This is a genomic window from Rhodococcus sp. UFZ-B548 (genome assembly GCF_903819475.1).
Taxonomy (GTDB): domain Bacteria; phylum Actinomycetota; class Actinomycetes; order Mycobacteriales; family Mycobacteriaceae; genus Rhodococcus_F; species Rhodococcus_F erythropolis.
In genome coordinates, this window is record NZ_CAIJDS010000005.1 from 1 (window position 1) to 111,990 (window position 111,990).

At 62.8% G+C, this 111,990-nt stretch carries 115 protein-coding genes and 1 tRNA gene (1 of these 116 only partly in view); 48 read left to right on the plus strand and 68 right to left on the minus strand.

Annotated elements, in window-relative coordinates:
• Positions 1-261: 261 nt before the first annotated feature.
• Together H7C86_RS07155 and H7C86_RS07160 are read right to left on the minus strand one after the other, a co-directional pair.
• On the minus strand, positions 262-1,131 hold the full coding sequence (locus H7C86_RS07155) for an alpha/beta fold hydrolase (RefSeq protein ID WP_182261313.1): 870 nt from the start codon (positions 1,129-1,131) through the stop codon (positions 262-264).
• A 76-nt stretch (positions 1,132-1,207) separates the two neighbouring features.
• On the minus strand, positions 1,208-2,116 hold the full coding sequence (locus tag H7C86_RS07160; RefSeq protein ID WP_020970849.1) for an IclR family transcriptional regulator: 909 nt from the start codon (positions 2,114-2,116) through the stop codon (positions 1,208-1,210).
• 138 nt (positions 2,117-2,254) lie between these two features.
• Here H7C86_RS07160 and H7C86_RS07165 point away from each other — a divergent pair, with 138 nt between their 5' ends.
• From H7C86_RS07165 to H7C86_RS07175, 3 genes are all read left to right on the plus strand, one after another.
• Positions 2,255-3,130 carry a TIGR03619 family F420-dependent LLM class oxidoreductase gene (locus H7C86_RS07165; protein WP_020970850.1) on the plus strand — a complete coding sequence of 292 codons (876 nt, stop codon included), beginning with the start codon at positions 2,255-2,257 and terminating at the stop codon, positions 3,128-3,130.
• A 32-nt stretch (positions 3,131-3,162) separates the two neighbouring features.
• The gene (locus H7C86_RS07170) at positions 3,163-3,654 is read left to right on the plus strand and encodes a nuclear transport factor 2 family protein (RefSeq protein WP_003939809.1); all 492 of its coding nucleotides are present in this window, start codon (positions 3,163-3,165) and stop codon (positions 3,652-3,654) included.
• A gap of 128 nt (positions 3,655-3,782) precedes the next feature.
• Positions 3,783-5,030, plus strand: coding sequence for an Nramp family divalent metal transporter (locus H7C86_RS07175; protein ID WP_182261314.1), 1,248 nt, complete (start codon positions 3,783-3,785; stop codon positions 5,028-5,030).
• A gap of 56 nt (positions 5,031-5,086) precedes the next feature.
• Here H7C86_RS07175 and H7C86_RS07180 read toward each other — a convergent pair whose 3' ends face one another.
• Complete coding sequence (locus tag H7C86_RS07180; RefSeq protein WP_097386848.1) at positions 5,087-6,682, minus strand: acyl-CoA synthetase; 1,596 nt, start codon at positions 6,680-6,682, stop codon at positions 5,087-5,089.
• A 369-nt stretch (positions 6,683-7,051) separates the two neighbouring features.
• Between H7C86_RS07180 and H7C86_RS07185 the strand changes: the two genes are divergently transcribed.
• Together H7C86_RS07185 and H7C86_RS07190 are read left to right on the plus strand one after the other, a co-directional pair.
• Positions 7,052-7,990 carry a 3-oxoacyl-ACP reductase gene (locus H7C86_RS07185; protein WP_007729451.1) on the plus strand — a complete coding sequence of 313 codons (939 nt, stop codon included), beginning with the start codon at positions 7,052-7,054 and terminating at the stop codon, positions 7,988-7,990.
• A 27-nt stretch (positions 7,991-8,017) separates the two neighbouring features.
• A complete protein-coding gene (locus H7C86_RS07190) occupies positions 8,018-8,761 on the plus strand; it encodes an SDR family NAD(P)-dependent oxidoreductase (RefSeq protein ID WP_019745385.1) in 744 nt (247 codons plus the stop codon).
• A gap of 21 nt (positions 8,762-8,782) precedes the next feature.
• On the opposite strand, the gene H7C86_RS07195 is transcribed toward H7C86_RS07190, so the two are convergent.
• Complete coding sequence (locus H7C86_RS07195; RefSeq protein WP_182261315.1) at positions 8,783-9,688, minus strand: amidohydrolase family protein; 906 nt, start codon at positions 9,686-9,688, stop codon at positions 8,783-8,785.
• Positions 9,689-9,813: 125 nt separating this feature from the next.
• Here H7C86_RS07195 and H7C86_RS07200 point away from each other — a divergent pair, with 125 nt between their 5' ends.
• From H7C86_RS07200 to H7C86_RS07210, 3 genes are all read left to right on the plus strand, one after another.
• The gene (locus tag H7C86_RS07200) at positions 9,814-10,341 is read left to right on the plus strand and encodes a nuclear transport factor 2 family protein (RefSeq protein WP_182261316.1); all 528 of its coding nucleotides are present in this window, start codon (positions 9,814-9,816) and stop codon (positions 10,339-10,341) included.
• A gap of 4 nt (positions 10,342-10,345) precedes the next feature.
• Positions 10,346-11,479, plus strand: coding sequence for a 12-oxophytodienoate reductase (locus tag H7C86_RS07205; RefSeq protein ID WP_019745388.1), 1,134 nt, complete (start codon positions 10,346-10,348; stop codon positions 11,477-11,479).
• Positions 11,480-11,584: 105 nt separating this feature from the next.
• Positions 11,585-12,583 carry an MDR family oxidoreductase gene (locus tag H7C86_RS07210; RefSeq protein ID WP_019745389.1) on the plus strand — a complete coding sequence of 333 codons (999 nt, stop codon included), beginning with the start codon at positions 11,585-11,587 and terminating at the stop codon, positions 12,581-12,583.
• 5 nt (positions 12,584-12,588) lie between these two features.
• On the opposite strand, the gene H7C86_RS07215 is transcribed toward H7C86_RS07210, so the two are convergent.
• Positions 12,589-13,140 (minus strand): ribonuclease H, encoded by a 552-nt coding sequence (locus tag H7C86_RS07215; protein ID WP_007729467.1) that lies wholly within the window; start codon positions 13,138-13,140, stop codon positions 12,589-12,591.
• A gap of 45 nt (positions 13,141-13,185) precedes the next feature.
• Here H7C86_RS07215 and H7C86_RS07220 point away from each other — a divergent pair, with 45 nt between their 5' ends.
• From H7C86_RS07220 to H7C86_RS07230, 3 genes are all read left to right on the plus strand, one after another.
• A complete protein-coding gene (locus H7C86_RS07220) occupies positions 13,186-14,139 on the plus strand; it encodes a DNA-3-methyladenine glycosylase (RefSeq protein ID WP_019745390.1) in 954 nt (317 codons plus the stop codon).
• Positions 14,140-14,156: 17 nt separating this feature from the next.
• Entirely contained in the window at positions 14,157-14,807 is a 651-nt protein-coding gene (locus tag H7C86_RS07225) for a pyridoxamine 5'-phosphate oxidase family protein (RefSeq protein WP_019745391.1), read from the plus strand.
• A gap of 111 nt (positions 14,808-14,918) precedes the next feature.
• Positions 14,919-15,416 carry a hypothetical protein gene (locus H7C86_RS07230; RefSeq protein WP_020970854.1) on the plus strand — a complete coding sequence of 166 codons (498 nt, stop codon included), beginning with the start codon at positions 14,919-14,921 and terminating at the stop codon, positions 15,414-15,416.
• 7 nt (positions 15,417-15,423) lie between these two features.
• Here the strand turns inward: H7C86_RS07230 and H7C86_RS07235 are convergent, their stop codons facing one another.
• The 5 genes from H7C86_RS07235 to H7C86_RS07255 are packed head-to-tail and all read right to left on the minus strand — an operon-like array spanning position 15,424 to position 19,538.
• Entirely contained in the window at positions 15,424-15,813 is a 390-nt protein-coding gene (locus tag H7C86_RS07235; RefSeq protein ID WP_020970855.1) for a metalloregulator ArsR/SmtB family transcription factor, read from the minus strand.
• 60 nt (positions 15,814-15,873) lie between these two features.
• Positions 15,874-17,070, minus strand: coding sequence for an acetyl-CoA C-acetyltransferase (locus tag H7C86_RS07240; RefSeq protein WP_020970856.1), 1,197 nt, complete (start codon positions 17,068-17,070; stop codon positions 15,874-15,876).
• Between the two features lie 40 nt (positions 17,071-17,110).
• The gene (locus H7C86_RS07245; RefSeq protein WP_182261317.1) at positions 17,111-17,563 is read right to left on the minus strand and encodes a MaoC family dehydratase; all 453 of its coding nucleotides are present in this window, start codon (positions 17,561-17,563) and stop codon (positions 17,111-17,113) included.
• A gap of 45 nt (positions 17,564-17,608) precedes the next feature.
• Positions 17,609-18,355 (minus strand): GntR family transcriptional regulator, encoded by a 747-nt coding sequence (locus H7C86_RS07250; RefSeq protein WP_003940169.1) that lies wholly within the window; start codon positions 18,353-18,355, stop codon positions 17,609-17,611.
• Between the two features lie 31 nt (positions 18,356-18,386).
• Entirely contained in the window at positions 18,387-19,538 is a 1,152-nt protein-coding gene (locus H7C86_RS07255; RefSeq protein ID WP_019745395.1) for an acyl-CoA dehydrogenase family protein, read from the minus strand.
• 200 nt (positions 19,539-19,738) lie between these two features.
• Here H7C86_RS07255 and H7C86_RS07260 point away from each other — a divergent pair, with 200 nt between their 5' ends.
• From H7C86_RS07260 to H7C86_RS07270, 3 genes are read left to right on the plus strand one after another with little or no spacing between them, the layout of a single operon-like run.
• Complete coding sequence (locus H7C86_RS07260) at positions 19,739-20,614, plus strand: CoA ester lyase (RefSeq protein WP_113682589.1); 876 nt, start codon at positions 19,739-19,741, stop codon at positions 20,612-20,614.
• Positions 20,611-21,609 (plus strand): MaoC family dehydratase, encoded by a 999-nt coding sequence (locus H7C86_RS07265; protein ID WP_113682590.1) that lies wholly within the window; start codon positions 20,611-20,613, stop codon positions 21,607-21,609. The genes H7C86_RS07260 and H7C86_RS07265 overlap by 4 nt, the downstream gene beginning before the upstream one ends.
• A gap of 31 nt (positions 21,610-21,640) precedes the next feature.
• Positions 21,641-22,861, plus strand: coding sequence for a CoA transferase (locus H7C86_RS07270; RefSeq protein ID WP_113682591.1), 1,221 nt, complete (start codon positions 21,641-21,643; stop codon positions 22,859-22,861).
• A 66-nt stretch (positions 22,862-22,927) separates the two neighbouring features.
• Here H7C86_RS07270 and H7C86_RS07275 read toward each other — a convergent pair whose 3' ends face one another.
• Entirely contained in the window at positions 22,928-24,085 is a 1,158-nt protein-coding gene (locus H7C86_RS07275) for an acyl-CoA dehydrogenase family protein (RefSeq protein ID WP_113682592.1), read from the minus strand.
• 195 nt (positions 24,086-24,280) lie between these two features.
• Here H7C86_RS07275 and H7C86_RS07280 point away from each other — a divergent pair, with 195 nt between their 5' ends.
• The 5 genes from H7C86_RS07280 (at position 24,281) to H7C86_RS07300 (ending at position 30,484) form a co-directional block, all read left to right on the plus strand.
• Entirely contained in the window at positions 24,281-25,744 is a 1,464-nt protein-coding gene (locus tag H7C86_RS07280) for an MFS transporter (protein ID WP_176450530.1), read from the plus strand.
• A 134-nt stretch (positions 25,745-25,878) separates the two neighbouring features.
• Positions 25,879-27,009, plus strand: coding sequence for a thiolase family protein (locus H7C86_RS07285; protein WP_182261318.1), 1,131 nt, complete (start codon positions 25,879-25,881; stop codon positions 27,007-27,009).
• Positions 27,010-27,063: 54 nt separating this feature from the next.
• Positions 27,064-27,828: an SDR family NAD(P)-dependent oxidoreductase gene (locus H7C86_RS07290; protein ID WP_182261319.1), complete on the plus strand. Its 765-nt coding sequence runs from the start codon at positions 27,064-27,066 to the stop codon at positions 27,826-27,828.
• A 41-nt stretch (positions 27,829-27,869) separates the two neighbouring features.
• Entirely contained in the window at positions 27,870-29,525 is a 1,656-nt protein-coding gene (locus H7C86_RS07295; protein WP_182261373.1) for a class I adenylate-forming enzyme family protein, read from the plus strand.
• Positions 29,526-29,578: 53 nt separating this feature from the next.
• Entirely contained in the window at positions 29,579-30,484 is a 906-nt protein-coding gene (locus tag H7C86_RS07300; RefSeq protein ID WP_372461242.1) for an NAD(P)H-dependent flavin oxidoreductase, read from the plus strand.
• Here the strand turns inward: H7C86_RS07300 and H7C86_RS07305 are convergent.
• From H7C86_RS07305 to H7C86_RS07330, 6 genes are read right to left on the minus strand one after another with little or no spacing between them, the layout of a single operon-like run.
• Positions 30,481-31,377 carry a LysR family transcriptional regulator gene (locus tag H7C86_RS07305; protein WP_003939949.1) on the minus strand — a complete coding sequence of 299 codons (897 nt, stop codon included), beginning with the start codon at positions 31,375-31,377 and terminating at the stop codon, positions 30,481-30,483. The genes H7C86_RS07300 and H7C86_RS07305 overlap by 4 nt on opposite strands.
• Positions 31,378-31,380: 3 nt before the next feature.
• Positions 31,381-32,283, minus strand: coding sequence for a LysR family transcriptional regulator (locus H7C86_RS07310; RefSeq protein WP_019745405.1), 903 nt, complete (start codon positions 32,281-32,283; stop codon positions 31,381-31,383).
• 30 nt (positions 32,284-32,313) lie between these two features.
• Positions 32,314-33,126: an enoyl-CoA hydratase/isomerase family protein gene (locus H7C86_RS07315; protein WP_020970866.1), complete on the minus strand. Its 813-nt coding sequence runs from the start codon at positions 33,124-33,126 to the stop codon at positions 32,314-32,316.
• Entirely contained in the window at positions 33,123-33,884 is a 762-nt protein-coding gene (locus tag H7C86_RS07320) for a crotonase/enoyl-CoA hydratase family protein (protein ID WP_042952989.1), read from the minus strand. Before H7C86_RS07320 ends, H7C86_RS07315 begins: the two co-directional genes overlap by 4 nt.
• 37 nt (positions 33,885-33,921) lie before the next feature.
• Positions 33,922-34,968, minus strand: coding sequence for an MBL fold metallo-hydrolase (locus tag H7C86_RS07325; protein WP_003940131.1), 1,047 nt, complete (start codon positions 34,966-34,968; stop codon positions 33,922-33,924).
• Positions 34,965-36,524: an AMP-binding protein gene (locus tag H7C86_RS07330; RefSeq protein ID WP_182261321.1), complete on the minus strand. Its 1,560-nt coding sequence runs from the start codon at positions 36,522-36,524 to the stop codon at positions 34,965-34,967. The genes H7C86_RS07325 and H7C86_RS07330 overlap by 4 nt, the downstream gene beginning before the upstream one ends.
• A gap of 187 nt (positions 36,525-36,711) precedes the next feature.
• Here H7C86_RS07330 and H7C86_RS07335 point away from each other — a divergent pair, with 187 nt between their 5' ends.
• Positions 36,712-37,656 carry a LysR family transcriptional regulator gene (locus H7C86_RS07335; RefSeq protein WP_021345613.1) on the plus strand — a complete coding sequence of 315 codons (945 nt, stop codon included), beginning with the start codon at positions 36,712-36,714 and terminating at the stop codon, positions 37,654-37,656.
• On the opposite strand, the gene H7C86_RS07340 is transcribed toward H7C86_RS07335, so the two are convergent.
• Positions 37,590-38,480, minus strand: a complete 891-nt coding sequence (locus H7C86_RS07340; RefSeq protein ID WP_020970870.1) for a LysR family transcriptional regulator — start codon at positions 38,478-38,480, stop codon at positions 37,590-37,592. The two genes, H7C86_RS07335 and H7C86_RS07340, sit on opposite strands and share 67 nt — an antisense overlap.
• 181 nt (positions 38,481-38,661) lie before the next feature.
• Here H7C86_RS07340 and H7C86_RS07345 point away from each other — a divergent pair, with 181 nt between their 5' ends.
• Positions 38,662-40,332 carry a chitobiase/beta-hexosaminidase C-terminal domain-containing protein gene (locus tag H7C86_RS07345; protein ID WP_182261322.1) on the plus strand — a complete coding sequence of 557 codons (1,671 nt, stop codon included), beginning with the start codon at positions 38,662-38,664 and terminating at the stop codon, positions 40,330-40,332.
• A gap of 50 nt (positions 40,333-40,382) precedes the next feature.
• On the opposite strand, the gene H7C86_RS07350 is transcribed toward H7C86_RS07345, so the two are convergent.
• Positions 40,383-41,573: an acyl-CoA dehydrogenase family protein gene (locus H7C86_RS07350; RefSeq protein WP_019745412.1), complete on the minus strand. Its 1,191-nt coding sequence runs from the start codon at positions 41,571-41,573 to the stop codon at positions 40,383-40,385.
• A gap of 310 nt (positions 41,574-41,883) precedes the next feature.
• On the opposite strand from H7C86_RS07350, the gene H7C86_RS07355 reads away from it, so the two are divergent.
• Positions 41,884-43,104, plus strand: a complete 1,221-nt coding sequence (locus tag H7C86_RS07355) for an acetyl-CoA C-acetyltransferase (protein WP_029256325.1) — start codon at positions 41,884-41,886, stop codon at positions 43,102-43,104.
• Positions 43,105-43,109: 5 nt separating this feature from the next.
• Here the strand turns inward: H7C86_RS07355 and H7C86_RS07360 are convergent, their stop codons facing one another.
• From H7C86_RS07360 to H7C86_RS07380, 5 genes are all read right to left on the minus strand, one after another.
• Entirely contained in the window at positions 43,110-44,306 is a 1,197-nt protein-coding gene (locus H7C86_RS07360) for a CaiB/BaiF CoA-transferase family protein (RefSeq protein ID WP_182261374.1), read from the minus strand.
• 72 nt (positions 44,307-44,378) lie between these two features.
• Positions 44,379-45,119 carry a 3-oxoacyl-ACP reductase FabG gene (fabG, locus tag H7C86_RS07365; protein WP_029256327.1) on the minus strand — a complete coding sequence of 247 codons (741 nt, stop codon included), beginning with the start codon at positions 45,117-45,119 and terminating at the stop codon, positions 44,379-44,381.
• Between the two features lie 42 nt (positions 45,120-45,161).
• A complete protein-coding gene (locus tag H7C86_RS07370; protein ID WP_019745415.1) occupies positions 45,162-46,328 on the minus strand; it encodes an acyl-CoA dehydrogenase family protein in 1,167 nt (388 codons plus the stop codon).
• Between the two features lie 120 nt (positions 46,329-46,448).
• Positions 46,449-47,969: an acyl-CoA synthetase gene (locus H7C86_RS07375; protein WP_020909230.1), complete on the minus strand. Its 1,521-nt coding sequence runs from the start codon at positions 47,967-47,969 to the stop codon at positions 46,449-46,451.
• Between the two features lie 44 nt (positions 47,970-48,013).
• Positions 48,014-48,811 carry an enoyl-CoA hydratase gene (locus H7C86_RS07380; protein ID WP_069145554.1) on the minus strand — a complete coding sequence of 266 codons (798 nt, stop codon included), beginning with the start codon at positions 48,809-48,811 and terminating at the stop codon, positions 48,014-48,016.
• Positions 48,812-48,920: 109 nt separating this feature from the next.
• Between H7C86_RS07380 and H7C86_RS07385 the strand changes: the two genes are divergently transcribed.
• A complete protein-coding gene (locus H7C86_RS07385) occupies positions 48,921-50,351 on the plus strand; it encodes a coniferyl aldehyde dehydrogenase (protein WP_019745418.1) in 1,431 nt (476 codons plus the stop codon).
• A gap of 36 nt (positions 50,352-50,387) precedes the next feature.
• On the opposite strand, the gene H7C86_RS07390 is transcribed toward H7C86_RS07385, so the two are convergent.
• The 10 genes from H7C86_RS07390 to H7C86_RS07435 are packed head-to-tail and all read right to left on the minus strand — an operon-like array spanning position 50,388 to position 60,961.
• Positions 50,388-52,310 carry an SEC-C metal-binding domain-containing protein gene (locus H7C86_RS07390; RefSeq protein WP_259349056.1) on the minus strand — a complete coding sequence of 641 codons (1,923 nt, stop codon included), beginning with the start codon at positions 52,308-52,310 and terminating at the stop codon, positions 50,388-50,390.
• A gap of 35 nt (positions 52,311-52,345) precedes the next feature.
• The gene (locus H7C86_RS07395; RefSeq protein ID WP_182261323.1) at positions 52,346-54,256 is read right to left on the minus strand and encodes an SEC-C domain-containing protein; all 1,911 of its coding nucleotides are present in this window, start codon (positions 54,254-54,256) and stop codon (positions 52,346-52,348) included.
• A gap of 18 nt (positions 54,257-54,274) precedes the next feature.
• A complete protein-coding gene (locus H7C86_RS07400; protein ID WP_182261324.1) occupies positions 54,275-54,952 on the minus strand; it encodes a GAP family protein in 678 nt (225 codons plus the stop codon).
• A 49-nt stretch (positions 54,953-55,001) separates the two neighbouring features.
• Positions 55,002-56,564, minus strand: coding sequence for an acetolactate synthase large subunit (locus H7C86_RS07405; RefSeq protein WP_182261325.1), 1,563 nt, complete (start codon positions 56,562-56,564; stop codon positions 55,002-55,004).
• On the minus strand, positions 56,561-57,301 hold the full coding sequence (locus H7C86_RS07410; protein WP_182261326.1) for an enoyl-CoA hydratase/isomerase family protein: 741 nt from the start codon (positions 57,299-57,301) through the stop codon (positions 56,561-56,563). Before H7C86_RS07410 ends, H7C86_RS07405 begins: the two co-directional genes overlap by 4 nt.
• A 52-nt stretch (positions 57,302-57,353) precedes the next feature.
• Positions 57,354-58,928, minus strand: a complete 1,575-nt coding sequence (locus tag H7C86_RS07415; RefSeq protein ID WP_019745423.1) for a polyamine aminopropyltransferase — start codon at positions 58,926-58,928, stop codon at positions 57,354-57,356.
• Complete coding sequence (locus H7C86_RS07420; RefSeq protein WP_019745424.1) at positions 58,928-59,431, minus strand: DUF350 domain-containing protein; 504 nt, start codon at positions 59,429-59,431, stop codon at positions 58,928-58,930. The genes H7C86_RS07415 and H7C86_RS07420 overlap by 1 nt, the downstream gene beginning before the upstream one ends.
• A complete protein-coding gene (locus H7C86_RS07425; protein ID WP_044480673.1) occupies positions 59,428-59,805 on the minus strand; it encodes a DUF4247 domain-containing protein in 378 nt (125 codons plus the stop codon). The genes H7C86_RS07420 and H7C86_RS07425 overlap by 4 nt, the downstream gene beginning before the upstream one ends.
• A gap of 26 nt (positions 59,806-59,831) precedes the next feature.
• On the minus strand, positions 59,832-60,332 hold the full coding sequence (locus H7C86_RS07430) for a DUF2617 family protein (RefSeq protein ID WP_182261327.1): 501 nt from the start codon (positions 60,330-60,332) through the stop codon (positions 59,832-59,834).
• Positions 60,329-60,961 carry a DUF4178 domain-containing protein gene (locus tag H7C86_RS07435; protein ID WP_019745427.1) on the minus strand — a complete coding sequence of 211 codons (633 nt, stop codon included), beginning with the start codon at positions 60,959-60,961 and terminating at the stop codon, positions 60,329-60,331. The genes H7C86_RS07430 and H7C86_RS07435 overlap by 4 nt, the downstream gene beginning before the upstream one ends.
• A 171-nt stretch (positions 60,962-61,132) precedes the next feature.
• Here H7C86_RS07435 and H7C86_RS07440 point away from each other — a divergent pair, with 171 nt between their 5' ends.
• A complete protein-coding gene (locus H7C86_RS07440) occupies positions 61,133-62,446 on the plus strand; it encodes a YhgE/Pip domain-containing protein (protein WP_021345628.1) in 1,314 nt (437 codons plus the stop codon).
• Positions 62,447-62,545: 99 nt separating this feature from the next.
• The gene (locus H7C86_RS07445) at positions 62,546-63,922 is read left to right on the plus strand and encodes an NAD-dependent succinate-semialdehyde dehydrogenase (protein WP_021345629.1); all 1,377 of its coding nucleotides are present in this window, start codon (positions 62,546-62,548) and stop codon (positions 63,920-63,922) included.
• Positions 63,923-64,021: 99 nt separating this feature from the next.
• On the opposite strand, the gene H7C86_RS07450 is transcribed toward H7C86_RS07445, so the two are convergent.
• Positions 64,022-64,300 (minus strand): hypothetical protein, encoded by a 279-nt coding sequence (locus tag H7C86_RS07450; RefSeq protein WP_182261328.1) that lies wholly within the window; start codon positions 64,298-64,300, stop codon positions 64,022-64,024.
• 49 nt (positions 64,301-64,349) lie between these two features.
• Between H7C86_RS07450 and H7C86_RS07455 the strand changes: the two genes are divergently transcribed.
• Positions 64,350-64,793 (plus strand): hypothetical protein, encoded by a 444-nt coding sequence (locus tag H7C86_RS07455; RefSeq protein ID WP_020970887.1) that lies wholly within the window; start codon positions 64,350-64,352, stop codon positions 64,791-64,793.
• Between the two features lie 4 nt (positions 64,794-64,797).
• On the opposite strand, the gene H7C86_RS07460 is transcribed toward H7C86_RS07455, so the two are convergent.
• Positions 64,798-65,631, minus strand: a complete 834-nt coding sequence (locus H7C86_RS07460; RefSeq protein WP_182261329.1) for an alpha/beta fold hydrolase — start codon at positions 65,629-65,631, stop codon at positions 64,798-64,800.
• A gap of 75 nt (positions 65,632-65,706) precedes the next feature.
• Between H7C86_RS07460 and H7C86_RS07465 the strand changes: the two genes are divergently transcribed.
• From H7C86_RS07465 to H7C86_RS07485, 5 genes are all read left to right on the plus strand, one after another.
• Complete coding sequence (locus tag H7C86_RS07465) at positions 65,707-66,186, plus strand: MarR family transcriptional regulator (protein ID WP_141488342.1); 480 nt, start codon at positions 65,707-65,709, stop codon at positions 66,184-66,186.
• Positions 66,183-66,815: an allophanate hydrolase subunit 1 gene (locus tag H7C86_RS07470; protein ID WP_097386833.1), complete on the plus strand. Its 633-nt coding sequence runs from the start codon at positions 66,183-66,185 to the stop codon at positions 66,813-66,815. The genes H7C86_RS07465 and H7C86_RS07470 overlap by 4 nt, the downstream gene beginning before the upstream one ends.
• Positions 66,812-67,675, plus strand: coding sequence for a biotin-dependent carboxyltransferase family protein (locus tag H7C86_RS07475; RefSeq protein ID WP_084325378.1), 864 nt, complete (start codon positions 66,812-66,814; stop codon positions 67,673-67,675). Before H7C86_RS07470 ends, H7C86_RS07475 begins: the two co-directional genes overlap by 4 nt.
• Positions 67,676-67,722: 47 nt before the next feature.
• Positions 67,723-69,273, plus strand: coding sequence for a bifunctional 3'-5' exonuclease/DNA polymerase (locus H7C86_RS07480; RefSeq protein WP_182261330.1), 1,551 nt, complete (start codon positions 67,723-67,725; stop codon positions 69,271-69,273).
• Between the two features lie 102 nt (positions 69,274-69,375).
• Positions 69,376-71,601: an MMPL family transporter gene (locus H7C86_RS07485; protein ID WP_046379348.1), complete on the plus strand. Its 2,226-nt coding sequence runs from the start codon at positions 69,376-69,378 to the stop codon at positions 71,599-71,601.
• Positions 71,602-71,604: 3 nt separating this feature from the next.
• On the opposite strand, the gene H7C86_RS07490 is transcribed toward H7C86_RS07485, so the two are convergent.
• Genes H7C86_RS07490 through H7C86_RS07505 form a run of 4 tightly spaced genes read right to left on the minus strand, consistent with a single transcriptional unit; the run spans position 71,605 to position 74,084 of the window.
• Positions 71,605-72,450 carry a DNA-3-methyladenine glycosylase gene (locus H7C86_RS07490; protein WP_020970893.1) on the minus strand — a complete coding sequence of 282 codons (846 nt, stop codon included), beginning with the start codon at positions 72,448-72,450 and terminating at the stop codon, positions 71,605-71,607.
• Positions 72,447-73,046: a methylated-DNA--[protein]-cysteine S-methyltransferase gene (locus H7C86_RS07495; RefSeq protein ID WP_133727148.1), complete on the minus strand. Its 600-nt coding sequence runs from the start codon at positions 73,044-73,046 to the stop codon at positions 72,447-72,449. The genes H7C86_RS07490 and H7C86_RS07495 overlap by 4 nt, the downstream gene beginning before the upstream one ends.
• The gene (locus H7C86_RS07500; RefSeq protein ID WP_020909250.1) at positions 73,043-73,597 is read right to left on the minus strand and encodes an RNA polymerase sigma factor; all 555 of its coding nucleotides are present in this window, start codon (positions 73,595-73,597) and stop codon (positions 73,043-73,045) included. Before H7C86_RS07500 ends, H7C86_RS07495 begins: the two co-directional genes overlap by 4 nt.
• Entirely contained in the window at positions 73,584-74,084 is a 501-nt protein-coding gene (locus tag H7C86_RS07505) for a methylated-DNA--[protein]-cysteine S-methyltransferase (RefSeq protein ID WP_182261331.1), read from the minus strand. The genes H7C86_RS07500 and H7C86_RS07505 overlap by 14 nt, the downstream gene beginning before the upstream one ends.
• A 144-nt stretch (positions 74,085-74,228) precedes the next feature.
• Between H7C86_RS07505 and H7C86_RS07510 the strand changes: the two genes are divergently transcribed.
• Positions 74,229-74,774, plus strand: coding sequence for a ribulose 1,5-bisphosphate carboxylase large subunit (locus tag H7C86_RS07510; RefSeq protein WP_095973117.1), 546 nt, complete (start codon positions 74,229-74,231; stop codon positions 74,772-74,774).
• Here the strand turns inward: H7C86_RS07510 and H7C86_RS07515 are convergent, their stop codons facing one another.
• From H7C86_RS07515 to H7C86_RS07530, 4 genes are all read right to left on the minus strand, one after another.
• Positions 74,775-75,512 carry an SDR family oxidoreductase gene (locus H7C86_RS07515; RefSeq protein ID WP_020970896.1) on the minus strand — a complete coding sequence of 246 codons (738 nt, stop codon included), beginning with the start codon at positions 75,510-75,512 and terminating at the stop codon, positions 74,775-74,777. It abuts the gene before it with no gap.
• Complete coding sequence (locus H7C86_RS07520; protein WP_021345641.1) at positions 75,509-76,534, minus strand: phosphotransferase family protein; 1,026 nt, start codon at positions 76,532-76,534, stop codon at positions 75,509-75,511. The genes H7C86_RS07515 and H7C86_RS07520 overlap by 4 nt, the downstream gene beginning before the upstream one ends.
• Positions 76,531-77,742 carry an acyl-CoA dehydrogenase family protein gene (locus H7C86_RS07525; protein ID WP_182261332.1) on the minus strand — a complete coding sequence of 404 codons (1,212 nt, stop codon included), beginning with the start codon at positions 77,740-77,742 and terminating at the stop codon, positions 76,531-76,533. Before H7C86_RS07525 ends, H7C86_RS07520 begins: the two co-directional genes overlap by 4 nt.
• Positions 77,743-77,817: 75 nt before the next feature.
• Positions 77,818-79,596: an ABC transporter ATP-binding protein gene (locus tag H7C86_RS07530; protein ID WP_153211541.1), complete on the minus strand. Its 1,779-nt coding sequence runs from the start codon at positions 79,594-79,596 to the stop codon at positions 77,818-77,820.
• A gap of 95 nt (positions 79,597-79,691) precedes the next feature.
• On the opposite strand from H7C86_RS07530, the gene H7C86_RS07535 reads away from it, so the two are divergent.
• On the plus strand, positions 79,692-80,279 hold the full coding sequence (locus tag H7C86_RS07535; protein WP_019745447.1) for a TetR/AcrR family transcriptional regulator: 588 nt from the start codon (positions 79,692-79,694) through the stop codon (positions 80,277-80,279).
• Here H7C86_RS07535 and H7C86_RS07540 read toward each other — a convergent pair.
• Positions 80,214-81,749, minus strand: coding sequence for a LuxR C-terminal-related transcriptional regulator (locus H7C86_RS07540; RefSeq protein ID WP_182261333.1), 1,536 nt, complete (start codon positions 81,747-81,749; stop codon positions 80,214-80,216). The genes H7C86_RS07535 and H7C86_RS07540 overlap by 66 nt on opposite strands.
• A gap of 169 nt (positions 81,750-81,918) precedes the next feature.
• Between H7C86_RS07540 and H7C86_RS07545 the strand changes: the two genes are divergently transcribed.
• The 6 genes from H7C86_RS07545 to H7C86_RS07570 all read left to right on the plus strand — a co-directional run bounded on the left by H7C86_RS07545 (position 81,919) and on the right by H7C86_RS07570 (position 85,369).
• A complete protein-coding gene (locus tag H7C86_RS07545) occupies positions 81,919-82,293 on the plus strand; it encodes a PLDc N-terminal domain-containing protein (RefSeq protein ID WP_019745450.1) in 375 nt (124 codons plus the stop codon).
• Positions 82,290-82,727, plus strand: coding sequence for a DUF6325 family protein (locus H7C86_RS07550; protein WP_021345646.1), 438 nt, complete (start codon positions 82,290-82,292; stop codon positions 82,725-82,727). The genes H7C86_RS07545 and H7C86_RS07550 overlap by 4 nt, the downstream gene beginning before the upstream one ends.
• 1 nt (position 82,728) lies before the next feature.
• Positions 82,729-83,025 (plus strand): SHOCT domain-containing protein, encoded by a 297-nt coding sequence (locus tag H7C86_RS07555; RefSeq protein WP_019745452.1) that lies wholly within the window; start codon positions 82,729-82,731, stop codon positions 83,023-83,025.
• Between the two features lie 65 nt (positions 83,026-83,090).
• The gene (locus H7C86_RS07560; protein ID WP_182261334.1) at positions 83,091-84,068 is read left to right on the plus strand and encodes a DUF1214 domain-containing protein; all 978 of its coding nucleotides are present in this window, start codon (positions 83,091-83,093) and stop codon (positions 84,066-84,068) included.
• 27 nt (positions 84,069-84,095) lie between these two features.
• Positions 84,096-84,509, plus strand: coding sequence for a phage holin family protein (locus tag H7C86_RS07565; protein WP_182261335.1), 414 nt, complete (start codon positions 84,096-84,098; stop codon positions 84,507-84,509).
• 38 nt (positions 84,510-84,547) lie between these two features.
• Positions 84,548-85,369, plus strand: a complete 822-nt coding sequence (locus H7C86_RS07570; protein ID WP_047888321.1) for a tyrosine-protein phosphatase — start codon at positions 84,548-84,550, stop codon at positions 85,367-85,369.
• Here the strand turns inward: H7C86_RS07570 and H7C86_RS07575 are convergent.
• On the minus strand, positions 85,356-86,285 hold the full coding sequence (locus H7C86_RS07575) for a DMT family transporter (protein ID WP_182261376.1): 930 nt from the start codon (positions 86,283-86,285) through the stop codon (positions 85,356-85,358). The two genes, H7C86_RS07570 and H7C86_RS07575, sit on opposite strands and share 14 nt — an antisense overlap.
• An 82-nt stretch (positions 86,286-86,367) precedes the next feature.
• Between H7C86_RS07575 and H7C86_RS07580 the strand changes: the two genes are divergently transcribed.
• Entirely contained in the window at positions 86,368-86,946 is a 579-nt protein-coding gene (locus H7C86_RS07580) for a TetR/AcrR family transcriptional regulator (RefSeq protein ID WP_172932637.1), read from the plus strand.
• Positions 86,947-86,952: 6 nt separating this feature from the next.
• On the opposite strand, the gene H7C86_RS07585 is transcribed toward H7C86_RS07580, so the two are convergent.
• Positions 86,953-87,564 carry a TetR/AcrR family transcriptional regulator gene (locus H7C86_RS07585; RefSeq protein ID WP_020909261.1) on the minus strand — a complete coding sequence of 204 codons (612 nt, stop codon included), beginning with the start codon at positions 87,562-87,564 and terminating at the stop codon, positions 86,953-86,955.
• Positions 87,565-87,653: 89 nt separating this feature from the next.
• On the opposite strand from H7C86_RS07585, the gene H7C86_RS07590 reads away from it, so the two are divergent.
• Complete coding sequence (locus H7C86_RS07590) at positions 87,654-88,115, plus strand: SRPBCC family protein (RefSeq protein ID WP_019745480.1); 462 nt, start codon at positions 87,654-87,656, stop codon at positions 88,113-88,115.
• Between the two features lie 2 nt (positions 88,116-88,117).
• Here H7C86_RS07590 and H7C86_RS07595 read toward each other — a convergent pair whose 3' ends face one another.
• The 3 genes from H7C86_RS07595 to H7C86_RS07605 all read right to left on the minus strand — a co-directional run bounded on the left by H7C86_RS07595 (position 88,118) and on the right by H7C86_RS07605 (position 90,848).
• Complete coding sequence (locus H7C86_RS07595) at positions 88,118-88,765, minus strand: TetR/AcrR family transcriptional regulator (protein WP_020970922.1); 648 nt, start codon at positions 88,763-88,765, stop codon at positions 88,118-88,120.
• Between the two features lie 97 nt (positions 88,766-88,862).
• Positions 88,863-89,624 carry an SDR family NAD(P)-dependent oxidoreductase gene (locus tag H7C86_RS07600; protein WP_182261336.1) on the minus strand — a complete coding sequence of 254 codons (762 nt, stop codon included), beginning with the start codon at positions 89,622-89,624 and terminating at the stop codon, positions 88,863-88,865.
• A gap of 78 nt (positions 89,625-89,702) precedes the next feature.
• Positions 89,703-90,848: an acyl-CoA dehydrogenase family protein gene (locus H7C86_RS07605; RefSeq protein ID WP_007730036.1), complete on the minus strand. Its 1,146-nt coding sequence runs from the start codon at positions 90,846-90,848 to the stop codon at positions 89,703-89,705.
• Positions 90,849-90,988: 140 nt separating this feature from the next.
• Here H7C86_RS07605 and H7C86_RS07610 point away from each other — a divergent pair, with 140 nt between their 5' ends.
• Together H7C86_RS07610 and H7C86_RS07615 are read left to right on the plus strand one after the other, a co-directional pair.
• A complete protein-coding gene (locus H7C86_RS07610) occupies positions 90,989-91,588 on the plus strand; it encodes a TetR/AcrR family transcriptional regulator (protein WP_020970923.1) in 600 nt (199 codons plus the stop codon).
• 35 nt (positions 91,589-91,623) lie between these two features.
• Positions 91,624-92,202: a hypothetical protein gene (locus H7C86_RS07615; RefSeq protein ID WP_134998882.1), complete on the plus strand. Its 579-nt coding sequence runs from the start codon at positions 91,624-91,626 to the stop codon at positions 92,200-92,202.
• A gap of 7 nt (positions 92,203-92,209) precedes the next feature.
• Here H7C86_RS07615 and H7C86_RS07620 read toward each other — a convergent pair whose 3' ends face one another.
• Both H7C86_RS07620 and H7C86_RS07625 read right to left on the minus strand, forming a co-directional pair.
• Positions 92,210-93,451, minus strand: a complete 1,242-nt coding sequence (locus H7C86_RS07620) for an RNA polymerase sigma factor (RefSeq protein ID WP_182261337.1) — start codon at positions 93,449-93,451, stop codon at positions 92,210-92,212.
• A gap of 6 nt (positions 93,452-93,457) precedes the next feature.
• The gene (locus H7C86_RS07625; protein WP_007730031.1) at positions 93,458-93,802 is read right to left on the minus strand and encodes a YciI family protein; all 345 of its coding nucleotides are present in this window, start codon (positions 93,800-93,802) and stop codon (positions 93,458-93,460) included.
• A gap of 140 nt (positions 93,803-93,942) precedes the next feature.
• Between H7C86_RS07625 and H7C86_RS07630 the strand changes: the two genes are divergently transcribed.
• Both H7C86_RS07630 and H7C86_RS07635 read left to right on the plus strand, forming a co-directional pair.
• Positions 93,943-94,419: a DUF309 domain-containing protein gene (locus H7C86_RS07630; RefSeq protein ID WP_182261338.1), complete on the plus strand. Its 477-nt coding sequence runs from the start codon at positions 93,943-93,945 to the stop codon at positions 94,417-94,419.
• Entirely contained in the window at positions 94,419-95,057 is a 639-nt protein-coding gene (locus tag H7C86_RS07635) for an LON peptidase substrate-binding domain-containing protein (protein ID WP_003940076.1), read from the plus strand. The genes H7C86_RS07630 and H7C86_RS07635 overlap by 1 nt, the downstream gene beginning before the upstream one ends.
• Positions 95,058-95,063: 6 nt before the next feature.
• Here H7C86_RS07635 and H7C86_RS07640 read toward each other — a convergent pair whose 3' ends face one another.
• From H7C86_RS07640 to H7C86_RS07655, 4 genes are read right to left on the minus strand one after another with little or no spacing between them, the layout of a single operon-like run.
• Positions 95,064-95,879: a mycofactocin-coupled SDR family oxidoreductase gene (locus H7C86_RS07640; RefSeq protein WP_019745487.1), complete on the minus strand. Its 816-nt coding sequence runs from the start codon at positions 95,877-95,879 to the stop codon at positions 95,064-95,066.
• Positions 95,880-95,937: 58 nt separating this feature from the next.
• Positions 95,938-96,564 carry an LUD domain-containing protein gene (locus tag H7C86_RS07645; protein ID WP_021345656.1) on the minus strand — a complete coding sequence of 209 codons (627 nt, stop codon included), beginning with the start codon at positions 96,562-96,564 and terminating at the stop codon, positions 95,938-95,940.
• The gene (locus H7C86_RS07650; RefSeq protein ID WP_019745489.1) at positions 96,561-98,081 is read right to left on the minus strand and encodes a LutB/LldF family L-lactate oxidation iron-sulfur protein; all 1,521 of its coding nucleotides are present in this window, start codon (positions 98,079-98,081) and stop codon (positions 96,561-96,563) included. The genes H7C86_RS07645 and H7C86_RS07650 overlap by 4 nt, the downstream gene beginning before the upstream one ends.
• Positions 98,078-98,827, minus strand: coding sequence for a (Fe-S)-binding protein (locus H7C86_RS07655; protein ID WP_182261339.1), 750 nt, complete (start codon positions 98,825-98,827; stop codon positions 98,078-98,080). Before H7C86_RS07655 ends, H7C86_RS07650 begins: the two co-directional genes overlap by 4 nt.
• 98 nt (positions 98,828-98,925) lie before the next feature.
• Between H7C86_RS07655 and H7C86_RS07660 the strand changes: the two genes are divergently transcribed.
• A complete protein-coding gene (locus H7C86_RS07660) occupies positions 98,926-99,636 on the plus strand; it encodes a FadR/GntR family transcriptional regulator (RefSeq protein ID WP_019745491.1) in 711 nt (236 codons plus the stop codon).
• 53 nt (positions 99,637-99,689) lie between these two features.
• A tRNA-Met gene (locus tag H7C86_RS07665) sits at positions 99,690-99,763 on the plus strand.
• A gap of 97 nt (positions 99,764-99,860) precedes the next feature.
• On the opposite strand, the gene H7C86_RS07670 is transcribed toward H7C86_RS07665, so the two are convergent.
• Genes H7C86_RS07670 through H7C86_RS07705 form a run of 8 tightly spaced genes read right to left on the minus strand, consistent with a single transcriptional unit; the run spans position 99,861 to position 106,836 of the window.
• Positions 99,861-100,487, minus strand: coding sequence for a TenA family protein (locus H7C86_RS07670; protein WP_019745492.1), 627 nt, complete (start codon positions 100,485-100,487; stop codon positions 99,861-99,863).
• Positions 100,484-101,236: a glutamine amidotransferase gene (locus H7C86_RS07675; RefSeq protein ID WP_003939869.1), complete on the minus strand. Its 753-nt coding sequence runs from the start codon at positions 101,234-101,236 to the stop codon at positions 100,484-100,486. Before H7C86_RS07675 ends, H7C86_RS07670 begins: the two co-directional genes overlap by 4 nt.
• Entirely contained in the window at positions 101,229-102,320 is a 1,092-nt protein-coding gene (locus H7C86_RS07680; protein ID WP_259349058.1) for a phosphotriesterase, read from the minus strand. Before H7C86_RS07680 ends, H7C86_RS07675 begins: the two co-directional genes overlap by 8 nt.
• Positions 102,275-103,318 (minus strand): ABC transporter permease, encoded by a 1,044-nt coding sequence (locus H7C86_RS07685; RefSeq protein WP_003939698.1) that lies wholly within the window; start codon positions 103,316-103,318, stop codon positions 102,275-102,277. Before H7C86_RS07685 ends, H7C86_RS07680 begins: the two co-directional genes overlap by 46 nt.
• A complete protein-coding gene (locus H7C86_RS07690; protein WP_003939830.1) occupies positions 103,315-104,085 on the minus strand; it encodes an ATP-binding cassette domain-containing protein in 771 nt (256 codons plus the stop codon). The genes H7C86_RS07685 and H7C86_RS07690 overlap by 4 nt, the downstream gene beginning before the upstream one ends.
• 2 nt (positions 104,086-104,087) lie before the next feature.
• Positions 104,088-105,095, minus strand: a complete 1,008-nt coding sequence (locus H7C86_RS07695; RefSeq protein ID WP_019745494.1) for a substrate-binding domain-containing protein — start codon at positions 105,093-105,095, stop codon at positions 104,088-104,090.
• The gene (locus H7C86_RS07700) at positions 105,092-105,991 is read right to left on the minus strand and encodes a carbohydrate kinase family protein (protein ID WP_029537090.1); all 900 of its coding nucleotides are present in this window, start codon (positions 105,989-105,991) and stop codon (positions 105,092-105,094) included. The genes H7C86_RS07695 and H7C86_RS07700 overlap by 4 nt, the downstream gene beginning before the upstream one ends.
• A gap of 2 nt (positions 105,992-105,993) precedes the next feature.
• The gene (locus H7C86_RS07705; RefSeq protein WP_003940276.1) at positions 105,994-106,836 is read right to left on the minus strand and encodes a BtpA/SgcQ family protein; all 843 of its coding nucleotides are present in this window, start codon (positions 106,834-106,836) and stop codon (positions 105,994-105,996) included.
• Positions 106,837-107,070: 234 nt separating this feature from the next.
• On the opposite strand from H7C86_RS07705, the gene H7C86_RS07710 reads away from it, so the two are divergent.
• Complete coding sequence (locus H7C86_RS07710) at positions 107,071-108,096, plus strand: LacI family DNA-binding transcriptional regulator (RefSeq protein WP_182261340.1); 1,026 nt, start codon at positions 107,071-107,073, stop codon at positions 108,094-108,096.
• On the opposite strand, the gene H7C86_RS07715 is transcribed toward H7C86_RS07710, so the two are convergent.
• From H7C86_RS07715 to H7C86_RS07730, 4 genes are all read right to left on the minus strand, one after another.
• On the minus strand, positions 108,057-109,139 hold the full coding sequence (locus H7C86_RS07715) for a M20/M25/M40 family metallo-hydrolase (RefSeq protein ID WP_182261341.1): 1,083 nt from the start codon (positions 109,137-109,139) through the stop codon (positions 108,057-108,059). The two genes, H7C86_RS07710 and H7C86_RS07715, sit on opposite strands and share 40 nt — an antisense overlap.
• A 26-nt stretch (positions 109,140-109,165) precedes the next feature.
• Positions 109,166-109,783, minus strand: a complete 618-nt coding sequence (locus H7C86_RS07720) for a sortase domain-bontaining protein (RefSeq protein ID WP_182261342.1) — start codon at positions 109,781-109,783, stop codon at positions 109,166-109,168.
• Positions 109,755-111,449 (minus strand): hypothetical protein, encoded by a 1,695-nt coding sequence (locus H7C86_RS07725; protein ID WP_019745499.1) that lies wholly within the window; start codon positions 111,447-111,449, stop codon positions 109,755-109,757. Before H7C86_RS07725 ends, H7C86_RS07720 begins: the two co-directional genes overlap by 29 nt.
• Before the next feature lie 133 nt (positions 111,450-111,582).
• A protein-coding gene (locus H7C86_RS07730; protein ID WP_019745500.1) for a peroxidase-related enzyme crosses the window boundary here: on the minus strand, positions 111,583-111,990 show its 3' portion. 165 nt of this gene lie beyond the right edge of the window; the window shows 408 of its 573 coding nt (coding positions 166-573); its start codon lies off the right edge, out of view; it ends in the stop codon at positions 111,583-111,585.

Consider the following 111,990-nt stretch of genomic DNA (forward strand, 5'->3'; position numbering starts at 1 on the left):
CGCATCAGCTTGTCGCCCTCGACTCCGTCGGCGCGGATCTCGTCGGCGAACTGTGAGATGTTGTCCAGAACCTGACCCATGATTTTTCCGGCTTTCTGGTTTCGCTACCCGGCGAGTGCCTGGGCAGAATGAAAATCTGTTGGTGAAACGGTGGCAGGTAGCCCGCCGAAGTGCAGAAACGCTTCCCGGTGAGTGGGAGCACCCCCTGTGCGCCTTTTTGGTAGTGGGAGCTACCTAAAAGGCGCACGGGGGCGAAGCCCCTTACTTGGCTTCTGGACGCGTCAGGAATGCCAGAACGGACGCGACCCAGGCGTCACGGGCTTCGATCATCGTCCAGTGTCCGCAGTTGGGGAAGATGTGAACTTCGCCGTTGGGGATGTCGCGCATCGGCAGTATCGCCATGTCCACGGGGCTGACGCGGTCGTCGCGTCCCCAGGTCAACAGCGTCGGCGCCTTGATCTTGTTCAGCTGCGCCCAGTACGGCACGGCGGTCGACGCAGCGGCAGCCGCGCCCATGGCGGCCATGGCCTTGCTGCTGTACATACGTCGGGCGATCTCGAGCGTCGTCGGCTCGGTGGCCAGGGCCCAACGCTCTTCGATGAGCTGCTCGGTGACGACGGCGCGGTCGAAGACCATCGAATGCAACCAGCGGACGAGAGCTTCGCGAGTGGGGTTGTCGGTGAACTCCATGAGAAGTTTGATGCCTTCACCGGGGCCCGGCGAGAAGGTGTTCTTTCCCATGCCGCCGATGGTGACGAGCTTGCTCACCCGGTGCGGTTCGTCGATCGCGACCTTGGTGGCGACGATGCCGCCCATGGAGTTGCCGATCATGTGGACAGGTCCGAGGCCGAGGCCGTCGAGGAACATCCCCACCGATGCCTGCGCCATCATCATCGGGTGGTCGGGGCCGGGATCGCTGACGCCGAATCCGGGGAACTCGAGAACGTAGCAGTGGAAGTGCTCCGCGAAGTCCGCGAGAACGCCGCGGTAATTACGCCAACCCGTGACACCGGGGCCCGAACCGTGCAGCAGCAGGAGCGGCGGGCCGTCGCCGGCTTCGTGGTACCGGAGCACACCGAGATCGGTCTGCAGTTCCTTCAGGGTTCCCTCGTAGCTCAGTTCAGTCGTCATGGTCCGAACGGTGCCATCAGTACCGCTGAGCTGCTATGACTCGTCCCGATCAGCGAGACAAGTCGATCAAAATACGTCAGATCCAGTGGTCGGACGACGCTGCCAGCAGGCGATCCATCGTCTCCGCCGAGAACGTATTGGTCGGAACGGGAGGCGTCTTGCGGCCGCGTCGAGGAGCACCCAGTTCGGGGTACAACGTCCGCGAGACCTCGCGAGCCGCATCGACGACCAGCGGAGCAACTCGCTCGAGCTGAGCGGTCCGCATGTCACCACACAACGCGATGCTGCCGACGGGACCCTCGTGTCCGCGAATTGCCGAAGCCACACATGCGACTCCACGCGCCGACTCCCCGCGTTCGAAAGCCAGTCCCCGACGCTGACGGATGCGGTTCAGTTCCTGATGGAGCACGGCGACGTCGGTGATGGTGTTCTCGGTGCAGCGGGGAAGTGCCGACCCGAACAGAGCGTCGACGCGCTCGGGGTCGATCCATGCCAGCATCGCCTTGCCGCCGGCCGTCGAATGAGCGAGCACTCTGCCGCCGACGCGGGATGGCAGCGCCGCGGCGAATCGTCCGCCGACCTTGTCGAGGTAGACGCTCTCGCGTCCGTCGAGCACCGACAGGTGAACGACCATGCCGGTCTGCAGGTGCAGTTCGTGCAGAAGCGGTGCTGCGGCTTCGCGAATCTGGCTGTGGCCGCCGTCGCCACCACCGAGGCCGAGCGCGCGGCGCCCGAGGCAGTAGCCGAACGATGCGTGATCGACCCAGTCCAGCTTGACGAGCTGATCGAGAATGCGGTGGACGGTGGACCGCGGCAACTGAGTGCGGCACGCGACTTCTTCCAGCGTCAGCCGCGCGGCGCGGCCGTCGAAGGCGTCGAGAATCAATGTCATCCGCTCGACCATCGACGGCGGCAGATCCTTCTTGGGTTGCCCGGCGGCGTTCTGGACGGTGGACAGTGTGTCGTTCATGTCAACGATGGTCATGGACGCCTCCCGAAAACTGGAATTGATTCTACCGACTATAACCCAGGTCACAGTTTCTGGAAAGTGAATCGGTCGTTTCGATCCCGATCAGCGGTAATTCACCCGTCGCCGCGTCGGTGGGAGCGCTATAAACGCCCGATGCACCTGGGAATCGTCACGCCGGTCCTGATTCAGCACCCGAGCACGCGTTCGGAGTGGGAGGCGAGTGCTGACATCGGCGAGATCGCCACAGTGGCTGCCACGGCGGATCGACTCGGTTTCCATCATCTGACCTGCAGTGAACACGTGGCGGTTCCCGAAGAAATTGCCACCGAACGCGGCGGAACCTATTGGGATCCGCTCGCCACGCTGGGTTACCTGGCCGCACGCACGTCGCGGATCCTCCTGGCGACGCAGGTGCTGGTACTGGGTTATCACCACCCCCTCGAGATCGCCAAGCGCTACGGAACGCTTGATCGCGTCAGCAACGGACGCCTGATACTCGGTCTCGGAGTGGGGACTCTGAAACAAGAATTCGATCTCATAAATGCTCCGTTCGTCGACCGAGGAGCACGTGCCGACGACGCTCTGGCAGCACTTCGAGCATCACTGTCGACTCCGACTCCGGAGTATCACGGCGAGTTCTACGACTACTCCGGATTTGTCGTCGAACCCCATGCCGTCCAGAAACGTGTGCCCCTCTGGATCGGCGGCCGGACCAAGAGATCGTTGCGCCGGGCCACCACACACGGCGACGGGTGGGTGCCGTTCGGGCTGCGATTCTCCGAACTGAAGGAAATGCTCGACGCCACGACGCTCCCCGACGGATTCGACGTAGTGCTTCCCGCCGGTGCTCCGCTCGACCCCCTCGGCAATCGCGAATCCGCCCTTCGCGCTTTGACACGCGTCCGTGACGCCGGGGCGACCATAGCCAGTTGCTCGGTCGGCGCTCGAAGCGTCGAGCACTACTGCGAACAACTCGAAGAACTTCACCGAATCGCCCTCGCCGAGGGCTTCTCTTTCACCACTTCCTGATTTGCCGACAATCCAATGCAAAGGACGTACCGATGACCGACTCGACCGCCCTGATCGAATCTCTGCTCGCCCGAGTGGAATTGCTCGAGGACAAGCTCGCGATCACCGAACTGCTGACCACGTACAGCCCTGCCGTCGACAGTGGATCAGCCGACGAGGTCGCGAACCTGTGGCTCGAGGACGGTGTCTACGACGTCGACACCGGCGCGATGCACGGCCGCGGCGAACTGCGCGCGATGGTTCACAGCGCCTCTCACCAGAACTGGATCATGAACGGCGCCGCTCACATGATGACGCCCGCGCACATCCGCATCGACGGCAACAAGGCCGTCGCGACCTGCCATTCGCAGTTGGTCATCAAGGACCCCGAGAACCCGACGGGGTTCAAGGTCCTCCGCATCACCGCCAACCGCTGGGAGCTGATCAAGACCGACGGCGAGTGGAAAGTCGAACTGCGTACCAACGCCCTCCTCGACGGCCGACCCGAGGCCCGCGCTCTCCTGGCCGCCGGGGTGACGGCCTAACCCCCTGTGCGCGGTTAGGGACCCTCTGGGGTCGCTGACCGCGCACAGCTGTTGAAAGTTCGGCTCCCCGAACTCTATAGTTCACATATTCGAACCAACAGGTCCGAGTACGTGTGACCAGGAGACCGATGAGCACCAGTACGCAAAAGCCGACGACTCCGCGCCGACGACCTACGGGGAGATCCATCGCCCTGCTCGGTCCGGCGTTCGTCGCGGCAATCGCGTACGTCGATCCGGGCAACGTCGCCGCCAACCTGACCGCCGGCGCGAAGTACGGCTATCTCCTCATCTGGGTGCTGGTACTCGCCAATGCAATGGCCGTCCTGGTGCAGTACCTCTCCGCGAAACTCGGGCTGGTCTCCGGCAGATCCTTGCCCGAAATGCTGGGTCAGCGCCTGCGTAAGAACAACCGCCGCGCCTTCTGGCTCCAGGCCGAGATGATGGCGATCGCGACCGACGTGGCCGAGGTCATCGGCGGCGCCATCGCACTCAACCTGCTCTTCAACATCCCGCTCTTCCTCGGCGGGCTGATCACCGGATGCGTGTCGATGGTGATCCTGACGATCCAAAGTCGGCGCGGACAGCGCACTTTCGAGTTCGTGGTCATGGGATTGCTGGCCATCATCACCATCGGCTTCCTGACCGGGCTCGCCTTCACCGACGTCTCCGGCAGCGAAGCGGTCGCCGGACTGGTCCCCCGCTTCGAAGGAACCGAGACCGTACTGCTCGCCGCAAGCATGCTCGGAGCAACGGTCATGCCGCACGCGATCTACCTTCACTCCGCATTGGCACGTGATCGCCACGGCCACATCAAACCCGGGCCACGGTTGCAGCGACTACTCAAAGTCACCCGTTGGGATGTCGTCGTCGCGTTGATCATCGCCGGTGGCGTGAACATCGGCATGCTGCTTCTGGCCGCTTCGGCGCTGCGCGGAGTACCCGGCACCGACACCATCGACGGCGCGCATGCCGCGATCGAGAATTCACTCGGTCCGGGTGTAGCCGTGGTGTTTGCGATCGGACTCCTCGCCTCCGGACTCGCGTCGACCTCCGTGGGGTGCGCGGCCGGCGCCGAGATCATGCATGGTCTTCTGGCCATTCGCATTCCGGTGATCACACGCCGAATCGTCACTCTCATCCCGGCACTGATCGTGCTCGGACTCGGCGTCGACCCGACGCTGGCACTCGTGCTCAGCCAAGTGGTCTTGAGCCTGTGCATCCCCTTCGCGATCATCCCGCTGGTGCGAATGACCTCGGACTCCGAACTCATGGGCGACGCGCGCAATGCCCCGTTCACGACCGTCGCGGCATGGATTGCGGCCGGCTTGATCGTTGCACTCAACGTCGCTCTGCTGGTTCTGACGGTGACAGGCTAGAGCACCAGAGCCACCCAACGCGTCCCTCACAAACGCGCTGGATGGCTCCGGCCGGACTAGGAAACTTGCTCGGCGAGAGTGGCCTTGGCCCAGCGATAGTCGGCCTTTCCGCTGGGAGAACGCCTGATCGACGGAACGTTCATGACGGTGCGCGGCACTTTGTACCGAGCGACCTGCGACGCGCAATGCTCACCGATCTCGGCAGCGTCCGGGACGTCGAAGCCTTCGCGGGTCGTGATGACCGCAGCGACGCGCTCACCGAACTTCGCATCCGGAATTCCCGCGACCAGAGCGTCGAGCACCGCCGGGTGACTCTTGAGTGCCTGCTCGACCTCTTCGGGGTACACCTTCTCCCCGCCGGTGTTGATGCACTGAGAACCACGCCCCAGCAGGACGATCGAGCCGTCGGCTTCCACGCGCCCGACGTCGCCGAGCACCGACATCCGCACCCCGTCGATCACCGGGAACGTAGCCGCGGTCTTGACCGGATCGTTGAAGTAACCGACCGGCACGTGACCACTGCGAGCGATGTAACCGGTCTCGGGCGATCCCGGCTCCAGCGGCCGCATCCTTTCGTCCACGACGCGGGTCTCGTCGCGAGCGGCGATGCGCATCAGGCCGTCTTCGCCGATCTCGAGATTGCCGTCGACGCCCGACTCCGAGGAGCCGAATCCGTCGCGGATCACCAGGTTCGGAAGTATCGACTTGAGCTGCTCCCGCAGTGAGAGCGAGAACAAGGCCCCGCCGGACGAGACCATGCCGACCGTGCCGAGGTCGTAATCTGCTGCGTTTGCTGCCAATTCGTCTGCGAGCGGACGGGCCATCGCGTCTCCGACGACGGTGATGGAGACGGCCTTCTCACTCCCGGCGAGCTGCAGGGTCGTCTTCGCGTCGAACCGCGCCATGAGAATTGCGTTGGCGCCCATGAAGAATCCGGTGAACAGCGAGTACGACGCCGCACCGTGCATCAGGGGTGCGGTACTGAGCATGTTCATCGCGGGAACGTTCGGCACCGCGGCGAACAGAGCCTGTGCGGTCGTGTGCGGCGGACCGAACGGATTTCCGCCGGTGAGCGCCGCGAAGTAGAAGTCTTCATGACGCCACATGACACCCTTGGGCATCCCCGTCGTGCCGCCGGTGTAAATGACAAAGAGGTCGTCGTTGCTGCGGGGCGCGAAGTCACGAGTGGCGGGCTGCTCCGCGGCAGCGTCGGCAAATCGAACGACGTCGACGCCTTCGATATCGCGGACGGCTGACTCGCCGACGACAACGACGTGCTTGATGCCGGGCGCGGCCGGGAGAACCGTCTCCACGACGGAAACGAACTCCTCGTCCACGATCAGTGCCACCGACTGCGAATCGTTGTACAGATAGGTCAGTTCGGCGTCGACGTAGCGATAGTTGACGTTGATCGGGACCGCACGAATCTTGAGGCAGCCGAGCAAACTCTCGACGAACTCGACGCTGTTGCGCATGTGCAGAGCGACGTGATCGCCCGGCCCGACACCGACACTCGCCAAGTGGCGGGCAATGCGGTTCGATCCCTCGTCCAGTTCGACGTAGGTGCGACGACGGCCATCGCACACGAGCGCCGTGCGGTCCGGAATCAGATCCGAAATGCCCTCGTACAGATCTGCCAAATTCAGTGACACTGCTGGTGCCTTCCTTGATGTCCGGCCCGGTGAATTCGGGGCCGACCGTACTGCGTTTTCGGTGAGAACTATCCGACCCTGGAGCCGACGAATGCGGCCGAGAACTGAGCGGATCGGTGGTGACGCAAACGCGTACGCGGTGGGATCGCCGCGTCGACCCAAGGTGGCATGCAGCGCTCGTGACCCAGATCACCGCTCCCGCTGAGTGAGACTGCTCCTCAGTTGGTCAAACTTCTGCTCAAAACTAGAACTAATTCTGATCTTGATCGAATGATTTTTTCGGAAAGACTGCCGAACTCTCGACTTCAAATTAGAATGAATACTAATTTTGCTGTACCTACCCGGCAGACCGGATCGAAGGAGCACGACATGACGCAATCACTGAGCTTGGAAGGCAAAGTTGCCGCCGTCACCGGCGCCGGCGCCGGCCTGGGTCGCGCCGAAGCACTCGGACTCGCGGCTGCCGGTGCAGCCGTCATCGTCAACGACATGGGTGCAGCGGCCAACGACGTGGTCGACGAGATCAAGGCCGCAGGTGGACAGGCACTCGCCATCACCGGCGACGTCTCCGACTGGTCGCTCGGCGGGCGCATCATCGAAGAGGCTGTCAAGAACTTCGGATCCTTCGACATCCTCGTCAACAATGCAGGCATCCTGCGCGACAAGATGATCTTCAACCTGACCGAATCCGATTGGGACGACGTCATCCGCGTGCACCTCAAGGGCCACGCCGCCACCTCGCACGCAGCCGCAGTCCACTGGCGCGCAGCCAGCAAGGCAGCCGACGCACCGGTCTACGGCCGCATCATCAACACCTCTTCCGAGGCCTTCCTCTTCGGCAGCGCCGGACAGCCCAACTACTCGGCAGCCAAGGCCGGCATCACCGCTCTGACGCTCTCGAGCGCAGCAGGTCTCTCCCGCTACGGCGTCCGCACGAACGCGATCTGCCCCCGTGCCCGCACCGCCATGACGGCAGAAGCCTTCGGCGAGAACAACACCGGCGTCGTCGGCCTCGATCCGCTTGCACCCGAGCGCGTCGCGACCCTGGTCAGCTACCTCGCATCCCCCGATTCCGACGAGATCAACGGACAGGTCTTCGTCGTCTACGGCAAGATGGTGGCGTTGATGGAAGCACCCAAGGTCGAGAACCGTTTCGACGCAGCCGGATCCGCGTTCACCGTCGAAGAACTCGGTGGTCAGCTCTCGTCTTACTTCTCCGGCCGTGGGCCGTACGAAACCTACGCTGCCTACAGCATCGCCGGCCTCGAAAAGATCGCACTTGCAGTCGACGAGACCGCAACAGTTTAAGCAGCACTTACGAAGAGGAGCGTTTTCATGAGGTTGAACGGCAAGGTAGCGATCGTCACCGGCGGCGCCGGTGGAATCGGTCGTGCCATCACCCGAGTCTTCGCCCGTGAAGGCGCGAAGGTCCTGTTCGTCGACATCAACGACGAGCAGGGCCAGGCCCTCGAACAAGAACTGGCCGGCTCCGGCAAGTTCCTGAACGTCGACCTTGCTGCCGCCGGTTCGGCCGAGCAGATCCGTGACGCCGCGCTCGAGGCTTTCGGCAAGCTCGACATCCTGGTGAACAACGCTCACGCATCCCGTCAGGCTCCGTTGCTCGAAACCACGCAGGACATGTTCGACCTGTCCTTCAACACCGGTTTCTACCCCGTTGTCCACCTGATGCAGGCGTGCCACGACGAACTCGCGAAGACCAAGGGTTCGGTCGTCAACTTCGCATCGGGTTCAGGTTTGGACGGAATGCCCACCCAGACGTCCTACGCTGCGGCCAAGGAAGCTGTGCGAGGCCTGACGCGCGTCGTCGCCAACGAGTGGGCGCCGGAAGGCATTCGGGTCAACGTGGTCTGCCCGTTCGCCGCCACCGAAGGCGTCGTCAAGTGGCAGGAAGCCTTCCCCGAGCGCGCAGCCGCATCGGTTGCCAAGGTACCTCTCGGACGCATCGGTGATCCCGAAACCGACATCGCTCCCGTCGTGGTATTCCTGGCGAGTGAGGATTCCAAGTACATGACCGGACAGACGTTGATGGCCGACGGCGGCAGCATCAAATTGCGCTGAGCGAAATACTTCTCGGTGGGCTCAGCTCACCGAGAAGAGTTTCGCAGCGTTGTCGTGCACGACGGCTCGCAGCCATTCGTCTCCGAGATCGAAGCGCGTAACCGCTTGCAAGGCTGCGAGATACGGGTACGGAATGTTCGGGAAGTCGCTACCGAACAGAATCCGGTCCTGCATGTCGACGAGCCGTGATACGTCCGCCTTCGGGAAGGCACACTGTTCTTCCGTGAAATCGGTGAACGCCATGGTCGTATCCAGGCGGACGTTGCCGTAAGCCTCTGCCAGATCGAGGAATTCGCTGTACTCGGGCATCCCCATGTGGGCGACGATCAACGACAGGCGCGGGTACCGTGCGAGCAGCGAAGCAATGCGATCAGGTCCCGTGTACTCCCCCGGCGCCGGTCCCGATCCACAATGGATCACGATGGGCGTCTCGGAGTCCTCGAGCTGACCCCAGACCTTGTCGAGCAGAGGGTCGTTCGGGTCGTAGTTTCCGACCTGGATGTGGGACTTGAAGATTCGCGCGCCCGAATCCAGGGCCTTTCCGACGTACGACGCCGCCGACTCCTCGGGGTAGAACGTGGCCGTGTGCAGGCAATCAGGTGTTTGCGCGGCAAATTCGACAGCCCACTGATTGAGCCACTCTGCCATCGCGTGCTTGTGCGGGTAGATCATCGACGTGAAAGCCCGGACACCGAACTCGCGGAGACGGTGTACCCGCTCCTCCTCGGCAAGTCGGTACGCGATCGGCCATGGTCGACCGATCATCGGTCCCGCTGAATCGAAGTAGCCCCACACCTTGTCCATGACGCTCTTCGGCATGAAATGGGTATGGACGTCGATCACGCCAGGAACACCCAACTCGCGCCAGAAAGCCCGAACCTCGGCGATCTCCTCCGGTCCGGTTGATGGGACCTCTTCGGTACACACGTCTGACACCCCTTTCGTTCGCTCGACCATACCGAGTGCCGTCGCGCTCACCGGGACAGGTCGTTGACGGCCCGCGTTGAGCACCCGAATGTGAACCCATCTTGCCGATCACCGTTGGAGGTTGAATGTCTCAGGCCGAGTCCGAAGTGGGATCGATCAGTGCCGTCGAGGAACTGCTCGCAATCGAGGAAATCAATCGTGTCTTCGCCGCGCGCCTACGCTGCATGGACACCAAGCAGTGGCACGTCTACCCAACCCTGCACACCGCAGACGTCGTCAGCGAGACGTGGGGCGGACTCCCGACAGACAAGCAACCCAAGACCGGTGACACCTCGAACCAGGTAGTGGGCATCGACAAACTCACCGCGGCAATTCGGAACATGCTCGACGGCGACATCCCCCTCACCACGGCGCACCACGCACACACTCCCGAAATCGTGCTGACCTCACCCACCACCGCAACCGGTATCTGGGCGATGGAAGACATGCTGTGGTGGAACGACGGCGAGAAAGAACTACACCTGCACGGCTACGGCCACTACCACGAGGAATACCGCAAAGAAGACGGCAAGTGGCTGATCAGCTACCGAACCCTCACCCGGCTCCGTGTCGACCAGGACCCCGGATTCTTCCGATTCATGAAAGCGCTGTGACGAAGTGACCAACCCGCTGTTTCAACCGCTCCGCATCCGTTCGCTCGAATTGTCCAACCGCATAGTCATGTCGCCGATGACGCGCACGTACTCCATCGAGGGCGTGCCTGGCCGCGACGTCGCCGACTATTACCGCCGACGCGCCGAGGGCGGTACCGGACTGATCGTCACCGAAGGCGTCGCGATCGATCACGAGACTGCTGTCGACCACGCCAACGTCCCCAACCTCCACACTCCCGCTGCTCAGGCCGGATGGCGGAAGGTAGTCGACGACGTGCACGCTGCGGGCGGCAAGATCGTGCCTCAGCTCTGGCACGTCGGGCCTCTGTGGGGCGCGATGACGCAGATGGACCCTTCGCTCAAGCCGATGCGTCCCTCGGGCGAGTGGGGTCCGCTCGGCGTCACCTCGTACTCCGCGGCCTACGTCGAACGCGCGCAGGCGAGCACCGAAGCGATGACCGAGCAAGACATCCAGGACGTCATCGACGCGTATGTCCGTAGCGCGAAGCACGCCGTCGAACTCGGCTTCGACGGTATCGCGATCCACGGCGGTCACGGCTACCTCCTCGATTCCTTCTTCTGGGAGGGCACCAACCAGCGCGACGACGCGTGGGGCGGCGACCTGGAGCGTCGAACCAAGTTCCCGGCCGCCGTCGTCGCTGCGATCCGCGCGGCCATCGGACCGGATCTGCCGATCATCTACCGTTTCTCGCAGCACAAGCAGCAGGATTTCACCGCGAAGATCGCGGAGACCCCCGAGGAGTTGGGCGTCATCCTGGGCGCGCTGGTCGACGCCGGAGTCGACGTTCTCGATGCCAGCATCAGGCGCTTCGACGTCCCCGCCTTCGAAGGCAGCGATCTCTCGCTGGCCGGTTGGGCGAAAAAATTGACCGGCGCCGTCACGATGGCCGTCGGCAGCGTCGGTATCGGAAAGTCGCTGCGGGACAGCCGCATCGAAGGCGTCGCCCCTGTCGTCGACAACATCCCACAGCTCGAGGAGCGCATCGGCAGTGGAGAGTTCGATCTGATCGCGATCGGCCGTCTCCACCTCGCCGATCCGGCATTGGCGACAACCCTGCGCGACGGTAGTCCGCTGCCGGCATTCGATCGAGCGGTGCATGAGGGCAGCTTGATCTAGGGGCTCCGCCCCTGTGTTGATCTAGGGGCTCCGCCCCTGTGCGCCTTTCCGGTAGTTCGCACTACCAAAAAGGCGCACAGGGCCGAAGGCCTTTATGTTCGACCCATGACTACTTTCAACGCCTGGGTCGCCCGCGAAAGCGACGGCACCATCGACTTCGCCCCCGAAACCGTCGACGAATCCTTCCTCCCGGCAGGTGAGGTCACCATTCGCGTCGAGTATTCGAGCGTCAACTACAAGGACGCGCTCGCGGTCACGCCGAAAGGCGGGGTGGTTCGCGAGTACCCGATCGTCCCCGGCATCGACGTCGCCGGCGAGGTCATTGCCTCCGAGTCCGACGCATTCGCCCCGGGAGACAAGGTCGTCGCACATGGCTACGAGATCGGGACCGCCCGCAACGGCGGCTACGCCGAGATCGCCCGTTTGCCTGCCGAGTGGGTCGTGAAGCTCGACGGCATTTCCACCGCCGACGCTGCTGCGATCGGCACGGCAGGATTCACCGCAGCCATGAGCGTCCAAGCCATTCTGGCCAGCGGAGTGAAGCCCGCCGACGGTCCCGTCCTGGTGACGGGCGCGAGCGGCGGAGTCGGCACCGTCAGTGTCGACCTTCTGGCAAGCGCGGGCTTCGACGTGGTCGCCTCCAGCGGCAAGCCAGGCGCGGCAGACCTTCTGACGTCACTCGGTGCGTCTTCGGTGATCGGCCGGCTCCCCGAAGATCCAGACGCCAAGCCTCGCCCGCTCGGAAAATCTCAGTGGGCGGCGGCGGTCGACTGCGTCGGTGGGAAGACCCTCGCTCACGTTCTGAGCACGATCAACTACGGCGGTGTTGTGGCCGCCAGCGGATTGACCGGCGGCGCCGCGCTGCCTACGACCGTGCTGCCGTTCATTCTCCGCGGAGTCTCACTGCTGGGCATGGACTCGGTATTGATGCCGATCGAACCCCGTCGCGCGCTGTGGGCCCGTCTCGGCTCCGACTTGGCCCCACGTCATCTGAAGGAGATCACGAACCTCGTTGCCGTCCGCGACGTCGTCTCGGTGATCGATCAGGTACGCGAAGGCAAGTACACCGGCCGGGCGCTGGTTCAGGTTGCCGACGGTTTCTGAACCGCTCAGAAAAGTGTGAACAGATCTGCCGGTTCTTCGGCCGTCGTGGACTTCTCCTTGTAAGGGGAGTTCACGGCGGTCGGTTCCTTCTTCACCGGGGCAGCAAGCGGGACCGATGCGATGTCCCCCGAGACGATGGCGCGTGCGGCTTCGCCGGCCAGCTTGTCTGCCATTTCGTTGTAGTGGTTGCCGACGTGCCCGCGCACCCAACGAAAGCGCACCGGACCGACCCGATCGGTGATGGCTCGGTCGATGCTCTGCACCAGTTCCAGGTTCTTGACCGCCCCGCCGCTCGCGGTCTTCCAGCCCTTGCGCTTCCAACTCGGCAGCCATTCCGACGCGCACTTGATGGCGTACTGCGAGTCGGATTCGATGAGCAGAGGATCAGCACCGGGATGGGCGACGACGGCCTCGAAGAGCGCACGCAACTCGGCAATCTGATTGGTGCCGGACGCTTCTCCGCCGGACATGCTCGGACCCTCGTGATTGACCCACGCCCAGCCGATAGCCCCGCCGGGGTTTCGCAGACAGGATCCGTCGGTGCTCACGATGATCATGGCTCGGACAATACGTTGCGCCACCGACACACGCCTTAACGGAGGATGGACGGTGGCGATACGCTGACCTCGATGACGCCGCTATCTCCGGTCGACGAAGTCACGGTGACTTCTCAGCGACCGCTCGATGCCGCGCTGACGCTCAGCCCGCATCAGCGCGGACCCGGCGACCCCGCACATCGACGGTCAGCCGACGGAGCGATCTGGCGAGTTTCCCGCCAACTTTCGGGTCCTGTGACCTACCGCATCACGCAGTCGGATCGCCATACGGTCCGGGTACAGGCCTGGGGTCCCGGCGCCACGGAATTTCTGACCGGCGCCGAAGCTCTGCTCGGTCTCGACGACGAGGCCGAAGATTTTGCGCCCGAGCATCCCAAGCTCGCCGAAGCTCATCGACGCTTCCCTCATCTGCGCATCGGCCGCACCGGACGCGTCATGGAAGCCCTCGTTCCCGCGATCCTCGAGCAACGCGTCCACGGCATCGACGCGTTTGCCGCATGGCGCCGGCTGCTGACCAAATTCGGGGAGCGCCCACCCGGCCCCGCGCCCGACGGAATGCGAGTTCCACTCACCGCGGACCAATGGCGACGAATGCCGTCGTGGGAGTTTCATCGCGCAAATGTCGATCCCGCGAGATCCAAGACGATCGTTCAGTGCGCTCGGGTCGCCGACCGCCTCGAGCAGGCGTCATCGTTCCCCAGGGCCGAAGCGACCAAACGATTGCGAGCGGTGCCCGGCGTCGGGATCTGGACTGCCGCGGAAGTGGCTCAGCGCGCCTTCGGCGATTCCGACGCACTCTCGGTCGGCGACTACCACCTCGCTGCGGTCGTCGGCTGGTCGCTCCTGGGTGAACCGATCGACGACGCCCAGATGGTGCAGTACCTCGCTCCCCTCCAACCGCATCGATACCGTGCCGTGAGGCTTCTGCAGGTCAGCGGCCAAGCCGTCAAACCCAAGTTCGGTCCGCGAACTGCCGTTGCCGACCACCGCTGGCACTGAGCACCAGGAGATAAAGAATGTCGACCCGATACGCACACATCGCCTTCTCCCCCGCTGCGGTGGAGCGTCAGCGGTCGACCGGGAGTTTCACCGTCTACGGTTCAAAGCTCGATCAGCCCGACGAAGGTCCGATGGAATTCGATTTCCGCGCTCAGGGATTCGTGAAATCCGTGGATTCCTTCTTCATGTCCACGGTGACTCCCGACGGTTGGCCGTACGTCCAACATCGCGGCGGCCCGCGCGGATTCCTGCATGTGTTGGGCCCGAATCGAATCGGATTCGCCGATCTCCCCGGCAATCAGCAGTTCGTGACGCTCGGCAATCTGGAAGAGAACAATCGCATCTCGCTGTTCGTCATCGATTACCCGACGCGAACGAGATTGAAGATCTACGGGCGTGCACACGTGATCGAAGCGGACGAGGACCCTGAACTGCTGCAACAACTCTTGCAGGTCCCCGGCGGCACCATGACAGCAAAAGCGCAGCGCTCCATCGTCGTCGAGGTCGAAGCGTTCGACTGGAACTGCAGTCGAAACATCACACCTCGCTTCGACAAGGAGCGCATGGACGAATCCCTCGCTCTGGCACGCCAACCCCTGCAAGCCGAGGTCGATCGGCTTACTGCCGAGGTCGAAGAATTGCGCGCGCGGTTGTCGAAAAACGAATGAGACTGGGCGGTTTCAGGGCACCCGGAGTCGGGTAGCCACCAAACACGGCCCGTCGCGCGGAGACGACGGGTCCCGTTGTGCCCGAGGAGGTCCGCACGATCGATCCAGACGGTGGAGTTCAGGCTGACGAACTGCACCGCCACCATTCACGACTGGTTCCACACAGACAGATTGGCCGTCCCCATGAAACTGTCCCGAACTCTCACCATGTCCGTACTCGTCGTCGCCGCTGTCGGCGCCGGAGCCGGCACCGCGGTCGCAGCGCCCCCGAATGCGGGCTTCGATCCGTCCCAACCCCTATTGACCCCGACCGCCGAGTCGAACAGCCAGGCGGCGTTGATGCTCTTCCCCGGTAACGATCCGAAGCAAGCCGCGTTCGACACGATGGCCAACGAGGTCAATATCGGCTGGAACAACGGCGGCGTGCAGTCGACGCTCATCGGAGCCAACCTCGGCGTCGGAATCGGCTGCCTGTCGATCTTCCCGAACTTCATCGCCGGCTGCATCGTCGGTGGAGTCATCGGCACGGTTGCCGGAGTCGGCGCGGGAATCACCAATGGAAACCCGAACGCTGCGCCGGCCGTCGAGAAGTTCTTCGCGACTCCTTGAGAGACGCTCAGCTGTGCGTGTGCCCGGGGGTGGGTGACTCGTCGTGAAAATGTGTGGCGCCGATCGAATGCAACAGCTGGTGAACGGTGTCGTCCGCCAGTTGGTATCGCATCGATCGGCCGTCGCGCGTCGCGCTCACCCACCCCTGGCTACGCAGTAGCCGCAGCGCATGTGAGACGGCTGTGCCGCTCATCCCCAGCGCCACGGACAGATCCGTGACGCAGATACCCGGTGCGTGGTGAAGGCAGAGCAGCAGACGCAGACGGTTGGCGTCGGAGAGAAGCTCGAAGCGACCGGACCAACTGGTGACATCGAGACCCTCGAGTGCAGCCCTGGCGCGACGAACATCCTCGACGCTCAGCGCGCCACTGGTGTCTGCTGCGCCTGCATTCGTCAACCGACTGCCTCCGTAGAACTTCCGATCCCCCGCCGCAAGTGTACCCAGAAGCGAACCTCGTCAGGCAGACTCCACCACGGCCGCCATGCCCTGGCCACCGCCGATACACATGGTCAACAGCGCTTTTCCGCCGCCGCGACGGCCGAGTTCGTGAAGCGCGGTTGTTGCCATACGCGCACCCGTCGCTCCCACGGGGTGCCCGAGCGAGATGCCGGAACCGTTGACGTTCAGTCGATCGAGGTCCTCGAAACCCCATTCCTTCACTACGCCGAGAACCTGGCACGCAAACGCCTCGTTCAGCTCGACCAGATCGAAGTCGGCAAAGCCTGCCCCTGTGCGAGCAAACAGTTTCGAGACGGCGGCAACCGGTCCGAGGCCCATCAGCGCCGGTTCACAACCGGCCGCGGCCCAACTGTCGAGGAACCCGATGGGTTCCAGCCCCAGCTCGTCCAGACGATCCTCGGCGACCACCAACATCGCTGCCGCAGCGTCATTCTGTTGGCTGGCGTTACCGGCGGTCACGACGCCTCCCTCGGTCACCGCACGCAGCCGTGCCAGGGTTTCGAGTGAGGTATCAGGACGGATCCCCTCGTCAGCACGAAACTGTGTGACGTTCCCTTTTCGATCCGTCAGTTCGACGGCGACGATTTCGGCATCGAATCGGCCGGATTCTCTTGCCAGTGTAGCTTTTCGGTGACTCTCGACGGCGAAGGCGTCCGACTCTTCCCGCGTGATCCCGCAGCGTGTCGCGACGTTCTCGGCCGTTTCGATCATTCCGCTGATCCGGCCGAATCGCCACTCGGGTTGCGAGCGCTCTCGACCACGATCGAGGCGGTCGAACAGTTGCAGCCCACCGGATTTGGTGCCCCACCGCGCTCCGGTGGTGTAGTGCTCGATCCCGCTCATCGATTCGACGCCACCCGCGAGAACCACGTCGGCAGCACCCGTCTGGACCATCATGGCCGCGGTAACGATGGCCTGCAGACCCGTTCCACATCGGCGATCCGTCTGGAAGCCGGCTACCGAAATCGGCAACCCGGCCTCGAGCGCCGCCCACCTTCCGATGCACGGTGCCTCCGAATTGGCATACGACTGCCCCATCGCGACGTCGTCGATGCGGGACGGATCGATTCCGCTACGACGCACGGTCTCCTTGACGACAGTGGCAGCCAAACTTTCCGCAGGCACGTCACGAAGTGCCCCTCCGAAACGGGCCACCGCGGTTCTGACCGGCGCGACCAATGCTGCTCGTTTCACAACTGACCTCGAATCTCGTTCTGGAAGAATGGAAAAGGATTCAGGAGACCAACAGGCGCACGGTATCCGCCACCAGCGCAGGTTTACCTGCTCCTTCGATTTCGATCGTGTACCGCACGACAATCGTCGCGCCCTTCGCGGTGCGCTCGAAGGAAAGAATCTCCGCACCTGCCCGCACCGAAGAACCGACCTTGACCGGTTCGGGGAATCGCACCTTGTTGCTGCCGTAGTTCACGGTCATGGAGATTCCGTCGACACGCATCACCTGAGCGCCGAGCACCGGCAACAACGAAAAAGTCAGATAGCCGTGGGCGATGGTGCCGCCGTAAGGACCCTGCGCTGCGCGCTCGGGATCCACGTGAATCCACTGGTGATCCTCGGTGGCGTCGGCGAACTTGTCGATCCGATCCTGTGTGACCGGAAACCACGCGCTGTAGCCCAAGTGCTCACCGACAGCCGTCTCAACTTCGTCGATTCCGTTGAAAATTCGCATAGTTCTCTCCTGAAAGGTGTTGAACAGCAAAGAAAACCTGCAGCGCTAATGTGCGCCGCGGCGCAGCGTCACCCGATAGGTGTACTGCTCCGGCAAGAAATAGCTCACCGACAACTCGTTGGCAACGCCCTGCGCGTTGGAGTACAAACGGTCCACCCGCAACATGGCGTGGCCGATCTCGCAATCGACGTCCCTGGCAACGTCTGCCGTTGCCGGGGACACCGTGATCGATTGTGCTGCTTCGACAATCGGACTGTCGATCAGCGGTTCCAGCAGACCGATCACCGTATTGGCGCTCACCGCACCGGCCGCCATGGCGGGCAGGTCGATGATCTGCCGAGCTATCGCCTCCGGCAGATGCGCCGTCGTCTGCACGAACGGAACTCCCTCGTGTATCCGTCGGAAGACCACGGTGTACACGACGTCGGTGTCGAGCCGAAGTCGACTGGCCGCCTCGATGTCCACGCGCCGTTGCAGCGGTGACACCACTTCCATCGTCGTGTCCCGCGAAAGGTTCATGAGATCTTCGATGGATCCGAGATGACGGAGGTAGCGGCCGCTGTTCTCGGTCACGAAAGTTCCGCGCCCGGGTACTCGGTACACGATGCCCTCGGCAACAAGATCGTGAAAGGCTCGGCGGACCGTCTGCCGACTCACGCCGTGATGCTGCGCCAGTTCGGATTCGGTGGGCAGTTGAATGCCGTCGCGGTAGGTACCGGCAGAGATCTGCTGACGAAGCTCACGAGAGAGGCGTTGGTACGCCGGCTCCGTCTCTCTTTCCTTACCGCTCATAGCGACATGATCCTACTTGCTCACCGGTCCGTCACAGACCGCCGCGGGCAACCAGCTGCGAAACGATCACGTTGCGCTGAATTTCGTTGGTTCCCTCCCCGACGATCATCAGTGGTGCATCACGGAAATACCGCTCGACGTCGTACTCCGTCGAGTAGCCGTAACCGCCGTGGATGCGGACGGCGGACAACGCGATTTCCATCGCCACTTCGGAGGCGTACAGCTTGGCCATGCCTGCCTCCATGTCGCACCGCTCGCCGCTGTCGTACATCTGCGCCGCGTGCCAGGTCAGCTGCCGCGCGGCCGTCAGCTTCGTTGCCATGTCGGCGAGGTAGTTGCCGATCGACTGGTGCTTCCAGATCGGCTGGCCGAAGCTCTCGCGCTGCTGCGCGTACGCAAGTGAATCTTCGAGTGCGGCCGTGGCGACGCCCAGTGCACGGCAAGCCACCTGGATACGGCCGGTCTCGAGCCCCTTCATCATCTGCCCGAAACCCTTTCCGGGAGTACCACCCAGAATGGCCGACTCGGCGATGCGGTAATTGTCGAAGGACAGTTCACAGCTCTCGACGCCCTTGTATCCGAGCTTCGGGAGGTCGCGGGACACGGTCAGGCCTTCGCCGTGCTCGACGAGAACGATCGAGATGCCCGCATGACGAGGGCTTGCGCTTGGATCGGTCTTGCACAGCAAGGCGATCACGCCGGATCGGCGGGCATTGGTGATCCATGTCTTGGCGCCGTTGACGACCAGATCTGTGCCGTCGCTCTTGGCATTGGTTGTCATGGCCTGCAGATCGGAACCACCGCCGGGCTCGGTGAGGGCCATCGTTGCCCGGATCTCGCCGGTTGCCATTCGCGGCAGGTACTTCACCTTCTGCTCTTCGGTACCGAACAGCGAGATGAGCTTGGCGACCACTGTGTGTCCACCCATCGCTCCTGCCAGGGACATCCATCCGCGCGACAGTTCCTGCGTCACCTGCGCATAACAGGGCATGGACACCGGCGATCCGCCGTACTCCTCGGGAATCGCGAGGCCGTAGATCCCGATCTGCTTCATCTGATCGATCCACTTCTCGGGATACTCGTTCGCGTGCTCCACCTCCTGGACCGTGGGCTTGACCTCTCGGTCGACGAACCGGCGCACGGTTTCGATCAGGAATGTCTCTTCGTCGTTGAGCTTGAGCATGAATCCGCCTCGACTTGAAATAAGTTTGTACGGCCATATTTCGATATTGTTCGCGCAATGTCAATACCGCGCCTTGACATCGATACGCAGCAACTGCCAGCATCGAGGCAGTTCGCTGCACATCAACGCCGTTCACGGCAGCACATCTATTTCGCAACTGGCCGTACATTTGATCACCAGATCGAGGTAATCGACACACTATGGACGAGAACCACTACCGCGCGACCAGACGCCGCGCGTCCCTGGTCGCTCCGGGTTCAGACGAGCGCAAGGCCCGCAAGGCACTCTCTTCGAACGCAGACGAGGTGATTCTCGACCTCGAAGATGCCGTCACTTCGGCGAACAAGGACCTTGCGCGAACCCTCGCGAGCTCCTTGGTGCACGAGTTCGGCAGGGCGCGCACCATCTCGGTCCGAATCAACGGCCTCACCACGCCATGGGCCCGCGACGACCTGATCGCCTGCGGCACCCTCGGAGAATCGCTGACGAGCGTGATCGTCCCTAAGGTCGAGTCCGCCGACGAACTCCTCGAGGCCGAGCGCATCCTCTTCACTGCCGGTGGGCACCACACCACCCTGCAAGCCCTGATCGAAACTCCGCTCGGCGTCCAGAATGCCGACTCCATCGCCCGCGCGACTCCTCGTCTGCAAGCCGCGATCATCGGATACGCCGATCTCGGTGCAGCGCTGGGTCGCTCACGCTCCGCACTGCCCGAACACTGGCTTGCCGTCCAGGACAGAATCCTGATCGCCTGCCGCGCAGCCGGCGTCGCCGCCATCGACGGACCCTTTCTCGGCATCACCGACGACGACGCCTTCCGCCGCGCCGCGCACTGGACCAGCGCTCTCGGGTTCGACGGCAAATGGGTCATCCACCCGGCGCAGATCGACTCGGCCACTACCGCATTCACTCCTTCGGACGACGCCGTCAATGACGCCAGACGGGTGTTGACCGCACTCGAAGAAGCCGAAACCCTGGGTTCCGGCGCCGCCCAGCTCGACGGCCAAATGCTCGACGAAGCAGTGGCCGTGGCAGCGCGTCGTACGCTTGCCCGAGCCGAAGGAGTCACCGTATGAGCGAGCACTACGTGGGCGGACCGTACTTCGACGAACTCACCCACGGTCAGATCTTCGACGAAGCACCAGCGGTGACGTTGACCAGTGGACTCGCCGCCTCCCATCAGTCGATCCTCGGTGACCGCATGCGCTTGCCTCTCGACGCACACCTGTCGTCGAGCGTCACAGGTTCCGCTGCACCAGTGGCGAATCCAGGACTGGTCACCGACGTCGCCATCGGCCAGTCAACCGTGGTCACACACCACGTCAAGGCAAACCTCTTCTACCGCGGACTGCGATTCCACCGTTTCCCGGTACTCGGTGACACCCTGTACACGCGCACCGAGGTTGTCGGTCTACGCGAGAACTCGGCCAAGCCGGGACGCGGCGCCACCGGACTTGCCGCGCTACGGATGACGTCCGCTGATCAGAATGGCAACACGGTCCTCGACTTCTACCGCTGCGCCATGCTCCCCCTGAGCCCCGACCCGATCGAGACGAGAACTCGCCACGCCGACGACCTCTCCGTGATCGGTCCGTCCGAACCTGCGCCGTACGTATCACCTGACGGCTGGGACCTCGACATATATCGCGAGAGGGTACCCGGCAGGCACTTCGAGTCGGATATGGTGGGCTCGGTATTCCGTAGCAGCGGCGACGTCGTCACCAGTGCACCCGAACTTGCCCGGCTGAGCTTGAACATCGCAGCGACGCACCACGACGATCGCGTCGGCACCCACGGTCGCCTCGTCTACGGCGGCCACACCATCGGAATTGCACTTGCCCAGGCAACTCGCGCTCTGCCCAACGTGGTGACGGTTCTCGGATGGCACTCGTGCGATCACACCGGGCCCGTTCACGAGGGCGATACCCTCACGAGCGAACTGCACGTCGAAAGTTCGTCGCCCCTCGAACACGGAACCGCAGTGCAACTGCGTTCACTCGTGTTCTCCCACAATGCTTCTGCAACACAGACTCCGGTTCTCGACTGGCGTTTCACCGTGTTGATGGCATGATCGCACACTCTTCTATCACGGAGGACCACAGATGACTCAGACTTCAGGCCCGCTGTCCGGGCTTCGCATCGTCGAGGTCTCGAGCTTTGTCGCCGCGCCCCTGTGCGGACTGACTCTCTCCCAGCTCGGCGCCGAGGTAATCCGGATCGACCCGATCGGAGGTGCCTCCGATTACAAGCGCTGGCCCGTCACCGACACGGGTGAAAGCATCTACTGGACCGGACTCAACAAAGGCAAACGGTCACTGTCAGTGGACATGCGCGCCGAGCGCGGCCAAGAACTGATTCGCCAACTGGTCACGGCTCCGGGACCTGGCGGCGGAATCCTGGTCACCAATGCCGGCGGTCGCACCTGGATGAGCCACGACTCCCTGGCCCAGTTGCGTAGCGACGTCATCACCCTCGAGGTTCTCGGACGCCGCGACGGCAGCCCCGGGGTCGACTACACGGTCAACGCCGCGTTGGGATTTCCACAGATCACCGGCCCCGCCGACTACGCCGGAGTTGTCAACCACGCACTGCCCGCCTGGGACGTCGCCTGCGGGCTCTATGCCGCCCTGTCGATCACTGCCGCTGTGCGCCAACGCGACTCGACCGGACACGGCACGCAGATCACGCTGCCACTCGAAGACGTCGCATTGGCCACCGCGGGAACCCTCGGCTACCTCACCGAAGTACAAGTGAACGGTCGCAGTCGCGAGTCCGGCGGGAACGCCGTCTACGGCACGTACGGAATCGATTTCGTCTCCAGCGACAACGAACGGTTCATGATCGTTGCACTCACTACCCGCCATTTCCGCGACCTTGCGTCGGTCACCGGCACCACGGCGGCTGTCGACGCCGTCGAAGGTGCCCTCGGAGCGGACTTCTCCACCGAAGCGGATCGCTACCGTCATCGAGAGGTACTCACTGCTCTGTTCTCACATTGGTTCCGGGAACACAGCGGCGCCGAGATCGCTGCAGCGCTGGACACATCGTCGGTTCTGTTCGAGAGGTACCGCAGTTTCGAGGAAGTGGTGAATTCCGGTGAACTGGAGAACAACCCAATGTTCTCTGCACTCGATCAGCCTCGAATCGGAAGTTATCTGGCTGCCGCGAACCCAGCCTCGTTCGACGGCGCCCACCTGAGCGCCGGACCGGCCTCCGAGGTCGGCGGCGATTCGATTGCGGTGCTCGCGGATGTCCTCGAAACCACTGCTGATCACGCTTCGGCACTGATCGCGGACGGCATCGTCGGCGTTCCGGCGAACTGATCTACCTGGAACATGTTTTCGGCCTCGGAACAAATGTTCCGAGGCCGAAAACATGTCGAGAGTGCGTCAGAGACCAAGATCCTTCGCGATGATGGTCTTCATGACTTCACTTGTGCCACCGTAGATTCGTGTGACACGCGTGTCTGCGTAAAGACGCGCGATGGGATACTCGGTGATGTAGCCGTACCCGCCGTGCAATTGGAGGCACTTGTCGATCACTCGACCTGCTGCCTCGGTGCAGAACAGTTTCGCCTTCGCGGCGTCGGGAATCGTCAGAGTGCCGCGGTCATGACATTCGAGTGCGTTGTCGGACACCAGCTGGATGGCATCAACCTCGGTAGCACATTCGGCCAGAACGAATTTGGTGTTCTGGAATGCCGCGACGGGCTTACCGAACACCTTGCGGTCTTTGACGTAGTCGATGGCAAAGCGAAGCGCTGCACTGGCAGTGGCGGCCGCTCCGAAAGCGATGGTCAACCGCTCCTGAGCCAGGTTGTGGGTCAGATAGCTGAATCCGTCGCCCTCTTCTCCGAGCCGGTCCTCGACGGGCACCTGTACGTCGACAAACGAAAGCTCCGCAGTGTCGGAGGTCTTGAGACCGATCTTGTTGATCTTGCGCCCCACCGAGTATCCGGGCGACGACGTGTCGACCACCAGGATCGACAACCCGGTGCGTCGGTTCTCCGCTGTGCTCGGCGCGGTGCGGCACACTACCAGGACGCGATCGGCAAGTACCCCGCCGGTGATGAACGTCTTGGAACCATTGACCACGTAGTGCGTACCGTCCTCCGACAGCTTGGCCGTCGTCGCGATGTTCGCCAGATCCGACCCTGTTCCCGGTTCGGTCATCGCAATCGCGAACATCAGATCACCGGAGGCGAAGCCCGGCAACCAGCGGCTCTTCTGCTCGTCGTTCGCGTACTCGAGCAAGTAGGGCAGGATCAGGTTCGTATGCACCGACTGCGAGCCGAAAGACGCCCCGGCGGCAGCAACCTCCTCGGCGACGACGACGTTGAACTTGAGCGACTTCTCGCCGCCTCCGCCGTATTCCTCCGGCACCTGAATTCCGAGTACGCCAAGCTCTCCGAGTCGTCGGTAGAAGTCACGGGGCGGGTGACCGTCCACTTCCCACTTCTCGTGGACCGGGGTTACTTCCTTCGCGATGAAATCGCGGACGGTAGCCCGGAATGCCTCGTGATCCTCGTTGAACACGGTGCGCTGCATGTATGAACTCCAGTCGGTCAAGGGAACAGGGTGATCCTGATCTCACCTTGCCTCAACGTTCCGTATTCGATCCAACACTCATCGGCTATGCGTCCGATAGGGCGTACCAATATGGCCTGACCTGCGATACATAGGCAACCGCTATCGTTCCGATCATCGACGCGACATTGCTCAAAGTGATCCAGAACACGTTGAATGGGTCAGCCGGCAAACACAACACCACCGATCGCTTCGAGGCCGCGCTTCGAGCACGATCGCATCCGCCCACCAGTCTCGAAGGGACGCCACGTGACCCCCATCGCGCCACAGCGTAACGACGTCCAGCCCGAAGCAACAGCAACGCCAGATTCGTCAGCAGTCCCCGTCTTCGGTACCCGCAAGCGTGCGTGGACGATGACCGGGCTCGTCGTCTTCCTCTACATCGTCAACTACGCGGACAAAGCAGTCCTCGGAATCATCGCTCAGCCCCTCGCTCGCGAGCTCGGACTGAAGTCTTCGCAAATCGGCATGGTCGGCTCGCTGTTCTTCCTGATGTTCTGCATCGGCGGATTTCTCGCCGGACCGCTCAACAAGTACCTGACCCTACGTTGGGCTCTGTTGATCCTGGCCGCAATCTGGTCCGTGGTCATGCTCCCCCTCGTTCTCGGTGCCAGCCTCGCGATGTTGATCGTCTCGCGCATGCTCCTCGGATTTGCCGAAGGCCCCAGCTCGGCGCTGATGCACACCGCCGCGTACTCGTGGCACCCGCCGGCCAAGCGCGGCCTTCCCGGTGCAATGCTCGCCGGATCCGCCTCCGTCGCGAAGATCGCCCTCGCGCCCGTACTGACCTTCATCGCCGTTCACTACGGCTGGCGCGCAGCGGTTCTCTCGCTCTCTGTCCTCGGACTCGTGTGGATGGGTTGCTGGCTGGCCGGTTGGTCCGAAGGCCCGTACACGAGCAAGGCCGTCAAGGCGACCAAGACTGCAGATACAGAAGCAACCGAGGCGACCGGGACGGCAACGAAGGCAGTCACCGAGCCCAACGTTCCGTGGCGCAAGATCCTGCTCTCCCGCACCTTCGTCAGCTGCTGCTTCCTCATCGCCACCATCTACGCACTGACCACCGTCGTTCTCACCTGGTTGCCGTCGTACTTCGAGGTCGGCCTCGGATACAGTGCGATGCAAGCCGGTTCGATGTTCGCACTGCCCTCGATCGTCGGCCTCGTCCTCATGATCACCTCCGGTTCCGTCACGGACAAGTTGATCGGCCGCGGCTTCACCTCTCGCACGGTTCGCGTCATCGTTCCCTGCGTCGGCGTTCTGATCTGCGGATCGATTCTCCTGTTCCTGCCACAGATCTCCACTCCCATCGTCGCTGTCGCCATGGTCTCGATAGGCTACGGATTCTCGGCAATCACCTTCCCGCTCATCAACGCTGCGATCTCCGAACTGTGCCCGCCGCAGCAGACTGCAGGCACCATGGGATTCTTCCTCGCCATCATGTCGATCGGCGGCCTGATTGCTCCCTACGCAACGGGAGTCATCGTGGACAACGCAGCAACCCCGGCCGACGGTTACGCCCAGTCCTTCCAGGCAATCGGCATCATCGGAGTCGTCGCCGCGGTTCTGGTCCTCGTCTTCGCCAATCCCGAGCGCGATCGCAAGCTCATCCGCGGCTGAATGCTCCACGTATAGCCATTCGCTAACAAAGCCATTCACCGAAAGACATTGCCGGGTCGACCCGCTCGTGATCGACTCGAGGTACGCCCCGACCGCACAATCGCAACACCGGGCACGAACAGCAGGAGAGATACATGCGAGATGCCGTCATCGTCGACGCAGTACGTACACCGATCGGCCGTCGAGGACGCGCCCTCTCGGAGATCCATCCGGCCGAACTGTCCGCACATGTACTGCGTGCACTCGCTGAACGGACCGGACTCGACGCGGCCACGGTCGACGACGTGATCTGGGGATGCGTCAGTCAGGTCGGCGAACAGGCCGGAAGCATCGCCCGCACAGCGGCACTCGCCGCCGGCTGGCCCGACAGCGTTCCCGGCGTCACATTGACCCGGGCATGCGGATCGGGCCAGCAGGCAGTTTCCTTTGCTGCGGCCACCGTCATCTCCGGTCAGAACGACGTGGTCGTAGCCGGAGGCGTCGAATCGATGTCGCGAGTTCCGATGGGAACCGCCAGCAAGAACGGTGAGCATTTCCCGGCTTCGGTACTCGAACGCTACGGTGTGGACAGTTTCAGCCAGGGGACCGGCGCCGAGATGATGGCCCGGAAATGGGCACTCACCCGAACGGCCCTGGACGAATATTCCCTCCGCTCACACGAGTTCGCGGCCAGCGCCACCGATGCAGGAGCATTCATCGGGCAAATCACTCCGATCGCCGGGTTGTCCCAGGACGAAGGCATTCGGCGAGGCGGAAGTCTGGAGTCGCTCGCGAAGTTGCCCCCGGCCTTCGACGCCGACGGTGTCATCCACGCCGGCAACTCTTCGCAGATCTCCGACGGGGCGGGCGCCACACTCGTCACGACCAGCGAGTACGCCCGGGCACGCGGTTGGAAGCCGCTCGTTCGTATTCACACCGCAGTGGTCGCAGCCGACGACCCGGTCATCATGCTCACCGGTCCGATTGCCGCCACCGCAAAGGCACTGGACCGCTCCGGGTTGTCCATCGACGACATCGGCGCCTTCGAGATCAACGAGGCATTCGCCCCCGTCCCGCTTGCCTGGCAGGCTGAAACCGGCGCAGCCATCGATCGTGTGAATCCGCTCGGCGGCGCTATCGCGGTCGGCCACCCACTCGGCGGATCAGGTGCGATCTTGATGACTCGCCTGGCACATCACATGCGCGACAACGGAATTCGATACGGTCTCCAGTCGATGTGTGAGGCCGGCGGCATGGCCAATGCGACCATTCTCGAATTGATCTGACCCGACAACGCTTTCGGGCCGACACGTCATCCAGCAGGAAAGAAGAATTGATCCATGAAACTCGAGGGACTTTCCACCGCGATCACCGGCGGCGCTTCAGGTCTCGGCCTGGCAACCGCTCGACGGCTGCTCGACGCCGGAGCGCAGGTCACGTTGATCGATCTGCCTTCGTCCGACGGTAAGCAGGTGGCGGCCGATCTCGGAGCTGCCGCACAATTCGCCCCGGCCGACGTCACCGACAGCGAACAATTCGCCGAAGCACTCGACGCGGCGCACGAGCGCGGCGGCCTTCGCGGTGTCGTCCACTGCGCGGGTGCCGGGCGTCGCATGCGCATTCTCGACAAGGACGGAAAAGCCGGATCGGTCGAAGATTTCGAGTTCGTCGTCAAACTGAATATTGTCGGTTCGTTCAACGCACTCCGTCTCGGCGCCGAGCGGATGGCAGAACTCGATGCCGTGGACGGTGAGCGAGGTGCCATCATCATGACGGCGTCGGTCGCAGCATTCGAAGGTCAGATCGGTCAGATCAACTACACAGCATCCAAAGCCGGCATCGTCGGTATGACGGTCACCGCTGCCCGCGATCTCGCCAGCCGCGGAATCCGCGTCAACACCATTGCTCCCGGCATCATGGACACTCCCCTGCTGGCGCGCCTGCGCGAAGATGTGCGCACGGCCCTCGAAGCCTCGGTTCCCAACCCCTCACGGCTGGGTCGCCCGGACGAGTTCGGCCAGCTGGCCGTCTCGATGCTCGAGAACGGCTATCTCAACGGCGAAACCATCAGACTCGACGGCGCGATCCGAATGGCTCCCCGGTGACGGGCATCAGCGTGATCGCCAATCCACAACTGCGCCACAAGATGCACTACCCGGACACCACCATGGCCTACTGGGCACCCAGCATGGCGGCGCTCTACGGTGATCGCATCGCCGTCGTGGACGGCGAGCGCATGTGCACGTTCCGCGAACTCGGTCAGCGCAGTGCACAATTCGCCGGCGCTCTGCGGCAGGCCGGGGTCGGCGTCGGCGACGTCGTGTTGCTACATCTCGGGAACTGCGTCGAGTTCCTCCAGGCCTACTACGGCTGCCTGCAGGCCGGGGCGACCGTTACATTGGTCAATCCGCTGCAGCCAGAACTTGGACTGCGCAAGCAGATCGAGGAGACGTCCGCCGTTGCTGCGGTCACTCAGAGTTCGCAGCTGCACACACTGCTCGCGGCCTCTTCAGGAACCTCCGTACGTACGATCGTGATGATCCAGGACACCGAGGGTGCGCTCGACACACCGGAGTCGGTCGTCGCGTTCGACGCCTTCATCGCCGATCTACCCACCGAATTCACCCCTGCCTCCGTCCGAAGCGACGACATCGCACACATCGCGTTCACCGGCGGAACCACCGGAGTATCCAAAGGTGTTCGTGTTCTTCACCGCAACGTCGTCGGCAACATCACGCAGATGTGTGGGTGGAGAACCGGGCACGAGTTGGAGGCAGGTCCTGACGGTCTCGTCACGCCTCGACGCATCGACGGCCTCGACGTGCTCGGTCCGACGCCGGGAACAGGGGCGACCATCGTGGTCTCACCTCTCTTCCACGCACATTCGTTGCTCAACACGTCGTTCCTGCTGATTTCCGGTCTCACCCAGGTATTTGCCGGTCGGTTCGAACCCGGCCGGATGCTCGAGCTGATCGAAAAGCACGAGGCCACCTACCTCACCGGGTCTCCTGCCATGTGGCATGCACTGTCGGTTCATCCCGACGCTACGGTGCGCAACACCGACAGCGTGTGCGTCGTATCTTCGGGCGCTGCCCCGATCGACAGCGTCACGCTCGCCGCACTCCGCCGGGCATTTCCCAAAGCGCTCGTCGTCGAGGGGTACGGGCTGACCGAGGCCACCTGTGTGGTCACGGCAGCTCCGCTGATCAACGGCTCGGAATACCGGCAGAGCAGCGTCGGCCTCCCGATCTTCGACACCGAGATCCAGATTCGCGATCAGCTGGACCGGAAGACCGTTCTAGGCGAGAACGAACGCGGCGAACTGTGGGTGCGTGGGCCTCAGGTCACCGACGGCTATCTCGGACACCCGGAAACCACCGCAGAACAGTTCGTCGACGGCTGGTTGGACACGGGTGACATCGCGTACCTGGACTCGGACGGATACCTCTTCATCTGCGACCGGGCGAAGGACATGCTCATCTACAAGGGGTACAACGTCTATCCGCGTGAACTCGAAGAGATTCTGGTTTCGCACCCGGCGATCTCGACTGCCGCGGTCGTCGGCCGCGAAGTGGGGAGCAACGGCCAGGAGCCCGTAGCCTTCGTGGTGATGATTCCGGGCGCCGAGTTCGACGCCGAGCAGATCAAGGCGTTTGTCGCCGAGCAGGTGCTGCCGTACAAGAAGATTCGCGAGGTCGTCGAGGTAGAACTCCTTCCGACATCGGCTGCCGGTAAGGTCCTCAAGACCGACCTCCGCTCGAGACTTCTCGAATCCGTCGATCAGAAAGGCGGTTCCAGGTGACGACCTTCGCAGACCTGACGTCGCAACTGCGTGTCCCGGTTCTCGCTTCACCGATGTTCATCATCTCGACTCCTGACCTCGTCATCGCGCAGTGCACCTCTGGGATCATCGGGTCCTTCCCGGCACTGAATGCTCGTCCGCAGTCGGCACTTCGGGATTGGCTCAAACTGATCACGGTCGCTCGTGAGGACCATGATCGTGAGCACCCGGAAAATCCGTCGGCGCCATTTGCCGTCAACCTCATCGTCCACCGGTCCAACAACCGCCTGGAAGAGGACCTGGCGACCATCGCCGAGTTCGAGGTTCCGATCGTCATCACGTCCCTCGGCGCTCGCACCGACATCAACGACGCCGTCCACGCATACGGTGGAATCGTTCTTCACGACGTCATCGACAATCGCTTTGCACGCAAGGCGATCGAGAAGGGCGCCGACGGACTGATCGCGGTAGCTGCCGGGGCCGGTGGTCATGCCGGTAGGCAGTCGCCGTTTGCCCTGATTCGGGAGATTCGTGAGTGGTTCGCCGGTCCACTGCTGTTGTCAGGTGCCATCGCTCATGGTGATTCGATTCTCGCTGCGCTCGCGGCCGGAGCCGATCTGGCATACGTCGGATCAGCTTTCATCGCAACCGAAGAGGCTAACGCGGATCCTGCGTACAAGGAGATGATCGTGGGTTCAGGGGCCTCCGACATCGTCTATTCCAACCTGTTCACCGGAGTACACGGAAACTACCTGCGGGGCAGCATCGTTGCCGCCGGCTTGGACCCCGACAACCTAGCCGAATCCGATCCTTCCGCAATGAGTTTCGCGACCACCGACACCGATACCAAGGCGTGGCGTGACATCTGGGGCGCCGGACAGGGCATCGGAGCGATCGACGCCGTACTTCCGACGCATGCAGTAGTAGAGCGTCTCGCCGCCGAGTACGCTGCCGCTCGAGAACGTATCTGCCGACTCTAGTGCTGTGACCGGCGTTCGTCGGACAGGTACTCGTGGATCAGGTTCACGAATACCTGTCCCACCGGCGACAACGTCGAGGGGTCGAAGGCGAGACCGTACGCACGCAGGAATCTCGGCTCGCAGGCCCGTTCCACGACCTGACCAGGCATCGATTTCGCCACCGAGCGCTCGACCAACGAACCGCCGAGGCCGGCGATGACCATCGGGAGCCGTGACTCCCGTTGCTCGGTCACCACCGCGAGTTCCGTTCTGGTACCGGCCTTTCGGATCGAATCTTCGATCGCGTCACCCATCGCTGCCCCGCGAGGAACGAATACCATGGGAATGTCCGGCATTTCCGAAAGGCGTACCGGCCCCTCGGGTAGTTCGGTTCCCGCCGGGTAGACCAGGCGGTACTCCTGCTCCCCCAATTCGACGATCTCGAGCCCTTCGCCCGCTTCGAGAGGCAGATGAGCCACCGCGAATTCACAGTGGCCGTCCCTGATGAGACTTTCCAGATTGTCCTCACGCTCGAGTTCCGAAAATCTGACTCGTGCTTGCGGATACCGTCGACAGAACTCCGCAATCAGATCGACGATCGTCCCCGAGGTCAGTGCAGGGAAAGCCATGATGTCGAGGCGACCGACGATGGCGCCATCGGATGCCGTCAACTGTTCAGCCGCCGCAGCTACGTCTCGCAAAACCTGTCGACTCGGGCCGACCAGGCTGCGACCGGCCGCACTGAGCACCATGCCGCGCCCGATGCGATGGAAAAGCCGCACTCCCAGTTCACGTTCGAGCCCGCGCAACGCTTGTGACACGGTCGGCTGAGCAACTCCCAAAGCAGCTGCGGCGCCGTTGATCCCCTTGTTTTCGACAACCGCGAGGAAGTACTCCATCTGCCGGAACTCCACAGTTCACTCCTCTTCCTTGGACGGAACGGCGGAGGTGGCCATTTCCGCAGCCGTCGCGATGAATGCAGCGGCTGCCGGGGATTGCTCGCCCGAGCGATAGACGATGCCGACGTCGCGTGTCAGCGGCGGATCGAAGGAGAAGGCGCAGACGTCTGTCATCTGCTGTTGCGCAACCCTTCTCGGCACGACAGTGGCGCCAATTCCGCGGCGAACCAGTTCCCACGTCGTCACTGGGTGAACACAGTCCACGACTACGTTCTCGGCGCCTTCGCTGAGTAGACCCCGGAACTGATTCGATTGATCACCGAGATCGACCACCAGCGGCAAACTGTGCAAGAGCGTTCGCGGAACCGGATCCGCCAACGGCGTTGCAAGCCGCCCGGACAACGACGCATGGGTGGCGAGTACCAACTCCTGAGCGGCAATCGGAGCCGTGACCAAACCTTCGTACCCGATACTCAGATCGGTGACGCCGACCTCGGCCGACCCTCGCCGTAACGCATTGTCGACCCCGGCCGGGCCGTACGTGTCGAGGACGCGCACGACGATCTTCGGAAAGTTGGCCCGGAATCGACGAACCAACTCGACCATCGGATCGATGGAGAACGCCGAGTACGAGACGACGTCCACCCGGCCGAACTCGAGTTCGCGAACGGCGGTCACTTTAGCCTTCGCGCGCTCGACGTCGGCAAGGATTCTCCTGGCCGCGAGATCGAACGTGCGGCCCGCGTCGGTAAGAACCAACCGCCTACCGGTCCGATCGAACAGCGTCGCGCCGAGTCGACGCTCGAGCGTGCGAATTGCCTGAGACAGCGAGGGCTGCGAAATGTAGAGAGCCTGAGCGGCCTTCGTTATCCCACCGTGGTCGACGACAGCGACGAAGTAGGTAACGAAATGCAGATCCACTCATCCATCATACGACCAGCGATCTGACGCTCACTCCACTCGAGTTAGCCCTGGTACGGCCCACTCTCCGGTGAAGACCGGCTCCCGCTTTTCCACGAAGGCACGAACCGCGTCGGTAGCATCCGTCGCAAAATTGACCGCTTGCGCCCTCGCCTCGTTGTCCAAGGCTTCCCGCAACGAGAGTGAGGTGTGATGTTCGAGCATGGCGGCAGACTGACTCAGTGCGGCTGGCGGACCGTCAGCGAGCCGCTGCGCAAGCTTCGACGTGTGTTCGTCCAGTTCACCCGGTTCGACCAGATAGGTCACCAGCCCGAGCTCGTAGGCTTCCTGTGCGTCGATCGTCTCGGCGAGCATCACCAGTCGCTTCGCTTGCTGGAGGCCGACCAGTCTCGGCAGGATCCACGAACCCCCGAAGTCGACAGACAACCCCCGTTTGGCGAAGATCTGGCTGAACTTGGCGCCCTTGGCTGCCACGACGAAGTCGCAGAGCAACGCCATGTTCCATCCGGCTCCGACGGCAAACCCGTCGACCTTCGCCACCAGAGGCTTGGGAAACTCACCCAGTGCGATGGCCGTTGCGTTGATGACACGCATGCGATCGAGCGGGTGCGACGAGCCGCGTTTGTCCAGATCGGAGCCCGCACAGAAGGTCCCGTCCGCGCCGGTCAGGATCACAGAGCGAATCTGCGAATCCTCTTGAAGTTCGAGGACTGCTTCACGTAGTGCGATCCAGGCGTCGAGATCGAGAGCGTTGCGGCGGTGCGGCCGACAGAGAACAATCGTCGCGACAGCACCGTCACGTTCGATGCTTACGGCCGCGCGCTCGATCGTCTCGGCACTCATGAGCCACTCCACACGGGAGAGCGCTTCTCGGCAAACGCCGTTGCACCTTCCTTGGCGTCACGTGAGGTGAATACCGGATCGATGAATTCGCGTTGCGCGACAAAGGCATCCGGGTCGGTGTACTTGGCGGACATTGCCAGTACCTGCTTGGTCGCGCGAACAGCCAGTGGACCGTTTGCCGCTACTCGGGCCGCAAGCTCGCGTGCGACGGTCAGCGCCTGTCCAGGTTCGGCGAGCCGATTGACCAAGCCATGATGATGCGCCACGGTGGCACTGAGCGGATCCCCCGTGATCGCGATTTCCATGGCCAACTGATACGGGAGGATCTTGGGCAGACGCAGAAGGCCACCGGCGGCCGCGGCAAGTCCCCGCTTCACCTCGGGCAAGCCGAATTTCGCGTCGGTGGACGCCACGATCAGATCGGCTGCCAACGCCAGTTCGCACCCGCCGGCGAGGGCCCACCCCTCGACGGCTGCGATCAGCGGCTTCGACGGCGGAGCTTCAGTCAGACCGGCAAAACCACGACCGGGCAGCGATGGCCGTTCTCCGCGCGCAAATCCCTTGAGATCCATACCAGCGCAGAAGGTTCCACCGGATCCGGTCAGAATACCGATGGTGAGGTCGGACCTGTTCTCGAACTCGTCGATGGCCGCAGCCAAGGCTTCGGCAAGTTCGAGATTGACCGCGTTCTTGGCCTCGGGACGATTGAGGGTGATGACGGCAACGCCGTCGGCGAAGTCGGTGAGCACGACGCTCATGTTCGGTTCCTACTTCCGTGATGAGATTCTTGAAAGGTCACTGCGCGCGAATGCTCCAGCGCACGGGTGTGCCGCCGGACGGTGTCACGATCTCCCGCTTGGCCAAAACAACGAGATGAGCATGGGTTTCGCGGACTGCCAAGCGAAGTAGTCGCGGCGACATCTGTTCGAACGGGCGAGACCAGGAGATCGTGCGTGAGAGTTCCCAGGCCGTGGATTCGGGCTCATCCTGCACCGCAGCCACGATCTCCGCCAATCGCTCCTCGTGGTGCCCCATCAATTGACGTGCACGATCGGCGATCCCACGGAATCGATATTCATGTGCCGGAAGCACTTCGCATTCGCCCAGTGTTGTCGTCGCCTCGAGCGAGAGAAGATAACGATGAAGCGGGTTCTCGAGTTCACCGGGAATCGTGGAGATGTTCGGGCTGATCCTCGGCAGCATGTGATCGCCGCTGAACAACAAGCCTCTGTCCTCTTCCACGAAGCAGAGATGTCCGGGAGTGTGCCCCGGTGTCCACTGGGCCCGGAGATTCCACCCGGGAAGATCGAGTGAATCACCATCTCCCAGAACAATGTCGATGGTTTCGTGCTCGGCGAACCGCACCAGGTCGACCCGAGACGCGTCGAGCACTTCGGCCGGTGCGCCGAGTTCGGACAATTGCAGGTTCCAGCCACTGATGTCGTCGCGGGTCTGCTCGGGACCGTGGTATCCGAGGAGCGTCGCGTCGGCCACGTGCATCGCAAGCGTTGCGCCGCTGACCTGCCGAAGACGCGGCGCCAGACCGAAGTGATCGGGATGCAGGTGCGTGATTGCCGCATAGCGCACTTCGGAAACGTGGTATCCGATCGATGCTATGCCGTCGACGAGAGCCTGCCACGACTGTTCGTGATCCCAACCGACGTCGATGAGGGCAAGTCCGTCGTCGAGCGCGAGTGCGTAGACGAGCACGTAACGCAAAGGGTTGTCCGGCATGGGAACAGGGATCGACCACAGTCCGTCCCGCACCTGTTCCACCGGTGGAAGGACTTTGTTCGCCCACGCCTCACGTTGTGCGACACCGACGTCTTCGGTCACGATCATGATGCTTCTCCGCTCGCGTTCAGCATGGTCCACAGGCTCGACTTGAGCAGTTTCCCGCTCGCGTTGCGAGGCAAGGAGTCCACGAAATGGATCTGGCGAGGTTTCTTGTACGACGCCAACTTCGCTGTGCTGAACGCGATCAACTCGTCGACGCTCGGCACGTCGGCACCGTCGACCAGTTTGACCACCGCGGTGACGGATTCACCCCAGCGCTTGTCCGGAACCCCGACCACCGCGACCTCGGCAACCGAGGGGTGTTCGGCCAGAATGGATTCCACCTCGATCGGATAGACGTTCTCACCGCCGGTGATGATCATGTCCTTGAGGCGGTCGGTGACGAACAGATACCCCTCGTCGTCCAAATGGCCGGCGTCGCCTGTTCGGAGAAAGCCGTCCTGAGTGAACAATTCCGCGGTCTCTCGGTCACGTCGCCAGTACCCGCGAGTGTTGTTTCTGCTGCGCGCAACGATCTCACCGGATTTGTTGGGCGGCAATACCTCACCAGTTGTGACGTCTCGAATGGAGATCTCGACGCCGATCATCGGTTTTCCCGCAGAGCGGAGCAACTCCGAACGCGGTCCGCTCACATGATGGTCGAAGGCACGAAGGACGGATACCGAACCCGTTGTCTCGGTCATCCCGTATCTCTGGACGAATTTGCAGTTCAAGACAGTCATCGCATGATCGAGGAGTGCCGGAGTGATCGGCGACGCCCCATAGGCGACCACCTCCAGGCTGGCCAGATCGAAACTGTCGAGAGTGGGCAGATCTACCAGCGTCTGAATGACGGCAGGCACCAGAAATGCGTGGGTGACGTGGTGAGTCGCGATGGCATCAGCAACCCGAGCCGGCGCCATGTCTCCGAGCAGCACCAAAGGCACTCCGGCCGACAAGCACGTACTCATCCAGCCGGCGCCGGCGATGTGAAAGAGGGGAAGTGCGTCGAGTGCGACTGCATTCGAACCGAATTCGTAGACATCGAACCCCTCTGGCTCGTTGTACAGATTCCGGTGCGTGGCCACGACGCCCTTGGGCCGGCCGGTTGTCCCGGAGGTGTACAGCTGCAGAACTGCTGCGTCCGGATCGTGCCCCTGTCCGGGGTCGACGCCGTTCCCGGAGGCCACGAACTCCGCCCAGGTTCGCGAATCCGGCAGGCCCCCTGCAGCTCCCACGGTTATGACCTCGATGTCCGGCAACGCTGCGGACATCGCCGCCGCCCCCGCGGCGAACTCGTCATCGACGATCAAGACGTCGAGCTCCGCGTCCTCGGCGATGTCGACGAGTTCGAGTGGGTTGAGCCGCCAGTTCAACGGGATGAACACAGCGCCTGCCTTCGCACACGCGACGAAGGTTTCCGCACCTTCGAGCCCCATCCGCAGTAGCGCACCCACGCGAGCACCGGCTGCGGTCACTTCTGCCAGCGCGCTCGCCAAGGTACTGGTCTCGCCATCCAGCTCAGCCCATGTCAAAGTTCGGTCGCCGCACGTGATCGCCGGATCGGACGGCCGTGTCGACGCCGAGTGGCGTATCCGGTTGGGTAGGTGAAGCTCGCTCACATCACGCTCCTGTGTTCCAGGTACTCACCGAGCACGAACCGCGGTCGGTGGTACTGGAACAGTCGACCATCGCTATGGCCTGCGCCACAAAGACGAGAAGGCGCACAGAGCCATAGCTGAGACCTATGTCTGCAGGTCGCAGCAAGTCACCGCCGCCAAGGTCCGGTCATCTGGGAGAATTTGCCAGATGCAGGCACCCGGGATGGACATACGCAGCGCGCAGTATCTCGTCGCCGTCGTCGATCACGGCAGCGTCACCGCCGCCGCGGACGTCCTGCGTATCTCGCAACCGTCACTCTCGCAGGCCGTACGCAACCTCGAACGAGCACTCGGAGCCACACTCTTCGAGCGCACCACTCGCGGTCTGGCTCCCACCACAGTCGGACTGGCAATTACCGATTCTGCACGTGCGCTGCTCGCCGACGTTGCTCGGGCCGAAGCCGCGGTGGCCGCAGTAACCGCTTTGCGCGCCGGCGAACTCGCCATAGCTGTTCAGTCCGATCTTGCCATCGACCCTGTCGCAGAGGTCGCCGGACGCCTCCATCTGACGGCGCCCGGAATTCGGTTCTCCACGAACGCCGTCCCGAACGCACAGGACGTGCGCGCGCTGGTCAGAGCGGGCACGTGTGAACTCGGGTTTCTCGAGACCCACCCGGGTACCGATGTCTCCGACGGGCTTCGAGAAATTGCCGTGAGTACCCAGGAAACGGTCTTGTCGATCCCCGTTCGCCTGGCCACAGACCTCCCCGATCCGGTTCCGCGCGCCGTGGTTGCGCGCCTGCCGATGGTGGTCGAGGCATCGACATTTCGGCGCGGGCATTCGATCGACGACGATCTGGAGCTCACCAACGTCGTCGTGGAAGTACCTGATCGCCTTGCCGTCCGGGAAATGGTCGGGCAAGGTGTAGGCGCCGCGCTGCTGCCCAGATCGATCGCCGAACAAGACTCCCCAGCATCTGAGGTTCGCTCGCTTTTCCCACCGATCACGCGGCAGACGATCTTGGTCTACCGCGACGGCCCGCTCTCGCCGGCCGGGTCTGCGTACATCGAGAACGTCTCCACACGTCACAAGCCGTCCACGAACAGCCTGCCCAACGGCGAGAGCGTCTCCGGATCGAACTCGATGCCGTAATTCAGTGAGATCGCCGGCTCCACCGGAAATATCTCCGCGCCGGACGCGACCGATCTCTCGGCCAACGAACGCTCCATGAATGCCATACCCAAACCCGCAAAGACGAACGCGCCGACGGTCTCCCGCTGCGCCAGTTCCGTCGACATCCGAGTCCGGGCCCCGGCGGCCTGCAGAGACGACTCGATGGCAAGCCGAGCCCGCGAGTGTTTGAGCACACCCACCACGGGGAGATCGGGCAAAGCCGTCAATGACACCGGCTCTCCCGCAGCGGGTTTCACACCATTCGGCCAGACGTCAGGATGAACCCCCGACGGCACTGCCAGCCAGTATTCGTTCACCCCGATCACTTTCGTGGACAGCGCCGACATGTCGGGTGGCCAATAGCTGAAGACCACCTCACATGCGCCGTCTGCCAACACCTGCTCAGACGTTGCACCCTGCGGCAGTTCACCGACCCGAACGGTCACAGCAGGCCACCGCTCACGAAAGTCCGCCACGATGCGTGCGATCGGACCTTCGAGACCATGTGCCGCGGAGCAGATGTCGAGCCGCCCACGAGGCTCGTCGGCCGTCCCGGTCGCGACATTGAATGCGGCCGCACTGCTGCGCATCATCTGCCGCGCCGGCCCTACCAACGCCCGACCTGCCGCCGTCAGAACCAAACCGCGACCGACACGGTGAAACAGTTCGACTCCGAGTTCACGCTCGAGACCACGAATACCCTGCGACAGCGACGGCTTGGTGACCGACAGATTCTGCGCAGCGGTCGACAGGGACTCCCCACCGGCAACGGCAAGGAAGTACTCGATCTGACGTAGGTCCACGCCATCGACTTTGCCATAAGCGCAGCCGACAGTACCGCCGGCAAGCGCGGACGGTGTTCATGCACGCTTCACTAGTCGGACATACAGGACACACCTTTTTCTACCCGGCGCCACCTAGCGTAATTGGTCCAGACCAATTACGGATGGGTCTGAACCACCGCGTCGAAGACAAGGAATCCTCGTGAGACGTACGACCATCGCGATAGCAGCCGTGACCGCGGCTCTCGCCGTTCCCGGCATCGCCCCCGCCGAATCCCAAGCCGAACCCAGCTGGGGCAGTTCGTCCTTCGAATGGGGTAGCTCTTCGGGCGAGAACAACACGCCGCCCGCAGCGCCCGGCGTCAGCGTCCCCGGCGGACGGTACGAGCACCCTGTCGATCTGACCTTCACCGCCGAGCGCGGCGCCACTGTCCGCTACACCTTGGACGGAACGACACCCACCACCGACAGCCAAGCTGCCACACCGGGACGTCCGCTGCAGATCGCACAGGACACCAACGTCACTGTCGCCGCTTTCCGCGGCGATCACGCGAGCGCGGCAGTCTCGTTCGGCTACCTGATCAAGACCTCGGAGAAGCCGCTGGCTCAGGTCGTCGTGATGTCCGACGTCCACGTCGGCGACCACGCGAACAACGACAAGAAGTACGAAAGCTTTTTCGACACAATCGGTTCCATCTTCCCGAAACCCGACGCGATCCTCTCCAACGGCGACATGATCAACGACAACGGAGACGGCAAGGGGCCTGACCACAAGATCGTCGCAGAAATCTTCCAGGCAAACCTCGCCAGGAAGGGCATGAACGACACACAACTCCTGATCTCCAACGGCAATCACGATGCAAGTCTCGCGGCAATCAGAGCCGGATATCCGGCGGAGTGGTTCCCGGATTCCGGTGGCGGATACTACGAATCCGATGTCAGCGGTGTCCATCTCTTCACGGTCAACACCGAGACGTACAACAATGATTCAGCGCAACGTAATTGGCTGAAGTCCCGCCTGACCGAAATCACCGCGGAGTCCGGGAACCTGACCAAGCCGATCCTGGTCCAGGGACACCGACCGGCAAGCAACACAGCCATGGACGGCCAGCAGGCGTCGAACCCTCGACTGACCGAAGACTTGAGCGCCTTCCCTCAGGCAATCTTCTTCTCCGGGCACTCACATCTGAACAACAACGACGACCGGTCGATCCATCAGCGTGACTTCACGTCGGTCAACGACGGCTCGATGTCGTACATCGAAATCGATCACGGCTACCAGATGGTGACCGAGTCCGGTCTCGCGAACCGTTTCGAATCACCCACTGCCCAAGCGCTCTTCGTCGAGGTCTACCAGGACCGCACGGAAATCAACCGCATCAACATGGCGGCAGACAAGCACGACATCTACGCCGGTGGCGCGTGGTCAGCCAACTGGCAGCCGCCGTACTCGAGCGCGGGCACGCTGAGCGGTTCGGGGTGGACGGTCGAGCTCGACGGGTCGACCAACCAGCAGATCAAGGACAACTTCCGCTACACCTCGGGCGCACGGAACACGCACGCGCCGGAGTTCACCTCGAGCACTCCGCTCTCGGTGACGACCGGCGAAAACGGTGCGACCGCACTGAGGATCGCGCAGGTCAAGGACGATCAGATGGTGCACCACTACGCCGTCGAGGTCACGGACACAGCCACCGGAGCGAAGGTGGTCTCGTCGAAGGTGCTCTCGGACTTCTACTTCATGCCGCGGCCGAACAGCCTCGACATTCCGATTCCCGATGCCGCAGCGGGCACCGCATACGAAGCCCGCGTCGAAGCCGTTGACGCATACGGCAACCGGTCACCGGTGACAACCCTGGCCTTCACCCGCTGACCCGACACGACAAAGCGGCACCGCGCATGTTCGCGGTGCCGCTTCTCGGCTCAGTTGTACGTGCGAAGCAGGCCCTTGCTGATGATCTGCTTCTGGATGTCGCTGGTGCCTTCACCGATCAGAAGGAACGGCGCCTCACGCATCAACCGCTCGATCTCGTATTCCTTGGAGTAGCCGTATCCACCATGGATACGGAAGCTGTCCTGCGTGACCTCCGAGCAGAATTCACTCGCCAGATACTTCGCCATACCCGCGGCGACGTCGTTGCGCTCACCCGAGTCCTTGAGCCTGGCAGCGTTGACCATCATCAGATGTGCCGCTTCGACTTTGGTGCCCATTTCGGCGATCCGGAACGCGATGGCCTGATGCTCGGCGATCGGCTTGCCGAACGTCTCGCGCTGCTTGGCGTAGGTGACAGCCAGTTCGAAAGCGCGCTGGGCGATTCCGCACGCACGCGCGGCGACGTTGACCCGGCCGACCTCGACGCCGTCCATCATGTGCCGAAATCCCAAGCCGGGAGTGCCACCGAGAACCTCTTCGGCTCCGATCTCGAAGCCGTCGAAAATCATCTCCGTGGTGTCGATTCCCTTGTAGCCCATCTTCTCGAGCTTGCCCGGAATGGTCAGGCCCGGGAGTACCTCGCCGAAACCTGCGGGCTTCTCGATCAATATCGTCGTCAGATTGTTGTGCGGCTTCTCCGCGCCCTCGTCCGTCTTGACGAGGACTGCCACCAACGTCGACGAACCACCGTTGGTCAGCCACATCTTCTGGCCGGTGATCACGTAATCGCCGGACTCCGTACGCTTCGCCTTGGTCGATATGGCAGCAACATCGGAACCCAGGGCCGGTTCCGACATGGAAAATGCGCCGGTGAGTTCCCCGGACGCCAGACGTGGCAGGTACTTCGCCTTCTGTTCCGGCGTCCCGTGCGCGGAGATCATGTGAGCCACGATGAAATGCGTGTTGATGACGCCGGACACGCTCATCCATCCACGGGCCAGCTCTTCGACGCACAGCGCGTAGGTGAGCAATGATTCGCCGATACCCCCGTACTCGGGGTCGATGGTCAGTCCGAACAGACCCATGTCCTTCATCTGCTTGACGATGTCGGTCGGGTACGTATCGGAGTGTTCGAGCTCCTGCGCCGCGGGGATGACCACACGATCGACGAACTCGCGTACCGCCCCGACGATGTCGCTCTGGGTCTCGGTCAATCCCGCCGTCTGCGCCAAACGAGTCACTGTTCCACCTGTCTGTCGGTACTTCGTGCTCTCCTGTCGACGAAACTGATTCGACTCCAGGAACTTTCACCCCACCGCGACATGTGTGCGGCAGAGACGCTGCATCCATTCAATCCCCGAACGGTATATGTGTCAAAGTCGATTTCGCATACGAACCGTATGGCGGAAACTATGTCCGAACAGGTCGTTCCTGCTGTTGACAACCGCGCCACGCGTGCTGGATATTCGAGTGGCCAGGTCGCGATGGGGCCCTTCGATCGGCCCGTTCACGCGACGCATTCCCCACCTCTCCTCGAGACAGGCGCATTCCATGCACGACGCAGTCATCTGTGAACCCGTTCGCACCCCGGTGGGCGGATTCGGCGGAGTCTTCAAGGACGTTCCCGTCACCACTCTCGCCAGCACTGTTGTGCGTGGCCTCGTCGAACGAACCGGCATTGCGTCGACCGATGTCGACGACGTCATCTTCGGTCAGGGTTACGCCAACGGAGAGGCCGCGGCCATCGGGCGAATCGCGGCACTCGACGCCGGTCTGGACGTGTCCGTTCCCGGAATACAACTCGATCGCCGTTGCGGTTCGGGATTGCAGGCGATCATCTACGCCGCGATGCAGGTACAGACCGGGATGAGTGATCTGGTCATCGCCGGCGGCGCCGAGAGCATGAGCGGAACCGAGTTCTACTCCACCGATATGCGTTGGGGCACAAAGCGCCCTTCGGTCGAGTTCCACGACCGATTGGCCAAACCGCGCACGAACTCCGGCGGAGTCAACTTCCCGGTCGAAGGCGGCATGATCGAGACCGCCGAGAACTTGCGCCGGGAGTACTCGATCACCCGCGACGAGCAGGACCGATACGCGGTGCGATCGCACGAACGGGCCGTTCATGCCCAGGACAGCGGGTATTTCGACGACGAGACCATTCCCGTTTCGGTGCGCGGGCGCCGTGGTGAGCAGACAGTCGTCACTCGCGACGAGCATCCACGCCGAGGGATTCAGCTGTCCGATCTTGCTGCACTGCGCCCCATTCGAGGTCGAGTCGACCCCGAAGCCACAGTCACCGCCGGAAACGCCTGCGGCCAGAACGACGCCGGAGCCGCGGCCATCGTCACCACTGCGGCCAACGCCGAACGCCTTGGCCTGCGACCGTTCGCGAAACTGGTCAGCTGGGGTGTGGCGGGTGTGGAGCCGAACCGAATGGGTATCGGACCGGTGCCTGCCGTGGCGAAAGCTCTCTCCCGTGTCGATCTGTCGCTCGACGACATCGACCTCATCGAAGTCAACGAGGCATTCGCCGCACAGGTTCTCGCGTGCGCCAAGGCCTGGGGATTGAGCGCGCAGGACATCCAGGAGCGCTTCAACGTCAACGGTTCCGGGATCTCGCTCGGACATCCTGTCGGTGCCACCGGTGGGCGGATCCTCGCCAATCTGCTGCGCGAACTCGACCGGCGCCAGGGACGGTACGGGATCGAGACCATGTGTATCGGTGGCGGACAAGGGATTGCAGCGGTGTTCGAGAACCTGCGACGCTAGAAGCGTTAACCGATCGATCCGTCGCGGCGAAGGTCCGCGATCTGGTCACCCGTACGCCCCAACTCGGCCAGTAGAGAATCCGTCTGCTGGCCGAGGGCCGGAACGTCACCCATGCGCATTTCGACGTCCGAGTACGTCATCGGAGGCAGCACGGCATCGATCGGTCCGTTTTCGGTGCCCACGGACCTCCACCTGGCACGCTTCTCCAACTGCGGATGTTCCAGTAGACCTGCCATGTCGTTGAGTGCAGCGGCCGGGACACCGGCGGCGGCAAGGCGTTGATCCAGATCTGCCGTCAAATACAGACGAGTCAGGGAACCCACCAATTCGTCTACCTCGACGCGATTTTCGACGCGCACGATGTTGGTGGAAAAGCGCGGATGGTCGACCAGATCCTCTCGCTCGAACACGTCCACCATCAGTGCACGCCATCCACGATCGTTCTGGACGCCGATCAGGATCTCGCCGTCGGCCGTGGGATACGAATCGTAGGGAACGATCGCCGCATGGCCGAGCCCGACCCGCGGAATCTGCTTTCCTGCATACATTTTCATGTACATCGGATGCCCGAGCCACTCGACGGTGGAATCGAACATCGAGACCTCGACGAGCGCTCCCTTACCCGTTCGCTCTCTACGGAACAGGGCGCTCAGAATCGAAGTCAGCGCGTACATTCCAGCGGCGATGTCCGAGACCGGGATACCCGTCTTGGTGGCCGTCTCCGGTGTGCCTGTCACGGAGATCATTCCGGTCTCGGCTTGGACCAGCATGTCGTACGCCTTGCGCTCACGCCGTGGGCCGGCACTGCCGTATCCGGACATGTCGATCACGATGAGCTGTGGGAATTTCTCGCGCAGTTCCTCCGCGCCGAACCCCAGTCGCGCAGCTGCGTCAGGTGCCAGATTCTGTAGGAACACATCGGCTCGCGCGACAAGATCGAGAACGATTTGCCGGCCGGATTCCGACTTCACGTCGACAGCGATCGATTCCTTGGAACGGTTGAGCCACACGAAGTGTGACGCCTGACCATGAACCGCCCGGTCGTAGTGACGCGCAAAATCGCCCTCGCCGACGCGTTCTATCTTGATCACCCGCGCACCCATGTCCGCGAGATGCCTGGTGGCGAGCGGTGCCGCCACCGCCTGTTCGAGTGCAACCACGGTGATTCCGTCGAGCGGAAGATCCGAGTTCGGCTGTCCCATGTCAGTAGTCACCCCAGAAGTTTTACACCCAGAAGTTTTACACTCTGAATTCTTGCACTCGAACAGGACGGATCAGATGTGGCGGCCGCCGGTGATCTCGAGAACCGTGCCCGTCATGTAGCTCGAGAGTTCGCTCGCGAGGAACAGTACAACCGAAGCAACCTCCGAGGGCTCGGCCGCACGCCCCATCGGGATCTCGGCAAGCTTCTCGTTCCAGATCCGTTCGGGCATTGCCTCGGTCATCGCCGTGCGGACAAGTCCGGGCTGAACGGCGTTGACGCGAACGTTCTTGAACGCGACCTCCTTTGCCGCGGCCTTCGTCAGACCGACGATGCCGGCCTTGGCGGCCGAGTAGTTGGTCTGCCCGAGCATGCCCACCTTGCCGGAGATCGACGAGATGTTCACGATTGCGCCCGTCTCACGCTCGCGCATGCGGGCTGCGGCAGCGCGTGTTCCGTTCCAGGCGCCCTTGAGGTGAACGGCGATCACGTCGTCGAAGTCCTGCTCGGTCATCTTCCGCATCGTGGCGTCGCGCGTCATGCCGGCGTTGTTGACCATGACATCGACTGGACCGAAAGCACTTTCGGCCAGATCGAGCATGGCCTCGACCTGTCCGGAATCACGCACGTCGCAGGAAGCGAAACGGGCGACCGACTCTCCACCGAGTTCGGCGACCGCAGCCGTTCCGACGGTTTCGTTGATGTCGCCGAGAACGACGGTCGCACCTTCCTTGATGAAGGTGCGCGCAATTTCGAGCCCGATGCCCTGCGCTCCGCCGGTCACTACCGCAACCTTGCCGTCCAACAATCCCATGTCCACTCCGTTCGTGAGGTTAAAGCTCGTGAGGTAAAGGTGTCAGCGCTGGTTTTGCTTTTTCGCTTGCGCCACGAGCCCACCGCCGAGAATCAGTCGCTGGATCTCGCTGGTTCCCTCGTACAGGCGCAACAGGCGAACTTCACGGTAGATGCGTTCGACCGGCACACCGCGCATGTACCCGTTGCCACCGTGGATCTGCACGGCGAGATCCGCGACCTTGCCCACCATCTCGGTGCAGAAAAGCTTTGCCGCCGAGGGGCCGAGACGTCGATCCTCACCGCTGACGTACCGCGCAGCCACCTCACGCACCATCGCACGCCCGGCCATGACACCGGCCTGCTGGTCAGCCAGCATCGCTTGAACCAGCTGGAAGTCACCGATAGCGGTGCCGCCCTGTTCCGTGACCACGGAGAACGCGACAGATTCGTCGAGCGCTCGCTGTGCTGCTCCCACCGAGAGCGCCGCGATATGGACTCGTCCGCGCGCGAGAGACGTCATCGCTGCGCGGTATCCGGTGTCCTGGTCGCCACCGACGAGGGCCGACTCGGGAACCCGGACGTTGTCGAAGGTGACCTCGGAGGTCCAGGCACCTTCCTGACCCATCTTCTTGTCCTTGGGACCAACTGTGACTCCTGGCGTGTCAGCCGGAACCAGGAAGACTGCAATTCCCGGACCATCGGAATCCGCCGGGCGAGTGCGCGCGAACACCACGAACAGCTGTGCCAGTGGAGCATTGGTGATGAACCGCTTGTTGCCGTCGATCACCCATTCGGATCCGTCCAGAACGGCCTTGGTCCGAAGGCCGGCCGGGTTTGAGCCCGCGCCGGGTTCGGTGAGAGCAAAGGAAGCCACGACGTCGCCGGAGGCGATGCGCTCGAGCCACTGAGCCTTCTGCTCGTCGGTACCGAAGCCGACCAGCACCTGCCCGGCAATTCCGTTGTTGGTACCGAACATCGAACGCAGCGCCAGGGACGTGTAGCCGAATTCCATTGCCAGTTCGACGTCTTGGGTGAGGTCGAGTCCGAGCCCACCCCATTCCTGAGGAATCGCGTAGCCGAACAGCCCGATGGCTGCGGCCTTCTTGCGTATGTCCTCAGGAATGGCGTCGGTGTCGGCAATCTCCTGCTCACGCGGAACTACTTCCTTACGGATGAACTCCCGCGCAGTCGCCAAGATATCTGCGAAGTCATCTGCATCGACCTGCATTCCCACCACTCACCTTGCTGTTTCCGAAGTCCATGCCGTCCTCCGAAGTCAATACCGTGAGGCAATCGGAGTCAAAGACCTGAAAACGAACCGAAGGTAAGGCAGAACCTATAGCAGGTGTCAGACGGTGCGCAGTTCCCGCTTGAGCAGCTTTCCGCTCTGATTTCGCGGGAGTTCGGCCACGAAACGCACGTGCTTGGGGACCTTGAACGGGGCAATTCGCTCCTTGACGTGGGCAATCAACGCCTCAGGCGTCAACTCGTCGTTGCCGTCCTTGAGCACGACGATCGCGGTGACGGCCTCGATCCACTTCTCGTCGGGCGTACCGATCACGGCAACTTCTGCCACAGCCGGGTGTGTGTAGACCGCATCTTCGACCTCGCGCGACGCCACCAGGATGCCGCCGGTGTTGATGACGTCCTTGATTCGGTCGACGACCGTGATGAACCCTTCTTCGTCCCGCACGACGAGATCGCCCGAATGGAACCAGCCGTCGCGGAAGGCCTCGGCGGTGGCTTCCGGATTTTCCCAGTAGCCGTTGCACAGCTGCGGTGAGCGGTAGAGAACCTCACCGGACTCACCGTCGGCAACGTCGTTTCCGTCGGCGTCGACGACACGGGTTTCGACGAAGAACACCGCTCGCCCGCAAGAAGACGGACGATCAGCATGCTCGCCGGGCTGGAGAACTGTTGCCAGCGGACCGATTTCGGACTGGCCGAAGCAGTTGTAGAAGCCGATGTCCGGGTAACGCTCACGCAGACGATTGAGCACCGTGACCGGCATGATCGAGGCGCCGTATTGCGCCTTCTTGAGCGAGGACAGATCGCGGGTCTCGAGGTCCGGATGGTTGGCCAACGGTACCCACACGGTCGGGGCCAGGAACAGCGATCCGATCTTTTCTGCTTCGACGCGGCGCAGGATCTCCGGGATGTCCGGCGCCTGCATCAGACTGACCGTCGCACCGACGGACAGGTACGGCAGCATGAAGACGTGCATGCCCGCGGAGTGGTACATCGGCATGCAGATCAGCGGGTTGTCGTTCTTGTCGAGCCCGAGCGCGATCACCGAGGACACGTACTCGTGAACCAGTGCGCTATGAGACATCATGGCGCCCTTGGGCTTCGAGGTTGTGCCCGAGGTGTACAGCAGTTGCGCCAGATCCGTCGACGTCGCACGCGGTTCGAAAACAGGCACCTCGCCGGCCTCGCTGATCGTGACCACCGACAGTTCCGCGTCCCGCAGTGCGATCACGTGGTCGAGATCGAGGTCGGAGCGAACCGAGTCGAGCGTCGACGCCAATGCCGGATCCACCAACACCGCGCGGGCGCCTGACTGCGCCACGAGGTACCGGAGTTCCTCCCCCTTGAGTGCGTAATTGACCGGAACATGCACCAAACCTGCTCGCGCACAGGCAAGGAATCCGATTGCATAGGCGTCGGAGTTGGTTCCGTATGCCGCGACGCGGTCGCCGTGTTCGAGGCCCAGACCGAGCAAGTGGGCCGCGACCCGCGTCACCGCGTCGTCGAGTTCGCGGTAGGTGCGAGTGCGATCTTCGAAGACGACGGCTACGCGGTCGGGGTACTTGGCTGCCGAGCGCCGAAGCACTCCGTCGACGGTGTTGGTGCGTGGATCCAGGCTCATTCGCTCAGGTTATAGGACGTCCAACTAATCCGGAAGAGCGATCGTTACTTATTGCGCCATTCAGGCTTTCGCTTGTCCACAAAAGCTTGCATACCTTCTTGAGCGTCGCAGGTCACGGCATTGGTTGCCATCGTTTCCGCCATCGCCTCGTACGCCTGGGCTTGCGGCAGATCGATCTGGTGATAAAACGCTTGCTTACCGATCTTCACCGTCAGGGGGCTGGCCGTCGTGATCTTGGCGGCCAGTTCGCGCACCTCTCGGTCCAGGCCTTCGGGCGCGACGACGAAGTTCACCAGACCCCAGTCCGCAGCGGTGTCGGCGTCGATCGTCTGCCCGGTGAGCAACATCTGCATCGAGCGCTTGCGCCCTACTGCCCTGCTCAGGGCCACCATGGGCGTCGAGCAGAACAGTCCGATCTTGACGCCGGGAGTACCGAAGACAGCGTTCGACGCAGCAACAACCAGATCACACGACGCGGCCAGTTGGCAGCCCGCCGCGATAGCCGGGCCCTGTACTGCGGCAATCACCGGCTGCGGAATCCGCTGTACGGTCTCCATCATCTCGGTACAGCCGTCGAAGATCGCCCGCTCGTCTTCGAGGGTTCTCCCGATCATCTCCGTCAGATCGTGGCCGGCGGAGAACACCGGGCCTTCGGCGCGCACGATCACGACCCGCACGCGCTCGTCTGCAGACAATTCGAGAAGGGCAGCCGTCACCTCGCGCATGGTCTCCGCCGAGAGCGGATTGCGCCGCGCCGGCCGATCGAGCGTCAGGAATCCGAGTCCCACCGACTCCTCGACGGAAATCTTCACTGCAGTGTCTTCTACCTGTGTCTGCGACATGTGTTCTCTCTACCAATCGAATCCGTCCCGGTCAACGAGACGAAAGGGGCATCTGTTCGCGCCGCGTCGATACGGTCCGGTCAATACTTCGCCACTACGAGGAGTGCCCATGAGCACCGATGCCGCCGTCACCACCGATCTCGAAGAGATTCTGCGGGCCCAGCAGGAAGCAACTCGCGCCGCTGGTCTTCCGTCCGCGCAGACACGACGCGAGCGCATCCAACGCGTCGTCGATCTTCTGGTGGCAAACCACAAGGATCTGACCGAAGCGATCAACGAAGACTTCGGCGGCCGAATCCCGGCCTACTCGGTGATGAATGATGTTCTGGGATCCATGGTTTCACTCAAGCACGTTCGTGATTCGCTCGAAGAGTGGATGATTCGCTCACCGAGAGCCACCGGGGCGATGCAGGATCAGCTGGGTGCCACGGCGTACGTGTCGTACCAGCCGAAGGGTTCGATCGGCATCATCGGAACCTGGAATGCTCCCCTTTTCACCCTCCTGAGCCCGCTCGCCTGCGCCCTCGGAGCGGGAAATCGCGCCGTTCTCAAACCGTCGGAGATCGTGCCGAACACTGCGGCCGTCCTGGCCGAGGCGGCGCGTCGAACGCTCGACCCCGTGGAGGTCGCGGTGGTGACAGGTGGACCGGAGGTCGCTGATCTGCTGACGTCGCTGCCTTTCGACCACCTCGTCTTCACCGGCAGCACAACCGTCGGAAAGCTGGTCATGGCCAATGCTGCGAAGAACCTGGTGCCGGTCACCCTCGAACTCGGCGGCAAGTCACCGAGCGTCTTGAGCCGCAGTGCCGATATCAGCTCTGCTGCATCACGTTTGGCCATCGCGAAGTCGACCAATGCCGGCCAACTCTGCGTCTCTCCCGACCTGATCTACGTCCCGCGCGAGAACACAGAAGCGTTCATCGACGCGTTCACCGATCAGTTCACCGGACTGTTCCCCACGATCGCCGACAACAAAGACATGGTCTCGATAGTCAGCGATCGTCACCTCGCACGCATCGAGGGGTACATCGCGGACGCGGAAGAGCGTGGGGCACGAATCATCACCGTTCCCGACGAAGAACTCTCCGCAGACACTCGTCGCCGCCCACTGCGAATCGTGGTCGACCCTCCGACCGACGCGCAGATCATGAAGGAGGAGATCTTCGGACCGGCCGTCGTGATCCTGCCGTACGACCAACTCGACAGCGTCGTCGCCGACATCAACTCACGGCCGAAACCGTTGGCGCTGTATTACTTCGGAACCGACCTGGACGAGAAGGAATCCGTACTCGAACGCACCGTCTCGGGCGGCGTCACCATCAACGACGCGATGTCACACCCGGGCCTGAGCGACGCACCCTTCGGCGGCGTCGGAGCTTCGGGTATCGGGCACTACCACGGCCGCGAGGGTTTCCTCGAGTTCAGTCACGCCCGAACGGTATTCGAAGCAGCGCAGCATGACCCGCGCGGTGAATGGGGAATGCTCCCGCCGTACGGTGAGGGTTTCGAGCAGATGATGTTGGCTCAGGTCACGCCCTGAGGCCTCCGGCCCCGTGCGCCTTTTTGGTAGTGCACGCTACCGGAAAGGCGCACCGGCAAGGCCGCGGCTGAGGAACTCCACCAGCTGACCGGGTTCGGTATCCACCGACTCGATCAGTTGGATCAGTTCCTTCTTGTCCTCTGCTGCAAGCGGTTCGATGCCACCGAAGGTGCGCATCGTGGAGCCGGCGGGGAGAACGCGTGCACAGACGAGCGTGCCCGGCTCGAGATTGACTGAGCCCCACTCGTCCGTGACCTTCACCAGATGCCCGTTGCGGACGTCACTGAGAGTGACCGACTGCCCCGGTTCCGTCGAGGCGACCTTGTACACCGAGCTCGGAATCGACAACCACTGATCGGCCAGTTCGCGTTCGTCGGCAGGCAACAGTTCTCCGCGCCGCTCGACAAATGCCGCGAAAATACCCGCATCGAACAAGGCAGCGTCGACGGCCAATCCGCCTTCGACGGCCAACGTCAGTGCTTCTTCGCTGTTGAACTGCTCGGCACGGATGAGCGCAAGATCGAACACGGCGTCGAAGTACTCCGGTGTGCGCGAGAACAACTGAGCCTTGACGTAGAGCCAGTTGGCCCGATCATCGAACGTCACCTCGGACTTGCCCAGATGGCAGACCTTGAACTTGCGACCGGAACCGCACCAGCACTTGTCATTTCGGCCGAGTTCGGGGTGCTCGGCCGGGGCATAGCGCTGAAGAACCTCGTGCAGAACCTCGGACTCGCCACCCTCGATCCGGCCGAGAAGTGCCAGCGCGCGGGTCACGTCGCTGCGATCGGCCGCCAGTAGTGCCAGATCGAAGATCGCGGGAGTCCAGTCGGGATCGAGATCGTGCGCCGTTTCGTACGACGCCTCAGCGACAAGGATCTTGCCGAGACGATCCGAAGCCTTGCCTGCCAGCCAATGCGCTGCCGGCTTGACACGACGCGACCCTTTCTCGGCGAGAGCAGTTGCAACAGAATGCAATACGGAATCATGATCGTCGAGTTCGGACAACAGCTCCAACGCTGCCGCAGCCGCGGGCGGCTCGGCGATGCCGGCGAAGGTCTGCGGATCCTCCTTGATCTGCTTGCGCGCCCAGTCCGAGACATCCTCGACGGCTTCGGCTTTCGCGGCCATGACCACATCGACGAAGGCAATCACCGAGGCGGCTTCTTCCGGGTGCAGGTTCTCCCGAACCTCGAGCATGCGGGCTCGGTTCGCCAGGTGGTATGCCTCGAAATCGAATCCGTCGACCGCAACGTAATCACCGTCGCGGACGTAACCTGCCGCCTCGAGCATTTCGCCCAGCGGTGCGGTGGGCTGACGGAACAGCGACGGCTCGTCGAGCATCAATTGCCAGACAATGGCATCGAGGGTGTCAGCACCGATGTCTGCGAGGACCGTCCCCAGGCTCTCGCCGAATCCGGGTGCGGGATCCAGTACCTCGGGGATGGTGCAGAGCGTCAGCTCACGGTCAGCGACGAACAATCCGATCAAATCGCCCGCAGAACATTCGGCGAGAGTATCGGTGTCGAGGAGAAAACCCTCGTCGTGCGGGAACTCCGGATCTTCGATCCCACGATCAGCCAACAGGTCGTCGTCGATCCCGCGGTGCACGACGCTGATGCCATGAATCTCGTCGTCGTCACGATCGAGGAACACCCGCAGCATCATCAGATCAGGGTTCGCGTCGAGAACGCCGGACTTTATTTCGGCTTCGGTGAGCCGATGGGTCAGCACTCGATGCTCGAACAACGTGTCGAGTGCGGCGTACCGCTCCTCACTCAAGTAGCCGAGCAGTGGGTCCTCGACGTACTCGACGAATTCGGCCATGTCGTCGGCTGTACCGTGGCCGGCATCGGCCAACAGGGTGCCCCAGTCCGCCGCTGTCTGCGGGCCGTGCTCACGCAACAACTCCATCGCGGCTTCGGCGATCAAGTCATTGGCATCCATCGGTTCGTTCACCTATCCAACTTTAACGGGGTCGACTCGATACATCGTCACCGGTCATCGGTCGAGTGATCGGCGCCTCCACGCGACTCGCGGACCAGTTCTTCGGCGTCGAGTTCCTCGGAAGCGAGAACCTCGAGTACCCTCGCAGCCTGCGATTCCGAGGACATGACGACTACGCCCACCGCAAGCGCGCCAGTGGGGGCCGTCAGGAGCCTGGCACTGATCAGGTCGCCGGGCTTTACTTCGACCGGGTGAACAACGGTGACGGTTTCCTCGGACACACGATCGAGCAGCACGACGCCGGTGTCGGAAGTTTCGATCACCTCGTACACCGACCTCCTGACCCCGAGCCACTGTGCGGCTGTCACTACTTCCGCCTCGGGAAGTAGTTCGCTGCGTCTGGCCAGGAAGTCGGCAAAGATCCCACCCTCGAACAGAGCCACGTCCAGTGCCGAGCCGTCGAAGATCGTGGCGGCGATCAGTTCGTCCTCGGAGAGATTCGCGTTTTCGAGATCGTCGAGCCCGGTCACGACGTCGACGAATTCGGAGGCAAACGCAAACAGGCACGCCTTCTTGTACAACCAGCGACCATCTGCCTTGACCGATTCATCGGCCTTTCCGAGGTGGCAGACCTTGTACTTGCGGCCGGAACCGCACCAACACTTGTCGTTTCGCCCGAGTTCCGGGTGATCGGCTGGGACGAAGTCCTGCAGTACGGCGTAGAGATTCTCTTCACTTCCGCCGTCGATCCGCCCGAGCAGTGACAGCGCCCGGGTCGCGTCGCCGCGGTCCGACGCGAACTGAGCCAGCTCGAACAAGGCCGGACCCCAACCGGATTCGGCAAGGAGCGCTTTCTCGTAGTGCGCCTCCGCTTCGAGGACGCGCCCCAGCCGATCGACGGCCTTACCGGCGAGCCAATGAGCCGCCGCCCTGACCGACCGTGGCCCTCGCTCGGCCAGTTCGGAGGCAAGCGCTTCGAGGATTGCGTCGGTCACCGGGTCCTGATTCCGAAATCCGAGATCGAACACGGCCACTGCAGCACCCGGATCTGCCAGTGAGACAAAGAAGTCCGGGGCGGCGCTGACGTGACGGCGAGCCCAGTCCACGATGTCGAAGTCGGCGATGACGGCATCGGTGTATCCGCGGTCCGCCAGATCGACAAATGCAACAGCAGCGACGGCCTCGTCGTGGGTCAGGTCGTAGGTACTGGCGACCAAAGCTGTCCGAATCTGCAGGTCGTAGGCATCGAAGTCGAATCCCCGCCGAGCCAGTAGTTCACGCTCGTGCTCGTAACCTGCCGCCTCGAAGATCTCACCCAGCGGCGCAACAGGAACCGTGAAGAGAGACGGATCCTCGAGCAGGAGTTGCCAGCACACCGAATCCAGGGCCTCGACTCCGTCCTCCTCGAAGAGTTCGCCGAGCGCCGGAGCAAGATCGGGTTCGTCCTCGATCTCGACCAGACGAAACGCAAGTCTTCCGTCTTCGACTGCCAGGCCGATGAGATCACCGTCGGCGCACTCGCCGAGGGTTCCGGCTGGAAGAACCACAACTCGTCGACTCCGGAAGGGAGCAGCGCCACGTTCCACGGCTGCTTCTTCCGCCAGGGCCACCCGGATCGCCCCGTCCTCGCCGTCGCCGAATGCCAAGATCGGTTCCAGATCGGGGCTCGCGTCGAGGACGTCGGACGCAATCTCGAGCTCGCTTAGCCGGTGAGTGAACACGAGCCCTTCGAGGACCGTGTCGAGGGCGACGTACTTTCCGTTGGGCAGGTACCCGAGCATCGGTTCGGACAGATACTCGAGCACGTCGGCCAACTCGGTCGCAGTTCCGTACTCCTCGAGATGGGTCGCCCACTCTTCGAGACTCAGCGGGCCTTGCTCGCGCAGAACAGCCAAAGCAGCGGAGGCAATGGAACCAGCAGCGTCGGAACCAGCGGTTTCGTCGTCGAAATCAGTCACCCGCCAATGGTAGGCGACTTATTGCAGTCCACTGAGCCCCTCGCCCAGCACGGTCGCACCGAGGATTGCCAGGATGACCGCCATCATCACTGCGTTGTTCGCGGTCATCCATGACTTCGCTGATGCGAGGATCTCGTCGGCTCGCTTGCCGGAGAACACCTTGACCAGGATCGGCGACGCGATGCCGACGCTCGCGAGGACCGTGAAGATCACCGCGGCAACAATCTGTTGGGCAACAACATTCGTGGCGACCGCGATAGTGGCCGCACCGGATACTGCCAGCGCTGCATTTTTGGGATTGACCGCCGCGGACAAGAACGCCAACCCGAACGCCTTCCGCGGAGTCAAGCCGTCGATGCTCTTCATCCACTTCGGAACTGTCGGATCACTTCCGTCCCTCGGACGCGCTCGCCACTGCTTGTACGCCAATCCGAACAGAACGAGCCCCAACACGATTCGTACGACGCTCGACCACACCGAAGTCTGCGACGACTCCGACTCCGCAAACGAATAGTCCGCGATCACGATCGTCACCGCAACGACTGCCGAGATTCCGAGGACCCACCCGAGTAGAAAAGATGCCGCCCCTCGATGTGCTCCAGCGGTGATCATGACGAGCACGATCACCGCCATGGGCATCGAGACGAAAAGCAAGCCGAGGGCAATCGGAAGAGACAGACCGATCGCAGCTAGCACCGAAAACCTCCAGTTGAATGCACGATCGACGATCGATTCGAGGTCGAAATCACGACGGCGGAGGCAGCATGACCTCGATGAGATGCGGGCCGGGTTCCGCCAGCGCTGCGGCAAACTGTTCGGCCAACTCCTCCGCTGTGTTCGCCCGCGACGCGGGCACTCCCAACCCCTCGGAGATCTTGACGTAGTCCATGTTCGGAGACGACAGATCCAACATCGACTGTGCGACGACGCCGCCACCTTCTGCGCCGACTCGTTGCAGTTCGCCACGCAGAATGGCGTACGCGCGATTGTTGAGCAGAATCGTCGTGACGTTCAACTGTTCTCGCGCCTGCGTCCACAACGCCGTGATGGTGTACATCGCGCTTCCGTCGGCTTCGAGATTGATCACCGGCCGCTCCGGCGCTGCCACAGCGGCGCCCGTCGCCACCGGGATGCCCTGGCCGATGGCACCTCCGGTGAGCGTGAGCACGTCGTGGCGCGGCGCTCCGGCAAGGGCAATCGGGATCGCCCAACCGGAAGTGGCCGCCTCGTCGGAGATGATGGAGTCGTCCGGCAGCAGGGCCCCGATCACGTCGGCCCAATTTCGCACGTCGAGAGGCCCGCTCGGCAGCGACGGCCGATTTGCCTCCTGCAGAACGGGTTCCACTCCGGGTGCCACGAGTTCCGCCACTGCTTCCAACGCGCCGACAACATCGTCGCTGACATTCGCCAGCGTTGTCACCGCGGCGCCGTCCGGGACCAGATCGCTCGGTTTTCCGGGATACGCAAAGAACGAGACCGGCGAAACCGCGCCGGCCAGGACGAGCTGAGTTGTTCCGCGAAGTTGTTCGGTGGCGTGCTCGGCGAAGTATCCCAAGCGCTCGAATGACGGTAGTCCCGCACCGCGTTGAAGCCTGGCCGGAAAGGTCTCGACCAGAATCTGTGCACCGGTCGCGACTGCAATTCGGGAAGCGGCGCGCAGTCCGGCTTCGGAACACGCTACGCCGCCCAGCAGTAGCGTGGCGCGCCCCTCGGCATTGAGCGCGCCTACCACCGAGTCGATCTGTGCTGCAGTTACTTCCGCCCGCCCCGGTTTGTCTCGAGGACCCGCAAGAACTCCACCTTCGCTCCACGAGACGTCGGCGGGGAGGACAAGTGTGGCAATGCGTCCGGGCGGATCCATGGAGGCGGCAACGGCGTCGGCCGCATCGCTACCGACGGTCGCGGTGGAGTCGGAACGTCGACTCCATCCCTCCAGCCACTCGGTCAGCGCGTCGATATTCGATTCGAGTGGAGCGTCGAAACCGTGGTGGTAGGTCGCGTGGTCCCCGACGATGTTCACGATGGGGGTGTGGGCGCGGCGCGCGTTGTGAAGGTTCGCCAGTCCGTTCGCCATTCCGGGGCCGAGATGAAGCAGCGTCGCGGCAGGCTTTCCGGCGATACGCGCGTACCCGTCCGCGGCACCGGTGACGGCGCCCTCGAACAAGCCGAGTACCGCACGCATCTGGGGAACGGAATCGAGTGCGGCAACAAAATGCATCTCGGACGTTCCGGGATTGCCGAAGCACACCTCGACACCCGAGTCGACCAAGCTCTGGATAAGCGATTGTGCACCATTCATTTCGGTCACCTCTTCTTCATGAAAGCTGCGAAGGCTTCTTGCGCTTCGTCGGATCGCCGCCGTCTCGCGAAATGATCCGACTCCACGTCGATGGTTTCCAGCAGGGCATCGAGATGTGGGCGGCGGAGGAGCATCTTCGTCAGCGTCACCGATTCAGCCGGGGAGTCTGCAATGCGCACCGCGCGCTCCAATGCCACGTCGAGCGCGGTCTCGGCCTCCACAACGCGATTGATCAGGCCGGCTTCGGCAGCCTCCTCCGCCCCGAACATTTCTCCGAGCATCAGTAGTTCCGTTGCCCGCTTGAGCCCCGCGATCTGCGGCAACAGGTAACTCGATCCGCCCTCGGGCGAGAGCCCGAGCGGAACGAACGGCAATCGGAATCGTGTACCTCGCCCCGCGAATGCCAAGTCGCAGTGCAACAACATCGTGGTGCCGATTCCGACTGCAAACCCCTCGACCGCTGCGACAATCGGTTTGCGTGCGGTGACGAGTGCGATCAGCAGGTCTTTGGCCTCGCCGCCGTCTCTCCCGGCAGTGTCCTGGAAACTTCCGATGTCGTTGCCGCTGGTGAAGACACCACCGGCGCCCGTCAGCACCGAAACCCGCACTGCGTCATCGTCGTCAGACTCCCGGATCGCGTTCGTCAGTTCGCGGTAAGTCTTGGGGTCGAGCGCGTTGCGCCTCTCCTGGCGATCCATCGTGAGCAACCGGACTCCCGGTGCGTGCTCCTCGCTCCGAACAGTCATCCGTACCTCCGTCGTGGCCGAGAGTCTCGATTCAAGCTACTCGGTCGGGAGTTCAGCGTTCATAGCCCTTGCGCATATCGTCGACGATGCGCGGTCGGTCGAGTGTTGACGGCTCCATTTCCCGCCTCGGGCGATCGCGAGGAAACACCGAGGCCGACGCAAGGGTGGGCTCGTCGAGGAACCGCAGGTTCGGCACATCAGCGGGCAGACGAAGCTCGGGCGGCGTGGAACCTCTTTGCGCGAGCACGTATCCCCAGTCACCGAAGCTCGGCACGAAAACGTGATAGGGCGAGACGCTCAGTCCGACAGCCGATACCGTCGACACCGTTCTCCAGTACGCATCCGGCGTCGAGTACGGACTGCCGGACTGGACGACCATCAGCCCGCCCGGATTCATCGCGGCAGCGGCAAGTCCGTAGAACTCCATCGAATACAAGCGGCCAAGTGCGGGGGTGTCAGGATCCGGGAGGTCGACGATGACCGCATCGAAGCCTGGATCCGGACGCTCGCGCAACCACCGAAACGCGTCGTCGAGTACGACGTCCACCCGTGGATCCTCGAGTGCTCCCGCGTTCAGATCACGAAGACGCGTGTTGGCCAACTCGATGACTGCCGGATCGAGTTCCACCTGAACTATCTGCTCGACGCTGTTCATTCGCAGCACTTCTCGTGCAGCGAGGCCGTCACCTCCGCCCAGAATCAGCACGCGCCGCGGGTCGTTGACCAGGGCCGGATACACCAGCGACTCGGTATACCGATGCTCGTCGACACTGGAGAACTGCAGGTCTCCGTCGAGGAACAGTCGCACGTCGTTTCCCCGCTCGGTGACGACGATTTCCTGGTACACCGATCGCTCGGCGGCCACCACGGGATCGGTGTAGAGCCGCTGCCTCGACGTGGTCTCGATGTCCGAGGCCGCGATCAGCAGCCACCCGATCAAGCTCGCCGCCAACAGCATTGCGACGACGGCGATCAATCGTGCACGCAGGCTGAGCTGCCACCGAAGAAGTATCAGCGCGACAACTGCCGCAGCCACGAGATTGATCATGCCGGTGAGTGCGGCGCCGCGAATCATGCCCGCCCACGGCAACAATACGAACGGCCACAGGAGGCCGCCGATCAGCGCGCCGAGATAGTCGGCTGCATTGAGGTTGGCCAATACCTTTCCGGTGCTCTGTGCGTCGTTGTCGCTGCGACCGGACTGCAACAGCGTCATCAGCAGAGGCACTTCGGCACCCACGAGGATACCGATCAGCGCGGTCGCAGCCACCAGAACTGCTGCGCTGGAACCGAAGAACGTGAAGGTCACGTACAGCGTGACGGCACTGAATCCGCCGATCAGCCCGAGCAGGATTTCGACGGTCACAAACGAGATGGCCGCATGCCCCAACAGCGGTTTGGCGGCCAGCGCTCCGATACCCAGCGCCGCAACAAATCCCGCGACGATCAACGACGTCTGGGTGATGCCGCCGCCGGTCAGACTCACGCTGAGCGTCAACAGGGCCAGCTCGTAGATCAGGCCGCACGCCGCGCACGCGGCAACAGCCGCAAGGAGAAGCACGCGTGCGCGTGAGCCGAGCATCGTCGAACGCTCGGCAACTTTCACATCGCGATCAGCGGCAACCATCAGGTGAGCGCTGCGGCGTTCACCAAACCGATGGACAACAAGCTCACACCCACCGCCCACGCGGCGCCGCACATCTTCGGATCCTGCACCAGTGCAACCAACTTGCCGGGAAGAAATGCGTTCATCAAACGCAGCGCGATCGCTTGCAACACGATCGCGAACAGTCCGTACACCGCGGAGTCGGCGAGTCCCTGGGCAAAGCCGTCCGAACTGGTCAGGATTGCCGTCACCACGATGATCGCCAGCGCAAGATGGTTGGAAGCCAACAGAATCGCAGCGTTCGGGTTCTTGTCGACGTAAACCTGGTGGCGGAGATTTCCGGGTGTCATAAGGTCGAGGACCAGGAATCCCGTCGCCAGAACCGCTACGCCGACGACGAAGTAGGCGAGGGTGCCGAGAACGCCCCCGACGAGCAATGCCGGATCCACCGTTCCGATCTCGACGGAAGTGGATGCAAAGATGTTCGTCACGCCGTTCTCCTTCTCATTGAGCACTACCGTCATTTGGCACTACCCGAGCCGCCGCTGCCACTACTTCCACCCGCCGGGGATCCCGGGTTGAAGCCCGGTCCCAGGTACGCGTATCCGCCGCTGCGATACGTGCCGTCGATGTCCTCTACCTTGATGGTGCTGCCACCGCCCGAAGCCGAACTGACAGTGACGATGTCATCGTCGTAGCGCAGGTATTCGTTGCCGCCGTCAGCACTTCGCGCCGCTGGTTCGTCCGCGTCGACAATCCGTGAGACGGTCGTGCCCACTGGATCTTTCGACGAGTACAACACGACGTCGCCATCCTGGGACGTCTTGGAATAGTTGTCCGCGATGAAGTCTTTGGCTCCACCACCGCACGCCGACAACATAATTGCGGCTGCCACCATCACCGGAGCAAACCACGTCCGCCCCCTCACGGGCGCCACCTACTGCGCGTCTTCACGATCACTCCTGTCCCCTCCCCCGGGTACAAATGCCAACTCTGCCAACTCCACCCCTGGCGGTCTCGCACGCCACACAACGCGGTCAACGCTGTGTCGTCGCCGGGAAAGGATCCGCAGATCCAACCGTCCTGGCCGGCGGACTCTCTCAACGATGCAGCTTCCGAATCGAATTCGACTCGGTCCAGGATCAGCGACGAAGACTCGAACCGGTAGTTTCCCGTGGACTCCACTGACGGCAAGGGTTCACCGCCGGCGGCAAGAGCATCGCACGAAACCTGCTCGGTCAGTTCCTTTCCCGACGCCCGGGCCGTCACCACGTGAGATGCCCCGAGCACTCCGAGTGTCAACGTCGCATCGGAAGTTTCGATCACCAACTCGGCGAGGGTCGGCGGCGAGGGGGCTCCCAGCACCAACCCCAGTGCCGAGGCATTCACGTCGGTCGGTTCCACATCGAGTCGATACAGACTCATTCCGGTGGGCCCGAGTGGATGACGGTGAGTTCGCTGCGGGTGACCGCACGTCCCGTGGAAACCTCCCACGACTGTCCGCGCGCCCACTTCTCGAATGCGATCAGCCCGGTCTTGTCGGCGGTCGCGTAGTCCGCGTATTCCATCGAGCCGGAGGGGGCCGTACCCGTCGTACCCTCGGCCGTGAACTTCGCCGTTCCACTTTCGATCTTGCGGTGAACCTTGTCGTCGAGAATGACGTCGCCGTTCGGGACCAGGTTGGTTCCTTCTCGACGCATCCAGAGAGTCATCTCGAGTTCGCCCTCGTCGTCCTCCACTGTCAGCCAACGACGACCGGTCGACCCGTCGAGAAGGTGCTCACGCCAGATGTATCCCTCTTCGTCGAGCGTGATGGTCCCTCGAACAACGTGGTCGATACCCGCGTACGTGATGATGTCGCCGACCCCGATCTTGTGGGGGTCGTACACCTCGGGATAGTCGGCGAGCGGGTCCACGCGAGCATTCGGCTTCCCCTGGCGTCCACGCAGGACCACAAACGCGACGGCAGCGATCACTACGAGTATCAGGACAACTATCAGCACGTTGGTCAACGGTTTCTCCGAAATCGTCTCGGCAGGGTTGCCGCGGGCCATACCCTACCGATCCGTTCTCAGCCTTTTCGGATGAGACTGCCGGCAAGCTGACCCGCCGCCGGCCGGGCAGGTCTCCAGCGCCGTGGGCAGATCGAAAGACTGCCCCGGCGCACCTTTGCGTTTACGCTCAGCCCGAGGAACTCCGCGCGAAAGAAAGCCGGTCGACTGACGATGAGCAAGAACACGGAGCCGTCTGCCCGCACCGTCATGCACACACCACGATTCTGGTTGACGCCGTTGATAGTGGTCACCCTCTTGATGTCGGCGCTGGCAGCGCTGTACATGGGCGGAATACTCGACCCCAAGAAACACCTGGACCAGTTCCCGATCGCCCTGGTCAACCAGGACGAAGGCGACACCCTCCCCGGCGGCGACCCCGCCGACCGCAAGAATTTCGGAAACGACATCGTCGCCGGCCTCGAAAACGGAATCGACCACCAGAAGATCGACCTGCAGCAGATCGGTATCGCCGAAGCCCAATCTCGGTTGAACTCCGGCACGCTGTACGGCGCGATCGTGATTCCCAGTGATTTCACGAAGAGGACGATCATCCTGGCGGAGGCCAGCGTCGTCGCCGGTGACGTAGAGCAACCGATCATCACGATCTACACCAATCCGCGCGCCGGTTCCGTATCCGCATCTCTGGTCCAGTCGATCGGAACTACAGCCCTCGCCTCGGTCAACAAGAACATGGGCGAGCAACTCACCACCCTGGTCACCCAGCAGTTGGAAGCGGGAGGCACCGGAACCCAGATCTCAGGAGCGAGCCGCCTGCTGCTCGAAAATCCGGTGAACGTACTCACGGTGGCCCACGATCCGCTTCCCGACGGCACCGGATTCGGTTTGGTTGCATTCTATTTCGCGCTGCTGTTGGTCCTTGCGGGATTCACCGGAGCAACCGTGGTCAATTCCTTGGTGGACGGCATGCTCGGATATGCGCCTACCGAATTCGGTCCGCTCTTCGTTCAGAACGACGTTGTGGGTATCAACAGGTTTCGGACGCTGCTCGTCAAATGGGCGTTCATGATCGTGTTGTCCGGCATAGTCTCCGCGTTGTTCCAGTGGATCAGTCGCGCCCTCGGAATGCCGGTCACTCACGGGCTTGCATTGTGGGAGTACGGCGCGCTGGTCATCACTGCAGTCGGCATCACGGCGATGTCGGTGATGGCCGCATTCGGCTCGTTGGGCATGTTGATCAACCTGTTCGTGTTCGTCATCCTCGCGCTGCCCTCGTCCGGTGGCACCATCCCCCTCGAAGCCAGCCCCAGGTTGTATGCCTGGCTGGCGCAATTCGAGCCGATGCACCAGATCTACATGGGTACGCGATCGATCCTGTTCTTCGGCGCACGCGGTGAGGCAGGGCTGCTGCATGCCGTCTGGATGACGTTGGTGGGTCTACTGATCGGCGTCGTACTCGGCATCGTGACCACCCGTTTCTACGACCGCAAGGGCTACGAACGCACCCATCGCCCCAAAGTGGCGTGAGATGGTACCCAGCCGGGATTTGATCGAAACCTGTTGGGCCGATTCAATGTGATTGCGCGTTTCGGGAATCTTCGACCCCCTTCCGCACGTTGTACAACTATGGCTAATTACAAAACAGTCAATCCCGCGACAGGTGAAACCGTCAGGGAATTCGATACTTTGGATGACGCCGGAGTTGAAGCCGCACTTGCGAACACGCATCGCGGCTACTTGACCTGGCGCAACAGTGCGCCACAGCAACGTGCGGCAGTCCTGAGCAAGACCGCCGAACTGTACACAGAGCGGGCGGACGAACTGGCCCGAATGATCTCGTTGGAGATGGGTAAGCCGGTCCGCGAGGCCAAGGGCGAAGTACAACTCTCGGCCGCGATCTATCAGTGGTACGCAGACCACGGTCCGGCGTTGCTCGAGGAAGAACGGCTCGACGTTCCCGGGGCCGAGGAGTCGGTTGTGTACCGGCGACCGATCGGTGCCCTGATCGGCGTCATGCCGTGGAACTTCCCGTACTACCAGGTCGCCCGCTTCGCGGCACCGAATCTCATGCTGGGCAACACGATCATTCTCAAGCACGCGTCCAACTGTCCGCAGTCGGCTCTGCTGATGGAAGAGATCTTGCGACAAGCCGGATTGCCGGACGACGCCTACGTCAACGTCTTCGCGACCAACGAGCAGATCGCGGACATGATCGCCGATCCACGAGTTCAAGGCGTGTCACTGACTGGCAGCGAACGCGCCGGCACCAGCGTCGCCGAAACTGCGGGACGCAATCTCAAGAAGGTCGTCCTCGAACTCGGCGGATCGGACGTGTTCATCGTCCTCGATTCCGACGACATGGATGCCACCGTCAAGTCCGCAACCAAGGCGCGTCTGTCCAATGCCGGCCAGGCCTGCAATGCGGCCAAGCGTTTCATCGTCACCGAAGATTTCTACGACGACTTCACCCGCAAATTGGCGACGTCCTTCGAATCCGTTTCTGCCGGTGACCCGTTGGACGAATCCACCGTCCTGGGCCCGCTGTCCTCACAGAGCGCGGCAGACACTCTGATCGAGCAGATCGACGACGCTGTGTCCAAGGGAGCAACGCTGCTCACCGGTGGGAAGAAGATCGACGGCCCGGGCGCCTACGTTCAGCCGACGTTGCTCGCAGACGTGACCCCGGACATGCGGGCTTACAGCGAAGAACTGTTCGGACCTGCCGGCGTCGTCTACAAGGTCAAGTCGGCCAGCGAGGCTGTGGAACTTGCCAATTCGTCGGTCTACGGTCTGAGCGGGTCCGTCTGGAGCAGCGATCTCGATTCCGCCCGGTCGGTCGCTGCCGATCTCGACGTGGGAATGGCGTTTGTCAACGAGCACGGAACGACGTTGCCCGGTCTGCCCTTCGGCGGAGTCAAGCGCTCCGGAGTCGGCCGCGAGCTCGGTCCGTGGGGAATGGACGAGTTCGTGAACAAGAAGCTGCTCCGCGTCTCCAAGAAGTAGCTCGGTGCAAAAGTAGCGCAATACAAAGGAAGGCCCTGATCTCTGTTGAGGTCGGGGCCTTTCCTCATATCCCACGGACCAGCAAGAGCAATGCCCTGGTCACTCGCTTGCCGGAGTGACACTCCCACGAGTGAGGCTCCACCCGAACCTCGTCGCGATGACAGCTGACAGCCAGCCCAACAGCGCACCCACCAGTGGAGCAGCGATCGCGGTGTAGATCGCCTCGTTGGAAACACCAACCGACACGGCGGAGTCACCGACAAAGGCGAAATCGGTTCGGGAGGCGACGGACGCCAACTCGATCAGGCCGGAGACAACAATAATCAGGAACCCCAGCAGGAAACCGAAGCCGACCAGAAGAAGATGAAGTGCACGCATCCGATCAGTCTGCCTGTAACACCCATCCAGATAAAACCGACCTGCTGGTATGACACTTTCACGAATCGCTCGCACTACCGTGATCGCCGCCGCCATCAGCGCGAGCGCCGCCATCTGTTCCGCGACGTCAGCTTCCGCGGACGTAGTAGACGTCACGGTCCTTCCGGGTCTCAGTAGCGGGCCGACAACGCCGTACGGGGCGGGCTGCACGTATCTGGTGGTTGCCAGGACAGCAGCGTTGGACGAGTCGAACGTCTCGATTGTCGACCTGAACCGGGCGTCGACCATGTTCCCGCAGGAATTGATCTGGGACACCGTCAATCCCTATTTCACCTTGCCGGTTGTACTCGGCCACGCCGTCACGCTGTGGACTCCGACCGCACCCGGCGAACATTCTCTGATGGCCTACCAGACGTCCGCGGGCGGGCCGGTCACAACGGTCGATGTCAATCCGGCCACCCCGATCGGTCCGGGGTGCGTCGTCGCACCCTGATCCGCTAGCCCTCCAAGAAGTCGACGAGCACTCGGTTGAGTTCATCGGCGGGAACCATCGGAATACTGTGATGTGAAGCATCTTTCAGCACCTCGACACGTGCTGCGGGAATCCTCTCCCGCACCGACGTCGACACCGTTTCCGCATCATGCACCCGTCCGTCCTGTGCGAGGACCACCAACAACTCGACATCCAGTGCGCTCAAGTCCTCTTTCGAAGGACGTTGAGGCACTACGAGATCGGGTCGCGGTAGATCCGAAGTGCCCACTTCCACAAGAGACAGCCAGTCGGAGTCGATACTCAACTCACCTGTCTCCCACTCCAACAGTCGCTTTCGGCGTGCTCGCGACGGGGACAGCAACAACGGAAGCGCACGCAGAAGGTAGCCCGCCTTCATGCCGGCGAAACTCGAATTAGGATCGAGCAGAACAAGTTTCCCGACACGATCCGATCGATGCAGCGCAAAGGCCAACGCAATCATTGCGCCGTAGTCGTGTCCGATCACATCGACGGTGTCGGCGCCGGTGCAATCGACTATCGAGTCCATCCACTCGATCAGATCGTCGACGGACTTCATCGGATCACCATTGGGAATGCTGAGTCCGGCATCGCCCAGGGTGTCGACGGCAAAAACACGCCGGGATTTCGACAGCGCCGCAACGTTGTCGAACCACACCGTCGAAGTGGCACCTCCCCCGGGCAGAAGGATCAACGGCCGCGAGTCTTCAGGTCCACAGACGTTCACATGCGTTCGGCCGAACCGGCCTGCGAGATCCACACCCAGCGGTTTTTGCGGCCATTTGGTCAGTACGGCGTCGTATGCGCGATTGAAGTCCATTCCCCACCCCCATTTTCTCTCGACTATCGAGATAGTAGACAATCGAGAGACAACACACCAGGGCTGGAGGCATCCATGAGCGTCGGCGATGCAGAAGACGAAGCGATGGCGATCGTCCACTCGCTTCGCGCACTGACCGTCGACTTGAACGTGGCGGTTTCCGGCTTTGCGAACAAATACAAAATGCACTCCACCGACGTCCGCGCACTGATCTGTCTTCTCGATGCCGAGCGCTCGAACACATCGGCGACGCCAGGTTGGTTGGGCTCACAGCTCGGGATCAACTCGGCGTCGGTGACTGCACTGGTCGACCGGATGGTCAAAGCGGGGCACGTAGCTCGGGAGCGGGACTCGGAGGACCGCCGGCGAGTGATCTTGCAGGTCACACCATCGGCGGTCACTCTGGGCGAGAGCTTCTTCGGCCCCCTCATTTCACGGGCTGCGAGCACCGTCGGGAATTACACCGCGGCCGAGCGAGCCACCATCGCGAGTTTCATCGTGGCGATGCGAGCGGACGTGGAGCGGACTCGAATCGATCGGGAGCCCTCCCTGTGACTCGCATACTTCCCGCGGGAGAACGCGCATTTCTCGTAGACCTCGATTCCGAAGCTGACGTTCTCGCGTTCACCGAAGCACTGACGCGTAACACCCCGGTCGGGGTCGAAGACTTCCTCCCCGCAGCTCGCACGGTCCTGGTCACGTGCACCCCGGCGGCAGATCTCACGTACGTCCGGAAGTGCTTGAACGATCTCGAGCAAACCAATTCTGCCGCGACCACAGACGAGCATTCCGAGACGGATGCACTCACCATCGCCGTCAGGTACGACGGGCCCGACCTCGACGACGTCGCACAGTCACTCGGAATGAGCCGTTCCGAGGTGGTTGCGGCCCATACCGGGGCGATGTGGCGTTGCGCCTTCATCGGATTCGCACCCGGCTTCGCCTACCTGACTTCAGGCGACACTCGGCTCGACGTTCCACGTCGAACTCAGTCGCGAACCGCAGTGCCAGCCGGTTCCGTCGCCCTGGCCGCTGGATACAGCGCGATCTACCCGCGGGCATCGCCGGGTGGCTGGCAGATCATCGGGAGCACCGACGCCGTGATGTGGGACCTGAACTCAACGCCACCGGCCGCCGTTCAGCCCGGGTGCCGCGTGCGCTTCGTCAACGAGGACGACCGATGAGCGGTCTGGAGATACTCGACACCGGGCCGCTGAGCTTGATCCAGGACCTCGGACGGACCGGACACCTTCGCTCGGGCGTCGGGGTTTCCGGTGCTGCGGACAGGCGATCGCTCAAACTCGGCAATCGACTCGTCGGCAACGACGAGGGCGCGGCAGGCGTCGAGGTCCTTCTGGGCGGGCTGAGCATTCGGGCGCAGCAACAAGCAACGATCGCGTTCACCGGGGCGCCCGCACAGGCCTACCGCGACGGCGTTCCGGTCGGGCATTCGAGCGTGATCGCTCTCGACGTCGGTCAGACCGTCCGCCTCGACTACGCACCGAGTGGCCTCCGGACGTATCTGACCGTCCGGGGCGGCATTGTGGTTCCCGAGATCCTGGGATCGCGCAGCACCGACACCATGTCCGGGATAGGTCCGGCGCCTCTCGAGCCCAAGGTTGTTCTCCCGATCGGGCCTTCGCCGACCGCGTTCTCGCTCGTCGACCTTGCACCAGTTCCACCGATGACAAACGAGACTCTCGACATTCGAGTCGTATTCGGGCCGCGCGCAGATCGATTCACCAACCCCGAATCGCTCCTGCGGGGGAATTGGGCGGTCTCCACCGATTCGGACCGAATCGGGGCGCGACTCGATCGTGTCGGCACCGACGAACTGCTGCAACGAACGAATGACGCCGAACTCCCCACCGAAGGCGTAGCGCTCGGATCGATCCAGGTCCCACCCAGCGGCCAACCTGTCGTGTTCCTCGCCGATCACCCGATCACCGGCGGGTATCCGGTGGTCGGAGTGGTCGCGGACGCAGATATCGACCGACTCGGCCAAGCCCGCCCGGGTCAGCACATCCGGTTCGTCGGGGCCTGAGCAGCGCCGAGCGATGGCGTGTCGGACCCTGCCGTCACACTGATGTCGTGCGAGTTGTCCTGGTCCCCGGTAGTACGACGTCCACGGGAGCTGTGACGGCAACTGTCCTACGGACCGATCCCGGTGGAACGCCGCTCGCCGATCCCGTCGAATACCCCGACCTGATCGCAGCGGTGCGCACCATCGAGGAAGCCGAGCACCCGCGGTGGGTGTGGCCGAGTACGGCGACCGTGTACCCACCGCTATTGCGGGCAGGCGTACGGGTTCAGCGGTGCCACGACATCTCCCTGACCCGCGCGATACTCGGAATGCGCGTCGGCAAACCGTCACCGCCTGCCGAGGAGTTCGACGACGATCGACTCGGACTCTTCGACACTGCACCCGTTCTCGATCCCCTCGCCGTCGTCACCGAATTCGCCGAGCAGCGCGCAACCATCGGCGCGGACGCTCGACTGGACTTGTTGATCGCAGCAGAATCGGCCGGCGCTCTCAGCGCCGCCGAGATGACGCACACGGGCCTTCCGTTCTCGACGCAGAAGCATCGCGAACTCCTCGAAGAACGGCTGGGGCCGCGGCCGACGGGATACGACCTCCCCGCTCGTATGCAGGAACTTGCCGCACAGATCAGTGAGGTCTTCGGGCGCACCGTCAATCCTTCGTCTTCGGTGGAGATCACCGATGCGTTCGGGCGTCAGGGCATCGAACTTCCGTCGACGCGCAAGTGGTTTCTGCAGGAGATCGATCATCCGGCTGTGCCGCTACTCCTTCGTCATCGCGAACTCGCCAAGCTGTACAGCACCAACGGGTGGCAGTGGATGGACAGTTGGGTGCGGGGAGATCGATTCCGTCCGATCTACGTTCCGGGTGGTGTCGTGTCCGGCAGGTGGGCGAGCCGGGGCGGCGGGGCCCTCCAGATTCCTAAGACCATGCGCTCGAGCGTCGTCGCCGATCCGGGCCACGTGTTCGTCGTCGCCGACGCCGGTCAGCTCGAACCCCGAATTCTGGCCGCCATGTCCGGCGACCGCCGCATGATGGCTGCCGCCGGCGACGACGATCTGTACGCACTTGTCGGTGCCGAAGCCTTCGGCGGGGATCGCGCAAAAGCCAAGGTCGCAATCCTCGGAGTCCTGTACGGGGCGACGGCGGGTGAAGCCAAAGCACTGCTCATCTTGTTGCGGAAGCGATTCCCGGTCGCCGTCGAGTACGTCGAGCAAGCTGCCAAGGCAGGTGAGCGCGGCGAGGTGGTGAAGTCACTGCTCGGCCGGGCCTGTCCCCCACCGTCTCCCGACTTCTACTCCCACGGCGACGCTCATGCCCGCGGTCGTTTCACGCGAAACTTCGTCGTTCAGGCCACTGCGTCCGAGTGGGCGTTGTGCCTGCTCGCCGACCTCAGGCGACGCCTCGCCGAAGATCCGGACGGCGAGTTGGTCTTCTTCCAGCACGACGAAGTGGTCGTGCATACCCGAAACCCCGAGTCAGGTGCCGCCCACGTGCTGGCCGCTGCGGCTTCGGCAACTCGATTGTTGTTCGGCGACACAGTCGTTCGTTTTCCCATGGACGTCGCAGCCCGCGAGACTTACGGCAAAGGCACTTCGTAGCGTCGTCAATTCCACTCCAAGTGGTTCCACCGCGCCCGTATTGCGTGTTCTACTGGAAAACGTTGCTTTGTTGGTGCTGGTCGACTGCGTTCGAGGAGAACCATGACCAAGCTGGATACAACTGATGCAGAACGGAACGAGCGCGGAACGGTCAAACGCCGTCGACTGCCGATCTTCACCGTGATCGCGCTTGCAATCTTTGCCTTCGTCGCAGGCGGATTCGGCGGTTCGTTCCAAGGCAAACTCGCCGAGGTTCAGAAGAACGACAACGCCTCGTACCTGCCGAGTTCCGCAGAATCGACGATCGTCAGCAATCAATCCGCGAACTTCCTCGCGGTCGAGACGATCCCTGGTTTTGTTCTGTTCCATCGAGATTCGGCCCTCACCGAGGCGGACAAATCTGCAATCAACTCGGCGTACGGCGCTATTGCCGGCATCTCCGGAGTAGACGCCGACGGAATGCAACCCACTCAGTACTCCGCCGACGGCACAACTGCGTCGATCTTCGTGCCACTCGTCGCCAAGGACGGAGACACATCCGTGGCAGGCGATGTCCTGGCGACCACCGAGCAGAACGTCATCGACGCAGCAAAACAAGCAGCTGGTGATGTCGAGGTACTCCCAGCCGGGCCAGGTGGGCTACTCGTTGCGTTCATCGACGCCTTTGCCGGTCTGGACGGAGCGCTCCTTGGCGCGGCGCTCCTGGTCGTGATCCTCATCCTGCTTGTCGTGTACCGATCGCCGGTGTTGTGGTTCTTCCCGCTGTTCTCCGCGCTCCTCGCCATCGGCTTGTCGTCGATGGTGATCTATTTCCTCGCGAAAGCCGAATTACTCACTCTGACCGGACAATCTCAAGGCATCCTTTTCGTGTTGGTGATCGGTGCCGGTACCGACTACGCCCTACTCTTGATCTCTCGCTATCGCGAAGAATTGCACACGTATCCCAACCGCTTCGACGCGATGATCAAGGCCTGGCGCGAGTCTGCGCCGGCCATCACCGCTTCGGCTGTCACCGTCATTCTCGGTCTGCTCTGCCTGACGTTCTCTCAACTCAACTCCAACAAGAGCCTCGGACCCGTCGCCGCCATCGGGATCGCCTGCACCTATCTGGTGATGATGACGTTCATGCCGGTCGCTCTGGCCGCCACCGGACGGTGGGTCTTCTGGCCGCGCAAGCCCAAGGTCGATCACGCCGCAGACCTTACGACGCACGGGATGTGGGGCAAGATCGCCGAGGCCGTCGGCAGCAAGGACCGCCCACTGTGGATCGGCGCCACAGTCTTGTTGATCATCCTGTTCGCGGCCGGGATCGGCAGTCTCAAAACCGATGGCCTGACATCCACCGAAAGCTTCACCAATCGTCCGGACGCTGTTGTCGGACAGGAACTCTACGACTCGAAGTTCGATCCCGGAGCCGGCGCACCGGCCGTGATCACCGCAAACGCCGACCAGGCCGACGCCGTCATCAAAGCAGCCAGCGGCGTCGAAGGTATCTCGCAGGATCCCGGCGCCGTCTGCACCCAGGTGGACGTCGCAAAGGTCAGCGAGCTGATCAAGACCAACCCCGCTGCCGTCGCACAAGCCGCCGCTGCGGGTTGCGCCCCTGCGGCTTTCACCGTTGCACCGATCGACGGCCGAACCATGATCAATGCAACCCTCGCCGACTCTTACGATTCGCCGCAGGCACTCGAAACTGTCAAGCGACTGCGGACTGCCGTCCACGACGTGCCCGGCGCCGACGCGCTCGTCGGCGGCAGCACGGCCACCACCCTCGATGTCCAGGCGGCCTCGGTCCGCGACAGAAACCTGATCATCCCGATCGTGTTGGTGGTGATCTTCCTGGTCTTGGCCGCTTTGCTCCGTGCTCTGCTGATCCCGGTGATTCTCATTGTCACCGTGGTGCTTTCCTTCGCGGCGACGCTCGGTGTGAGCGGATTCTTCTTCACACACGTATTCGGGTTCGCCGGGGCGGATCAATCGTTCCCACTGTTCGCCTTCGTGTTTCTGGTCGCTCTGGGTATCGACTACAACATCTTCCTGATGACCCGTGTGCGAGAGGAGACCGGAGAATTCGGCACCCGCGCAGGTGTCCTGCGCGGTCTTGCGGTCACCGGGGGTGTGATCACCTCAGCCGGAATCGTCTTGGCCGCAACATTTGCCGTACTGGGCATCCTGCCGCTGGTCTTCCTCGCCGAGATCGGATTTGCCGTGGCCTTCGGTGTGCTGCTCGATACGATCATCGTGCGCAGTGTCCTGGTGCCTGCGCTCTCTCACGACATCGGGAAACGTATATGGTGGCCGTCCGAACTGGCCCGCGCGAAAGATTGACCACTACAGAAACGCTTCCTTGGTCCACAGATGAAAGAGTGCGTACGCTCGCCAGGGTCGCCAGCGCTCGGACAACGCTGCGGCTTCTTTGCCCGACGAGACCCCCAACGCTCGCTTCAACACCAGATCGTCGGGTACGAAGGCGTCGCGATCACCGAGAATTCGAACAGTGAGATAGTCAGCGGTCCACGGTCCGATTCCCGGTAGCGCCAACAACTCTTGTCGAAATTGGACAGGATCCGCATCCCAGGAGAGATCGAGACCGTTCGCTGCCGCAGTTGCCAACGTGTGCACTGTTCTTGCGCGCACTGTGGTCAATCCGACGGCTTTCTGTATGTCCTCCGGCGATTGCGCTGCAACCGCGTCCGGATCAGGGAAGGCAAGAAACTCCCCTTCCACCGGCGCTCCGAATGCGCTGACAAAACGACCACCGAACGTCCTCGCTGCGGCGAGCGAAACCTGTTGCCCCAGAACGGTGAGCACTGCGGTCTCGAAACCGTCCACCGAGCCGAGCACCCGCAATCCTGGACGGGCGGCAACGAGTGGGGCCAACAACTCATCGCTACCGAACGCTGCTTCGACAGCAGTGTGATCGGCGTCGAGGTCGAGCCAACGACGCACGATCACCTCCAGCACTGCGGAATCCTCCGCCGGCACATCGGAATCCATGACGACACCGTCGTCTGTCCACGACACCGACACGACAACCGGGCCGGAAGGCAACGGTATGACTCTGGTGTGAACACCGTCGTCGTGACGCTCGAGGCCTGCGACGCAGTGAGCCCGCAGGGCACCGGTGAGCGGTTCGACTGCGTAGGGTGCCTGAAAGCGCAGCGTCACTGCGCTCACCGGCCGGCTTCCAGATCCAGCAAAATCGCTTTCAGTTCGGGGCCGCCGGCGTACTGCCCGAGGCTGCCGTCGCTGCGCACCACCCGGTGACACGGGACCACCAACGGCAGCGGATTCTTTGCGCATGCGGTCCCCACGGCACGCACGGCACGTGGGCTTCCCGACGCTGCTGCGACCACCGAATAGCTTGCAGTGTGGCCGTATTCGATCTCGGGGAGATGACGCAACACTTCGCGTCGGAACCCCTTCGCGAGTTGGAAGTCCAAGCGCAGATCGAATTCTCGACGCGCACCGGCAAAGTACTCGTCCAACTCGCGAGCGACAGTGTCCAGCCTGCGCGGGTAATGAAGCACACGGGGGCTGACGGTGTCCGCCAAACGTTCCAGAACGAGGTCGTGCCCTTGGACGGCAAAGGCAACCCGCACCAGGCCGACATCGGTCGCCGCCAGGAGCAGCTTTCCGACCGGCGAATCGACGGTTCGATATGCCACGTCGATCAATTCAGCTTCGGACGCCTGCGCAGCCAGGCGCGCCCGTAGGCGGATCATGGCGTCGGCGTCAACGGCTGGAAGCGCCTCGAACACATCGTTACTCATGAGTGACTCCCTTCCGCAGCGGTAGCGGACAAGTAGGTTCTTCGTAGTGTGGCGATACCGTCGGCACCCGCGCGTCTGGCGGCCGCCGGGGTGTTGCCGAGGATGTCCGCGATCTCTGCGTACGGCAGCCCACCCAGAAAGTGATAGGCGACTGCCGCACGTTGTTTGAGCGGTAGCTGTTCGAGTGCGTCCCAGAGTTCGTGATCCCACGTTCCGGGTACGCCGATTCGCGTCGGCAACTCCGGAACCTCGTCTGTCGGCACGGCCACGCGGGCGCGCACTCGGGTGATGTCGATTGCCTTGCGGTGCGCGATGGTCACCAGCCAGGCTTCGATGTTCGCGTCCGGATTCAGATCCGGATATGCCCGCATCGCTGCGATGAACGTCTCGGACCACGCGTCCTCGGCGTCGACGGGACCGACCACCGCGCGGCAGACACGGAGGACCACTGCACCGTATTCGGTCACGACGTCTTCGAACGGTTTGAGTCTCACGATCGGTAGACGTTCCCGATCACCGAATTGTGAGCCGAGCGCATCAGAAGAGGACATCCGATTCGCCGCCGTGCTCGCGGTCGAGCAGGAACCGCTTGCGTTCGAGGCCGCCGGCGAAACCGGTCAGACTTCCGTCGCTGCCGACCACACGATGGCAGGGAACGATGATGCTGATCGGATTCTTGCCGTTTGCCGCGGCGGCGGCACGGATCGCAAGCGGGTTACCCAAAGTTTGCGCGAGCTCCATGTATGTCCAGGTTTCGCCGTACGGGATCGTTCGCAAGGTATGCCACACCCGCTTCTGGAACTCGGTACCCACGGGCGCCAGCGGCACGGAGAACTCCGTGCGATCACCCTCGAAGTACTCGGTGAGCTGCGATTCGACTTCACCGAAGACCGCCGCGGAACGATCACCGAACGTGGACTCGTCCGGCTTGTGGCGATGCTCCGCCATGTACAGCCCGCAGAGGTCGTCACCTGCTGCTACCAGCGTCAACGCCCCGATCGGCGAGTCGATCACGGTGTGCGTACGGATAGCCGTCATGTCTCGATCCTTCCAGGTTGCGCGGTGCAGCAGGCAGCGGGTGAATTGATTGTCCGCGCCGGCACCGACACCTCGAAGACGCCGCTGGCCTCGTGAATGTGAGATTTACCTGTACTTTGACGTCACATCAGGCAGTATCGAGGGATGGCTCTAGTTTTGCCCGGCAGCTCCACCGTCGTCCGCTCCGTCGGCGACGTGGTGCACTGGTCCCTGTCCACGGTCGCTTTTGCGGTCACCCTGCCCGCTCGACTCGAGGCGCTCCTCTTCTCGGTCGAGAGGTTGGTGGCACGCATCAACCAGATCGCCGACAACGCCGACCGCGTCGTCATCGGAGCCGCCGCCGTGACCGTTCGAGCTGAGACGCTGGTCGAGGCCGTCGAGCAGACCTCGGACATCGCGGGACAACTCCTCGAGATCTACGAGCCCATTGCGTTGCAGCTCGCGCCGCTGGCGGCCAGATTCGCCGACGACCTGTCCGAGGCGGAGGTCAGCGCCGCGATCAAACTGATCGACCAACTGCCGGAGCTCACCGACCGCGTGACCGCGGTGCTGCCCATCCTCGGAACCTTGGACTCCGTCTCGCCCGAGATCCACGAACTCCTCGGAGTGGTGAAGGACCTGCGTCAGGCGATCGTCGGAGTGCCCGGCTTCCACTTTTTCCGCAAGCGGGGCGAAGCCAAGCTGGATTGATCAGGCCGAGTAGCCGTTGGTTCCGGCTCGCGTCATGACGACCTTCGGAACCACTGCTCGAGACGAGAGCTTGAGCAGTCCGTCCACCAACTCCACGATGTCGTCGACCTTGATCATGGTCTCGGGTGTGATCCGATCGTGCGTCCACGCCGACATGTCCGTGTCGACGTAACCGGGAGCAATGGCCGTCGCGCTCACTCCGTTTCCGGATTCCTCGGCGTTGAGTGCTTCGACCATCGAAATGAGTGCAGCTTTGGTGGCTCCGTAGACGGCCAGACCGCTCTCGGCGTAGACGCCGGCCATCGAGGCGAGAGCGATCACCTTTGCTCCGCCGGCGAGGTCCGCGTCCGCCGCTGTACGCAGGAGCGGCAGCGACGCTTGCAATAGTGCGAACGGTGTCCGGAGATTGACGGCAACGGTCTTGTCGAAACGTCGCATGGGGTAGTCAGCCACTCGCCCACTGGTTCCCACTCCGGCGTTGAGGACGAGGGCTCGCATGGAGCCGAACCGCTCGCCGTGCGTGGCTACGAGTGCTGCGGCGAAGTTCTCGTCCGCCATGTCGCCGGCCGAGACGACGACGTCCGGCGATCCGGCGCGCGTAAGTTCTTCGGCGACAACGGCGAGCCGTTCGGCATCACGCGCCGTGATGGTCAGCCCGTACCCTTGCGAAGCCAAGCGTGTTGCGATGCCGAGCCCGATTCCCTTGGAGGCGCCGGTGACCAGTGCTGATCGAGTCATTCGAATTTCCCTTGCAGTGCGTTGAGTCCGGCCGAGATCAGTTCCGGCACAGAAGATCCAGCCTTGTCGAATCCCCCGCCGACGGTGGCTCCTGCTCGGAATCGGTGATCGATGCCCTGCGCCACGACTGCGAGTTTGAAGAACCCGAGCGCCATGTAGAAGTTCCAATGCGCCAGTTCACGACCCGAAACGGACGAATACCGTTGCGCCAGATCGACAACGGACGGTAGCGACGGGCTCGTCCACGCGGCAGGTTCACCCAGAACCAGATCCAGCGCGGGATGCCGATAGACGCACATCATCGCGATGTCCGCCAGCGGATCACCCAGCGTCGAGAGTTCCCAGTCCACCACTGCGGCAACCTTGGTGACGTCGTTCGCCGCGAGAATCGTGTTGTCGATCCGGTAGTCGCCGTGCACGATCGACGAAGCCGATTCAGCCGGAATCAATTCCGCGAGGCTCGACGCCAACCTGTCCACATCGGCCGAGTCCTCGGTCTTGACGCGTGACCATTGACCGGCCCACAACTTCACCTGACGGGCTACGTAACCGTCGGGTCGGCCGAGTTCGCCGAGACCCACTGCGTTGTAGTCGACGTCGTGCAGGGCAGCGAGAACACGCACCAACTCGTCGGTGCACTGCGTGACCAGCTCTGCCGGAACAGCTTCCAACTCGGTTTTGGTCCGGATCACTTGACCGGTGACGAACTCGACCACCGTGAACGACGCACCCATCACCGAGGCGTCCTCGCACAGCACGACGGTCGGGGCGACCGGCACGGCGGTGTTCTGCAACGCCGAGGTGATTCGGAACTCGCGCGCAACGTCGTGCGCCGACGGCGTGAGGCCGGCCGTGGGTGGACGACGCAGAATCCACTTCGAGTTGTCGTCGAAGATTCCGTAGGTGAGATTGGATTTGCCGCCTGAAATCAGTTCGGCTCGCAACTCACCGCTCACCTCGACGCCTGCGGCTTGCAGATACTTGTGGAGCGCCGCGAGATCGAGTCCTGGGAAGTCCGTCACTTCGACTCCTCCCGAGCAGCGCGCTTCGCAGCGCCGACAACACGTTTCGCAATTGCCCAGCGATGAACCTCGGACGGACCGTCGTAAACGCGGAAGGGACGCACTTCGCGGGACAACCGTGCCAGCGGCAGATCGCCGGACACGCCCATTCCGCCACACATCTGAATGGAGCGGTCGACGATCCGGAAGATCGCCTCGGCCGCGTAGGTCTTGGCGATGGACGTCGCGTTGCTCGCGTGCCCGCCCTGATCGAGTTCGAAGCAGGCCTGCACCAGAAGTGCGCGACTGGCTGCGATGTCGATCTCGTTGTCGGCGACCATCTTCTGGATCATTCCGAGATCACCGAGTTTCGAGCCGAAGCCTTCTCGTTCGGCAACCCTGGCCACGGCGACGTCGTGGCCGCGGCGCGCTGCACCGAGCCAGCGCATCACGTGCGTCATCCGGGCGGGACCGAGACGAACCTGCGCGTAAGCGAAACCCTGATCGACCTCACCGAGAACGGCCTCGTCGGGAACGAAGAGATCCTCGAACGTGACCTCGCAGTGCCCGCCGATCATGGCCTTGTCGAGGGTGTCGATGTGTCGACCCACGATGAGACCCGCTGTGTCCGTCGGCGTCAGGAACATGGTCGCTCCGCCGCGCTGCCCGGGCTCGCCGGAGGTGCGCGCCATGATGATGAAGAATCCGGCGCCGTCGGCGCCGGTGATGAACCATTTCTTACCGTTGATCTTCCAGCCACCGGGGACTTTCTCGGCGCGGGTGTTCAAAGCCGAGGGATCGGATCCCGCTCCCGGCGCGGGTTCGGTCATGGCGAATGCCGACCGCATGTCCCCGCTTGCGAGCGGCGCGAGGAACTGCTGCTTCTGTGCTTCGTTCGCGACGTGGGCCAGCATGTGAACATTGCCCTCGTCCGGCGCAGCGATGTTGAGCGCCGTCGGCCCGAAGAGCGAGTAGCCGGCTTCCTCGAAGACAGGCGCGCGATCACTCATGTTGAGTCCCTGGCCGCCGTACTCGATCGGTGCATGCGGTGCGAAGACACCGGCTTCTTTTGCTGCCGCCTGCATCTCGATGCGGATGGCATCGCCACCCGCGACGGCGATGTCACCGGCGTGTTCGTCTTCGATGGGGAGCACTACGTTGCGCGTGAAGTCGCGCGTCTTCTCGATCAGCGCCACCACCTCGGGCGCGTACGTCAGATCGATTGCCACCAGCCACCTCCGAAAAAACATCCCGACCGAGCGATCGCTCGGTAACAGCACTCTCGCACATGCCGATGCGCCGGGTCAACAATCTTCGAGCATCGCCTCGCCCTGATCGAGCCGGCCGGCAACCACCATGTCGCGGTACAGATCGTCCTTGTCCATGAGCTCGTCATGGTTGCCGATGTTGCGGATCCGACCGTCTTCCATGACCACGATCCAGTCGGCGTCACGCACCGTTGAGAGCCGGTGAGCGATGGTCACCACGGCCCCGGTACGTGCACGTTCGTTGATCGCGTCGACAATCGCGGCTTCGGTGAGTGTGTCGACCTGGGCAGTGGCTTCGTCGAGCAGAAGTAAAGCACTCGGTCGCAGAACTGCGCGTGCCATCGCGATCCGCTGACGTTGGCCGCCCGACAGCGAGGTGGCCGTCAGAGCGGTGTCGAGTCCATTCGGCAGGGCCTCGATCGCGTCGTCGAGTCGGAGCAAGCGCAGAACGGCCTGGACTTCTTCGTCCGTCGCGTCGGGATGGCTGAAGACGACGTTCTCCCGAATCGTTCCGGGCACCACCGGTGTCTCTTGCTCCACGTACGCGAGACTCTCCCGCACAGCGCGGTGATCGAGCGCGTCGTAACCGACTCCATGCAGGAGAACCTCACCCGATCGCGGTTCGACAAATCGCAGCACAGTCGAGAGCAAGGTCGTCTTTCCGGCACCCGACGGGCCGACGATGGCCATGTGCCCACGCGTCGGAATGACCAGCGAGACATCGCGCAACGCCGGCTGGTTCGACCCGTGGTAACTCACGGTGACGTCGCGCAACTCGATCAGCGGCGCGGCAGCATTTGTTTTCGCGACCACGTCCACGACCTCGTCGTACTGCTCGGTGGGCAACGACTGCATCTCGCGAATCCGGATAGCTGCCGCGATTCCCGACTGAACAGAAGTCACGTTCTGCGCAAGCTCCGACACCGGCCCCATCAGGGTGAAGGCGTAGAGCAAAAACGCGATGAGCGTCGAGACTGCCATTTCACCGTCGGCGACTCGCCAGGCACCGAAGCCCAGGATGGCAATGATCGATCCTTGAATGGCGGTCCACGCGACAGTCCACGCGGTTGCCGACACTCGAACCGCCGTGATCGCATGCTTTTTCGCATCGGACGCGTTGGTCGTCACCAGAGCGCCGACGCGATCCTCGGCGAGGGAAACCTTGACCGTCCGGATCGCACGCAAGCCACCCTCGAGTACGCCGCCGAGCTGACCGAGCGATTCCTGGGTTCGCGCTTCGGCTGCGGAAATCCGAGGCATCAGAACGGCAAAGAGTATGGAGGCGAACACGATTGCCACCATGGTGACCCCCAACAACGGCAGATCCAGAACGCCCATCAGAACAATCGTTCCGATGGTCAACGCGGCTGCGTTCAGAATATTCACCGCGGCCGACGACGCCGCCTCCCGCAGCAGCAAGGTGTCCGACGTGACCCGGGTGACCAATTCACCCACGGATCGCGATTGCAGCGAAGGTACGGTCGCCGCCAGGAATCGCTTCACCAGCGAAGACCTGGCGTCGAAGACAACCTTCTCGGCGGCGGTTCCGAGAACGATCCACTGAGCACAACCGAGCACAGCACCGACGATCAGAAGGACGACGAGCGTGAGGATCGGTCCCTTCAGCGACGCACCGGTATCGAGGGTGTCGAGAACCCACTTGGTGACCATCGGCGTTGCCAGCGTCGCCGCCGAGCCGCACAGCGCCAGTACCAATCCGAGGAGGAGCGACGGCAGATGCGGTCGAGCGAACTCCGAGAGGACGCGGAGATTGCTCCATTTCGGTGCGGGCTGAGAAGCGTCGGATTCAAGCATGAATTTATGGAACACGAATGTTCCATAAAGGGCAAGAGAAATTCCGATTCGGAAACACTGGATACCGAAACCGGACACGGCTACGCTTCGAATTCGTGACAACGATCCACAGCGCACCAGAACAAAGCGCGACCCGCGAGCGCACACGGAAGGCCATCCTCGATGCTGCCGTTTCGGTGTTCGCATCCAAGCCTGCTGCGACCCTCAGCGAGATCGCTTCGGCCGCGAAGGTCGGCCGGACCACTTTGCACCGCTACTTTCCCGAACGATCCGACCTGGTCGACGCAGTCGCGGCCGAGGCCACTCGCGCCGTCGGTGAGGCCGCAGCAGCGGCGCGACTCGGTGAGGGCACCGGAGCCGAGGCACTGGTTCGCCTCTGCCACGAATACTTCGAACTGGCCGACCTTTTGACGGTCCTGTTCTTCACTCCCGGCGTCTATCAAGAAGATTCGTTTGCCGAGTCCGCGTCGAACGACGACGGAGTCACCGACGCCATCGAACGCGGACACTCCGACGGGTCCATCGACCCCGACATGGGTTCGGACTGGGTGCAGAACCTACTGTGGTCACTGCTTTACACGTCGATGGACTACGTGAACCGCGGTTCCGGGACTCGACTACAAGCCTTGGATCTGACGGTTCGCAGCCTCCGTCGCGGAATCGCCCCCGATCCCGCGGTCTAGGTTGTCGGCTGCTTGAACAGCGGCACGCCGCTTGGCCACACCTAATTTGCGGTAAATCGAGCGAATGTGAGTCTTCACAGTGGGATAGGCGATGCCGAGGTGCGCAGCGATCTCGTCTGCAGTCATCGTGGTGCGCAGAAAAGTGAGAATCTCGTTCTCGCGTTCGGTCAGGACTCCGGCGAGCTGGGTAGAGAGCCGGCTCCGTTTTTCCAGAATCGTGCGCAGGAGGTCCTGGTGTCTCGACCCCTGTATTGCGTGCGCGTTCAAGAGATCGACAATTACCGGATCGCCGCTGAGAAAGGGGGCGAGGATCTGCTCCGGGATTGCCTCAGCCAGCGCACGATCCAGCTGCTCGTGCGCCTGCGGCCCACGCCCTGCGACGGAGCTCAGCGCTGCAGAGGTGACAAGTGTGCTCACCAGCGCATATCGCGGCAGCGCGGCCGAGCTTGCCAACCGAAGCGCCTGCGCCGACGGTTCCGGATCCCCCAAGACTCGATAGAGCTCGGCGAGCAGCGCGTGAGCGACCGCAGCACCTGTTCGGGTCAGCGTGGGCTTCGCGATGCGGCGCGCTTGCTCGTCCTGCCCCTGAGCGTGGGCGAGCCAGGCCGTGGTGACGCGCCGCAGCGTATCCCAAGGAATGCCGTGCTTGTCCGCAGTGCTCACGCCTCGCAGCAGCCGAGCGGCGTTGTGGTACCGGTCTTTCCGGTTCAGAGCGACCAGGCTCATCACCAGGTACAGACGGGCGAGCGCCTCGAAGTTGGTTCCGGGACTGCCCTCCACGATTATCGAGTCGAACTGAGCGATCGCTTCCTCGAAGTCGCCACGCCAATAGGCGATGCACCCTCGATTCGACTGTGGGAGTCCACCTTCGAAGCGTTCCCAGTCGGATGCAACCTCTCGGGCAGGAAGGCCGTCGAGGATCTGTTCGGCTTCGGTGAACACTCCCGCGTGGGTGAGTGCAAAAGCCAAATTGGATTGCGCGAGACGCAACGTCTCCGCACGCGACTGCAACCGCGCTTCATCGCCGGCGGAGCGAAGTAGCGCGATGGCGCGAGGTAGATCACGACGAAGCCTGATCTCGGTCCACCCGAGGAGGAAAAGTGCGGACGGGTAATCGTCCTCGGGCTCGCACTGGGCGAGGGCGTGACGCGCGCGATCGGCGATGACGGCCTTGGTCGAGGTGTCCGGAGCGAGCAGTAGGTCGGTGAAACAGACGACAAAATCGTCGGACGCGACCCGTAGACCCTGCCCGCGTAGAAACTCCGCGCCGTACGGATCGCCGCTGAGGTCGCGGCAGCACGCCCGTATCAGCAGGATGTGTGGATCGTGTGGATCGGGATGCGCAAGGCAGAGTTGCTCGAGTTCCCTGGTATGAGATTCGAGAATCAGACGGAGCCAATTCTTCCGCAGGACGCGTCGAGCCTGCTCCGCCTCACCGGAGGCGAGTGCGTCACGCACGGCTTCGATCATGTGTCGAAGATACTCGAGACGTTCGACGGCCGTGGAAATCCCGTCTCATCCGCTTCGGATGAGACAGCGATCGAAGCATGCGGAAACCGGTGAGAATTGCCGGAATCAACTGAAAAGCGCGAGTCGGCGGAATGCCGACGCGCAGGCCTGACACGAACGGACAAGACACATGAGTTTCTGGGAAAGCCTCGGCTGGATGCTGTGGGCGACCGTCTTCGTCGGATATCTTTTCGCGCTGTTCGCGATCGTCGCCGACCTGTTCCGCGACCACAAGCTGAGCGGCTGGTTGAAAGCTGTTTGGATATTCTTCCTGCTCTTCCTACCCATCCTCACCGCGCTCGTCTATCTCGTCGCCCGCGGCGATGGGATGACGGAACGCAGCAACAAGGCCGCACGCGAGGCCGAGAGCGCGGCCGAATCGTATATCCGCGAAGTCGCAGGAAAGAGTCCCAGCGAGGAAATCGCCACAGCTGCAGCACTCCTCGAAGCCGGATCGATCAGCGAGGAAGAGTTTGCCGCACTCAAACTGAAGGTGCTCTCGTGAGTGACGCGCGTTTCGGCCCCGTCGACTTCTACCTTCTCGGTCTGCCGGGGCAGAGCCTCGACCCCGCCGCGTTCTGCGCGCTCACCGACATCACGGATACCGGCCTGGTACGACTCCTCGATCTGATCGTCATCTCCAAGTCCGACGACGGTGAACTCACCCTCGTCGAGGTCGAGGAATTGCCGAACGGCTTCGAGATCAACGTCGAAATGCTCGGCGCGTCCGGTCTGCTCGGGCATGAAGACATCACCGAACTCGCGGAGGCGATTCCCGCCGGCGCTTCAGCGCTGCTGGTCGCGCTCGAGCTGGTCTATCAGCGCGAACTCGCCGCCCGGACCGCCGAGTCCGGCGCGGTGTTGCTGGGTTACGAGCGGATACCCGCGCCCGTCGTCAATGCCCTCATGGACACGATCATCCCGAAATTGGAGGTCTGACATGCCGTACATCCCGAGACGAGGACGCCCTGGACTGCTGGGCCTCGCCGCCCGCACCGCGGTCGTGACCGGTACCGCGACCGCCGTCAGCGACGGTATGGCCACCCGCCGGCAAAGGAGAGCTCAGGCCGACTACGAGCAGGCGCAGTACGAATTCGCCCAGCAGCAGGCCGTACTCCCCACACCCGCACCCCCGGTCGATCTCGTCGCCGAGTTGCAGAAACTCGGCGATCTCAAATCACAAGGCCTACTGAGCGACGCCGAGTTCCAAGCCGCGAAAGCACGACTGCTGGGCTGATTCACCCCGACGGGCCATGGATTACCGCGCCCGCTTCCGTACCCCGACACCGATTGGAATCCGCTATGTCCACGATCGCCGTCAACGTCCTGAACTTCAATCGGGCAGAATCCGATCTCATGTTCGCTCGCCTGGCCGCGGGCGTCGGCCTGGGCACGTGGAACCACACTCGCGAGCTCGGGTCACTCGACAACCAGCCGATCATCCGCCAGAACCGCGACACTCTGTACAGCAGCGCGATCATCGACGTGCGCGAGAACGTCACGATCACGGTGCCCGATACCGGCAAGCGCTACATCTCCGTGTGGGTGGTCAGTCAAGATCACTTCGGTCCCGTCATCCTGCGCGATCCGGGAGAGCACCTGCTCACGCGCGAATTGGTCGGAACCGATTACGCCGCACTGATCGTGCGTATCCTCGTCGATCCGAACAGCCCCGAAGACGTCGCCGAGGTGAACCGGTTGCAAGACGCCCTCACCATCGACGGCGGCGGAACGGGAGAGTTCCCGTTGCCCGACTACGACGAACAATCGCAGACCGAGACCCGCGACGCGCTCCTCGCACTCGCTCGTGGCATCACCACCTACGACCATTCATTCGGCACCGCGGCGGAAGTCGACCCGATCAGGCACCTGCTCGGTACCGCATCCGGCTGGGGTGGCCTTCCCGAGTACGAGGCCACCTACGTCAACTTCGACGAACGTCTCCCGATCGGGGAATACCGTCTCCGCCTGAACGATGTTCCCGTGGATGCGTTCTGGTCGGTCTCGCTGTACAACGCAGCCGGATACTTCGAAGAGAACGCCTTGGGCGTCAACAGCATCAACAGCCTCACAGCCACCCCCAACTCCGACGGCAGCACCACCATCCGGTTCGGCGTCAATCTCGACGGCGTCGCGAACGCACTGCCCATCATGCCGGGCTGGAACTACGTACTGCGCCTGTACCGCCCCCGCCCCGACGTGCTCGACGGAACCTGGACGGCGCCTCGTCCCGAGGCCCTCCAGCAAAGCGTTCCCCACGCACACACCACTCTCGGGTGACTAGACCTGATCACGGAGGTACAAGCCATGCGTCTGTTATTTCAGCTCGTTTCGCAATGCATACTCGGCGCGATCGCGCTGATCGTCGTGCATTTTGCGCTGCCCGGGGTCAGCCTGAGCGTCAACGGTTTCTTGGCCGCTATCGGTGTATTCACCCTCGCCCACATGATTCTCGGCCCATTCGTGCTCAGCGTGGCACTGCACTACGCGGCTCCGCTCGCGGGCGGTGTCGGCTTGGTCGCCACGCTGCTCGCGCTCTGGGTTGCGACCCTGGTCCCCGACGGCATTGCGATCAGCGGCGTCGGGTCCTGGATCCTCGCCCCGATCATCGTGTGGGTGATCACCGCGTTGGGAGGATGGATCTTCATGGCTCTCGTCATCGACAAGTGGATCAAGAGACGCAATGCCGAAAAGCTCGTGCGCAGTGTGCAGAAGGCATGAATGATCAGTTCGGAAACGGAACCCACAAGGAGTCAGCCATGCCAACTCACCCGCTCGATCGTCGCGTTCTCCTGAAGACCGCTCCGAACTTCCGGGATCTCGGTGGCATTCCCGTTGCTGATGGCACCGTCCGCGCCGGCGCGCTCTACCGTTCGGCGACGCTCGCGAAACTCGACGGCGACGACGTCGCCGCGGTCGCCGACTTGGACGTCCGGACGGTCTACGACCTGAGGACCGCTGCCGAGCGCGACGGCGCGCTCGACAATCTCCCTGACTCGACGCGGACGGTCTGGCTCGACGTTCTCGCCGACAATGCCCAAAACGCCGCGGCCACCGGACTACTCATGACGGACCCGGTCGCGTACGCCGAGACTATCAGCGATGGACGTGGGATCGCACAGATGGAGGAAGCGAACCGCAACTTCGTCAGCCTGCCGTCCGCCCTCGACGCCTACCGCGCGTTCTATCTCGACCTCATCGACGAAACAAGAACCGGTGCAGCACTTTTCCACTGCACCACCGGAAAAGATCGCACCGGGTGGGCCGCGACCTCTTTCCTGCTCCTCCTCGGCGCCGACGAAGCCGATGTACGCGCCGACTACCTGGAGACGAACACCGATCTGGCGCCCATGACGGAACCGATCCTCGACTTCGCCGCAAGCAAAGGCGTTGACGGAGAACTGCTCCGGCCGCTCCTCGGAGTCCGCGACAGCTACTTCGACGCCGCGCTCGACGAAATGCGCACGCGCTTCGGCACAGTCGAGGACTACGCAATCAACGGACTGAAGCTCACCGCAGAACAAATCACCACGCTCCGCGAGCGGTTCACATCGCGATCGGGCTTCGTCAGCGCGACGTGATCGGAGCTCTTGCCGGGCAGGAATCCGTGCTCTCATCATGCTTCTTCGGTCGATTGTCCACCCGGGTGACCACGACGACGGCGACGATGCCCACCGCCAAGCCGAGAGCGGTGAACGGAGTGAAGGATTCTCCGAACATCAGTGCGCCCCAGACCGCGGTGACGGGGGCGATCAAGAACATCAAGGTGTTGACGGACGTGATGCCGATGCGGCGGAGCAACAACCAGTACAGCCCGTATCCGCCGAAGGTGGACAACACGATCAACCAGAGCAATGCGATCCAGAATGTGCTGACACTCGGCGGTACGGCAGCACCCGAGACGATCGCCAGAGTTGTGAAAACTATTGCGCTGGTTGAGCAGTGGATGGCCAAAGCCTGCAGTGGCGGCGTGGACGTGGGAGCGCGTTGCTGAACGAAGGTGGATGCAACGAGGCTGAGCATTCCCAGGAACGGAATCGCGTACGCCCACCACGGGGCCGATGTACCCGCCCCGGCGTCGGCTGCCGTGACCGTCGCGACGCCGGCCAGTCCGATCGCCAATCCGATCCACTGCATCCGCGGGACTGCGACACCGAGGACCGGGCCGAGCAGCGCGGCTGCCACCAGCGGCTGAATACCGTCGATCAGCGCTGTGGTTCCGGTGTTCACGCCGAGATCGACTGCCCAGTACACGGACAACAGATAGCCACTCTGGGAGAGTATTCCGATCACCACCTGCCTGCCGAGAGCCCGCGGTGTCGGCATCGCGTTCCGGCGCCGGGCGGACAGCCAGACAATCGGGACCAGTACCGCCGCAAGCGGGAGAAAACGCCACATCAGCAGCGTGGAGACCTCGGCACTACCGGCGCCGAGTTTGGCTCCGATGAATCCCGAACTCCAGCACGCGACGAACAGGACCGACAAGGTGGCCGTCACGGCAGATCTCGAGGTCACGATCCGAGGTATACCGATCTGTTTACTCATGGAGTCGACTATACAGATCGGTATACTTTTGTCCATGGCAGACGAATCCGTACCCGACTTGACTCCGAAAGCACGTCGCATTCTGGAGTCGGCGTCGAAGCTGTTCTACGAAAAGGGAATTCACGCCGTAGGCGTGGATACCGTCGCACTGGACGCCGGGGTCACGAAGAAGACTCTGTACGAGCGGTTCGGCTCGAAAGACGGCCTCGTCGTGGAATATCTGAAGGATCGAGATCGGCGGTGGCGAGCCTTTCGCGACAAGAAGCTCGCATCAGCCGGACACAGCCGCGCCGAGCAGTTGAGTGCGGCATTCGACGCTTCCGCCTCTTGGTCCAAGGCGAGCGGAGGCAAGGGTTGCAGCATGGTCAACGCTCACGCCGAGTTCAGCGATCGGTCACACCCGGTGTTCGCTGTCATCGCCGAACAGAAGCGGGAGATGTTAGACCTTTTCCGGCGCATTCTGGCGACGGACGGGCAAGCCGACGAACGTCTCGTCGAGGCAATCATGCTGCTTCACGAAGGCGCCCTCGTCGCAGACGGTATCGGTATCGGCACCGACCCCTTCGACGTCGGCCGGGATGCGGCCCTCGAAATGCTGAAGCATTCCGGGTGATCGCCCCTACGCCCCCACCATCCGACGCGCTATCTCCAGATACCTCTCCACCAACTCGTCCGGAGACAACTCACCGTCCGGTCGGTACCACACCGCGACGGCGACGCACATCGTCACGACAGCTCGGCTGGCATCCTCGGGATGGTCGGCCTCGAACACCCCCGAAGCAACGCCGTCGAGGACGATCCGGTCCACCTGCTTCTGCTGTTCGTCGCGCTGCGCGATGTAACTAGCCCGGCTATCGGGCTCCATGCTGCGAATCTCGGAGGAGGCGACGAACGACTGCTCGCGTCGAAACATGTGGAACCGCAACAGAGATTCGATCACCGCGTCGAAGCGGTCCGAGGGATCGTCCCCGGCATCGAGTTCGGCGGCGCGGCTTCGCTCCAACAACTCAGTCATCACCACGGTCGCCAGACCGATCAACAGAGCCTGCTTGGACGGGTAGTGGTGGTAGAGCCCCGGCACCGACAGCCCGGACCGCGACGCGACGTCACGGATCGAAGTCCCGTGATAGCCCTGCTCGACGAACGCCTCCAGCGCCGCAGCGAGCGGTTTCGGTAGTCCCAGGTCTTCGTAATCGCGCCAGGACCCGCGTACCGGAAGCTCGTTCGTCATACCGATACCGTAGATCGCCGTTGCGCCGCCGCCGAACGCGTCGGTGCCATTGGTTACAGTCGATGTTCACCGAAAGACAGGGACCAGTCATGATCCATGTTCGCCACTCCGCGGTTGCTGCCGTGCCGGTTGATGTCGCCTTCGACTACATCGACGACTACCGCAACGTCCCGACGTGGATGTTCGGTGTTTCCGAGTTCACACCGTTCGGAGAGTTCGATCAGGGGCTCGGCGCCACGTTCGACGCGGCCATGCAGATCGGGCCAAGCACGTTGCGCTCCAAGCTCGAGGTCACCGAGTGGGAGAAGAATCGGATCATCAAGCTGTCTTCGCTCGGCGGTGTATCCAACTCGTCCACGTGGGAGTTCGCCGCGATCGACGATTCCAAGACCGAGCTTTCCGTCGACTTCGCCTACAAACTCCCCGGCGGCATTGCCGGCAAAGCTCTGGGCCGCTTGATCGGGCCGTTCGTCGAAAACGCTGTCAGGAACAGCGAGGAGACGTTGCGCCACAGCCTCGAGCAGCAGTTCGCGGCCCGCGGCGAAGGCTGAAACTACCCGCGGTCGCCCTCGAGGCCCAGAGCGTTGGCCCACACCTGAGTAGCCGTCTTGACGACGTCCTCGAACGGGACGGGTTTGCCGTCGGCGCCAGGTTCCTCGGAGACGAACGAACTGTAGGCAAGACGGCTCACCATCGCCGACAGTGCTCGGGAAGCCAGCAGCGGATCCAGTGAGCCGTCTGCCTTGCCAGCTGCTTGCAGGCGTTCAATGGCTCGGGCATTGCGAGAAATGAAGGTCTCGGCTCGATCCCGACGCAGTTTCGCGAAGGCCGGATCGATGTGCGATACCTGCTCGAGCAGACCCATCAGTTTGGCGTTGCGGCGGAAAGCCGTCAGGTAGGCACGGTTGCTCGATTCGAGGACCGCATACGGATTGTCGACGTCGCGGACCCGTCCCATGCCGGGGTGCAGCATGTCTTCCTGCGCAACGTCGAGAACTGCGGCGAAGATCTGCTCTTTGTTGTCGAAGTAGGTGTAGAACGTGCCGGTGGAGCAGTTCGCTTCCTTGGTGATGTCGGTCAGACGGGCATCGAGATACCCCGCGCGCTCGAACACCGTTCGAGCCGCTGCGACCAGAGAAGCCCTGGTCCGGACGCCGCGGGCAGTCACCGGCAGGTCACGCAGAAGCTCCGTCGCAGCCATGGATGGTGGCGGACGGTCTTCCCAGTTCTCCTGAGGTTCGGCGCGAGAGGTCACCAGCTACTTATACGGCAAAGCCGGCGACATCTCGGCATCGGCGTCAGGTGATGGTGATTCCTCCGTCGACGGCGATGGTCTGACCGGTGACGTATCCGCCTGCCTCGGACGCGAGCCACACCATGGTGGCCGCGAGCTCTTCCGGATCGCCCATGCGGCCGAGGATCAGGCGCAGAGCCATCGCGTCCAAGTAGCCGTCGTTGTATTGGTCTGTCATTTCCGACTTGAAGAAGCCGGGCGCGATCGCGTTGACGCGAATGCCCTTGCGCGTTCCCCACTGCTGTGCGAGGTCACGGGTCAATCCGACGACGCCTGCCTTGCTCGCCGCATAGGCGGCCTGTGGGAGTCCGGCGGTCGTCAATCCGAGAATGCTCGAGATGTTGACGATAGAGCTACCCGGGAGCATGACGCGGCCGCAGGCCTGCGCTGCCCAGTAGGACCCATTGAGGTTGATGTCGATGACGGCGCGGAACTGGTCCGGGGTCTCACGGGTTGCCGGAACAGCGGTTCCGACGCCGGCGTTGTTGACCAGTACGTCCACGCGGCCGAACTTCTCCATCGCGGCGTCGACCATGTTCTGAGCCTGAGCCGGATCGACGATGTCGGTGGCCACGCACAACGCTTCGCGGCCTGCGTCACGCACGAGCTTGGCCGTGTCTTCGAGCTTGTCGACGCGGCGAGCAGCGAGGACGACGTCCGCGCCGGCCTCTGCTGCGGCTTTCGCAAACGCCACCCCGAGGCCCGACGACGCACCGGTCACGATGACCACTCGATCGGTCAGAGAGAACTTGTCGAGAACAGACATGCGCGGTGATGCTCCTGTGTCGTCGGGTTCGGGAAGTGACGTATGGACTGCAGTGACATATGGACTGCAGTTGCGAAATTACAGGCCGAGATCGCGGCCGATGAGTTCCTTCATGATCTCGTTGGATCCGGCCCAGATCTTGGTGACGCGGGCGTCCATCCACGCGCGAGCGGCGCGGTACTCGGTCATGAAGCCGTAGCCGCCGTGCAACTGAACACAGTGATCGAGGACCTCGTTCTGAACCTGCGCGGTCCACCACTTCGCCTTGGCGGCGTCGATGGCGGTCAGCTCGCCGGCAGCGTGTGCTGCGACGCAGTTGTCGACGTAAGCCTGGGTGACCTCGATGCGGGTCACGAGATCCGCGAGAAGGAATTTGTTCCACTGCAGCGAGCCGATCGGCTGACCGAAAGCCTTGCGGTCCTTGGCATATTGCAGCGTCTCTTCGAGGATCGGAGCAGCGTGCGCGATGTTGGACACCGCAGCGCCGACGCGCTCCTGCGGCAGCATTTCCATCATGTGGATAAACCCGCGGTCGATCTCACCGATGATGTTGGTGGACGGCACGCGAACGTTCTCGAAGAACAGTTCGGCGGTATCGGACTCGTGCTGGCCGACCTTGTCGAGCTTGCGTCCGCGCTCGAAACCTTCCATGCCGGTTTCGACGGCAAAGAGCGTGATGCCCTTGGACTTCTTCTCGGGACTGGTCCGCGCCGCCACGATCACGAGATCAGCGTTGTAGCCGTTGGTGATGAAGGTCTTGGAGCCGTTGATGATCCAGTCGTCGCCGTCCTTGACCGCAGTGGTCTTGAGCGAGGCGAGGTCGGATCCGCCGGAAGGCTCGGTCATGCCGATGGCCGTCAGCATCTCACCGGTGCAGAACTTGGGCAGCCAACGCTGCTTCTGCTCTTCGGTGGTGAGCTGAACGAGGTACGGAGCAACGACGTCGGCGTGAATGCCGAAGCTCGAGGCGACAGCTGCACTGGCACGCGAGAGTTCTTCGGCCAGAACAGCGTTGAAGCGGTAGTCGCCGGCTTCGCTTCCGCCGTACGCCTCTGGAACCTCGAGTCCGAGGAAGCCGTTGCGTCCCGCTTCGAGCCAGATTTCACGATCGATGAAGCGCTGGTCGATCAGCTTCTCTGCGACCGGAAGGATGTTCCGGTTGACGAATTCGCGGGCAGATTCGCGAAATGCCTCGTGATCGGGTCCGTACAGAGTGCGACGCATGACGAGTTGCTTCCTTTCGGCGTGGCAATGCCACACGTAACGATGTTCCTAAGCATCCGCTTAGAATCTAAGCATCTGCTTATAGTGAATCGAGAGCGGGATATTGTCAACATCGAAATCCGTCACACCTGGAGGAAACCGTGAGCGATTCACCTGACGTGGTGATCAGCCCCTCCAAAGCTGCGGCCCGTATCCGCGCGGCAGCCGTGGACGCTTTTGCCTCCGCGGGCTACGGCGGCACCACCACCCGTGACATCGCCGCACGACTCGACATGAGTCCCGCCGCCATGTACCCGCACTATCGCTCGAAAGAAGAGCTGCTTTTCGCGATCAGCTTCGAAGGGCACACCGAAGCGTTGAAGGTGGTCGAGGGCGCCGACAGACCGGGTGAAGAGCCGTCCGTTCGCCTCCAGGAACTGGTCAGCACCTTCGCCAGTTGGCAGGCCGGGCACCACTCACTCGCTCGCGTCGTCCAATACGAACTCACTGCACTCACACCAGAGCACTACCGAACCGTCGTCGCGCTTCGCCGCAGCACGACGCGGGTGGTCCGGGAGGTTGTCGACGCCGGCGTCCAGTCGGGCGACTTCACGATCCCCGATGCCGAAGGCGTCACCCTCGCCTTGATGTCGCTGTGCGTCGACGTGTGCCGCTGGTTCCCGGCCGGCAATTACACGAATCCGGAAGACATTGGAAAACTGTACGGAGACCTGGCATTGAGGATGGTGGGCGCCGCCTGAATCAGGTGACACCGACCGCAGAAAGGACTCGGCCAGTGGCCAACCGCACCTATCTCTACTCGACCCCTGTTGCTCCGCATGAGAATCCGGCTGCCGCTCGCGCCCGAGGTCTCACCGGTATCTCCGAGTGGTCGTACGCGATACCGCTGGTCCCGAGGATCCTTGTGTCCGTGAATCCCTTCGCCCACCAGTCGGTCATCTGGGACGACACCCCAGACCTGATCGCGGTCACCGCGGCCTGTGGTCCTGGTATCGCCCGGCTCGAAGACTTCCTCGGCAGAATCGATCACCCCGAACTCGGCACGATGGCCGGCGATGCGCTGCGTTTCCTGCGCAGCCACACCGAGCCCGACCACTACTTCGTCCTCGAGTGTGGCGAGATCTTCGACATGGACGACGAACCGTTCGCCGAACAGGGCACGGCACTGATGACCGGTCTGGCGGACATCGACGCCGAGATGGAGGCAGCTTTGGCCACGCTCGCACCCGCCAAGCCGCGCTTCTGGGAGCGGCTGTTCACGCCGACTCAGGAGAGCGTCGAGGAACCGCTACGCGAACTCGGCCTCGGTTACTGGTCCGAGACCCTGTACTTCGATCTCGACGTCCCGCAATAACCACCGATCAGTCAGAGATCTCACCGAGCCGACGCTCCAAGTAGGCCCGCTCCGGTTCCGTACCAACCAAATTCAGCGCACGTCGGTATGCAGACATTGCCGCGTCGGTGCGCCCCAACCGCGCGAGCAGTTCGGCGCGCGCGAGGTGATACGGGTGGTAGTCGGCAAGTTTGGGCTCCGCTGCCAGTTCTTCCAACGCTGCCAGCCCAACCTCCTCGCCGTCGCGCATCGCCAGCGCTACTGCCCTGTTGACTGCGACGACAGGCGAAGGCGTCAACGTGAGGAGCACTCCGTAGAGCGCGCAGATCTGCGGCCAGTCGGTGCTCTCCAGATCCGCAGCCTCGTCATGCAATGCGGCGATGGCAGCCTGCACCCCGTACGGCCCCGGCGCTCCCCCGGTCAACGCGACCACGACGAGGTCGCTGCCTTCCTCGATCATCGGCTGGTCCCAGCACCCGCGATCCTGATCTTCGAGTAGGACGATCCCGCCACCGGCGTCGGTACGGGCATCTCGACGCGCGTGGACGAGGAGCATCAACGCCAGCAACCCGGCGATCTCGCGCTCATCGGGAAGCAAAGCGCGCAAGATCCTCGCCAGCCTGATTGCCTCTACCGCCAAGTCGACGCGTTGCAGATCCGGCCCCGAACTGGCGGCGTACCCCTCGGTGAAGACCGAGTAGATCACCTGCAGAACACCAGGCAGGCGCTCCGGGAGTTCTTCGGCGCTGGGAGTTCGGAAGGGAATCCGAGCCTGACGTATCTTCTTCTTCGCACGCACGATCCGCTGCGCCATGGTCGCCGAAGGCACGAGGAAGGCCCGAGCAACTTCGGGCGTCGTCAACCCGCCGAGGCAACGCAAGGTGAGTGCGATTCGGTCGTCCTCGGCCAGCGCTGGGTGCGAGCAGGTGAAGAACAGCTGCAACCGCTCGTCGGGAAGTTCTCCGTCGACCGTGGGCGGCGCCGGGTCGGCACGATCGGCGTCCACCTGCATCACCGCCAATCGCGCCGCATAGGCCTGATCACGACGAAGCCTGTCGACGGCTTTGCGACGCGCCGTGGTCAGCAGCCAGGCGCCGGGTTTGGCCGGCACTCCGTCCACCGGCCAGTGCACCAACGCGGCCTCGACGGCTTCGGAGGTAACTTCCTCGGCCAGATCCAGATCACCGAAACGGCGGACGAGCGAGGCCAAGAGTCGTCCACGTTCCTCCCGGAACACTGACTCGATGGAGTTCTCAGCCTGCTCGTCCACGGCGCATCAGTCCCCGAACCCGGCCAGTGGACGCACCTCGACGCTGCCGCCGTCGCGCGCGCCGGGGCACCGCGCGGCCCAGGCCAGCGCCGCATCCAGATCGGGAACGTCGATGACGTCGTAGCCGCCGAGGATTTCACGGGTTTCAGCGAAGGGTCCGTCGGTGACGGTCTTTTCTCCGGACTGCGAGACTCGAACCGTTGTCGTGGTGGTCAGGTCGGCGAGGGCATCGCCGGACACCCAGATACCGGCATCCTTCATTTCCTTGTCGTATTGCTGCCAGTCCTCGAACGTGCACTGGGGTTCGGTGTCTCCGCCGGGTGCGGTGTAGATGAGCAACATGTACTTCATGACTGACTCCTTTGTCTGTTGTTTCTCTTCCGGCTTTCTTGCCTTACAACATGACGACGAACGGTTCTCCCCGGAATCGACAGGCGACTCGAAAAAACTTTCGGCGGGTTCGTCCGAGGTGCTGCCGTTAGGCTGAGTGTATGACCGAACGCGACCGGGACGCCGCTGGAAAGCCCCTCAATTCGCGGCCCCGCGACGGACTCGGCCGTCCACTGCCACGTGACGCAGCGGGCGGCGTCCCGCGCATTCCCGACGATGTGCGCCTCCCGCCGGACGAGTCGATCACCGAGGCTCAGCGTCTTCTCGACCACGGGATGCCTTTTCACGCGCACGAAATTTTCGAAGGAACGTGGAAGGACGCTCCCGCCGAGGAGCGTGACCTGTGGCAGGGACTGGCTCAATTGGCCGTCGGGCTCACCCATCTACTTCGGGGCAACAACACCGGTGCCGTCTCACTCCTCGGCCAGGGTCACGACCGCATCAGGCACTACGAGGTCGAGAGTCCGCACGGCCTCGATATCCCCGGTCTACTGACGTGGTCCGAGCACCTGCTCGCCGAAATCGATCGCCCCGGCGATTTCCCCGCCCCTCCGATTCCGAGGTTGAGAATCCCCTGATGCCCATCTTCCCCATGTTTCCGCTCGGCTCCGCTTTGCTACCGGGTGAGGTGTTGCCCCTGAACATCTTCGAACCTCGGTATCGCGCACTGGTCGAGAACGTTCTCGAAGCTGCCGACGGCCCACTGTTCGGAGTAGTGCTCATCGCTCGTGGCCACGAGGTCGGTGGCGGCGAATCACGTCACGACGTCGGCACTCTGGCTCGGATCGAGTCTCATGTCGCCATGGGTGCCGGGCGGTATCAGTTGTATTGCCGGACCGAAGACCGCATCCGGGTCAATCGATGGCTGCCGGACGATCCCTACCCACTTGCCGAGGTCGAATTGTGGCCTGACGAGAACAACGGAACACCAGTCACTGCTTACGAATACGACTCGCTCCTCGAGCGCATCGAGTTCATGTACGGAATGTTGGGAAAGCTCGCACTTCGGGCCGGCGAACAGACTCCGCGAATGCCCGTCCCACCGGATCCCTTGGATCCGCTGGGTTCTCGGCTGTATGCCCTCGCCAGGAGCATTCCGATGGGTGACGCCGATCGCCTGGCGATTTTGACCGCGCCAGGCGCCGACGAACGTATTCGCACACTCTCGGAGGCAGTCGAGAACACCATCGAGGTCGCGCAGTTCAATCTCCTCTGAGCGCAACTACGCCATCGTCTGACCCATGTCGATGACGATCTTCGTCCCGGTGACCGCGCGGGAGAGGTCCGTCGCGAGGTAGACCACGGCGTTGGAGATGTCCTCGACGGTGGTGCGTGGGACGGACGTGAGCGGCCACTTGTACGAGTTCATGTACTCCGGATGAGTAGTGAGTACCTTACCGACGTTGGGATCGTTGCCCATCTCGGTCTCCACCGCGCCAGGGTGGATGCTGTTGACTCGAATGTCGAAGCTACCCAATTCCGTTGCCGCAGTGCGAGCCAAACCCACGAGACCGTGCTTGGCCGCCGAGTAGTGCGCACAACCAGGCGCTTCGGCGACGCCGGCAGCACTGCTGACGATCACGATGGAACCACCGTTGCCCGCCTCGATCATCGAGGGAACCGCAGCCGCCATCGTGCGCCACACACCATTGAGATTGATGTCCACCAGCGTCGACCACTGTTCTTCCGGCATCTCCCAGAAACGATTCCACGTAGCGATGCCCGCATTGGCGATCACGACGTCGAGGCGACCGAACTTGTCGACGCCCGACGCCACCGCCGCCCGCAGCGCCTCGAGGTCACGCACATCCGCTACCGCGGTGACGATCTCGCGCCCCTCTGCTCGCACGAGACGGGCCGTTTCTTCGAGGTCGGCTTCAGTCGCGGCCGCGTAACCCACGTCTTCGGACACCGACGCGCACACGTCGACAGCGATGACGTCGGCACCTTCCTGCGCGAGTCGGATCGCGTGATTGCGTCCCTGACCCCGCGCTGCACCGGTGATGAAGACGACCTTGCCTGCCAAGAGTTGTGTCATGGCCGGGACGTTAGACGCTGATGTGGCCCACTGCCCCTGAGTTCCCGCTCGGCGGGAATCAGCCATCCACGATCACGACGTGCAGATTTCGCGGACCGTGTACACCTTCGACGCGTTCGAGTTCGATGTCGGAGGTTGCCGACGGGCCGCTGATCATGGTGGTGGGACGCTGCGGCGTCAGCCGCGCAATCGCCTCCGGCACTCCCACTTCCACACTGCTGCGATACACGACGCAGATGTGTGTGTCCGGTACCAGAGTCAACGCACGACGTCCCTGCTCCGGACCGGCGTCGAGGAAGATGGTGCCGGTCTCGGCGCACGCTACCTTCGAGCCGGTGACAACGGCGTCGAGGTTCTCGAGTTCGGGAACCGGTACGTCCGGGCTGTCCACCACCAGCGTTCCGTCGAACCCGGCTACCCATGATCGGTCGAGGCCGGCGGGGATCCCCAGAGTGTTCAGTCCGTGCTGTCTCAGTATTCCGGCGACGGCCTCGGCGATTTCTGTTGCAGCGCAATGGTGAACGTGCGCCTTGTAGTCCACCAGACGGTCGACGAACAAATCGATGAGTTCCCCGTCGGACATGGTTCTGCCAGTCCGGTAGTTTCGCGGTATCTCGCCTTCACCGGCGGGCGCCAAGGTGATGGCATCACGAATGCGTCCGAGCACCACGTCACGTGAATTCATCTGTCTGCCTTCCCGTCACGACGAGCCTCGTCCAATGCCTCGCGGCCTTCGTCGGAGTCCCACCAGGATCGGAAGGTCTGCTTGGGTGGAGCGGGAATGTCTCTGGCAGCTGTCCAACCGTTCAGTGGAGGGGGCAACGTGGAGATCTTCCCTTTCCTGCCGGCCACGACGCGTCCGAGCCCGGCAGCTTTCTGAGCCAGCGTCCACCTGCCCTCGGTCGACATCGCCAGAGATGCGGCTTTCATCGCCAAAGACTCTGCCGTGACACCGGATTGCTCGACCTTCTGGTGCCGCAATTCGACCAGCAGCGACGGGATGTCGATCTTGACCGGGCAGGCGTCGAAGCACGCACCGCACAGACTCGAGGCAAAAGGAAGAGTCGAATTCGGATCGTCTTTGCCATGCATGCCCGCGAGCTGCGGAGTCAGTACCGCGCCGATCGGTCCCGGATAGGTGGATCCGTAGGCGTGGCCACCGGTGCGCTCGTAGACCGGGCACACGTTCAGGCACGCCGAGCACCGTATGCAGCTCAGGGCTTCCCGCCCGATCTTGTCGGCAAGCGCGGCGGTCCGGCCGTTGTCGAGGAGGACCAGGTGAAATTCCTGTGGACCGTCGTCAGGCGTCACGCCGGTCCACATGGAGGTGTACGGGTTCATCCGCTCCCCCGTCGACGACCGCGGCAACAGTTGAAGGAAGACCTCCAGATCCTGATAGGTCGGCAGAATCTTCTCGATGCCCATGACGGTGATCAGTGTTTTCGGCAGCGTCAGGCACATTCGCCCGTTGCCCTCCGACTCCACGACGGTCAGAGTGCCCGTGTCCGCGATGCCGAAATTGGCGCCGGAAACGGCGACGGGCGTCGTCATGAACTTGTGGCGCAGAAACTTTCGTGCAGCTGCGGCAAGTTCGGCCGGGTTCTCCCCGAGGTTCGGATCGACATCTGGCATCTCACGCAGGAATATCTCGCGAATCTCTGACCTGTTGCGATGGATCGCAGGAACCAGGATGTGCGACGGTTTGTCGTGGCCGAGCTGGACGATCAATTCCGCGAGATCGGTCTCGTAGGCGATGATTCCCTGGGTTTCGAGATGCTCGTTGAGACCGATCTCCTGCGTTGCCATCGACTTGACCTTGATGACCTCGTCGGAGCCGGTGGCTTTGACAAGCTCGGTCACAATGGCGTTGGCCTCGTTGGCATCCGCTGCCCAATGCACCTGCCCACCGCGAGCGACTACTGCAGCTTCGAACTGTTCGAGCAGTTCCGGCAACCGCGCCATGACGTCGGCCTTGATCGCCGAACCCGCATCCCGCAGCTCCTCCCAATCGGGGAGCTCTCCAGTTACGTTGATGCGCTTGGCACGGATGGTATGCGTTGCCTTGCCGATATTGCGTCGCAGTTGCGCGTTGGCCAGCTCGTGATGTGCTGCGACAGGGAACTTCTCAGTACCTCGCAGGAACCCTGCACCTTCGGGTGACCTCGGCGGAAAGCTGGGCAGACCCAGCGTCACAGCGCTCATGCGTGCACCCGGCTTTCCACCGATGCCAGAATCTCCGCGAGGTGAATGGTCTTGGCGCCCATCTGCAGTCGTGACATCCCACCGCCGATGTGCATGAGACAGGACGAATCTCCGGCGCTGCAGAACTCTGCGCCGGTGTCGGCCACATGGCGAATCTTGTCAGCCAACATGGCCGTCGACGTCTCGGCGTTCTTGATGGCAAACGTGCCGCCGAAGCCGCAGCAGGAATCTGCTTCCGGGAGTTCGACCAGATCGATGTCGCGGACGTTGCGCAGCAACCGAAGTGGTTTGTCTCCCACTCTCAACATGCGCAGTGAGTGACAGGTCGGGTGATAGGTGACCCGGTGCGGGAAGTACGCGCCCACATCGGTGACACCGAGAACGTCCACGAGGAATTCCGAAAGCTCGTACGTCTTTGCCTTCACTGTCTGCACCTGCCCACACAGCGACGCGGTGCCGTAGCGCTCGGCAACGATCTCGTGTTGATGACGGATCGAACCGACGCACGATCCCGATGGTGCGACAACGGCGTCGATCGACGCATCACCGAAAGTATCGGCGTAGTTCGCGACCAGTGGCAGCGCGCCCGGCTGGTAGCCGGTGTTGACGTGCATCTGCCCACAGCAGGTCTGCCCGGACGGAAACACGACGTCGTGCCCGAGACGGGTGAGCAGGAGGGCGGTGGCCTTGACGGCGTCGGGAAACATCGTGTCCCCGATGCAGGTGGCGAACAGCGCTACTCGCATGTGGTTCCCCGCAATCTGTCGGTGTGGTCTGACCACAGTAATACATCCCCGGACAGGCCACCCCGTAAACGGCGTCCACCCGGTTATGCTCTTGCCTCATGCCGACCGAGCCGAGCCCGCGAGCGTGGGAACAAGTACTGAGCCACCTCGAACGTCGGCTCGTTTCAGGCGAGGTGTCTCCTGGCCAGCGCCTGCCGGGAGAGAGAATTCTGGCAGCAGAGTTGGGCGTCGGACGGTCGTCGGTTCGAGAAGCGTTGCGGGTCATGGAAGCACTCGGCCTCCTCAAGGCGCAGACTGGCTCCGGCCCGACGTCCGGCGCGATGATCGTGGCCAAACCGACCGGCGGCATGACCATGCTGATGCGGATGCAGGTTGCAGCACAAGGATTTCCGGTCTCGGATGTGGTGAAGACACGACTCGTTCTCGAATCCGAGGTGATTCAGTCCCTGGCATCGCGGACCCCGACACCCGACCTCAGCACAGCCGTCGAACTGCTCGACTCGATGGATGACGTAGATCTCTCGGCCGAGGAATTCCTACTACTCGACGCGCAATTCCACGTAGCGCTCGCCGACGCGGCGGGCAATCAGGTGATCGCAGCCATGATGACCGGCCTACGAGAGTCCATCGAGGCCTACGTTCTCGCGGGCGTGCAGATCGACAGCTGGCCGAGCACCTGCATGCGACTGCGTCACGAACACCGAGGATTGGTCGATGCGGTCAACGCGGGTGACGGCGAACTCGCACGTCAGCGCATAGTCGGACACATCCGCGGTTACTACTCGGAAAGCGCTCACTCCAGCCGGTGACAGGGGGTGGTAATTGCACCTCCAGAAGTCGTGTACTGTTGGTTTCACACCGACGCGGGGTGGAGCAGCTCGGTAGCTCGCTGGGCTCATAACCCAGAGGTCGCAGGTTCAAATCCTGTCCCCGCTACAAAGAAGAGGCCCGTAGGTTGCGAAAGCGACCTACGGGCCTTTTGCTGTGCGCCTTTATTAACCGCCGGGGGTTAATAAAGGCGCACAGCAGTAGCTCACACCGCCACGTTGTGAAAATCGATCTCTGCGGCCAGCATGCCGGAGAACCACCGATCCAGGTCCTCGTCGGTGACGGACTCGGGCATGGCGTCCACCTCGCACGCCAGCACCGCCACCTGAGACACGAACGGCGGAGCGACATGCATGTCTACCCAGTCCTGCAACGCTGGTTCGCGCTGTACGTTCACTGCCGCCGCCTCCCGGCACCACGACAGATACAGGGATTCCGCGGCGTACATGCCCACCAGGGCCGCCGCCCTGCCCTCTTCGCCAGCGAGGGTCAAGGCATGCGTCGACAGCACAGACGACTCCTCGACCAGAGCCGCTGCGTCCCCCGCGTACGGGAAGCGGGAACGCAACTGCGCGAAATACTCGCGCTGTTCGCCCACCAGGTTCGACATCGACGTCACGTGGTCGAGCGCGTCGTCGAGCGTCGGGGATTCGGCGACCACCAACCCCAACACCTTGACGGCCGTCAGTACGAATGCCTCTTCGATCACGAGGTACCGGCGGAATCCCTCATCACTCAACGTCCCGCCGATGGTGTCCTCGATGAATGGAACCGCCCGCGCGGCAGCGAGATTACTCTGCTGCCGCGCGAGCAGGTCTGAGGAGCGACTCATTCGCCGGCGACCCAACTGATCAAGCCGTCGAACAGGTCGGTGTATCCAGGCCACTGCTCACAGAACTCCGGCGGAGCCCAGTGTGGCGAGCAGTCCGAGGTGAAGACGATCGACCGTCCGGCGCCGTATTCACCGGCAGCGACAAGCGGATCGCCGTTGATGGTGGCGGGAACCACGGCACCGTCCTTCGCGACGACACGGTTGTATCCCAGGAGCGCCGGCCAGGAATCGCCGGCACCACCGAGAGCCGGGTGAGCAGCATCGACGACGGTGGGAACGATCCCGGCCGGTGTCTCGACGCGATCGTCTTCGGCCAGCATCGTCACGGGCAGTACTTCGGCGATCGCGGTCTGGCGGAAAGCTGCTCGCGCCTGGAACCCGGAGAACGAGAGGTAACCACCGATCATCATCAGTGAGCCGCCGGCGTTCACCCAGTCACGTAGCGCGACAAGACGATCCTCGCCGGCGCGGAACTGGTCGAACACGCCGGGAGCCAGCTGCAGCGAGTTCGCTCCGATGTCGGAGAGAACGACGACGTCGAACTGGGACAACGCTTCTGCGGTACCGGGGAACTGCGTCGGCACCAGGTGTGCGGGCATGTGTGTCACGTCGTGGCCACGTGAGGTGAGCGCATCCCGAAGCGGACCGACTCCCTCGACGTAGGAATGGACACTGAACTCGTCGACGCCCTTGACGTGCGTCGACGTCGTCATCCAGCTCTCGCCGGCGATCAGTACTCGTTTACCCATGACTGCTTCTGTTTCCTTTCGCGGCCTGCTCGAAGAGCGACCTCGGGTTGTCTCGCATCAGTGCGGACACTTGCTGGGGATCTACGCCTGCGCGCACCAACCGGGCGGCGAAGGCGAGTGGTACGTAGGAGAATCCGTTTCCGCCGTGCTTTCTGAGCATTGATTTGAGGAAGAGGTCGTGACTGAGCAGGAGCTGTGATGCGTGACCGGAGGTGACCAATCCGGCTACCGCAGTGGCTGTTTCCGCCGGATGCGGCGAAAGACCCTCGCCTGGGAAATCGAAAGGCATCCCGATCATGTCGAACTCGAGAAAGACACCGCGGTAGGCGAGCGATCGTTGGTAGTCGGCGTCGTGTCCGGACGGGTCCATGTGGCACAGGACCACTGCTTGCGGATCGACGCCCATCTCGTCGACCACGATGTCGACGACGTGATGTCCGACGCGCTGCCATCCCGGAAGGTGGACGAACAGGGGCACGTCCACCTCGCGCTGGGCGATGCATGCCGCCCTCAACGCTTTCGCCTCGTTCTGAGTGAAGAGCGGGGAGACTCCGATCTCCCCGATCACGCCAGGTGCCAATTCCTTTGCCGGATCGAACTCCTCGACGAGCGAACCTGCCAGATCGTCGACACCGAGTTCGTGGACCCCGACCGGATGGGTCGTCTCGAGGTACCACCCTGAACCCATGATCACTCGCACGTCTGACTTTCGCGAGAACTCCGCCAACTTCTCCGGTGCCCGGCCCAGTCCCGGCGGTGTCAGATCGACGATCGTCCGACCACCGAGGCGGGCGAAGTCCACAAGGTCTTCCACCACGGCCGCTGCGTCGTCGACTCGACAATTGTCGAGACTGTAATACGGATTGTCGTGAAGAAGCCAGGCATCCTCGGCGCGTACCGGACCGGCCAACCGCTGTGCCACAACCGGATCCGGGGCCTCGGTGTACGCACCGGTGACGTCGTTGTGCAGATGTTCGTGTGGGAGAACCAGTCCGAGTTCCGAGCTGTCCACAGTTCCCGTGACAGTACGAACCTTGCTCATGAGCGTGCAGGCCCCGAGGGTGCGGACTGCAGGTGTCGCCACAGCGCGCTCAGGGTGTGTCCCCGCATGTTGATCCAGATGGCCAGGAGCAGAACGACACCGGTGATGATCGGTGTCAAGAACGGGCTCACACCGAGCAGGGTCAGTCCGTTGGCGATGATTCCGGTCAGGACAGCGCCGATGACGGTACCGATCACGGTGCCGCGACCGCCGAAGAGGTTGGTGCCACCGAGAACCACCGCGGTGATCACCGTGAGCTCGAATCCCGTTGCGGAGTTGGCCGAACCCGAGCCCAGTCGAGCCGCGATCAGCAGTCCCGCGATACCGGCAGCCAAGCCGGTGAAGACCAGCGTCATCATGAGCACACGACGCGTGTTGACGCCGGACCGTCGCACGGATTCGACGTTGGATCCGATACCGGTGACGTAGCGCCCGAAGCGCATGCGGTTGAGCGCAATTGCTCCGATGACCACGACGACGAGAGCAATCCAGGCGCTGGCGGAGAACCCGAGGAACTCAGCAGTTCCGAGCTTCGCGAAGTAAGTGTCGGCCGGAACCGGAACGGAGAATCCTTCGGTCCGATACAGCGCGATACCGCGAATGACGGACATCGTCGCCAGAGTCACGATGAACGGCGGAATGCCCTGATAGGCAGCGAGCCATCCGTTGACCAGGCCCCAGGCCGCACCCATCACCGGGGCGGCGACGAAGACCAGGGACGAATCGACGCCGGCCTGGATAAGCTCGGCACTCATCGCCGCGACGAACGCGACGATCGCACCGACGGACAGGTCGATCTGACCTGCCGTGATCACGAAAGTCATCGCCACCGCGATGATCAGAACCGGAGCGATCTGGGTTGCCAGGTTCGACAGGTTCGTGAATGTCAGGAACGACGACGTGGTCGCCGAGAAGACGGCTGCGACAGCAACTGTCACCGCCAGCATCGCGAGGGTGGGCTTGTTGACGCTGTCCCACAAGGAGGGTTTCGCGGCGAGCTTGCGCTCGATCGGCGCCTGGGTCTTCTCGAGAGTGGTCATGCCGTGGCTCCCTGTGTTGCTGCCGATGTCCGTTGCGGCACCGGAGTTCGAGTGATGAGTCCGACGAGGGACTCGATGTTCAGGTCGCCGATCGGAACGTCGTCGACGCTCTGCCCCTCGTACATGACCGTGATTCGGTCACATACGCGGAACAGGTCCTGCAGGCGGTGTGTCACGAGAATGACGCCCACTCCGGCCGCTGCGACGTCCGTGATCAGCTTGAGCACCGACTCGACCTCGGCGACGGCGAGCGCTGCGGTGGGCTCGTCGAGGATCAGTACGTCTGGCCGAAAGGAAACAGCGCGGGCGATCGCGACGGTTTGCCGCTGCCCGCCGGACAGTTGCCCGATCTCCTGGTAGGTCGACTTCACCTTGACATGAAGGTCGGCGAGAATGTGAGCCGCCTTCTCGTGCATGGCATGCCGGTCGAGGAATGGACCTTTTCGCGGTTCTCTGCCGAGGAACAGGTTGCTCGCGACATCGAGCGTGTCGCACAGCGCCAGGTCCTGGTAGACGATGCCGATCTTCTTCTGCTGCGCGTCGAGCGGCGTCGAGAAGCGCACTGGTTCACCGTTGACGCGCATTTCGCCGCCGTCGTGCTGGACGGCGCCCGCGAGGATCTTCATCAGGGTGGACTTGCCGGCGCCGTTGTCGCCGACAACTCCGAGTACTTCACCCTTCGCCAGCCGAAGGTCAACTCCTTGAAGGGACTTCACCGGTCCGTACGACTTGGTGATGCCCGAGAGTTCGATCAGTGGAGGTGCCATGATTACTTCTCCAAGTAGTACATGTAGTCGGCTACGTTCTCCGGGGTCACGATCTGGGTGGGGACGGGGATGTTCGCCGGAGCGCCGCGACCACAAGCCAGGTCGATTGCCGAATTCATTGCCTCGTGGCCGAATTCGAAGGTGTTCTGCTGGACCACGCCTTTAAGCCAACCGGCTTTGAGTCCGCCTACCGCCTGATCCGAAAGATCCCAACCGACTGCTTCGATGCGATCCTGCGCCTTCTGACTGTTGACCGCCGCAACGAGTCCGATCAAAGCCGGCTCACCGGTTGCGTAGACGTACTTCATGTCGCCACCGCCGGTCAGCAGGTTCTCCGCTGCGGTCTGTGCGTTCTCCTGAATGTTACGTCCGTCCACGACGGTGCCGACGGTCATTCCGCGGCCGGTCACGGTCTCCGTGAAGCCCTTCTGCCGCTCCAACTGGACAGTGCTGTTGAGCGCGCCGACGATACCGACCGTTCCGGTGTTGTTCGCGACGTCGGCCAAGGTGTTTCCGATCTTGGCACCGCCCTCGGCATTGGCCGTACCGACCTGAGTCGACAGCGCCGGATCGTCGATGGTCGCGTCGACCGCGACGACGGGAATACCCGCGTTCTTGGCCTTGACCACCGACGGCTTGATTCCGTCCGTGTCGATTGCATCGACGATGATCGCGTCGACTCCGGCGGCGATCAGATTGTCGAAGGCGTTGGCCTGCGCCACGGAATCGTCGTTGCCACTGATGATCTGCAAGTCGACACCTGCCTTGTCCGCGACGTTCTTGGCGGCATTGTTGATCTGGTTGAAGTACAGCGCCTGAAGGTTGATGGTCACCAGACCGACCTTGAGCTTGCCGTTCGTCCCGTCACAGCTTTCGGCGACTCGGGTCGGCTGCGGGATGGACGAGCCACCCGATGCGTCCTTCGAGTCACTCGACGAAGCCGAGTCACAAGCGGTGAGCGTGAGCGCGACTGCAGCTCCCAGCGCCAGAGGCAATGCACGTTTCATCATCGAGTCTCCAAAAGGGTGTGAGGGGTCAATGTTGCTGTGAAGCTGTCCAATTCATCTCGGGTGGGGCATCCACGGGGTCCGGCAGTGGCGCAAGCCAAGGCAGCCGAGGCTCCCGCGAGTCGTGCAGCGTCCACCGGTGAGCGCCCGGCGTCGACAAAAGCGATGTACGTACCGCCGAAGCAATCACCGGCCCCGACGGCATCGACGACGTCGACCACTACTGCCGGTTCGCTCGTCACCTCGCCGCCCGGTGTGGCCAGTGTCCAACCTCGCGAGCCGTCGGTCACCAGCAGGTGTGTGTTGTGTTCGGCGGCCAGTGCCTGCCACTGATCGAAACCGATCCCGAACTCGCCTTCCCACAGGGCACGCCCTACGACGACGTGGTCAGCGAGCGCGAATGCGCGCAGTGCCGCGGCTTTGTTTTCACAACCGTCCAGATCGATTACCAGACTTACGCTTCCCGGCAATCCCTCTGGCAGGAAGCCCGCACGGTATCCGTCGAGGAACAGCCGTCCACCACCGGCAGCAGCCAATCGGGTGATGACAACTCCGATTCGTTCGGCATCGTTCGGGTCGTCTTGACTGATGATGGAGCGATCGCCGTCCTGCGCGATGAGTACAACTGCCGTCGACAGGAACGCATCTCGCGGCGACCAACTGGTGTCGACGCCGTCAGCCTCGAGGGCTTCGAGAAACTCGGTGGATCGCGCGTCCGGGCCCACGGCACCGGCAAAGATCACCTGCGCGCCCATTCGGGCTGCGGATACCGCAGCATTTGCATTCATTCCACCGTCGATCTGACTGATGGCCGTTGCCTGCACGCGCTCTCCGAGCACCGGTACATGTGGAACATGTACCGTCACATCGTTGTTGGCGTATCCACAAAAGACAATCATGGTTACTTTCCTGCGGCCCGGGACAGTTCGCGGACCTTCTCGCCTGCGACCCGTCCCCACCAGCGTCCATTGTCCTTCACCGAGGATGCAACTATGGCGCCGTCGCATTCCTTCATCAGCGCTGCGACGTTGGCAGCCGTGATGCCGGATCCGATGATCACGGGAAGAACGGTGTTGTCTCGGATCACGGAAACCTCGTCGACCGAAGCGGCGTCACCGGTGCGCGAACCGGTCGCGATCAGGACATCTGCATCGAAGAACTCGGCGTCTTCGGTCTGTTCCGCGACGGTGCGGTCCGCAACAATGGCATGCGCACCATGCTTGACGTGCACGTCAGCGAAGATCCGGACCGGGTCGGCGCCGATGCGATGGCGGAAGCGCGTCGTCTTGGCCGCCTGACCCTCGATGAAGCCCTCATTGGCGATGTAGGCATTGGCCCACTGATTGACGCGCACAAAACTCGCGCCTGCCGCCCACGCCGCGGCCACTCCGCACTCGCCGGCGTTGGACAGGATGCTGACGCCGACGGCCTTGCCGAACTCACCGACCACCGCTGCCGTGATGACTCCCATGCTGGCGGCGGTTTCGTATCCGTGTTCGCCGGGCTTGAGGAACGGTATGTCCCAGTGATTTTCGACGATCACACCGTCGAAACCGTTGTCGACGTACGCGTGCGCTTCCTCCACAGCGAAGCGAGCAATTTCCGAAACCGGCTGCCCGGTGTAGTGCGGGCTGCCCGGCAGAGCAGGGAGGTGGATGGCCCCGATGAGAGAAGGCGTGCCGGTGAACATCTCTGCCAACGCCGAGGGCTTGGGCGGAAAGACTCCGAGCGGTGATGCGGTCACTTCAGCTACCCCATTCCATGCGCAAGATTTGCGCTGTATGTCCATGCACAAGATCTGCACACGATGTAATCGATTGCCTTGATGAATTAGCAGGTTATGCGATCAACACCGGGTTGTGTCAAGGATTTCACAATTCGAATTTGTAAACGATTGCCTCAATCGCGTTACATGCGGGACACTGGACCGTGCGGTTCGATAACCTCGGACCCGAATCGAGCAGAAAACGGGGGACGCATGCGCAAGGCGACCATTCGCGATGTCGCGGAACTGGCCGGGGTCTCGACTGCCACCGTGTCGCGGGCACTGTCCGGATCCCGCCCTGTCTCGGACGAGCTTGCAGCGACGATCAAACGAGCCGCGGATTCTCTCGGATACTCGGGAAACATCATCGCCAGCTCACTGCGTCGCAATCGGACGGACACTGTCGGCATGGTGGTTCCCAGTATCGCGAATCCCTTCTTCACTTCGCTGGTGGTCAACGTCGAACACGTCCTGGCTCAGCGCGGCCTACAACTGTTCCTGTGCGATTCTCGTTCCGATCCCGACGTGGAAGCGCAGCGGCTCAAGTCGCTCGTCTCGCGGCAGGTGGACGGAATCATCATCAGCCCGTGCCACGGCGAATTGAGTGCCGAAGCAGTACGAGCCAGCGCAGCAACGCTTCCGGTCGTTCAACTGGACCGGTTTGCAATGGATACCCAGACGGACTGGGTCGGTGTCGACGACGACGCCGCTCAATCACTCGTGATGGAGCATCTGTCCGAGCGCGGCGCGCGATCGGCTGCCTTCATCAGTTCCGAGCTGACCAATTCGTCGACCGAACTTCGCCGGGCCGGATTCTTCCGCCATGCGGATCGAATGGGAATCGAAACTCGTGACGAGTGGACACAACTCGGCGAGTATTCGATCGAATGGGGACGCACGGCGTCCAACACCATCCTGACCGGCAAGACTCGCCCCGACGCCTTGGTCTGCGCCGACGACCTGATCGCGCTCGGTGTGCTGCAGACCTGCCACGCATTGGGCATCGACGTCCCCGGCGACGTTCTGGTCACCGGTTTCGACAACATCCCCTTCTCCGAACTGTGCAATCCGCCGTTGACCACCGTCGGACAGCCGCAGGAGAGAATCGCGGAAGAAGCTGTGCGACTTCTGGATCAGGCGATGAACAACTCTTCCGAGTCGACAGCCCACATTGCGCTTGCTCCTGAACTGATTGTCCGTCAGTCCACCGTCGGCCGAGCAGCAGCCACGGCACCGTAGGCAGCGATCGCATCGTCCAGTTCGGACACCTTGACGCTTTCGTTGGCCGCATGCATCAGCGAGGGAGTGCCAGGGCCCCAGATCACGACGGGAGCGCCGGGGGCGGCCGCTGCCAGCACCGAAGCGTCGGTGAAGTACGAAACCGGTTCGGTTGCAACAGGGATCGGCAAGGTGGCCAACCACGGATCCGACGCGTCGGTACGCACACCTCCCAGGTGAATCGACGTCTCTACCGAGTCGACTTCGGGTTGTGCGCGCCACCATGCAAGCAGGTCTGCGCCGTCTCCCACCGTGCGGTGATCGATCACCGCACGTGCATTGTCCGGCACGATGTTCGGAGCCGAACCGCCGCCGACCAAACCGAGGTTCCAGGTTTCAGCGCCCAGAAATGCGTCGGACGACAGCGGAAGCTCACGCCGAGCTCGATCGACGACGTCAAGCAGTTTGAGGACAGCGTTAGTTCCTCGCTGCGGCGTACTCCCGTGCGCGGCTTTTCCTTTGACGGACACTTCGAGCCACAGTGCACCGCGGTGCCCCAGGTTGATGCGATTGCCGGTCGCCTCGGGAACGATGACAGCCCCGACCTCGAGATTCGCCACGGCGTCGGCCGAACGAGCGGCCCCGAGCGATCCGATTTCCTCGTCGCTCGTCAGCAGTAGTGCGACCGGAACTCCACGTTCGAAAGCGTCGACAACCGCGGCAGTAGCGGCAACAAGGCCGGCCTTCATATCCGATGTCCCTCTGCCGAGGAACAATTCGCCGTCGACCTGTGCGGCGTACGGGTCGAACTCCCAGTCGGAGACAGTTCCCACTGGCACCGTGTCCACGTGGCAGGCGAACAATAGTCTTGCTGCCGAGGGTGCAGCTTCGTTGGTGATCAAGGCCCAGGGATGATTGCCGGTCAGGTCTGACTCGACCTTCGCCTGTGGCGCACGTGAGAGAACCAACGAGACAATCGAATCCATCGCCCGCCGTTGAGGAGCGGCCTCCCCCGAGACCGTGTCGAGAGCTACCAGTTCCGAGAGAAGTCCGAGGGAATCCATGTACCTATTCTTGCACTGCCACGGATTCAGTGCGCTGCCAGCTGGGCGATGATGACGTAATTGTCGTCGGTCGACTCTCCTTCGACGACATCACAATTGGCGAGGATCAACCGTCCCGGAACCGATTCGCGCAACTCGTGAGTGCCCAGCAGCGAACCTTTGTGCAGCGGCCCGACTGTTTCGACGTCGTACTCGAGTGTGCCGTTCGGTGTAGCCAGGAGAATTCGATCGCCCGGCTCCACTACCCGGAGCGCCCGGAACGGTGCTTCGCGAGTGGTGTAGTTGTGCCCGACGACAACAACGGTCTGTGTGGTCTCCGTTCCCGGCATTCCGCTCTCGCCCCACCACACCGGCAGTTCGTCGACGGGATTCAGTTGCTGCCCACTCTCGCCGCCGCGCATCAGTTTCTCCGAGTGCAACGGACTGCTCAGGTACGTGCCCCCGGACGCAGACCTCAACTCGATCCTCTCGGGTTCTGCCGGATCGACGGTCACCGAAGCCGGTGCAGCCGCGATATGCGACTGCACCGGCGAGCGGTCAGGTAGCGATCCCGCATTCTCGCCCGAACATCCGGATGCGAGGAGGGCGAGGATCGCTACCGCCGAGAGGCCGGCGCTACGCAGACGTGTTGCCCGGGCCGTCATGACGCTTGCGACGAACAACCACCGTCGTAGCTGCTGCGGCGGCAGCGCCCACGACTCCGACGCCGATCAATACAGCCGGCAGGTTGGAACTGCTGCTACCGCTGGTGCTGCTTGCAGTGTCACCGAGAGCAAGTTCGACGGGGGGCAGGCTTCCAGCGAGTGCCGGATCGCCGTCGGCGTCGGTGACGTAGTAGTCGACGACGTCGAAGGCTCCCTTGTTGTTGTAGTAGCCGACCAGCTTGACGCCGGTCTTGTTCACTACAGCGGTGGTCTCGTCGACCTTCGTGACCCCGGAGCCGTCGTCGGTGTGCTCACCGATGATCACTTCACCGCCGACGCCTGTTCCGTTGTCGATCTCCTTCTCGCCCTTTGCCTTGAGCTCGTCGACGATCTTCTGCGCTGCATCCGCTTCGGCCTTTGCGGCGGCTGCAGCGGCCTGAGCTTCCTTGGCCTTTGCTGCTGCGGCGTCGGCTGCGGCCTTCGCGTCTTCGGCGGCTAGGTAGAGATCCTGCGCCTTCTTGCTCGCCGCTTCGGCAGCTTCGGCCTTCTTGGCGGCTTCGGCAGCCTTTTCGTCGGCAATGGCTCGCTTGTCGGTGGCAGCCTCGCCCGCAGCATCGGCTTCGGCCTGGGCCGTCTCCGCGGCCTTCTGCGCAGCGTCGGCGTCCTTTCGTGCGGAAGCCGCGGTAGCTGCCGCTTCATCTGCGGCCTTACGGGCGGCAGTGGCAGCTTCTACCTCGGTTGCGGCCGCGGACTCGGCTGCCTTGGCCGTGGTTTCGGCGGCGGTGGCCACTTTCTGAGTTTCCTTGACGGTGATCGCGAGCTGCTTGGCGTTCCATGCGGCCGCTATCGCCTGGGCCTTTGCGGCGATCGCCTTCGCGATGTCCCAGTTCTTGAAGGCTTCCTCGGCTTCCTTGTTCTTGTCCGCAACCAGCTTGGCGTTTGCATCCGCGGCAGCCTTCGCCTCATCGGCTTTGGCTTGCAGAGCATTAGCCTCGGCGCGCGCCTTTGCTGCCTCTTCGGTCTTGGGCCCCGAACCGGCGGCCTTCGCAGCTTCCTCGAGTTCAGCAGCCTTGGCTGCGGCCGCGTCTGCTTCTGCCTGAGCTGTTTTTGCTACCTCTTTCGCATCGGCTGCAGCGGACTCCGCAACCTTGGCTGCCTCTTCGGCTTCCTTGGCAGACTGTTCCGCGGCCCCTGCCTCCGCCTTGGCCTGGGTCGATTCGACCGCCGCCTTGGTTGCCTCGACGCTCGCCTGAGTCATTGCCTCGGTCGCCTTCACCGAAGTGTCTGTCGCTGCGGACGAGTCGACCCCTGCCGTCGCGGCTGCTTCGGCGGCCTTCGCTGCCGCGTCGGCTGCTGCTTTGGCTTTTGCTTCGGCTTCCGCCAGTGCTGCGGCGTCCGTACCTGCGGTTTCGGCACTGCCCGCGCCCGCGACCCCGGCTTCAACCTTCTCGGGTGTGGTCTCGGTGCTCGTCGCCGCGTCGGCGTCGGTGGTGGCAGCTGCCTCTTCCTCGGCGCAGGTCACCAGCGGATCGGTACTCGGAGTACACACGGTTTCGGGCTCTGCCGATGCAATTCCTGTGCCGCCCACCGCCAATCCGAGAGCTAGTACGGCACCGGCGGCCGCAGAGCGGACCCTCCGAGAATGGGCGATGGACTTCTCCGACATAGCGCTCAACCTTTCGGCCTTCTTTACGAAGACGGCAATTCCGGCGTGGACAGCCTTTACTTCGTCGGCTGAGTTCCAGACGTTACGACCGGTCGGTCCGAAAAATTGAAAGCTTATGTTCGAGTCGCAGGAATCAGGACCGCGGAACGCGCCCCATCAGGTAGAACTCCGGATTGGGCAGCATGCCGGAGAAGCTCGCCATGCGATTGCTCAGCCCGAAGAATGCAGTGATCGCGGCGATGTCCCACGCGTCCTCGTCGCCGAAGCCGTGCACACGGAGGGTGTCGAAGTCGACGTCGGCGATTTCGTGCGAGGCGGAGTTCACCTTGGTGGCGAAGTCGAGCATCGCGCGCTGACGATCGGAGATCTCTGCGGTGCGATAGTTGACCGCAACCTGGTCGGCAACCAGCGGCTTCTTCTCGTAGATACGCAGAATCGCGCCGTGCGCGACAACGCAGTACGTACATTTGTTGGCCGCAGAGATCGTGGTGACGATCATTTCTCGATCGCCCTTGGTGAGTGCGGAATCTTCCTTGAGCAT

What these genes read in the sequence shown, in the direction of transcription:
- H7C86_RS07155 (WP_182261313.1), bottom strand. Translation starts at nt 1,131, where the DNA reads ATGACGACTGAACTGAGCTACGAGGGAACCCTGAAGGAACTGCAGACC.
- H7C86_RS07160 (WP_020970849.1), bottom strand. Translation starts at nt 2,116, where the DNA reads ATGACCATCGTTGACATGAACGACACACTGTCCACCGTCCAGAACGCC.
- H7C86_RS07165 (WP_020970850.1), top strand. Translation starts at nt 2,255, where the DNA reads ATGCACCTGGGAATCGTCACGCCGGTCCTGATTCAGCACCCGAGCACG.
- H7C86_RS07170 (WP_003939809.1), top strand. Translation starts at nt 3,163, where the DNA reads ATGACCGACTCGACCGCCCTGATCGAATCTCTGCTCGCCCGAGTGGAA.
- H7C86_RS07175 (WP_182261314.1), top strand. Translation starts at nt 3,783, where the DNA reads ATGAGCACCAGTACGCAAAAGCCGACGACTCCGCGCCGACGACCTACG.
- H7C86_RS07185 (WP_007729451.1), top strand. Translation starts at nt 7,052, where the DNA reads ATGACGCAATCACTGAGCTTGGAAGGCAAAGTTGCCGCCGTCACCGGC.
- H7C86_RS07190 (WP_019745385.1), top strand. Translation starts at nt 8,018, where the DNA reads ATGAGGTTGAACGGCAAGGTAGCGATCGTCACCGGCGGCGCCGGTGGA.
- H7C86_RS07200 (WP_182261316.1), top strand. Translation starts at nt 9,814, where the DNA reads ATGTCTCAGGCCGAGTCCGAAGTGGGATCGATCAGTGCCGTCGAGGAA.
- H7C86_RS07210 (WP_019745389.1), top strand. Translation starts at nt 11,585, where the DNA reads ATGACTACTTTCAACGCCTGGGTCGCCCGCGAAAGCGACGGCACCATC.
- H7C86_RS07215 (WP_007729467.1), bottom strand. Translation starts at nt 13,140, where the DNA reads ATGATCATCGTGAGCACCGACGGATCCTGTCTGCGAAACCCCGGCGGG.
- H7C86_RS07220 (WP_019745390.1), top strand. Translation starts at nt 13,186, where the DNA reads ATGGACGGTGGCGATACGCTGACCTCGATGACGCCGCTATCTCCGGTC.
- H7C86_RS07225 (WP_019745391.1), top strand. Translation starts at nt 14,157, where the DNA reads ATGTCGACCCGATACGCACACATCGCCTTCTCCCCCGCTGCGGTGGAG.
- H7C86_RS07245 (WP_182261317.1), bottom strand. Translation starts at nt 17,563, where the DNA reads ATGCGAATTTTCAACGGAATCGACGAAGTTGAGACGGCTGTCGGTGAG.
- H7C86_RS07250 (WP_003940169.1), bottom strand. Translation starts at nt 18,355, where the DNA reads ATGAGCGGTAAGGAAAGAGAGACGGAGCCGGCGTACCAACGCCTCTCT.
- H7C86_RS07255 (WP_019745395.1), bottom strand. Translation starts at nt 19,538, where the DNA reads ATGCTCAAGCTCAACGACGAAGAGACATTCCTGATCGAAACCGTGCGC.
- H7C86_RS07260 (WP_113682589.1), top strand. Translation starts at nt 19,739, where the DNA reads ATGGACGAGAACCACTACCGCGCGACCAGACGCCGCGCGTCCCTGGTC.
- H7C86_RS07265 (WP_113682590.1), top strand. Translation starts at nt 20,611, where the DNA reads ATGAGCGAGCACTACGTGGGCGGACCGTACTTCGACGAACTCACCCAC.
- H7C86_RS07270 (WP_113682591.1), top strand. Translation starts at nt 21,641, where the DNA reads ATGACTCAGACTTCAGGCCCGCTGTCCGGGCTTCGCATCGTCGAGGTC.
- H7C86_RS07275 (WP_113682592.1), bottom strand. Translation starts at nt 24,085, where the DNA reads ATGCAGCGCACCGTGTTCAACGAGGATCACGAGGCATTCCGGGCTACC.
- H7C86_RS07280 (WP_176450530.1), top strand. Translation starts at nt 24,281, where the DNA reads ATGGGTCAGCCGGCAAACACAACACCACCGATCGCTTCGAGGCCGCGC.
- H7C86_RS07285 (WP_182261318.1), top strand. Translation starts at nt 25,879, where the DNA reads ATGCGAGATGCCGTCATCGTCGACGCAGTACGTACACCGATCGGCCGT.
- H7C86_RS07290 (WP_182261319.1), top strand. Translation starts at nt 27,064, where the DNA reads ATGAAACTCGAGGGACTTTCCACCGCGATCACCGGCGGCGCTTCAGGT.
- H7C86_RS07295 (WP_182261373.1), top strand. Translation starts at nt 27,870, where the DNA reads ATGCACTACCCGGACACCACCATGGCCTACTGGGCACCCAGCATGGCG.
- H7C86_RS07300 (WP_372461242.1), top strand. Translation starts at nt 29,579, where the DNA reads ATGTTCATCATCTCGACTCCTGACCTCGTCATCGCGCAGTGCACCTCT.
- H7C86_RS07315 (WP_020970866.1), bottom strand. Translation starts at nt 33,126, where the DNA reads ATGAGTGCCGAGACGATCGAGCGCGCGGCCGTAAGCATCGAACGTGAC.
- H7C86_RS07320 (WP_042952989.1), bottom strand. Translation starts at nt 33,884, where the DNA reads ATGAGCGTCGTGCTCACCGACTTCGCCGACGGCGTTGCCGTCATCACC.
- H7C86_RS07325 (WP_003940131.1), bottom strand. Translation starts at nt 34,968, where the DNA reads ATGATCGTGACCGAAGACGTCGGTGTCGCACAACGTGAGGCGTGGGCG.
- H7C86_RS07335 (WP_021345613.1), top strand. Translation starts at nt 36,712, where the DNA reads ATGCAGGCACCCGGGATGGACATACGCAGCGCGCAGTATCTCGTCGCC.
- H7C86_RS07355 (WP_029256325.1), top strand. Translation starts at nt 41,884, where the DNA reads ATGCACGACGCAGTCATCTGTGAACCCGTTCGCACCCCGGTGGGCGGA.
- H7C86_RS07360 (WP_182261374.1), bottom strand. Translation starts at nt 44,306, where the DNA reads ATGGGACAGCCGAACTCGGATCTTCCGCTCGACGGAATCACCGTGGTT.
- fabG (WP_029256327.1), bottom strand. Translation starts at nt 45,119, where the DNA reads ATGGGATTGTTGGACGGCAAGGTTGCGGTAGTGACCGGCGGAGCGCAG.
- H7C86_RS07370 (WP_019745415.1), bottom strand. Translation starts at nt 46,328, where the DNA reads ATGCAGGTCGATGCAGATGACTTCGCAGATATCTTGGCGACTGCGCGG.
- H7C86_RS07375 (WP_020909230.1), bottom strand. Translation starts at nt 47,969, where the DNA reads ATGAGCCTGGATCCACGCACCAACACCGTCGACGGAGTGCTTCGGCGC.
- H7C86_RS07380 (WP_069145554.1), bottom strand. Translation starts at nt 48,811, where the DNA reads ATGTCGCAGACACAGGTAGAAGACACTGCAGTGAAGATTTCCGTCGAG.
- H7C86_RS07385 (WP_019745418.1), top strand. Translation starts at nt 48,921, where the DNA reads ATGAGCACCGATGCCGCCGTCACCACCGATCTCGAAGAGATTCTGCGG.
- H7C86_RS07410 (WP_182261326.1), bottom strand. Translation starts at nt 57,301, where the DNA reads ATGACTGTTCGGAGCGAGGAGCACGCACCGGGAGTCCGGTTGCTCACG.
- H7C86_RS07415 (WP_019745423.1), bottom strand. Translation starts at nt 58,928, where the DNA reads ATGGTTGCCGCTGATCGCGATGTGAAAGTTGCCGAGCGTTCGACGATG.
- H7C86_RS07420 (WP_019745424.1), bottom strand. Translation starts at nt 59,431, where the DNA reads ATGACGGTAGTGCTCAATGAGAAGGAGAACGGCGTGACGAACATCTTT.
- H7C86_RS07425 (WP_044480673.1), bottom strand. Translation starts at nt 59,805, where the DNA reads ATGGTGGCAGCCGCAATTATGTTGTCGGCGTGCGGTGGTGGAGCCAAA.
- H7C86_RS07430 (WP_182261327.1), bottom strand. Translation starts at nt 60,332, where the DNA reads ATGAGTCTGTATCGACTCGATGTGGAACCGACCGACGTGAATGCCTCG.
- H7C86_RS07435 (WP_019745427.1), bottom strand. Translation starts at nt 60,961, where the DNA reads ATGGCCCGCGGCAACCCTGCCGAGACGATTTCGGAGAAACCGTTGACC.
- H7C86_RS07440 (WP_021345628.1), top strand. Translation starts at nt 61,133, where the DNA reads ATGAGCAAGAACACGGAGCCGTCTGCCCGCACCGTCATGCACACACCA.
- H7C86_RS07445 (WP_021345629.1), top strand. Translation starts at nt 62,546, where the DNA reads ATGGCTAATTACAAAACAGTCAATCCCGCGACAGGTGAAACCGTCAGG.
- H7C86_RS07450 (WP_182261328.1), bottom strand. Translation starts at nt 64,300, where the DNA reads ATGCGTGCACTTCATCTTCTTCTGGTCGGCTTCGGTTTCCTGCTGGGG.
- H7C86_RS07455 (WP_020970887.1), top strand. Translation starts at nt 64,350, where the DNA reads ATGACACTTTCACGAATCGCTCGCACTACCGTGATCGCCGCCGCCATC.
- H7C86_RS07460 (WP_182261329.1), bottom strand. Translation starts at nt 65,631, where the DNA reads ATGGACTTCAATCGCGCATACGACGCCGTACTGACCAAATGGCCGCAA.
- H7C86_RS07465 (WP_141488342.1), top strand. Translation starts at nt 65,707, where the DNA reads ATGAGCGTCGGCGATGCAGAAGACGAAGCGATGGCGATCGTCCACTCG.
- H7C86_RS07475 (WP_084325378.1), top strand. Translation starts at nt 66,812, where the DNA reads ATGAGCGGTCTGGAGATACTCGACACCGGGCCGCTGAGCTTGATCCAG.
- H7C86_RS07485 (WP_046379348.1), top strand. Translation starts at nt 69,376, where the DNA reads ATGACCAAGCTGGATACAACTGATGCAGAACGGAACGAGCGCGGAACG.
- H7C86_RS07495 (WP_133727148.1), bottom strand. Translation starts at nt 73,046, where the DNA reads ATGAGTAACGATGTGTTCGAGGCGCTTCCAGCCGTTGACGCCGACGCC.
- H7C86_RS07500 (WP_020909250.1), bottom strand. Translation starts at nt 73,597, where the DNA reads ATGTCCTCTTCTGATGCGCTCGGCTCACAATTCGGTGATCGGGAACGT.
- H7C86_RS07505 (WP_182261331.1), bottom strand. Translation starts at nt 74,084, where the DNA reads ATGACGGCTATCCGTACGCACACCGTGATCGACTCGCCGATCGGGGCG.
- H7C86_RS07510 (WP_095973117.1), top strand. Translation starts at nt 74,229, where the DNA reads ATGGCTCTAGTTTTGCCCGGCAGCTCCACCGTCGTCCGCTCCGTCGGC.
- H7C86_RS07515 (WP_020970896.1), bottom strand. Translation starts at nt 75,512, where the DNA reads ATGACTCGATCAGCACTGGTCACCGGCGCCTCCAAGGGAATCGGGCTC.
- H7C86_RS07530 (WP_153211541.1), bottom strand. Translation starts at nt 79,596, where the DNA reads ATGCTTGAATCCGACGCTTCTCAGCCCGCACCGAAATGGAGCAATCTC.
- H7C86_RS07540 (WP_182261333.1), bottom strand. Translation starts at nt 81,749, where the DNA reads ATGATCGAAGCCGTGCGTGACGCACTCGCCTCCGGTGAGGCGGAGCAG.
- H7C86_RS07545 (WP_019745450.1), top strand. Translation starts at nt 81,919, where the DNA reads ATGAGTTTCTGGGAAAGCCTCGGCTGGATGCTGTGGGCGACCGTCTTC.
- H7C86_RS07555 (WP_019745452.1), top strand. Translation starts at nt 82,729, where the DNA reads ATGCCGTACATCCCGAGACGAGGACGCCCTGGACTGCTGGGCCTCGCC.
- H7C86_RS07560 (WP_182261334.1), top strand. Translation starts at nt 83,091, where the DNA reads ATGTCCACGATCGCCGTCAACGTCCTGAACTTCAATCGGGCAGAATCC.
- H7C86_RS07565 (WP_182261335.1), top strand. Translation starts at nt 84,096, where the DNA reads ATGCGTCTGTTATTTCAGCTCGTTTCGCAATGCATACTCGGCGCGATC.
- H7C86_RS07570 (WP_047888321.1), top strand. Translation starts at nt 84,548, where the DNA reads ATGCCAACTCACCCGCTCGATCGTCGCGTTCTCCTGAAGACCGCTCCG.
- H7C86_RS07580 (WP_172932637.1), top strand. Translation starts at nt 86,368, where the DNA reads ATGGCAGACGAATCCGTACCCGACTTGACTCCGAAAGCACGTCGCATT.
- H7C86_RS07585 (WP_020909261.1), bottom strand. Translation starts at nt 87,564, where the DNA reads ATGACGAACGAGCTTCCGGTACGCGGGTCCTGGCGCGATTACGAAGAC.
- H7C86_RS07590 (WP_019745480.1), top strand. Translation starts at nt 87,654, where the DNA reads ATGATCCATGTTCGCCACTCCGCGGTTGCTGCCGTGCCGGTTGATGTC.
- H7C86_RS07595 (WP_020970922.1), bottom strand. Translation starts at nt 88,765, where the DNA reads ATGGCTGCGACGGAGCTTCTGCGTGACCTGCCGGTGACTGCCCGCGGC.
- H7C86_RS07600 (WP_182261336.1), bottom strand. Translation starts at nt 89,624, where the DNA reads ATGTCTGTTCTCGACAAGTTCTCTCTGACCGATCGAGTGGTCATCGTG.
- H7C86_RS07605 (WP_007730036.1), bottom strand. Translation starts at nt 90,848, where the DNA reads ATGCGTCGCACTCTGTACGGACCCGATCACGAGGCATTTCGCGAATCT.
- H7C86_RS07625 (WP_007730031.1), bottom strand. Translation starts at nt 93,802, where the DNA reads ATGAAGTACATGTTGCTCATCTACACCGCACCCGGCGGAGACACCGAA.
- H7C86_RS07630 (WP_182261338.1), top strand. Translation starts at nt 93,943, where the DNA reads ATGACCGAACGCGACCGGGACGCCGCTGGAAAGCCCCTCAATTCGCGG.
- H7C86_RS07635 (WP_003940076.1), top strand. Translation starts at nt 94,419, where the DNA reads ATGCCCATCTTCCCCATGTTTCCGCTCGGCTCCGCTTTGCTACCGGGT.
- H7C86_RS07640 (WP_019745487.1), bottom strand. Translation starts at nt 95,879, where the DNA reads ATGACACAACTCTTGGCAGGCAAGGTCGTCTTCATCACCGGTGCAGCG.
- H7C86_RS07645 (WP_021345656.1), bottom strand. Translation starts at nt 96,564, where the DNA reads ATGAATTCACGTGACGTGGTGCTCGGACGCATTCGTGATGCCATCACC.
- H7C86_RS07650 (WP_019745489.1), bottom strand. Translation starts at nt 98,081, where the DNA reads ATGAGCGCTGTGACGCTGGGTCTGCCCAGCTTTCCGCCGAGGTCACCC.
- H7C86_RS07655 (WP_182261339.1), bottom strand. Translation starts at nt 98,827, where the DNA reads ATGCGAGTAGCGCTGTTCGCCACCTGCATCGGGGACACGATGTTTCCC.
- H7C86_RS07660 (WP_019745491.1), top strand. Translation starts at nt 98,926, where the DNA reads ATGCCGACCGAGCCGAGCCCGCGAGCGTGGGAACAAGTACTGAGCCAC.
- H7C86_RS07670 (WP_019745492.1), bottom strand. Translation starts at nt 100,487, where the DNA reads ATGAGTCGCTCCTCAGACCTGCTCGCGCGGCAGCAGAGTAATCTCGCT.
- H7C86_RS07675 (WP_003939869.1), bottom strand. Translation starts at nt 101,236, where the DNA reads ATGGGTAAACGAGTACTGATCGCCGGCGAGAGCTGGATGACGACGTCG.
- H7C86_RS07685 (WP_003939698.1), bottom strand. Translation starts at nt 103,318, where the DNA reads ATGACCACTCTCGAGAAGACCCAGGCGCCGATCGAGCGCAAGCTCGCC.
- H7C86_RS07690 (WP_003939830.1), bottom strand. Translation starts at nt 104,085, where the DNA reads ATGGCACCTCCACTGATCGAACTCTCGGGCATCACCAAGTCGTACGGA.
- H7C86_RS07695 (WP_019745494.1), bottom strand. Translation starts at nt 105,095, where the DNA reads ATGATGAAACGTGCATTGCCTCTGGCGCTGGGAGCTGCAGTCGCGCTC.
- H7C86_RS07700 (WP_029537090.1), bottom strand. Translation starts at nt 105,991, where the DNA reads ATGATTGTCTTTTGTGGATACGCCAACAACGATGTGACGGTACATGTT.
- H7C86_RS07710 (WP_182261340.1), top strand. Translation starts at nt 107,071, where the DNA reads ATGCGCAAGGCGACCATTCGCGATGTCGCGGAACTGGCCGGGGTCTCG.
- H7C86_RS07715 (WP_182261341.1), bottom strand. Translation starts at nt 109,139, where the DNA reads ATGGATTCCCTCGGACTTCTCTCGGAACTGGTAGCTCTCGACACGGTC.
- H7C86_RS07720 (WP_182261342.1), bottom strand. Translation starts at nt 109,783, where the DNA reads ATGACGGCCCGGGCAACACGTCTGCGTAGCGCCGGCCTCTCGGCGGTA.
- H7C86_RS07725 (WP_019745499.1), bottom strand. Translation starts at nt 111,449, where the DNA reads ATGTCGGAGAAGTCCATCGCCCATTCTCGGAGGGTCCGCTCTGCGGCC.